Annotated in this window: 105 protein-coding genes, 2 tRNA genes and 1 other RNA gene (1 of these 108 cut by a window edge); 55 read left to right on the top strand and 53 right to left on the bottom strand. The window is 66.6% G+C overall.

Translation table 11 applies throughout. From position 1 onward, the window contains the following. Positions 1–170, top strand: partial view of a UDP-N-acetylglucosamine-peptide N-acetylglucosaminyltransferase gene (locus VIF40_RS15335; protein ID WP_331938378.1) — the 3' portion only. 1,189 nt of this gene lie to the left of the window's left edge; only the last 170 of its 1,359 coding nucleotides appear in the window; its start codon lies beyond the left edge, outside the window; its stop codon occupies positions 168–170. Positions 171–328: 158 nt separating this feature from the next. On the opposite strand, the gene VIF40_RS15330 is transcribed toward VIF40_RS15335, so the two are convergent. The 8 genes from VIF40_RS15330 to rimP all read right to left on the bottom strand — a co-directional run bounded on the left by VIF40_RS15330 (position 329) and on the right by rimP (position 10,397). Continuing rightward, on the bottom strand, positions 329–1,762 hold the full coding sequence (locus VIF40_RS15330; protein WP_331938377.1) for a homospermidine synthase: 1,434 nt from the start codon (positions 1,760–1,762) through the stop codon (positions 329–331). Between the two features lie 249 nt (positions 1,763–2,011). Continuing rightward, positions 2,012–2,827: a glutamate racemase gene (gene murI / locus VIF40_RS15325; RefSeq protein WP_331938376.1), complete on the bottom strand. Its 816-nt coding sequence runs from the start codon at positions 2,825–2,827 to the stop codon at positions 2,012–2,014. Between the two features lie 200 nt (positions 2,828–3,027). Then, on the bottom strand, positions 3,028–3,927 hold the full coding sequence (gene truB, locus VIF40_RS15320; protein ID WP_331938375.1) for a tRNA pseudouridine(55) synthase TruB: 900 nt from the start codon (positions 3,925–3,927) through the stop codon (positions 3,028–3,030). Beyond that, positions 3,924–4,352, bottom strand: a complete 429-nt coding sequence (gene rbfA / locus VIF40_RS15315) for a 30S ribosome-binding factor RbfA (RefSeq protein ID WP_331938374.1) — start codon at positions 4,350–4,352, stop codon at positions 3,924–3,926. Before rbfA ends, truB begins: the two co-directional genes overlap by 4 nt. Positions 4,353–4,472: 120 nt before the next feature. After that, on the bottom strand, positions 4,473–7,175 hold the full coding sequence (gene infB, locus VIF40_RS15310; RefSeq protein ID WP_331938373.1) for a translation initiation factor IF-2: 2,703 nt from the start codon (positions 7,173–7,175) through the stop codon (positions 4,473–4,475). Next, positions 7,168–7,908 carry an RNA-binding protein gene (locus VIF40_RS15305; RefSeq protein WP_331938372.1) on the bottom strand — a complete coding sequence of 247 codons (741 nt, stop codon included), beginning with the start codon at positions 7,906–7,908 and terminating at the stop codon, positions 7,168–7,170. Before VIF40_RS15305 ends, infB begins: the two co-directional genes overlap by 8 nt. Then, positions 7,905–9,575 carry a transcription termination factor NusA gene (gene nusA / locus VIF40_RS15300; RefSeq protein ID WP_331938371.1) on the bottom strand — a complete coding sequence of 557 codons (1,671 nt, stop codon included), beginning with the start codon at positions 9,573–9,575 and terminating at the stop codon, positions 7,905–7,907. Before nusA ends, VIF40_RS15305 begins: the two co-directional genes overlap by 4 nt. 33 nt (positions 9,576–9,608) lie before the next feature. Next, a complete protein-coding gene (gene rimP / locus VIF40_RS15295; protein ID WP_331938370.1) occupies positions 9,609–10,397 on the bottom strand; it encodes a ribosome maturation factor RimP in 789 nt (262 codons plus the stop codon). A 271-nt stretch (positions 10,398–10,668) separates the two neighbouring features. Between rimP and VIF40_RS15290 the strand changes: the two genes are divergently transcribed. Continuing rightward, entirely contained in the window at positions 10,669–11,607 is a 939-nt protein-coding gene (locus VIF40_RS15290) for a DUF1152 domain-containing protein (RefSeq protein ID WP_331938369.1), read from the top strand. Positions 11,608–11,615: 8 nt separating this feature from the next. Here the strand turns inward: VIF40_RS15290 and VIF40_RS15285 are convergent, their stop codons facing one another. The 13 genes from VIF40_RS15285 to VIF40_RS15225 form a co-directional block, all read right to left on the bottom strand. Beyond that, positions 11,616–12,200, bottom strand: coding sequence for a coiled-coil domain-containing protein (locus tag VIF40_RS15285; protein WP_331938368.1), 585 nt, complete (start codon positions 12,198–12,200; stop codon positions 11,616–11,618). 46 nt (positions 12,201–12,246) lie between these two features. Further along, on the bottom strand, positions 12,247–12,648 hold the full coding sequence (gene mutT / locus VIF40_RS15280; RefSeq protein WP_331938367.1) for an 8-oxo-dGTP diphosphatase MutT: 402 nt from the start codon (positions 12,646–12,648) through the stop codon (positions 12,247–12,249). Between the two features lie 11 nt (positions 12,649–12,659). Further along, complete coding sequence (locus VIF40_RS15275; protein WP_331938366.1) at positions 12,660–13,172, bottom strand: carboxypeptidase regulatory-like domain-containing protein; 513 nt, start codon at positions 13,170–13,172, stop codon at positions 12,660–12,662. 108 nt (positions 13,173–13,280) lie between these two features. Continuing rightward, positions 13,281–13,673 (bottom strand): hypothetical protein, encoded by a 393-nt coding sequence (locus VIF40_RS15270; RefSeq protein ID WP_331938365.1) that lies wholly within the window; start codon positions 13,671–13,673, stop codon positions 13,281–13,283. A gap of 61 nt (positions 13,674–13,734) precedes the next feature. After that, the gene (locus VIF40_RS15265; RefSeq protein ID WP_331938364.1) at positions 13,735–14,433 is read right to left on the bottom strand and encodes an HAD family phosphatase; all 699 of its coding nucleotides are present in this window, start codon (positions 14,431–14,433) and stop codon (positions 13,735–13,737) included. A 157-nt stretch (positions 14,434–14,590) separates the two neighbouring features. Next, positions 14,591–15,838: a bifunctional glutamate N-acetyltransferase/amino-acid acetyltransferase ArgJ gene (gene argJ / locus VIF40_RS15260; protein WP_331938363.1), complete on the bottom strand. Its 1,248-nt coding sequence runs from the start codon at positions 15,836–15,838 to the stop codon at positions 14,591–14,593. A 95-nt stretch (positions 15,839–15,933) separates the two neighbouring features. Further along, positions 15,934–16,833, bottom strand: coding sequence for a peptidylprolyl isomerase (locus VIF40_RS15255; protein WP_331938362.1), 900 nt, complete (start codon positions 16,831–16,833; stop codon positions 15,934–15,936). A gap of 161 nt (positions 16,834–16,994) precedes the next feature. After that, positions 16,995–19,931 (bottom strand): bifunctional [glutamine synthetase] adenylyltransferase/[glutamine synthetase]-adenylyl-L-tyrosine phosphorylase, encoded by a 2,937-nt coding sequence (locus tag VIF40_RS15250; RefSeq protein WP_331938361.1) that lies wholly within the window; start codon positions 19,929–19,931, stop codon positions 16,995–16,997. A gap of 266 nt (positions 19,932–20,197) precedes the next feature. Then, complete coding sequence (locus tag VIF40_RS15245; protein ID WP_331938360.1) at positions 20,198–20,788, bottom strand: 5-formyltetrahydrofolate cyclo-ligase; 591 nt, start codon at positions 20,786–20,788, stop codon at positions 20,198–20,200. A 30-nt stretch (positions 20,789–20,818) separates the two neighbouring features. Further along, a non-coding RNA gene (gene ssrS / locus VIF40_RS15240) (6S RNA) lies at positions 20,819–20,974 on the bottom strand. Positions 20,975–21,083: 109 nt separating this feature from the next. Further along, a complete protein-coding gene (locus VIF40_RS15235; RefSeq protein ID WP_331938359.1) occupies positions 21,084–21,824 on the bottom strand; it encodes a class I SAM-dependent methyltransferase in 741 nt (246 codons plus the stop codon). Further along, positions 21,824–23,053 (bottom strand): tRNA 2-thiouridine(34) synthase MnmA, encoded by a 1,230-nt coding sequence (gene mnmA, locus VIF40_RS15230; RefSeq protein ID WP_331938358.1) that lies wholly within the window; start codon positions 23,051–23,053, stop codon positions 21,824–21,826. Before mnmA ends, VIF40_RS15235 begins: the two co-directional genes overlap by 1 nt. Before the next feature lie 147 nt (positions 23,054–23,200). After that, positions 23,201–23,917 carry a GNAT family protein gene (locus tag VIF40_RS15225; RefSeq protein WP_331938357.1) on the bottom strand — a complete coding sequence of 239 codons (717 nt, stop codon included), beginning with the start codon at positions 23,915–23,917 and terminating at the stop codon, positions 23,201–23,203. A 165-nt stretch (positions 23,918–24,082) separates the two neighbouring features. Here VIF40_RS15225 and VIF40_RS15220 point away from each other — a divergent pair, with 165 nt between their 5' ends. The 3 genes from VIF40_RS15220 (at position 24,083) to VIF40_RS15210 (ending at position 26,898) form a co-directional block, all read left to right on the top strand. After that, positions 24,083–24,295, top strand: coding sequence for a hypothetical protein (locus VIF40_RS15220; protein ID WP_331938356.1), 213 nt, complete (start codon positions 24,083–24,085; stop codon positions 24,293–24,295). A gap of 122 nt (positions 24,296–24,417) precedes the next feature. Then, positions 24,418–25,359 (top strand): ribose-phosphate pyrophosphokinase, encoded by a 942-nt coding sequence (locus VIF40_RS15215; protein ID WP_331938355.1) that lies wholly within the window; start codon positions 24,418–24,420, stop codon positions 25,357–25,359. Between the two features lie 30 nt (positions 25,360–25,389). Continuing rightward, positions 25,390–26,898, top strand: a complete 1,509-nt coding sequence (locus VIF40_RS15210; RefSeq protein ID WP_331938354.1) for an acyl-CoA synthetase — start codon at positions 25,390–25,392, stop codon at positions 26,896–26,898. 178 nt (positions 26,899–27,076) lie between these two features. Here the strand turns inward: VIF40_RS15210 and VIF40_RS15205 are convergent, their stop codons facing one another. From VIF40_RS15205 to hemN, 3 genes are all read right to left on the bottom strand, one after another. Then, positions 27,077–27,568: a polymer-forming cytoskeletal protein gene (locus VIF40_RS15205; RefSeq protein ID WP_331938353.1), complete on the bottom strand. Its 492-nt coding sequence runs from the start codon at positions 27,566–27,568 to the stop codon at positions 27,077–27,079. A 44-nt stretch (positions 27,569–27,612) separates the two neighbouring features. Next, positions 27,613–28,353, bottom strand: coding sequence for an ATP-binding protein (locus tag VIF40_RS15200; RefSeq protein WP_331938352.1), 741 nt, complete (start codon positions 28,351–28,353; stop codon positions 27,613–27,615). 276 nt (positions 28,354–28,629) lie between these two features. Next, positions 28,630–29,976, bottom strand: coding sequence for an oxygen-independent coproporphyrinogen III oxidase (hemN, locus tag VIF40_RS15195; protein ID WP_331938351.1), 1,347 nt, complete (start codon positions 29,974–29,976; stop codon positions 28,630–28,632). A 217-nt stretch (positions 29,977–30,193) separates the two neighbouring features. On the opposite strand from hemN, the gene VIF40_RS15190 reads away from it, so the two are divergent. Further along, entirely contained in the window at positions 30,194–30,583 is a 390-nt protein-coding gene (locus VIF40_RS15190; protein ID WP_331938350.1) for an AprI/Inh family metalloprotease inhibitor, read from the top strand. A gap of 191 nt (positions 30,584–30,774) precedes the next feature. Here the strand turns inward: VIF40_RS15190 and VIF40_RS15185 are convergent, their stop codons facing one another. From VIF40_RS15185 to VIF40_RS15175, 3 genes are all read right to left on the bottom strand, one after another. After that, positions 30,775–31,161: a hypothetical protein gene (locus tag VIF40_RS15185; protein WP_331938349.1), complete on the bottom strand. Its 387-nt coding sequence runs from the start codon at positions 31,159–31,161 to the stop codon at positions 30,775–30,777. A gap of 140 nt (positions 31,162–31,301) precedes the next feature. Further along, entirely contained in the window at positions 31,302–32,033 is a 732-nt protein-coding gene (locus VIF40_RS15180; RefSeq protein WP_331938348.1) for an arginyltransferase, read from the bottom strand. A 121-nt stretch (positions 32,034–32,154) separates the two neighbouring features. Then, on the bottom strand, positions 32,155–32,625 hold the full coding sequence (locus VIF40_RS15175) for an RDD family protein (RefSeq protein WP_331938347.1): 471 nt from the start codon (positions 32,623–32,625) through the stop codon (positions 32,155–32,157). Positions 32,626–32,875: 250 nt separating this feature from the next. On the opposite strand from VIF40_RS15175, the gene VIF40_RS15170 reads away from it, so the two are divergent. Both VIF40_RS15170 and VIF40_RS15165 read left to right on the top strand, forming a co-directional pair. Further along, the gene (locus tag VIF40_RS15170; RefSeq protein WP_331938389.1) at positions 32,876–33,136 is read left to right on the top strand and encodes a DUF2312 domain-containing protein; all 261 of its coding nucleotides are present in this window, start codon (positions 32,876–32,878) and stop codon (positions 33,134–33,136) included. Between the two features lie 103 nt (positions 33,137–33,239). Then, positions 33,240–34,916 (top strand): outer membrane beta-barrel protein, encoded by a 1,677-nt coding sequence (locus tag VIF40_RS15165; RefSeq protein WP_331938346.1) that lies wholly within the window; start codon positions 33,240–33,242, stop codon positions 34,914–34,916. On the opposite strand, the gene VIF40_RS15160 is transcribed toward VIF40_RS15165, so the two are convergent. Then, on the bottom strand, positions 34,888–36,165 hold the full coding sequence (locus tag VIF40_RS15160) for an O-antigen ligase family protein (RefSeq protein ID WP_331938345.1): 1,278 nt from the start codon (positions 36,163–36,165) through the stop codon (positions 34,888–34,890). The two genes, VIF40_RS15165 and VIF40_RS15160, sit on opposite strands and share 29 nt — an antisense overlap. 301 nt (positions 36,166–36,466) lie before the next feature. Here VIF40_RS15160 and mgtA point away from each other — a divergent pair, with 301 nt between their 5' ends. Both mgtA and VIF40_RS15150 read left to right on the top strand, forming a co-directional pair. Continuing rightward, positions 36,467–39,076: a magnesium-translocating P-type ATPase gene (mgtA, locus tag VIF40_RS15155; protein ID WP_331938344.1), complete on the top strand. Its 2,610-nt coding sequence runs from the start codon at positions 36,467–36,469 to the stop codon at positions 39,074–39,076. A gap of 223 nt (positions 39,077–39,299) precedes the next feature. Beyond that, on the top strand, positions 39,300–40,814 hold the full coding sequence (locus tag VIF40_RS15150) for an AAA family ATPase (RefSeq protein WP_331938343.1): 1,515 nt from the start codon (positions 39,300–39,302) through the stop codon (positions 40,812–40,814). 65 nt (positions 40,815–40,879) lie between these two features. Here the strand turns inward: VIF40_RS15150 and VIF40_RS15145 are convergent, their stop codons facing one another. Next, complete coding sequence (locus tag VIF40_RS15145) at positions 40,880–41,863, bottom strand: zinc-dependent alcohol dehydrogenase family protein (protein WP_331938388.1); 984 nt, start codon at positions 41,861–41,863, stop codon at positions 40,880–40,882. 11 nt (positions 41,864–41,874) lie between these two features. Beyond that, positions 41,875–42,351, bottom strand: a complete 477-nt coding sequence (locus VIF40_RS15140; RefSeq protein WP_331938342.1) for a GNAT family N-acetyltransferase — start codon at positions 42,349–42,351, stop codon at positions 41,875–41,877. Positions 42,352–42,373: 22 nt separating this feature from the next. Here VIF40_RS15140 and VIF40_RS15135 point away from each other — a divergent pair, with 22 nt between their 5' ends. From VIF40_RS15135 to VIF40_RS15090, 10 genes are all read left to right on the top strand, one after another. Further along, a complete protein-coding gene (locus VIF40_RS15135; protein ID WP_331938341.1) occupies positions 42,374–43,339 on the top strand; it encodes a polysaccharide deacetylase in 966 nt (321 codons plus the stop codon). A gap of 384 nt (positions 43,340–43,723) precedes the next feature. Then, on the top strand, positions 43,724–46,555 hold the full coding sequence (gene secA / locus VIF40_RS15130) for a preprotein translocase subunit SecA (protein ID WP_331938340.1): 2,832 nt from the start codon (positions 43,724–43,726) through the stop codon (positions 46,553–46,555). Positions 46,556–46,656: 101 nt separating this feature from the next. Further along, positions 46,657–47,877, top strand: a complete 1,221-nt coding sequence (locus VIF40_RS15125; protein ID WP_331938387.1) for a 6-phosphofructokinase — start codon at positions 46,657–46,659, stop codon at positions 47,875–47,877. Between the two features lie 312 nt (positions 47,878–48,189). After that, positions 48,190–49,455 (top strand): ATP-dependent Clp protease ATP-binding subunit ClpX, encoded by a 1,266-nt coding sequence (gene clpX, locus VIF40_RS15120; protein ID WP_331938339.1) that lies wholly within the window; start codon positions 48,190–48,192, stop codon positions 49,453–49,455. Between the two features lie 304 nt (positions 49,456–49,759). Next, positions 49,760–52,189: an endopeptidase La gene (lon, locus tag VIF40_RS15115; RefSeq protein ID WP_331938338.1), complete on the top strand. Its 2,430-nt coding sequence runs from the start codon at positions 49,760–49,762 to the stop codon at positions 52,187–52,189. A 299-nt stretch (positions 52,190–52,488) separates the two neighbouring features. After that, a complete protein-coding gene (locus tag VIF40_RS15110) occupies positions 52,489–52,773 on the top strand; it encodes an HU family DNA-binding protein (protein WP_331938386.1) in 285 nt (94 codons plus the stop codon). Between the two features lie 179 nt (positions 52,774–52,952). Further along, positions 52,953–53,028 (top strand) — tRNA-Val (locus VIF40_RS15105). 127 nt (positions 53,029–53,155) lie between these two features. Continuing rightward, the gene (locus VIF40_RS15100; RefSeq protein WP_331938337.1) at positions 53,156–53,812 is read left to right on the top strand and encodes a hypothetical protein; all 657 of its coding nucleotides are present in this window, start codon (positions 53,156–53,158) and stop codon (positions 53,810–53,812) included. A gap of 61 nt (positions 53,813–53,873) precedes the next feature. Next, positions 53,874–55,409: an acyl-CoA carboxylase subunit beta gene (locus VIF40_RS15095; RefSeq protein WP_331938336.1), complete on the top strand. Its 1,536-nt coding sequence runs from the start codon at positions 53,874–53,876 to the stop codon at positions 55,407–55,409. A gap of 486 nt (positions 55,410–55,895) precedes the next feature. Then, entirely contained in the window at positions 55,896–56,246 is a 351-nt protein-coding gene (locus VIF40_RS15090; protein ID WP_331938335.1) for a RidA family protein, read from the top strand. On the opposite strand, the gene VIF40_RS15085 is transcribed toward VIF40_RS15090, so the two are convergent. Beyond that, positions 56,230–57,012 carry a molybdopterin-synthase adenylyltransferase MoeB gene (locus VIF40_RS15085; protein ID WP_331938334.1) on the bottom strand — a complete coding sequence of 261 codons (783 nt, stop codon included), beginning with the start codon at positions 57,010–57,012 and terminating at the stop codon, positions 56,230–56,232. The two genes, VIF40_RS15090 and VIF40_RS15085, sit on opposite strands and share 17 nt — an antisense overlap. A gap of 63 nt (positions 57,013–57,075) precedes the next feature. After that, positions 57,076–57,456 carry an ADP-ribosylation/crystallin J1 gene (locus VIF40_RS15080; protein ID WP_414684818.1) on the bottom strand — a complete coding sequence of 127 codons (381 nt, stop codon included), beginning with the start codon at positions 57,454–57,456 and terminating at the stop codon, positions 57,076–57,078. 520 nt (positions 57,457–57,976) lie between these two features. On the opposite strand from VIF40_RS15080, the gene VIF40_RS15075 reads away from it, so the two are divergent. Then, the gene (locus VIF40_RS15075) at positions 57,977–58,777 is read left to right on the top strand and encodes a hypothetical protein (protein ID WP_331938333.1); all 801 of its coding nucleotides are present in this window, start codon (positions 57,977–57,979) and stop codon (positions 58,775–58,777) included. Here the strand turns inward: VIF40_RS15075 and VIF40_RS15070 are convergent. Next, the gene (locus VIF40_RS15070; protein ID WP_331938332.1) at positions 58,727–59,818 is read right to left on the bottom strand and encodes a glycosyltransferase family 1 protein; all 1,092 of its coding nucleotides are present in this window, start codon (positions 59,816–59,818) and stop codon (positions 58,727–58,729) included. The genes VIF40_RS15075 and VIF40_RS15070 overlap by 51 nt on opposite strands. Beyond that, positions 59,818–60,660, bottom strand: a complete 843-nt coding sequence (locus tag VIF40_RS15065; protein WP_331938331.1) for a UDP-2,3-diacylglucosamine diphosphatase — start codon at positions 60,658–60,660, stop codon at positions 59,818–59,820. The genes VIF40_RS15070 and VIF40_RS15065 overlap by 1 nt, the downstream gene beginning before the upstream one ends. A 166-nt stretch (positions 60,661–60,826) precedes the next feature. Here VIF40_RS15065 and VIF40_RS15060 point away from each other — a divergent pair, with 166 nt between their 5' ends. Together VIF40_RS15060 and VIF40_RS15055 are read left to right on the top strand one after the other, a co-directional pair. Continuing rightward, positions 60,827–61,444, top strand: coding sequence for an XRE family transcriptional regulator (locus VIF40_RS15060; protein WP_331938330.1), 618 nt, complete (start codon positions 60,827–60,829; stop codon positions 61,442–61,444). Positions 61,445–61,448: 4 nt separating this feature from the next. Beyond that, complete coding sequence (locus tag VIF40_RS15055) at positions 61,449–62,702, top strand: MFS transporter (RefSeq protein ID WP_331938329.1); 1,254 nt, start codon at positions 61,449–61,451, stop codon at positions 62,700–62,702. A 10-nt stretch (positions 62,703–62,712) separates the two neighbouring features. Here VIF40_RS15055 and bfr read toward each other — a convergent pair whose 3' ends face one another. Both bfr and VIF40_RS15045 read right to left on the bottom strand, forming a co-directional pair. Then, positions 62,713–63,189 carry a bacterioferritin gene (gene bfr / locus VIF40_RS15050; protein ID WP_331938328.1) on the bottom strand — a complete coding sequence of 159 codons (477 nt, stop codon included), beginning with the start codon at positions 63,187–63,189 and terminating at the stop codon, positions 62,713–62,715. A 34-nt stretch (positions 63,190–63,223) separates the two neighbouring features. After that, on the bottom strand, positions 63,224–63,460 hold the full coding sequence (locus VIF40_RS15045; protein WP_331938327.1) for a (2Fe-2S)-binding protein: 237 nt from the start codon (positions 63,458–63,460) through the stop codon (positions 63,224–63,226). A 347-nt stretch (positions 63,461–63,807) separates the two neighbouring features. On the opposite strand from VIF40_RS15045, the gene VIF40_RS15040 reads away from it, so the two are divergent. Next, on the top strand, positions 63,808–64,677 hold the full coding sequence (locus tag VIF40_RS15040; protein ID WP_331938384.1) for an alpha/beta hydrolase: 870 nt from the start codon (positions 63,808–63,810) through the stop codon (positions 64,675–64,677). Then, the gene (locus tag VIF40_RS15035; RefSeq protein WP_331938326.1) at positions 64,674–65,531 is read left to right on the top strand and encodes a patatin-like phospholipase family protein; all 858 of its coding nucleotides are present in this window, start codon (positions 64,674–64,676) and stop codon (positions 65,529–65,531) included. The genes VIF40_RS15040 and VIF40_RS15035 overlap by 4 nt, the downstream gene beginning before the upstream one ends. Here VIF40_RS15035 and VIF40_RS15030 read toward each other — a convergent pair. Further along, the gene (locus VIF40_RS15030) at positions 65,516–65,956 is read right to left on the bottom strand and encodes a nucleoside deaminase (RefSeq protein WP_331938325.1); all 441 of its coding nucleotides are present in this window, start codon (positions 65,954–65,956) and stop codon (positions 65,516–65,518) included. The two genes, VIF40_RS15035 and VIF40_RS15030, sit on opposite strands and share 16 nt — an antisense overlap. Positions 65,957–66,113: 157 nt before the next feature. Next, the gene (locus VIF40_RS15025) at positions 66,114–67,415 is read right to left on the bottom strand and encodes a UDP-N-acetylglucosamine 1-carboxyvinyltransferase (protein ID WP_331938324.1); all 1,302 of its coding nucleotides are present in this window, start codon (positions 67,413–67,415) and stop codon (positions 66,114–66,116) included. 181 nt (positions 67,416–67,596) lie between these two features. Here VIF40_RS15025 and VIF40_RS15020 point away from each other — a divergent pair, with 181 nt between their 5' ends. Both VIF40_RS15020 and rsmD read left to right on the top strand, forming a co-directional pair. Continuing rightward, entirely contained in the window at positions 67,597–69,210 is a 1,614-nt protein-coding gene (locus VIF40_RS15020; protein WP_331938323.1) for a pseudouridine synthase, read from the top strand. A 3-nt stretch (positions 69,211–69,213) separates the two neighbouring features. Next, positions 69,214–69,768 carry a 16S rRNA (guanine(966)-N(2))-methyltransferase RsmD gene (rsmD, locus tag VIF40_RS15015; RefSeq protein WP_331938322.1) on the top strand — a complete coding sequence of 185 codons (555 nt, stop codon included), beginning with the start codon at positions 69,214–69,216 and terminating at the stop codon, positions 69,766–69,768. Positions 69,769–69,784: 16 nt separating this feature from the next. On the opposite strand, the gene VIF40_RS15010 is transcribed toward rsmD, so the two are convergent. The 5 genes from VIF40_RS15010 to VIF40_RS14990 form a co-directional block, all read right to left on the bottom strand. Continuing rightward, positions 69,785–70,351, bottom strand: coding sequence for a DUF1134 domain-containing protein (locus tag VIF40_RS15010; RefSeq protein WP_331938321.1), 567 nt, complete (start codon positions 70,349–70,351; stop codon positions 69,785–69,787). Positions 70,352–70,519: 168 nt separating this feature from the next. Beyond that, on the bottom strand, positions 70,520–71,344 hold the full coding sequence (gene cysQ, locus VIF40_RS15005; RefSeq protein WP_331938320.1) for a 3'(2'),5'-bisphosphate nucleotidase CysQ: 825 nt from the start codon (positions 71,342–71,344) through the stop codon (positions 70,520–70,522). A 3-nt stretch (positions 71,345–71,347) separates the two neighbouring features. After that, positions 71,348–71,635, bottom strand: coding sequence for an acylphosphatase (locus VIF40_RS15000; protein WP_331938319.1), 288 nt, complete (start codon positions 71,633–71,635; stop codon positions 71,348–71,350). A gap of 24 nt (positions 71,636–71,659) precedes the next feature. Next, positions 71,660–72,532, bottom strand: coding sequence for a pantoate--beta-alanine ligase (gene panC / locus VIF40_RS14995; protein WP_331938318.1), 873 nt, complete (start codon positions 72,530–72,532; stop codon positions 71,660–71,662). Then, positions 72,529–72,978 (bottom strand): gamma-glutamylcyclotransferase family protein, encoded by a 450-nt coding sequence (locus VIF40_RS14990; RefSeq protein WP_331938317.1) that lies wholly within the window; start codon positions 72,976–72,978, stop codon positions 72,529–72,531. The genes panC and VIF40_RS14990 overlap by 4 nt, the downstream gene beginning before the upstream one ends. Before the next feature lie 453 nt (positions 72,979–73,431). Here VIF40_RS14990 and VIF40_RS14985 point away from each other — a divergent pair. The 6 genes from VIF40_RS14985 (at position 73,432) to VIF40_RS14960 (ending at position 79,248) form a co-directional block, all read left to right on the top strand. Further along, positions 73,432–73,521 (top strand) — tRNA-Ser (locus tag VIF40_RS14985). A 162-nt stretch (positions 73,522–73,683) separates the two neighbouring features. Beyond that, a complete protein-coding gene (locus VIF40_RS14980) occupies positions 73,684–74,313 on the top strand; it encodes a hypothetical protein (RefSeq protein WP_331938316.1) in 630 nt (209 codons plus the stop codon). A gap of 10 nt (positions 74,314–74,323) precedes the next feature. After that, positions 74,324–74,992 carry a DJ-1/PfpI family protein gene (locus tag VIF40_RS14975; protein WP_331938315.1) on the top strand — a complete coding sequence of 223 codons (669 nt, stop codon included), beginning with the start codon at positions 74,324–74,326 and terminating at the stop codon, positions 74,990–74,992. A 69-nt stretch (positions 74,993–75,061) separates the two neighbouring features. Then, positions 75,062–75,682, top strand: a complete 621-nt coding sequence (locus VIF40_RS14970) for a 2OG-Fe(II) oxygenase (RefSeq protein ID WP_331938314.1) — start codon at positions 75,062–75,064, stop codon at positions 75,680–75,682. 292 nt (positions 75,683–75,974) lie between these two features. Next, a complete protein-coding gene (gene parE, locus VIF40_RS14965) occupies positions 75,975–77,990 on the top strand; it encodes a DNA topoisomerase IV subunit B (protein ID WP_331938313.1) in 2,016 nt (671 codons plus the stop codon). A gap of 202 nt (positions 77,991–78,192) precedes the next feature. After that, positions 78,193–79,248 (top strand): sensor histidine kinase, encoded by a 1,056-nt coding sequence (locus tag VIF40_RS14960; RefSeq protein WP_331938312.1) that lies wholly within the window; start codon positions 78,193–78,195, stop codon positions 79,246–79,248. A gap of 223 nt (positions 79,249–79,471) precedes the next feature. On the opposite strand, the gene dapE is transcribed toward VIF40_RS14960, so the two are convergent. After that, on the bottom strand, positions 79,472–80,629 hold the full coding sequence (dapE, locus tag VIF40_RS14955) for a succinyl-diaminopimelate desuccinylase (RefSeq protein ID WP_331938311.1): 1,158 nt from the start codon (positions 80,627–80,629) through the stop codon (positions 79,472–79,474). Between the two features lie 261 nt (positions 80,630–80,890). Between dapE and VIF40_RS14950 the strand changes: the two genes are divergently transcribed. Continuing rightward, a complete protein-coding gene (locus tag VIF40_RS14950) occupies positions 80,891–81,136 on the top strand; it encodes a hypothetical protein (RefSeq protein ID WP_331938310.1) in 246 nt (81 codons plus the stop codon). Positions 81,137–81,214: 78 nt separating this feature from the next. Here the strand turns inward: VIF40_RS14950 and VIF40_RS14945 are convergent, their stop codons facing one another. Then, a complete protein-coding gene (locus tag VIF40_RS14945) occupies positions 81,215–81,850 on the bottom strand; it encodes an HdeD family acid-resistance protein (RefSeq protein ID WP_331938309.1) in 636 nt (211 codons plus the stop codon). A 239-nt stretch (positions 81,851–82,089) separates the two neighbouring features. Here VIF40_RS14945 and VIF40_RS14940 point away from each other — a divergent pair, with 239 nt between their 5' ends. Beyond that, the gene (locus VIF40_RS14940; protein WP_331938308.1) at positions 82,090–84,066 is read left to right on the top strand and encodes a putative bifunctional diguanylate cyclase/phosphodiesterase; all 1,977 of its coding nucleotides are present in this window, start codon (positions 82,090–82,092) and stop codon (positions 84,064–84,066) included. A 78-nt stretch (positions 84,067–84,144) separates the two neighbouring features. On the opposite strand, the gene VIF40_RS14935 is transcribed toward VIF40_RS14940, so the two are convergent. After that, positions 84,145–84,552 (bottom strand): hypothetical protein, encoded by a 408-nt coding sequence (locus tag VIF40_RS14935; protein WP_331938307.1) that lies wholly within the window; start codon positions 84,550–84,552, stop codon positions 84,145–84,147. A gap of 82 nt (positions 84,553–84,634) precedes the next feature. Between VIF40_RS14935 and VIF40_RS14930 the strand changes: the two genes are divergently transcribed. Then, complete coding sequence (locus VIF40_RS14930) at positions 84,635–85,648, top strand: WD40 repeat domain-containing protein (RefSeq protein WP_331938306.1); 1,014 nt, start codon at positions 84,635–84,637, stop codon at positions 85,646–85,648. 19 nt (positions 85,649–85,667) lie between these two features. Then, complete coding sequence (gene thiD / locus VIF40_RS14925; protein WP_331938305.1) at positions 85,668–86,507, top strand: bifunctional hydroxymethylpyrimidine kinase/phosphomethylpyrimidine kinase; 840 nt, start codon at positions 85,668–85,670, stop codon at positions 86,505–86,507. Position 86,508: 1 nt separating this feature from the next. Here thiD and VIF40_RS14920 read toward each other — a convergent pair whose 3' ends face one another. After that, complete coding sequence (locus tag VIF40_RS14920; RefSeq protein WP_331938304.1) at positions 86,509–86,943, bottom strand: Rrf2 family transcriptional regulator; 435 nt, start codon at positions 86,941–86,943, stop codon at positions 86,509–86,511. Positions 86,944–87,441: 498 nt separating this feature from the next. Here VIF40_RS14920 and VIF40_RS14915 point away from each other — a divergent pair, with 498 nt between their 5' ends. Both VIF40_RS14915 and VIF40_RS14910 read left to right on the top strand, forming a co-directional pair. Next, entirely contained in the window at positions 87,442–88,536 is a 1,095-nt protein-coding gene (locus VIF40_RS14915) for a histidine phosphatase family protein (RefSeq protein ID WP_331938303.1), read from the top strand. 55 nt (positions 88,537–88,591) lie between these two features. Continuing rightward, entirely contained in the window at positions 88,592–89,131 is a 540-nt protein-coding gene (locus VIF40_RS14910) for a DUF6886 family protein (protein ID WP_331938302.1), read from the top strand. Positions 89,132–89,196: 65 nt separating this feature from the next. Here VIF40_RS14910 and VIF40_RS14905 read toward each other — a convergent pair whose 3' ends face one another. Continuing rightward, positions 89,197–89,811, bottom strand: a complete 615-nt coding sequence (locus tag VIF40_RS14905; RefSeq protein WP_331938301.1) for a glutathione S-transferase — start codon at positions 89,809–89,811, stop codon at positions 89,197–89,199. A 247-nt stretch (positions 89,812–90,058) separates the two neighbouring features. Between VIF40_RS14905 and VIF40_RS14900 the strand changes: the two genes are divergently transcribed. Continuing rightward, positions 90,059–90,514, top strand: a complete 456-nt coding sequence (locus tag VIF40_RS14900; protein ID WP_331938300.1) for a GyrI-like domain-containing protein — start codon at positions 90,059–90,061, stop codon at positions 90,512–90,514. Here the strand turns inward: VIF40_RS14900 and VIF40_RS14895 are convergent, their stop codons facing one another. The 3 genes from VIF40_RS14895 to VIF40_RS14885 all read right to left on the bottom strand — a co-directional run bounded on the left by VIF40_RS14895 (position 90,515) and on the right by VIF40_RS14885 (position 95,582). Next, positions 90,515–90,982 carry a GNAT family N-acetyltransferase gene (locus VIF40_RS14895; protein ID WP_331938299.1) on the bottom strand — a complete coding sequence of 156 codons (468 nt, stop codon included), beginning with the start codon at positions 90,980–90,982 and terminating at the stop codon, positions 90,515–90,517. It lies immediately after the preceding gene. A gap of 66 nt (positions 90,983–91,048) precedes the next feature. After that, entirely contained in the window at positions 91,049–92,098 is a 1,050-nt protein-coding gene (locus tag VIF40_RS14890) for an aldo/keto reductase (RefSeq protein ID WP_331938298.1), read from the bottom strand. Positions 92,099–92,117: 19 nt separating this feature from the next. After that, the gene (locus VIF40_RS14885; protein WP_331938297.1) at positions 92,118–95,582 is read right to left on the bottom strand and encodes an acyl-[ACP]--phospholipid O-acyltransferase; all 3,465 of its coding nucleotides are present in this window, start codon (positions 95,580–95,582) and stop codon (positions 92,118–92,120) included. 183 nt (positions 95,583–95,765) lie between these two features. Between VIF40_RS14885 and VIF40_RS14880 the strand changes: the two genes are divergently transcribed. From VIF40_RS14880 to VIF40_RS14835, 10 genes are all read left to right on the top strand, one after another. Further along, complete coding sequence (locus tag VIF40_RS14880) at positions 95,766–96,461, top strand: TetR-like C-terminal domain-containing protein (RefSeq protein ID WP_331938296.1); 696 nt, start codon at positions 95,766–95,768, stop codon at positions 96,459–96,461. An 80-nt stretch (positions 96,462–96,541) separates the two neighbouring features. Further along, positions 96,542–97,282 (top strand): sulfite exporter TauE/SafE family protein, encoded by a 741-nt coding sequence (locus tag VIF40_RS14875; RefSeq protein WP_331938295.1) that lies wholly within the window; start codon positions 96,542–96,544, stop codon positions 97,280–97,282. A 122-nt stretch (positions 97,283–97,404) separates the two neighbouring features. Continuing rightward, complete coding sequence (locus VIF40_RS14870) at positions 97,405–98,079, top strand: hypothetical protein (protein ID WP_331938294.1); 675 nt, start codon at positions 97,405–97,407, stop codon at positions 98,077–98,079. A 76-nt stretch (positions 98,080–98,155) separates the two neighbouring features. After that, positions 98,156–98,530: a hypothetical protein gene (locus tag VIF40_RS14865; RefSeq protein ID WP_331938293.1), complete on the top strand. Its 375-nt coding sequence runs from the start codon at positions 98,156–98,158 to the stop codon at positions 98,528–98,530. A 113-nt stretch (positions 98,531–98,643) separates the two neighbouring features. Next, complete coding sequence (locus VIF40_RS14860; protein WP_331938292.1) at positions 98,644–100,341, top strand: OmpA family protein; 1,698 nt, start codon at positions 98,644–98,646, stop codon at positions 100,339–100,341. Between the two features lie 25 nt (positions 100,342–100,366). Continuing rightward, positions 100,367–101,182: a hypothetical protein gene (locus tag VIF40_RS14855; protein WP_331938291.1), complete on the top strand. Its 816-nt coding sequence runs from the start codon at positions 100,367–100,369 to the stop codon at positions 101,180–101,182. Next, positions 101,179–101,961: a pentapeptide repeat-containing protein gene (locus VIF40_RS14850; RefSeq protein WP_414684815.1), complete on the top strand. Its 783-nt coding sequence runs from the start codon at positions 101,179–101,181 to the stop codon at positions 101,959–101,961. The genes VIF40_RS14855 and VIF40_RS14850 overlap by 4 nt, the downstream gene beginning before the upstream one ends. A gap of 112 nt (positions 101,962–102,073) precedes the next feature. Then, positions 102,074–103,000: an ROK family protein gene (locus VIF40_RS14845; protein ID WP_331938289.1), complete on the top strand. Its 927-nt coding sequence runs from the start codon at positions 102,074–102,076 to the stop codon at positions 102,998–103,000. A 50-nt stretch (positions 103,001–103,050) separates the two neighbouring features. After that, entirely contained in the window at positions 103,051–103,419 is a 369-nt protein-coding gene (locus tag VIF40_RS14840; RefSeq protein ID WP_331938288.1) for a VOC family protein, read from the top strand. Positions 103,420–103,533: 114 nt separating this feature from the next. Further along, entirely contained in the window at positions 103,534–104,088 is a 555-nt protein-coding gene (locus tag VIF40_RS14835) for a hypothetical protein (protein WP_331938287.1), read from the top strand. Positions 104,089–104,170: 82 nt separating this feature from the next. Here the strand turns inward: VIF40_RS14835 and VIF40_RS14830 are convergent, their stop codons facing one another. Next, the gene (locus VIF40_RS14830; protein ID WP_331938286.1) at positions 104,171–106,024 is read right to left on the bottom strand and encodes a M3 family oligoendopeptidase; all 1,854 of its coding nucleotides are present in this window, start codon (positions 106,022–106,024) and stop codon (positions 104,171–104,173) included. A gap of 270 nt (positions 106,025–106,294) precedes the next feature. Between VIF40_RS14830 and VIF40_RS14825 the strand changes: the two genes are divergently transcribed. The 4 genes from VIF40_RS14825 to VIF40_RS14810 all read left to right on the top strand — a co-directional run bounded on the left by VIF40_RS14825 (position 106,295) and on the right by VIF40_RS14810 (position 109,366). Next, complete coding sequence (locus VIF40_RS14825) at positions 106,295–107,779, top strand: sigma-54 dependent transcriptional regulator (protein WP_331938285.1); 1,485 nt, start codon at positions 106,295–106,297, stop codon at positions 107,777–107,779. Positions 107,780–107,905: 126 nt separating this feature from the next. After that, the gene (locus VIF40_RS14820) at positions 107,906–108,388 is read left to right on the top strand and encodes a glutathione peroxidase (protein ID WP_331938284.1); all 483 of its coding nucleotides are present in this window, start codon (positions 107,906–107,908) and stop codon (positions 108,386–108,388) included. A 178-nt stretch (positions 108,389–108,566) separates the two neighbouring features. Then, on the top strand, positions 108,567–109,076 hold the full coding sequence (locus tag VIF40_RS14815) for a glutathione peroxidase (protein ID WP_331938283.1): 510 nt from the start codon (positions 108,567–108,569) through the stop codon (positions 109,074–109,076). Beyond that, a complete protein-coding gene (locus tag VIF40_RS14810; RefSeq protein ID WP_331938282.1) occupies positions 109,073–109,366 on the top strand; it encodes a hypothetical protein in 294 nt (97 codons plus the stop codon). The genes VIF40_RS14815 and VIF40_RS14810 overlap by 4 nt, the downstream gene beginning before the upstream one ends. 26 nt (positions 109,367–109,392) lie before the next feature. Here the strand turns inward: VIF40_RS14810 and VIF40_RS14805 are convergent, their stop codons facing one another. Beyond that, on the bottom strand, positions 109,393–111,060 hold the full coding sequence (locus VIF40_RS14805) for a sulfite exporter TauE/SafE family protein (protein WP_331938281.1): 1,668 nt from the start codon (positions 111,058–111,060) through the stop codon (positions 109,393–109,395). Between the two features lie 277 nt (positions 111,061–111,337). On the opposite strand from VIF40_RS14805, the gene VIF40_RS14800 reads away from it, so the two are divergent. After that, on the top strand, positions 111,338–112,129 hold a 792-nt coding region (locus VIF40_RS14800), incomplete at its 3' end, for an ATP-dependent metallopeptidase FtsH/Yme1/Tma family protein (RefSeq protein WP_331938280.1).

The following is a 112,129-nucleotide window of genomic DNA, read 5'->3' as shown; positions in this document are numbered from 1 at the left end:
CCGCGGATCCGGGATGGCTGGCGCGGACGAAAGCCAAGCTCGCCGGCAATCGCGCCGGAGCGGCGCTGTTCGATGTGGACAGCTATACGCGCGATCTCGAGGGGCTCTACCAGACGATGTGGCGCCGCCATGCCGGAGGCCTGCCGCCGGCGGCCATTGCGGCGGGGTAGCGCGACGATGAGCGCGCTTCCGTCTCCCACTCGTGGAGAAGTGGGCGTTCGCATCGGCGAGGATCGGATAAGGGCGCCCGCCATAGGCGAGAGCCCTCATCCCGCTCGCTTCGTTCGCCCCCTTCGCCCGCGGAGCGGGAGAAGGGGGCGCGCGCTGGTCAGCGCACCAGAATATTCTTGAACTGCCAGGGGTCCTCGAGGTCGATGTCCTCGGGGAAGAGGCCCGGACGGCCGTCGAGCGGCGTCCAATCCGTATAGACGCCCTCCACCGGTCCGAGATAGGGCGTCTGCACCTCGAGGCAGCGGCGGAAATCCACCTCGTCGGCCTCGACGATGCCGGCAGTCGGATTCTCCAGCGCCCACACCATGCCGGCCAGCGCCGCCGAGCTCACCTGCAGGCCGGTGGCGTTCTGATAGGGCGCGAGCTCGCGCGTCTCCTCGATGGAGAGGCGCGACCCATACCAATAGGCGTTCTTGGCGTGGCCGTAGAGCAGCACGCCTAGCTCGTCTATGCCGTCGACGATCTCATTCTCGTCGAGAATCGTCCAGCTCGCCTGCATCTTGCCGGCGCGGCCGAACATCTCGTGCAGCGACAGCACCGCGTCATCGGCCGGATGATAGGCGTAATGGCAGGTCGGCCGATAGACGACCGAGCCGGCGCCGTCGCGCAGCGTGAGAAAATCGGCGATGGAGATCGACTCGTTGTGGGTGACGAGGAAGCCATATTGCGGCCCGGGCGTCGGCGTCCAGGAGCGCACGCGCGTGTTGGCGCCGGGCGACTTCAGATAGATCGCCGCGCCACAGCCGGAGGAGTGCGTGCCGGCGATGTCCGGCAGCGACTTCTCATGCGTGCCCCAGCCGAGCTCGGCCGGCTGCTGGCCCTCGGAGACGAAGCCCTCGACCGACCAGGTGTTGACGAAGACGTCGCGCGGCTTCGGGCTCGTGGCGCGCTGCGTGTCGCGCTCGGCGATATGAATGCCCTTGACGCCGAGCGTCTGCGCCAGCGTTCCCCATTGCGCGCGCGTCTTCGGCTCCTCGATCGAAAGGCCGGTGTCGGCGGCGATGTTCAGCAGCGCCTGCTTCACGAACCAGGACACCATGCCCGGATTGGCGCCGCAGCAGGAGACGGCGGTCGGACCGCCGGGATTGCGACGGCGCTCCTCCAGCACGGTCTCGCGCAGCGCGTAATTGGTGCGCTCCTCATTGCCGAGCGTGGTGTCGAAGTAGAAGCCGGTCCAGGGCTCGACGACGGTGTCGACATAGAGGCAGCCCAGCTCGCGGGCGAGCTTCATGATGTCGAGCGAGGAGGTGTCGACCGAGAGATTGACGACGAAGCCCTGTCCCTCGCCCTTGGTGAGCAGGGGGGTGAGCGTCTCGCGGTAATTGTCCCTGGTGAGGGCGGTTTTCTGGAAGGCTATGCCGCGAATATCCAGCATCTCGCGATGCGTATCGACGGGGTCGATGACGGTGAAGCGGCTCTTGTCATAGTCGAAATGGCGTTCGATGAGCGGCAAGATGCCACGTCCGATGGAGCCGAAGCCGATCAGAACGATCGGGCCGGTAATCTTCGCATGGACGGGCCAGTCTGCCATTTCGCTCACCTCTCGAGAGTTGAAGAATTATTGTGCGGCGCGTTACAGCAAGAGCGGCCGACATAATCAAGGAAAAACGGGGGCGGGCGCGAAAGAGAAGGCGCGGCGCGTCTTCTTCTCCCGCTCTGCGGGAGAATGCGGCGCCCGCAAAACATGGGTCGGATGCGGGGGCGGGCGACCGCTGCGGCCCTTATCGGTCGTGGATCGGCGCGAAACCGTCTCGCGGAACCGGCAACGGGAGGCGCGCGATCATTCCGGCTTGTCGTCGAGGGCAAATCCCATTCGCGTCAGCGCCGCCGCCAGCGCCGGCTCGGGACGCGCGCCGCTGGTGAAGATCGCGCGCGGCGCCGGCGCGGCGGCGTCGCGGTCGGGACCGAAGCGGTCCGCCAGCAGCCGGTCGGCCTGGCGGGCGATGGCCGGGGCGGGGTCGATCCATTCGACCGCCCAGGGCGAAAGGCGACGGAACGAATCGAGCAGCAGCGGATAATGCGTGCAGGCGAGGACGACGACATCGGTCCGCGCCGCGTCGCGCGTGACGAAGCAAGGCGCGATCTCGCGGGCGATCTCGGCCTCCGGAACAACCGCGCCGCGCATAAACTCTTCGGCGAGCGGGGCGAGGCGGGTCGAGCCGACCAAAGTCACCGCGCAATCCTCCGCGAAGCTGGCGATGAGCGCGCGCGTGTAGTCGCGCGCCACCGTGCCGGGCGTCGCCAGCACGGAGACGAGGCGCGAGCGCGAACGCTCGGCGGCCGGCTTGATCGCCGGCACGGTGCCGACGAAGGGAAGCTGCGGCCAGCGCGCGCGCAAATGCGGTAGGGCGAGCGTCGAGGCCGTGTTGCAGGCGATGACGACGAGATCGGGCGCCAGCTCGGCGACGAGCTTTTCCATCACCTCCATGACGCGCGCGACCAGCGCCGCCTCGGAGAGCGGGCCATAGGGAAAGCCGGCGTCATCGGCGCAATAGAGGAGGGCGGCGAGCGGGCGTAGCTTCGCCACCTCGGTGAAGACGGTGAGGCCGCCGAGCCCGGAGTCGAAGACGAGGATTTTGGGGGCAGGGGGCGTCATGCGGCGTGCGGTCTGTGAGATTCGGCGTCCGACATGCCCCCTCCCCGACCCTCCCCCGCTTCGCGGGAAAGGGGGCGCCAGCGATCGACGTAGCGCGTGACCTCGATGAAGTCCCGTCTCTGCCTCTCTCCCGCGAAGCGGGCGAGGGGTGGGGGCGCTCCGCGAATTGAAACCATTCGCGCGCGAAGATCAACCTCGCGTCAAAACGGCAGGTTGAACACGCGCGAGGGTTCGAGCGCGCCTTCCACCACCTCGCCGAAGGCGACCGGGACGCCGCCGCAGGCCGCATAGGCGATTCCGCCGGCGGGCGCGTCGCGGCCGCGCAGGATCAGCGAGCCGCCGCGACGCAGACGCGCCGCCGCGTCGCGGTCGACGACGATGCAAGGCAGCTCCGTGAGGCCCGCTTCGACGGAGAGCATAGCATTGGCCGCCTCGCCGCCCTCGATCTCGTCGAGGGTGAAGCTGTCCTCCTCGAGGAAGGGCCCGACGCGCGTGCGGCGCAAAGCGCTCACATGGCCGAAGCAGCCGATGAGCCGGCCGAGATCGCGCGCGATGGAGCGCACATAGGCGCCCTTGCCGCATTCCATCACCAGCTTCGCCTCGTCCGCCGTCGCATCGATGAGCGAGAGGCGGTGGACCGTGACGGGACGCGCTTTCAGCTCCACCGTCGCGCCCTCGCGGGCGAGATCATAGGCGCGCTCGCCGGCGATCTTGATCGCCGAATATTGCGGCGGGATCTGCAATATCTCGCCGAGGAAGCGCGGCAGCAGCGCCTCGATCTCGGCGATGGTCGGCCGCTGCGCGCTGTCGCGCACGGCCTTGCCGTCGGCGTCGTCGGTGTCGGTCTCGACGCCCCAGCGCACGGTGAAGCTATAGGCCTTCTCGCCGTCCTGCACGAAGGGCACGGTCTTGGTCGCCTCGCCGAAAGCGACCGGCAAAATGCCGGAGGCGAGCGGGTCCAGCGTGCCGGCGTGGCCGGCTTTCTTGCCGTTGTAGATGCGTTTCAGGCGCGAGACCGCATGCGTCGAGGTCATGCCGACAGGCTTGTCGAGCACGACCCAGCCGTCGACGACGGCGCGGGTCGATTTTCTTCCATTCATTGCTGGGCGCCGTTCTCTTCTTCTGTGTCGGGCTGCTCGAGATCGCGGCGCACGCGCTCGGAGTTCAACAGCGCGTCGATGCGCGCGACATTGTCGAAACTGTCGTCGATGCGGAAACGCACCTCCGGCGCGAATTTGAGATTGACGTTATGGGCGATCTCGCCGCGCAGGAATTTCTTGTGACGATCGAAGGCGCGCAGCACCTCGGCCTCGTCCTTGCCGCCGAGCGGCATGACGAAGACGGTGGCGAGCTTCAGATCGGGGCTCATCGCCACGCGCGAGACGGTGACGACATGCTGCTCGAGCACGGGGTCGACGATCTCGCTGCGCGCGAGCATCTGGGCAATCTGATGGCGGATCAGCTCGGCGACGCGAAGCATGCGTTGCGACGGCTCCGCCCCGTGGGCGTGATGGGTTCTGGACATGGATTTTCGCGCTGGTCGCGCGCTCCCGACGTTGCGCGGCCGTCACTCGCCAATTATGGTCGAGGACGACGGCGCGCCGAAGGCCTGATGAAAGTTTGGTGGAGATCGGCGCGGCGCGCGTCACAGCGTCCGCTTGATCTCCTCGACGCGATAGCATTCGATGACGTCGCCGGCGCGCATGTCCTGATAGTTCTCGAAGGCCATGCCGCATTCCTGCCCGGATTGCACTTCCTTGACCTCGTCCTTGAAGCGCTTGAGCGTCGACAGCTTGCCCTCGTGGACGACGACATTGTCGCGGATGAGACGCACATTGGCGCCGCGCTCCACCGCGCCGTCGGTCACGCGGCAACCCGCCACCTTGCCGACTTTCGTAATGTCGAACACTTCGAGAATCTGCGCATTGCCCAGCATGGTCTCGCGCAGCGTCGGCGCCAGCAGGCCGGACATGGCCGCCTTCACATCGTCCACGAGATTGTAGATGATGTTGTAGTAGCGGATTTCAATGCCGCCGCGCTCGGAGGCCTCGCGCGCTTCCTTATGGGCGCGCACGTTGAAGCCGATGACGACCGCATTCGACGCTTCGCCGAGCGCTATGTCGGACTCGGAAATGCCGCCGACGCCGGCATGCACGATGCGCGCGCCGACCTCGTCGGTGCCGAGCTTGTCGAGCGCCGCGACGATCGCTTCCACAGAGCCCTGCACGTCGCCCTTGATGACGAGCGGGAACTCCTTGCGGCCGGCGGTCTTCAGCTGGCTCATCATATCGGTGAGCGAGGTGCGGGCGCCGCCGCCGCGCGCGGCGAGCTTCTCGCGACGCTGACGCTCGCGATATTCGGTGATCTCTCGCGCGCGGGCTTCCGACTCCACCACGGCGACGCGATCGCCGGCGTCCGGCGTGCCGGAGAAGCCGAGGATCTCGACCGGGAAGGACGGGCCGGCTGTCGGCACGACGACGCCCTTGTCGTCGAGCAGCGCGCGCACGCGGCCCCATTGCGAGCCGGCGACGATGATGTCGCCCACCTCCAGCGTGCCGCGCTGCACCAGCACGGTGGCGACCGGACCGCGGCCCTTGTCGAGCCGCGCCTCGATCACCGTGCCCTCGGCCGAGCGCTCCGGATTGGCCTTGAGGTCGAGCACTTCCGACTGAAGGGTGATGGCGTCGAGCAGTCTGTCGAGATTGAGCCGCTCCTTGGCGGAGACTTCCACCTCGAGCGTGTCGCCGCCGAAGGTCTCCGTCTGCACATTGTGCTGCAGCAGCTCGGTGCGCACGCGCTCGGCCTTGGCGTCGGGCTTGTCGATCTTGTTGATCGCGACGATGATCGGAACCTCGGCCGCCTTGGCGTGGTGGATCGCCTCGATCGTCTGCGGCATCACGCCGTCGTCGGCCGCGACGACCAGGATCACGATGTCGGTGACCTTGGCGCCGCGGGCGCGCATGGCGGTGAAGGCCGCGTGGCCGGGGGTGTCGATGAAGGTGATCGGCGCGCCATTGGGCGCCTTCACCTGATAGGCGCCGATATGCTGGGTGATGCCGCCCGCCTCGCCGGCGACGACATTGGCGTGGCGGATCGCGTCGAGCAGCGAGGTCTTGCCGTGGTCGACATGGCCCATGATGGTGACGACCGGCGGACGCGACATGAGCTCGTCCTCGGCGTCGGGCTCGTCGAACAGGCCTTCCTCGACGTCGGACTCGGCGACGCGCTTGACCGCATGGCCCAGCTCCTCGGCGACGAGCTGCGCCGTGTCGGCGTCGATGACGTCGGTGATCTTGTGCAGCGCGCCCTGCTTCATCAGCAGGCGGATCACGTCGACGCCGCGCTCCGACATGCGGTTGGCGAGCTCCTGGATGGTGATCGTCTCCGGGAGGATGACCTCGCGGGTGATCTTCTCCTTCTGCTCGGCCTGGCCGAAGGATTTGAGGCGCTGCGTGCGGCGGCGGAAAGCGGCGACGGAGCGCGTGCGCTCCTCTTGCTCGGAGGTCGCGGTGGAGACGGTGAGGCGGCCGCGGTCCTTCTGCGCGCCGCCGCGCGAGGGCGTCGGGCGGGGCGGCGGCGGCGCCTTGACGGCGATGACGCCGGCGGGACGACGCACGACGCGCTTCTCGGCGTCTTCCGTGGCGGCGGGGGTCGAGGTCGTGGCGGCGCGGGGCTGCTCGGCTCCGGCGACCGGCGCGGTGCGCGGCTGCGCCGAACGCTGAATGGCGGGAGCCGCGGCGTGCGGCTCGGGAGCGCCGCCCCCGGCGAGACGGCGGCGCGCCTCCTCTTCCGAGCGGCGCTTCGAGTCGGCGTCGCGGGCGAGGCGCTCCTCCTCCTCGCGCTTGCGGGCTTCGGCGGCGGCGCGTTCCTCGCGCTCACGCTCCTCGCGTTCGGCTCTCGCCTTGGCGTCCGCCACCGCGCGGCGGCGGTCTTCCTCCTCACGCGTGCGGGCGTCGACGAGCGCGCGGGCGCGGGCCTCTCGCTCATCGTCGGTCAGCGCGCGCAGCACGACGCCGGCGCCGCGCTTGGGCTGCGGCGGACGCGGGGTCTCGGCGCGCGGCGGCGGGGCGGCCGGAGCGGCGACGACGACGGGCGGGGGCGGAGCCGCCGGAGCCGGGGCTGCTGGCGTGGGTGGGGCTGCTGGAGCCGGAGCTGCGGGCTTGGTCTCGACCGCGCCCGGCGCGCGACGCTTCACTTTCTCGACCACGACGACCTTGGAGCGGCCGTGGGAGAAGCTCTGCCGCACCATTCCGCCATGCTCGGTCGGACGCTGCTTCAGATGCAACGTCTTCGACGGCGTGACGGTCAGCGTCTTGTCGCCGCTGTTCTCGGTCTCGGTCTCACTCATCCAGTTTCCGATCCTCGGGCTGCGCCTGTTCTATTACGTCGTTCAGCGGGCCGAGCTCGTTGGTCTGCTCGCTGTCGTGGTCTTTCGCGTCGCCGGATGCGCTCTCGCCTCTATAGGCGGCGAGGCGGCGGCAGCGCGCCAAAAAGGCCTGCGTCGGTCCGCCCGGCGCGAGGGCTGCATGTATCACATTTGTGCGGCCCAAAGCCAAATCCAATTGAAGAGAATCGAACAGAGAGATCGCCTCCGTCGCCCGCTCTCCGCGTCCCCGCGCCGTCGCCGCGCGACGCGCCGCCTGGGCGAGCTTTCGCCGTCCGTCGGCCGAGCCGCCACGCGCCTCCAGCAGAGCCGCGACGGCGCCTTTTTCCAGCGCCTCGCAGACCTTGCCGAAGCCGGCTACGACCGCGCCCGCCTTATTGGCCATGGCCAGCGATTGCAGGCAATCGGCCTCGAGCAGCCGGTCGACGTCGGCCGGCAGCGAGGGGGAGGCGGAGACCTTGGCCTTCAATTGACGCGAGAACGCCTGTTTCTTCACCGCTTCGGCCACCATCTCGGCGCGCGCCGTCACCCAGGCGCCGCGGCCCGGCAGGCGCGACCTTATGTCCGGCGTGAGGACGCCGTCCGGCGCGCGCACGAAACGGATCATCGCCTCCGGCGCTTCGCGCCGGCGCGTGACGATGCAGGTCCGTTCGCTCGCCTCGGCCTCACTCATATTTTCGCCGTCCCGTTTCGTCACTGCGCTTCAGTCTGCTCCGTGGTCTCGGACTGTTCTTTGGTCTCGGCCTGTTCTGTCGCCGGGGCCTGTTCTGCGGCCTCCGGCTCGCCGGCCTCTTCTTCCGCCTCGGGCTCGGGAGCCGGGGCCTCGATCCAGCCGACGCGCACGCGGGCGTCCATGATCATCGCCTCCGCCTCTTCGCGGGACATGTCGATCCCGTCGAGGAAGCCGGTCTGCTTGATCGTCTCGCCGTCCTTCTTCTCCGTCCAGCCGACCAGATCGTCCGGCACGCAGCCGGCGAAATCCTCGATCGACTTCACGTCATTCTCGCCGAGCTTGACGAGCATCGCCGTGGTGACGCCGTCGAGCTCCTTCAGCTCGTCGAGCACGCCGAGCGCGATGCGGCGCGCCTCGTTCTCCGCCTCCACCCTTTCCAGATAGTTGCGGGCGCGATTTTGAATCTCGGCCGCCGTATCCTCGTCGAAGCCCTCGATCGTCGCCAGCTCGCCGAGATCGACGAAGGCGAGCTCCTCGACCGATTGGAACCCCTCCGAGGCGAGCAGACGGCCGACGACCTCGTCGACGTCGATGGCGTTCATGAACACTTTGGTGCGCTCGACGAATTCTCTCTGGCGGCGCTCCGATTCCTCTGCCTCGGTCAAAATATCGATGTCCCAGCCGGTGAGTTGCGAAGCGAGGCGCACATTCTGGCCGCGGCGGCCGATGGCGAGCGAAAGCTGATCGTCGGGCACCACCACCTCGATGCGCGCCGTGTCCTCGTCGAGCACGACCTTCACGACCTCGGCCGGCTGCAGCGCATTGACGATGAAGGTCGCGGCGTCCGCCGACCAGGGGATGATGTCGATGCGCTCGCCCTGCAATTCGCCGACGACGGCCTGCACGCGCGAGCCGCGCATGCCGACGCAGGCGCCCACGGGATCGATGGAGGAGTCGCGCGACACCACGGCGATCTTGGCGCGCGAGCCCGGATCGCGGGCGACCGACTTCACCTCGATGACGCCGTCATAGATCTCCGGCACTTCCTGGCGGAACAGCTTCGCCATGAATTGCGGATGCGTGCGCGACAGGAAAATCTGCGGACCGCGCTGCTCGCGGCGCACGTCATAGACATAGGCGCGAACGCGGTCGCCGGGACGGAAGGTCTCGCGCGGGATCATCTCGTCGCGGCGGATGATCGCCTCGCCGCGACCGAGATCGATGATGACATTGCCATATTCGACGCGCTTCACCACGCCGTTGACGATCTCGCCGATACGGTCCTTGAATTCCTCGTATTGGCGATCGCGCTCGGCCTCACGCACCTTCTGCACGATGATCTGCTTGGCCGATTGCGCGGCGATGCGGCCGAAGTCGAAAGGCGGCAGCGTCTCGGAGATCCAGTCGCCGGCCTGCGCTGCGGGATTGCGCTTGCGCGCATCCTCGATGGAAATCTGCGTCGCGTCATTGTCGACGAGATCGACGACGAGCAGCAGGCGCGAGAAGCGCACCTCGCCGCTGCGCGGATTGATCTCTGCGCGGACCTCGGTCTCCTGGCCATAGCGCGAGCGCGCGGCCTTTTGCAGCGCGTCCTCCATGGAGGCGATGACGATCGAGCGGTCGATCGATTTCTCGCGCGCGACCGCATCGGCGATCTGCAGGATTTCCAACCTGTTGGCGCTGACGGCCATATCTTGCTCCCAAAAACGTCGGCTCACGCATTGTCAGCGCGGGCCGGGCCCGCTGCTTTTTTTCTTGAATCCGGCTTGCACGCCGGCCGGAACCAGCGGCTTCGCCTTATTGCCCTTCGCCGCTGCGAAACGGCCGGGCCCGCGGCGGGGCCTCTCCTCTTCCTGCGGCGCGGCCTCTTCCTCGCCCGCGGCGTCGCCCTCGCTCGTCTCGTCTTCGAGCTGCGCCTTGCTGGCCCGCAGCGCCTCGCGGATCAGCGCGTCGGTCAGCATCAGCTTGGCCTCGTCGAGATCGCGCAGCGGCATGCGCACGGTCTTTTCTTCGTCCGGCGGCGCGTCATTGCGCTCGAGCGTCACCACGGCGTCGCGGCCTTCTCCCTCGACACAGAGAATATTGCCCCGAAAACGCTTGCGGCCAGTTTCGAGCGGCTGCGTCAGCTCGATCTTCGCCTCATGGCCGATCGCGCGACGAAAATCCGAGACGCGCACCAACGGACGATCGATGCCGGGCGAGGAGATCTCCAATCGATAGGCGTCGGAGATCACGTCCTCGACGTCGAATTCGGGCGACAGCGCCTGACTCGCGGCCTCGCAATCGCCGACCGTCATGGTTCCGTCGGGTCGTTCGGCCATGATCTGCAGCGTCATGCCGGTCTGCGCGAAAATGCGCGCGCGCACCAGACGATAGCCGAGCTGCGCCAGCACGGGCTCGGCAATATGGGCGATGCGCGCCGCGACGCCCGTCTCGCCGCAAAGGCGCGGCTCATCGAGCGGGGAGGGCGCCTCGACGGCGCCGACGGCGGGCGTTTCTGCCAAGCGGCTCATCCTGATTTGCGAGGGTCTCTGGCCGGAGCAAACAAAAAAGAGCGGGTCCCGGCCGGGCCCCACTCTCAAGCAGCGATCATCCGGGAATGATCGTTATGAGATAGAACGAGCGGCTTATACACCCGGATCGCGCGTAGGCGCAAGAAAAATGCTTCATCGGCGGCGGCGAGCGTAGCCCTCGCGGGCGCGGGCGGGCTCCGTCCAGGGCGAGAGGCTGTTTCGAGACGAAGGGAAAGGCGATAGGCTCATTGACCTTCGAAGAGACGAGTAGATGCGAATTCCTTTTTTCAACGCGCTCGACGATTCGCAGCGCATCCTCATCGCCGGCTGCGGCGGCGGCTTCGACATCGTCAGCGGCCTGCCGCTCTATGTGTTTCTACGCAATGCGGGCAAGAGCGTCTTCCTGGCCAATCTGTCCTTCGCCCGCGTCGATCTCGCGTCCCGCAAGAAGATCGGCCCCGCGGCGCGGCTCGTCGATTTCGACAGCCGCATGCAGGGCTATTTTCCCGAGCGCCACCTCGTCGACTGGCTCGCGGCGCGCGGCTGCGAGCCCAAGGTCTTCGCCTTCGAGAAGACCGGCGTGCAGCCGTTGCGGCGATCCTATGAAGCGCTCGTCTCTTTGCTGAAGGTCGACACGATCATCCTCGTCGATGGCGGGACCGATAGTCTAATGAAGGGCGACGAGGCCGCGCTCGGCACGATCGAGGAGGACGCGCTTTCGATCGCCGCGGTCCATCAGCTCGAGGGCGTCCGCAAATTTCTCGTTTGTCTCGGCTTCGGCGTCGATCATTATCATGGCGTCTGCCATCACTCTTTTCTCGAGAACACGGCGGAGCTCGTTCGTTCCGGCGGTTTCCTCGGCTGTGTTTCCGTGTCGCAGGGGACGCCGGAGGGCGACGCGCTGCTGGACGCCGTCGATTTTCTCAACGAGCGCCAGCCTCATTCCAAGAGCATCGTGGCCAACTCCATCGCCTCGGCGATACGCGGCGGCTTCGGGAATAGGCACGACACCGAGCGCACGAGAGGGACGGAGCTTTTCATCAATGCGCTGATGGCGCTCTATTGGTGCTATGATCTCGCCGCGGTTGTCCGTGGAATGGGCTTTTACGAGGCGATCGCCGGCAGCGAGAAATTCCACGAGGTGGAGAATGCGATCCGCATTCATCACGCCCATGCCGACAAGCGAGACTGGAAGAATTTGCCGTTGTAAGCAGACTTTCAGGGATGGCCGGCGGGAAGATAACGGATCGCCGCGAGAATCACCCCTACCGCGACCACCATGGTCGAGCCGAACCAGATTTTGAGATCTCGCTTGGCGAGCTCGACGTCGGATCGCACCGAAGCGATCTCGGTCTTGAGGTCCGAGCGGACCGCGGCGATCTCTGTCTTGACCTCGGCGATCTCCGTTTTCAGCTCCGTCCGGACAGCCGCGATCTCGGTTTTCAATTCTGTCTTGACTGCCGCGATCTCGGTTTTCAGCTCGGTTCGGACTTCGGCGATCTCGGCTTTCAGCTCGGTTCGAACCTTGCCGATCTCGGCTGTCAGCTCGGTTCGGACTTCGGCGATCTCGGCTTTCAGCTCGGTCCGAACCTTGCCGATCTCGGCTGTCAGATCGGTTCGAACCTTCCCGATCTCCGCGCGCAAACCTCCTTCGGCGGCCGATAGATCGGCTTTTGTCGCCAGCTCCTGGCTCATCGCCTCTGCGAAAGCCTCGGCAGCCGCCTTCGCCTGGGGGCGAGCGAACCCGCCCGCTTCCAGCTTCTCGACGAATTTCAGCGTATCGAAAGCAACGGAGCCGCTCATGCTCGGAAAGATAGGCTGCGTCGAGCCCTGAATCAACTCGCTTCGCTCACCCCAGCAGCGCCGCCAGCGGGGCGATCAGCGGGGCGTCGGCGGGGGGCATTCGCGCCGGGTCCAATTCGCTCGGCCGTGTCCAGGCCAGCGCCTGGCCCTCGCGGGGGTGCGGCTCGCCGCGCCAGCGCCGGCAGAGGTAGAGCGGCATCAGCAGATGAAACCTCTCATAGGCGTGGCTGGCGAAGGTCAGCGGCGCGAGATCGGCCGTCTCCACCTCTATGCCCAGCTCCTCGGCCAGCTCGCGCACGAGCGCCTGCTCCGGCCGCTCGCCGGGGTCGAGCTTGCCGCCGGGAAATTCCCACAGACCGGCGAGCTGCTTGCCGGGCGGGCGTTGGGCGATCAGCACGCGGCCTTGCGGATCGACGAGCGCCGCGGCCACGACGAGAAGCAAGGACAAGCGCGTTCCCCTCAATTGCCGGAGAGGACGACCTCGATCGGGTCGGTCTCCTTGCCGGTGACGGCGACCTCGTCGTACATCGCGCCGCCGTCGCTGAGCAAGCCGCCCTTCGGGACCCAGGTGAGCTGCGTCGTGACGAAATAGCGGCCCGGCGCCACTTTGTCGAAGGTGAAACGGCCGGTCGACCCCGCCTTGGTCGTGCGCGTGAAGGCGGCATATTCGGCCTCCTGCGTCGGCGTCGGCATGAGCAGGGCGGGGATGAACTTTCGCTTGCCGTAATATTGCGAGAAGCGCGCCTGCGCATAGGCGGTCGCGGGAATGAGCCGCACCACCTCGCCCGCGGCGTAGCGCACATTCACCTTGCCCTGCTGGTCGCGCAGAAAGGCCTGGCCCTCGATCGTCGCCTTGCCCTCTTGCCGGATGAAGGCGGCCTCCGTCGGATCGAAGCGCATTTCCGGCGCGGCGCTGTTGCAGGCGAAGAGGGCGAGCGGCGCGAGCGCTGCGCAGACGGCGAGAAAACGCATGAAACGGCCTCGGTAACGCGAGATGCGCGGCCAATCTCGCCGCTCCGCCGACCAAAGGCAAGGCTCGAGCTTATTCTCTCGAGCTTGTTCTCGAGGCTCGAGCTCGGTCTACGGTTTCTTCTCGGGCGGCGACAGAAAGGCGGCGGCGCAGCTCAGCCCATTGCGCCAATCGACGACATTCGTGCGCTTGTCGTAGCAATTGCGCTTGGTGATCGCCTCCTCGCAATCGGCGCCGCCCATGAATTGATAGGTGACGCAGGCGCCGACGGCGGGTGGCTTGCTCGCATCGCCCTTGGCGGCGGCCGCTTTTTTCTCCGCGCCTTTCTTTTTCGCGCCCTTCTTTTTGGCGGGCTTTTTGGCGCCGCCCTCGTTCGCGTTCTTCTCCACGACGACGCCGGATTCGGCCACGACCGCGCGCGCCTCCTCATAAGCGCCGGCGCAGGCCGAGAGAGACAGCGAGAGCGCGACGATAGCGGCGAAGAGCGGGCGGCGCGGGTTCATCCTCGTCTCCGTCGCGCGATGAGCGAATCGTCATGTAGACTAGAAACCGGAACGAATTTCGTCAGCGCGCAAAGGCCCCTAGGGGCCGCTGCGCGCTTGCCTGCGCGCGCAGCATGTCGAGCACCTCGCGCAGGCTCGCGACGACGGCGAGGCAGAGCGCGCGCTCCTCCGAGGAGGGCTGCAATATGTCCGGCGCGAGAATCGTCATCGCGCCCGAGGCGGCGGCCGAGCGCAGGCCGGTGGGCGAATCCTCGAGCGCGAGGCAGCGCGGCGTTTCCTTGCCGAGCGCCCGCGCGGCGCGCAAATAGGATTCGGGATGCGGCTTGCCGCGCGCGACATCGTCGCGCGTCACCAGCGCCGAGAAGTGGGAGAGCAGGCCGCAACGGCTCAGATGATGCTCCGCCGTCGGCCGCCGCGAGGAGGTGGCGATGGCGAGCGGAATATTCATGGCGGTGAGATAGTCGACCAGCTCGCGCGCGCCGTCCTTGAGCGGCACGCCGGCGCGCGAGGCGTGGGCGACGAAGCCGCCGCAGGCCTCGATGCACGCGTCTAGCGGGAAATCGGCGCCGAAACGCTCGATCATCATGATCTCGCAATCCTGCATCGGCTTGCCGATCATGCGATGGCAGAAATCTTCGGTGATCTCGAAGCCGACGGCGTGTCCGGCGGCGATCCAGGCGTCGACATAGAGCCGCTCGGTATCGAGGAGCGTGCCGTCCATATCGAAGAGCACCGCCTCTACAGTATGGGGGAAAACCATTTGTCCGCTTCCTCGCCGCCGCCGAGCCGTCGCGAGTAGAAGCCGATTCTCGAAACGCTGCGATGACGAAGACATCACGAGCGCATGTCATAGACGGGCCCGCCCCCTTCTCCCGCAGGCGAGAGAAGGGGGCGGGCGCCGAGCCTCTAGGAAATTTTCAGCTGCGATAGTCGCCGTTGATGGCGACATATTCTTTCGTCAGATCGCAGGTCCACACGCGCGCCGCGCCGGAGCCGAGGCCGATGTCGACATGGATGGCGATCTCGTCGCGCTTCATGATCTGCGAGACTTCCGCCTCGTCGTAATCGGGATCGCGCATGCCTTTGTGGGCGACGCGTATGTCGCCGAACCAAATGGCGAGCTTGTCGCGATCGGCCGCTTCGCCGGACTTGCCGACCGCCATCACCACGCGGCCCCAATTGGCGTCCTCGCCGGCCACCGCCGTCTTCACCAGCGGCGAATTGGCGATGGAAAGCGCGATGCGCTTGGCGGCTTTCGCGCTCTCGGCGCCGATCACCGTCACCTCGACGAATTTGCGCGCGCCCTCGCCGTCCTTCACCACTTGATGGGCGAGGTCGAGCAGCACCTCGTCCAGCGCGCGGCGAAAATCCTCGAGACGCCGGTCGCTCGCCTTCTCGATGACGGGCGCGCCGCGCTTTTCCGCCGCGCCGGTCGCAAAGAGCAGCAGCGTGTCCGAGGTCGACGTGTCGCTGTCGACGGTGATCGCGTTGAACGAGCCCTGCGTCGATTTCGACAACAGGCTCTGCAGCGCCTCGGCGTCGATCGGCGCGTCGGTGAAGACGAAGGAGAGCATGGTCGCCATATCGGGCGCGATCATGCCGGCGCCCTTGGCGACGCCCGCGATGCGCACCTCCACGCCGCCGAGCGTGGCGACGCGCGTCGCGAGCTTGGGATAGGTGTCGGTGGTCATGATGGCGGAGGCGGCCTCGCGCCAGGCGTCCCCTCGCGCTTCAGCGGCGAGCTTGCCCAGCACGGGCTCGAATTTCGTGGCGTCCAGCGGCTCGCCGATGACGCCGGTCGAGGCGAGGAACACCTGTTTCTCGGGAATGCGGGCGGCGGCGGCGACGAGCTTGGCGGAGAGCTTCGCCGCATCCTTGCCGGCCTTGCCGGTGAAGGCGTTGGCGTTGCCGGAATTGACGAGCAGCGCCCGCGCCTTGCCGCCGTCGAGCCGCGCCCGGCACCAGTCGACCGGGGCCGAGGGGCATTTGGAGCGCGTGAACACGCCGGCGACCTGCGTCCCCTCGTCGAAGAGGGCGAGCATGACGTCGGTGCGCCCGGCGTAGCGTATGCCGGCCTGCGCCACGGCGAAACGGACGCCGTCGATCGGCGGAATGTCGGGATAGGTCTTGGGGGCGAGCGGCGAAACGGGAGCGGCCTTGGCCATTGTCGAAACGGGTCCTGAAAGAGGCGGGAGGCGGTCGGGCGGCCGGCGGTCGGCGACAACCGACTGCCTACCGCCCCTTGCCGACGATCAGATGACTATTTCTTTTTCTCGGCCGGCTTGGCTTCGGCGGGCTTGTCGCCCGGCTTGACCTCGCCCGGCTTGGCTTCCGCCGGCGGGGCCTCGGTGCGCTCGATCTTGGCGCCCTGGCGCAGCTCGACGATGAGATCCGACTGCGCCTTCTGCGCGACATAGCGCGAAACCTGGTCGCGCACCTGGTCGAGCGGCGGGAACACCTTCGGGCGCTTCTCGTCCAGCTTGATTACGTGCCAGCCGAATTGCGTCTTCACCGGATCGGAGATGTGGCCCGGCTCCAATTTGAAGGCGGCGTCGCCGAATTCCGGCACCATGCGATCCTTGGTGAACCAGCCGAGATCGCCGCCCTGCGCGCCGGTGTCCTTGGAGAGCTCGGTGGCGACCTTGGAGAAATCCTCGCCGGCCTTCACGCGCTTCAGCGCCGCCTTGGCCTCGTCCTCGGTCGTCACCAGAATGTGGTGCGCGTGGATCTCGGTCTCGGGCTTCTGATTCTTGGCGGCCTCTTCATAGGTCTTCTTGACGGCGGACTCGGTAGTGGCGTCCTTGGCGATCTTGCCGAGCAGAGCCTCCATCAGCGCCTTGTCGCGGAGATAAGCGAGCTTCTTGGCGAAATCGGGAGTCTCGCCGAGCTTGTCGCGCTGCGCCTTCTGCACCACGAGCTGCTCGTCGATGAGGAAATCGAGAATGTAATTCTCCCGCGCCTTGCCCTCCAATTGCCGCGGCAGACCAGCCCCGAGATCGTCGAGCGCGATTTTCACGTCGTCGTCGGTGATGTCGACGCCATTGACCTTGGCGAGGACCTTGGCCTGCGCCGAGGCCGCGCCCATCGCCAGCAGTGCGCAGACGCCGATCGCGGCGAGGACGCCCCGGCTGCCGAGACGCGTGGTCTTGAGGTGAGGCATGATGGTCTCCAACAAAAGAGCGACAGACGGGGGGGCCTGTCGTGACAGGGGGTCCACTAGAACAAGTCCGCGCAAAGGGGAAACGGATTTTTCGGAACAGGCGGACGAAACCGGATCATCTCTAACGAATTCTTCAGTGAATTTGTAGGCCTCGTCCCGCGTCACGCGCGCAGCAGGGAAACGAGGATCGCGCGCGTGCTCGCTCTGGTCTCGGCGAGCAGAGCTTCGAGCTGTTTCATATCCGGCGATTCGCCCGCCCGCAACAAGAGCGCGACGAGGCCGCGCGGCGCTTCGGCGGGATCGAAATCGCTGTCGATGGCCAGCCGCAGCAATTGCGTGAGACCCTGGTAGAGCGAGGCCGCCTGCGTGAGCGTCGCCGCGGCTCGGGCGTCGAGCAGGCCGTGCGCGGAAAGGCGCTCGAGCGCGACGCGCGTCGTCGGGGAGAGCGTGTCCGGATGCGCGGCCGCGTGGCGAAGCTCCAGATATTGCGTGACGAACTCCACGTCTATGAGGCCGCCCGGCGCCTGTTTCAAATCCCATGCGCTCTTGGCGGGCTTCTCCCGCTCGAGCCGGGCGCGCATGTCGCGCACATCGGCGGCGAGCTTTGCGGCGTCGCGTGGACGCGTCAGGGCGGCGCGGATGGCGGTCTCGACCTCGGCGGAAAAATCGCCCGGGCCGGCGACGACGCGCGCCCTCGTCAGCGCCATATGCTCCCAGCTCCAGGCCTCATGCGCATGATAATCCTCGAAGGCGCGCAGGCTCACCGCGAGCGGCCCCTTGCTGCCGGAGGGGCGCAGGCGGAAATCCACCTCGTAGAGCAGGCCCTGGGCCATTGGCGCGGACAGCGCCGCGATCAGGCGTTGCGTGAGGCGCGCATAATAGGCCGCCGCGGCGAGCGGACGCTCGCCCTCCGACTCGGCGTGCGGATCGGCGTCATAGAGCAGCATGAGATCGAGATCGGAGGCGGCGGTCATCTCGCGTCCGCCGAGCTTGCCGAGCGCGACGACGGCGGCGCGGCCTCCCTCGATGCGCCCATGCGCGCGGGCGAATTCCGCCTCGACGCGCGGCAGCAGCGCGGCGATGACGCATTCGGCGAGCCGCGCATAGGCGAGGCCGGCCTCGGCCACCGAGAGCGCGCCGGTCAATATGCGCACGCCGATGAGAAATTTCTGCTCCTGGCCGAAGACGCGCGCGGCGTCGAGCGCCTCTTCATAGGAGCGCGTCTCGGCGAGGCTGCGCTGAAAGGAGGCGGCGAGCTCGGCTTCGCCCGGCAGCTGCTCGAAGAAGGCCGGCTCCAGCACGGCGTCGAGCACGCGCGGGCGCCGCGAGATGGTGGCGGCGAGCTTGGGAGCCGCTCCGGTGATCGCGGTCAGCAGGCCGAGCAGGCGCGGATTGGAGACCAGCACCGAGAATAATTGCACGCCGGCGGGCAGCCCCGCGAGCAGCCTGTCGAAAGCGAGAAAGGCCTTGTCGGCGTTCTCGGTCGCCGCCAGCGCCTCGAGCAGCGCCGGCGTCAGCTCGGTCAGGCGCTCGCGCGCCTTGGTGGAGCGCGTCGCGGGGTAGCGGCCGAAGTGCCAGCCGCGAATGGTCTCCGTCACCGTTTTCGGATGCGCGAAGCCGAGGCGCGCGAGCGTCTCGAGCGTGCCGGGGTCGTCCTCGCCGCCGGTGAAGACGAGATTGCCGGTCTGCGAGGAGAGCTGCGGCGCGCTCTCGAACAGATGCGAATAATGGCTCTGCACCGTCTCCAGCCGCGCGACCAGCGCATGCGTGAACGCCTCGAGCGTGGCGAAGCCCATCATGCGGGCGATGCGCAGCGCATCCGTCTCGTCGCGCGGCAGAACATGCGTCTGCTTGTCGGCGACCATTTGCAGCCTGTGCTCGACATCGCGCAGAAAGAGATAGGCGTCGGAAAGATCGTCGCGCACGCGCGGCTCGATCCAGCCATTGGCGACGAGCGCGTCCAGCGTCTCCAATGTCGCGCGGCCGCGCAGCGCGGGATTGCGTCCGCCAGTGATGAGCTGCTGCGTCTGCGCGAAAAATTCGATCTCGCGAATGCCGCCGCGGCCGAGCTTCAAATCATGGCCGAGCGCGGCGATCGCGCCATGGCCTTTGAAGGCGTGGATTTGCCGCTTGATCGAATGCACATCGGCGATGGCGGCGAAATCGAAATTCCTGCGCCAGACGAAGGGCGAAAGCTCCTCGAGAAAAGCCTCGCCGGCGGGTATGTCGCCAGCGGCGGCGCGCGCCTTGATGAAGGCTGCGCGCTCCCAATTCTGGCCCATGCTCTCATAGTAAGAGAAGGCCGCCTCGAGCGGTATGGCGATGGCCGTCGCGCCGGGGTCGGGGCGCAGGCGCAGATCGACGCGGAACACATAGCCGTCCGGCGTGATGTCGGAGAGAATGCGCACGATGCGCTTCGTCATTTTGACGAAGAGATCGACATCCTCGCCCGGCTGCGCGACACGCGCCCGCGCGCGGTCGAAGAGGACGATGATGTCTATGTCGGAGGAGTAATTGAGCTCATAGGCGCCCTCCTTGCCCATGGCGAGGAAGATCCAGCCGCAGCCGCGCTCGGGGCTGCGCTGATCGAAGAGCTCCAGCTTGCCGGAGGAGGCGGCCTCGCGCAGCGTGAAGGCGATGGCCGCAGAGAGCGCGGCGTCGGCGAGGCGGGTGAGCGCATGCGTCGCCTGCATCGTCTCCCAGGCCTTGGAGAGATCGGCGAGCGCCACGAGCAGCGCGCCCTCCTGCTTGGCGCGCCGCAGCGCACGCATCAGCTCCGCCTCTTCCGTGACGCCTTTCGCCGCGCCTCGCGTCGCCTCGACGAGCCGCGCGAGGCCGGCGTCCGGATCAGCCTCGAGCAGGCGCGCGAGCCGCGCGGGATCGCGCGCCGCGAGCTCGGTGAGAAAAGGGGAGGAGCCGAGGACGCCCTCCACCAAAGGGCGCGCATTCGCTTGCGCCGCGAGGACGGCGACGAGCGCGCCGCAGCTGTCGCGCTCCAGCACGCGAGCGAGCGCGGCCGCCGCCTGGGCGCGGTCGATCGGCTCGATGATGCGGCTGGCGCGGGCGAGGAGGGAGCAGGCGGAATTGGTCTGCGTCATTTTTTATCCGTTGCCTGCGCGCAGCGACGCCTTTTGGGACAGAGCGCTTCCTTCTCCCGCAAGCGGGAGAAGGTGGCCCTCGCGTAAGCGTGGGTCGGATGAGGGACCGAGACGCGGCAATTGTTTCGATATCCTGCGCCACGTCCAGAGCCGGGCGAACCGCTGCGACCCTCATCCGACCCGGCTTCGCCGGGCTGCCTTCTCCCACGAGTGGGAGAAGGAGTCGCGCGGCGAGATTCGGTTGAACGCGGCAAAGCGAACGCGCGTCACGAGAAGGCGATCAGCTCGCGCTCCGTCAGCAGGAAATCCAGCTTCTGGTCATGCGGCTCGGTCGGCACGGCGTCGGTCTCCTGGCAGGCGTAGGCGACGCCGATCGCGATGATGCGTTTCGCCGCCCGTAGCTGCGAGAGCGTCGCGTCATAGATGCCGCCGCCATAGCCGAGCCGATAGCCCTTGCGGTCGAAGGCGGCGAGCGGCGAGAAGACGATGTCGGGATCGAAGGAGGGTTGCGTCTCGGGCGGCTCGGAGAGGCCGAAGGGGCCCTTCACCAGATCGTCGCCGGGCGTGAAGGCGCGAAAGATCAGCGGGCGCTTCACCGCCGTCATCACCGGCAGGGCCGTGGCGATCTTCGCCGCGGACAGCGCCTCGATGAGCGGTCGCGTGTTGAGCTCGCTGCGAATCGGCCAATAGACCGAAACGACCTCGCCGGTCTCGGCGGCGTGGGGCGCGAATCGGCGCACCAGCGCCAGCGCGCGTTCGACCACTTGCAGAGAGGCGGCGTGGGCCTCGTCATGGGAGACGAGGTCGCGGCGGGAGAGCGTCCGCCGGCGCAGTTCGGTCTTGGCGTCGACGGTCATTGGGGCGTCCGAGCGTCCGATCATGTGAGGTGCGGGCCGCGTGAGCCGTGGGACATCGATCCCGGGAACCTACAACGTAGGTGGGCGCCGTAGTGACCAAGCCCACGGGCAAGGCCAGGGACAGCTCCCTTAGAGATCGATAAGGCCCCGGGGAATTAAAGTCCGTCACGCACCCCGCAGCGCCGCAGTGACAATGTAATCCCGACTGCGCGGGAACGCCAGAGGCAGGAGTGGCGGCAGGCGGGATGGCGGCAGGCGGGATGGCGACGGGGATCGGGGCCTCGAAATGGCCCCGTCACGCGTGCTCGTACGGCCGCCGCGTCTCGCGACAGGGCCGGCGCGAATGCTCGCCCCAGCGCGCCAGACGCTCGATGCGTGTCAGCGTGAACAGGCCGAAGGGCGGCAGCACGCGGCGCTCGGTCAGCCGCATGTCCGGGCGGGAGTCGATCCAGTCGCCGATGATCGACCAGGGAAATTGCGGCCGCCAGCCGAGCGTCGCCGAGAAGCTCTCGCCGATGAATTCCTCGAGCGCCGACATCGGCCAGTCCGCCGAGCTCACATGATTGACGAGCACGATCTCGCCGCCCGGCCGCACGACGCGGGCGAGCTCGTCCAGCGTGTCCTCCGGGTCGGGCACGACGGTCAGCAGATAGGGCGCGACGACGCAGGCGAAGCTGGCGTCGCAGAAGGCGAGCCGGCTGGCGTCCATGCGGGCGAGGCCGGCGATATTTTTCAGCCCCTCGCGGGCGATGCGGGCCGAGGCGCGCTGCAGCATGGGCTCGGAGAGGTCGACGCCGACCACCCGCGCTTTGTCGCGGAACATCGGCAGCTCGAGCCCGGTGCCGACGCCGACGTCCAATATGCGGCCGTCGGCGCGCGAGGCGATCGTCGCCACGGCGCGCCGTCCGGGGCCCAGCATGTTGGAGAAGACGAGGTCGTAGACGGGCGCCCAGCGCGCATAGGCCGCCTCTATCGCCCGACGATCGAGGCCGCGCTCGAAGAGGGTGAAGCCGGAGACGCCGCGCGCGTCGCTCATCAGGCGCTCCGATCGAGTGCGAGCGCGTGCTCGGGCGTCGCGGGCTCCGGCGCCTGCGCCTCCGCATGGGCGATGAAGCCGCCGCCCAGCACGCGGGCGCGTTCGTCGCCGCGCTCATAGAAGACGCAGGCCTGGCCCGGCGAGACGCCGTATTCGCCGGTCTCGAAGACGACCTGCGCGCCGCCGCCCGGAAGCGGGCGCAGCAGCGCCGGCGTCGGCGGACGGGTGGAGCGCACGCGCGCAGAGATCGGCAGGCCCTCGGCCGGCAGAGCGGCAAGATCGCCGGCGCCGATCCAATTGACGTTGCGCAGCGCCACGCGGCGCGTCTCCAACGCCTCGCGCGGGCCGACGACGACCTGCGCCTTGGCGGCGTCGAGCCGCACGACGAATAGGGGCTCCGCGGCGTGGCCGGCGACGGCGGCGCCGAGACCGAGGCCGCGGCGCTGGCCGATCGTGTAATGGATGACGCCGGCGTGGCGGCCGAGCACGCGCCCGTCCACATGGACGATGTCGCCCGGCACGGCGGCGCCCGGAGACAGGCGCTCGACGAGATCGGTGTAATGGCCGCTCGGCACGAAGCATATGTCCTGGCTGTCGGCCTTCTCGGCGACGTCCAGGGAAAAGCGGCGGGCGAGCTCGCGCACGTCGGATTTGGCGTATTCGCCGAGCGGGAAGCGCAGCATGTCGAGCTGCGCGCGCGTCGTCGCGAAGAGGAAATAGCTCTGGTCGCGGGAGGCGTCGAAGGCGCGATAGAGCGCGCGGCCGCCGCGATCGTCGGCGCGCGAGGCGATGTAATGGCCGGTGGCGAGGGCGTCGGCGCCCAGATCCTTGGCCGTGTCGAACAAATCGACGAATTTCACGAATTGATTGCAGGCGACGCAGGGGACCGGCGTCTCGCCGCTGGCGTAGCTCTGCGCGAAAGTGTCGATGACCGTCTCGCGGAAGCGGGTCTCATAGTCGAGCACGTAATGCGGTATGCCGAGCCGCGCCGCCACCTGGCGGGCGTCGTGAATATCCTGGCCGGCGCAGCAGGCGCCCTTGCGATGCGTCGCCTCGCCGTGGTCGTAGAGCTGCAGCGTGACGCCGACGACGTCATAGCCCTCCTCGCGCAGCAGCGCGGCGACGACGCTGGAGTCGACGCCGCCGGACATCGCCACGACGACGCGCGTCTCGGCCGGCGGCTTGGGCAAATCGAGGCTGTTGAGGAGGCGAGCGCCGGCCGTCGTCATCGTCTGGGACCGTCCGAAGAGCGTTTCACGAGACCCGTGGGCGGGCGTCAAATCCGCTCGAACGGCTCGCAATTCGTTGTAAACCATTATCTGTCCCGCGAGGCAATCCGCCAGAGCCATTCTCGGGGGCGGCCGCAGGGCGCCCCGTCAGCCTCTATCTGCCGCGCGCCTGCGCCCGTTCAAGGCCGAGAGCGGCGTTTTCTGGCGCCCGGCGGCGTCGAAATTGCCCGGGTCGAGAAAGGCCTCGAACGCGGCTCTGCGCGCCGGCCATTCGCTGTCGAGCATCGAGAACCAGGCGGTGTCGCGATTGGCGCCCTTGACGATCATGTGCTGGCGGAAGAGTCCTTCGGAAGAAAAGCCGAGCCGAAGCGCGGCTGCCTTGGACGTCTCGTTGGCGTCGTCGCATTTCCAGACGTAACGACGGCAGCCGAGCGTCTCGAAGGCGTGGGCGGCGAATAAATATTGCGCCTCCGTCGCCGCGGCGGTGCGCTGCAGCGCCGGAGAATAGAGCACAGAGCCCACTTCCACGGCGCGGTTCGCCGGCTCGACGTTCAGATAGGCCTGGAAGCCGAGGGCGCGGCCGTCGCGATTGTCGAGCACGGCGAAGAAAAGCGGATCGTCCGACGCCGCCTTGCGCGCCATGTCGGCGCGGAAGGCGGCAGGATCGGCGAAGGGGCCGACGAATATGTAGCGCCACAGCGCCTCACGCTCCTCGCCATGCGTCGCCGCATAGAGATCGTCGAAATGCGCCGGCGCGAGCGGGACCAGCGTCGTCAGCCGGCCGGAAAGGCGCAGGCGCGTCGGAATGGCGAAGGGAGCCGTGAGCGGAGCGGGCTCCGGCCGATGCGGCTGCGGTTGTGACATTTTTGTCTCACGGTCGGGAGGAATGCGGCGTCCCGCTCATATCCTATCGCAGTGGCACGGAACATGCCCTAGCTTCATCATCCGACAAGTCTCGACCGGCGTCCACGCCGGCGCGGGGAGGAGCGGCGATCCGAGGTTTCGAAACTCCTACGGGGAGACCTTTCGATGCTCTATTCCGTTATGATCCTCGTCTGCTCGCTCTCGGTGTCGCCGAGCGATTGCCGGCCCGAGACGGCGATCGACGTCGTCCGGGGCCCCAAGGTCGCGAGCCCGGCGCAGTGCGGCTTTCTGGGGCAGGCGACGATCGCCCGCACGACGCTGGCTCCGCGCGAGGGCCAGGAATATCTCAAGATCGTCTGCCGCCGCGGTGAGGCGTGACCGCATTGCGCATGCTCCGGCCGAGGCGCTGCGGGAGGGTGTCATATTCCTGCCGTATTGTCCCACGGCCGCATCGCTGCTAAGAGGCCGCCGTGTCACGTGGTGAGGGTCGAGGCGGTTCGATGGCGGCGATGAAAATTCTCGCAGGCAATTCCAATCGCGCGCTCGCCGAGGCGATCGCCGCCTATGTCGGCGTGCCCTTGTGCCGAGCGCAGGTGCGGCGCTTCGCCGATATGGAGGTGTTCGTCGAGATTCAGGAGAATGTGCGCGGGCAGGACACTTTCGTCGTGCAATCGACCTCGGCGCCGTCGAACGACCATCTGATGGAGCTGCTCATCATGATCGACGCGCTGCGCCGCGCGTCGGCGCGCCGCATCACCGCGGTCATTCCCTATTTCGGCTACGCCCGGCAGGACCGCAAAGGCACGTCGCGCACGCCGATCTCGGCCAAGCTCGTCGCCAATCTCATCACCCGGGCCGGCGCCGATCGCGTGCTGACCGTCGATCTCCACGCCGGGCAGATCCAGGGCTTCTTCGACATTCCGACCGACAATCTCTTCGCCGCTCCGGTCATGGTCGCGGATATCAAATCGCACGCCAAGCTGCCGAATGTGATGGTCGTCTCGCCCGACACCGGCGGCGTCGTGCGCGCCCGCGCTCTGGCCAAGCGCATCGATGCGCCGCTCGCCATCGTCGACAAGCGCCGCGAGCGCGCCGGCGAATCGGAGGTGATGAACATCATCGGCGACGTCTCGGGCCGCAATTGCATTCTCGTCGACGACATCGTCGATTCCGGCGGCACTCTGTGCAACGCCGCCGAGGCGCTGCTCACCGCGGGCGCGACCTCCGTCTCGGCCTATATCACCCATGGCGTGCTGTCGGGCGCGGCGGCCGAGCGCGTCGCCGCCTCCAAGCTGAAGGAGCTGGTGCTCACCGACACGATCGCGGCGACGGCCGCGGTTCAGGAGGCGCGCAACATTCGCGTCATCTCGATCGGCGCGCTGATCGGCGAGGCCATCGCCCGCACGGCGCGCGAGGAGAGCGTGTCGAGCCTGTTCGACTGACGGGCGCGGTCTCGAGAGCTGTGTGAGCGCATGATCGACCCCGTCCCCGCGCGTTTCAATCTCGCGCGCTATTGCATCGCCGATCATGCGCGCGCCCAGCCGGGCAAGACCGCGATCGTCATCGTCGGCGACGAGGGCGAGCAGAGCTGGAGCTATGCGGCGCTCGACCGCGACGTGCGCGTGTTGGCGGCGGGGTTTCGCGCGCTCGGCCTCGCGCCCGGCGCGCGGGTGATGATCCGCATGGGCAATGAGGCCGGCGCCGTCCTCTCCTATTTCGCCGCCATCGCCGCGGGCTATGTCGCGCTGCTTGCCTCCTCTCAGCTCACCGCCGAGGAGGCCGCCTTCCTGCTCGACGATTGCGGCGCCGCGGCGCTGGCGCTCGGCCGCGATTTCGAGAACGAAGCGCATGAGCGCGCCGGCGTCGCCGTCTTGCGCGGCGACGATCTCGCGCGCCTCCTGCAGGGCGCGCCGCTCGAACATTACGCCGACACCGACGCCGACGATCCCGCCTATCTCGTCTACACATCGGGCACGACGAGCCGGCCCAAGGGCGTGCTGCATGCGCAGCGCGCGGCCTGGGCGCGACGGCCGATGTATGCGCATTGGCAGGGCCTCACCGCGGCGGATGTGATGCTGCATGCGGGCGCGATGAATTGGACCTACACGCTCGGCGTCGGCGTCGTCGATCCGCTCGCCAATGGCGCCTCCGCCGTGCTCTACAATGGCCGGCCCGACCCTGCCGTCTGGCCGCGCCTCGTCGAGCGTCATCGCGCGACGATCTTCGCCGCCGTGCCGGGCGTCTATCGCCAGATTCTCAAATATGCGGCGCTCGAGACGCATGATCTCTCGAGCCTGCGGCATGGGCTCACCGCCGGCGCCGCTCTCTCGCCGAGCCTGCTGGAGGAATGGCGCGCGCGCGCCAAGACCGAGCTTTATGAAGCCTTCGGCATGAGCGAGATCTCGACCTTTATTTCCAGCGCGCCGACGGTTCCCGTGCGGCCGGGCTCGCCGGGGCGTCCGCAGCCGGGCCGCATCGTCGCGGCGCTGCCGCGCGAGGAGGGGACCGAGCCGCTGGGCGTCGGCGAGACGGGCGTGCTCGCCGTGCATCGCGACGAGCCGGGTCTGATGCTGCGCTATTGGAACCGGCCGGAGGAGGAAAAGGAAGCCTTTCGCGGCGACTGGTTCGTCTCCGGCGATCTCGTCGCATTCGACGCCGACGGATACATGTGGCATCACGGCCGCGCCGATGAGGTGATGAACGCCCTCGGCTATCGCGTCTCTCCGGCGGAAGTGGAGAAATGCCTGCTGGCGCATCCGCTCGTCGCCGACGCCGCGGTCGCGGAACGGGCCGGCCGCGACGATCAGACGATCATCAGAGCCTATGTGATTTTGCGCGAGGAGGCGAGGCTGGGCGAGGAGGACATGCTCGCTCATTGCGCCGCGCATCTCGCGGCCTATAAGCGTCCGCGGCAGGTGGTTTTTCTCGAGGCGCTGCCACGCAATCGCAATGGCAAGCTGATGCGCTCGGCCTTGCCCTAGAGCGCATCCCGCTCGGATTCGTCCCAAATGAAGCACGGGTTCGGCGCGGTCCCAGAGACGTGCGCCTCGGCTTTCGGACAAGAACGAGCGAATTCACAAAAAGCGAATTGATGAACAGAACGTCACGGCGCCCGGGAGCGCAATCGGACGGGGGCCGTCCGATTGCGCTCCAGCCTTCTCAGGCCTTGCGGCGATCGCGCAGCGCGCGCGACGAAATGCTGGTGACGGGGGCGGCGTCCGCATCGGCTTCATTGGAGGAGACGAGAGCGGGCTTCTCGAAATTCTTGAACGAGGCTTTCTCTTCCTTCGCGTTCGCGGGCTTGCGCTCGGAGCGGATTTCGGTCGACTCGGCCGTGCCGAACAGCACGCCGCCCTTCTCGACCTCGATCTCGCCGTAGATCCACTTGCCCTCGACGCGCCCGGTGGAGCGCACAATCAGCAATTGCTTGATGGTGATGTCGGTGCCGATGCGGCCGTAGATGTCCGCGTCGGAAACGGAGATGGCGCCATTGACGACGCCCGACGGGCCGACGATCAGCTGGCTGCAGGAAATCTCACCGTCGACGGCGCCGTCGACGACGATCGTGTCCTGCGCCTTCACCGAGCCCGTCAGCGACACGCCTTCGCCGATATAGACGACGTTCTTTTCTTCGGGTCGAAAGTCTTTCATCACGGTGGTCTCCTTTTGTTGCGCCGTTCACCGGCTTCTTGGAATCAGATTTTTTCCGTGGACGGAGCGACGAAGCTGCGCAGTCCTGCAGCTTCGAAATTGGTCCATGACCGTTCGAGCCATGTGCGGACATAGCCGCGGAGCACGAAGGAGCGCGGCCGAATTTCGCCGCCGCGCGCGGGCTCGTCGAACACAAAAGAGGAAAAAGGCAGACCGGCGAGCTCCACCGCCTCATAGGCGAGCGGATCGAGCCGCGGCACGATGATCTCGCGGCCCGCGTCGCTCTCGCCGAGATAGCGCTCCGAGAAGCGGGGGTTCTCTTGAAAGAAGTTGGAGGCGTTGATGAAATTCTTGACGACTCGATATTCGCATTTGTTCTTGTAGGGGCCGACTTCCTCGAGCTCGGAGAGCGAGGCGACGGACGCGCCGATGAGATGCAGCACCAGCACGCGCGCCTCGCCGCGCGACGCGGCGTCGAGCAGCCCGACATCCTCCATGAAGCGCAGCGTGCCCATGAGCTGTCCGGCCTTTATGTCGACGATGGTGACGGCGTCGTGCTCGGTGAGGCTTTCGACGAGACGGGCCTGATGGCGCACGTCTCTGATGTCGATGATCTCTGCGATGTCGGGATAGAAGCGCTTCAACGCGCCTGTGGGCGCCTGCGTGTCGTAGACGCGCACCGCGCGGTTCGCCATCTGCAGGAAGTCGATCAGGAGCCTCGTCACTGTGCTCTTGCCGACTCCGCCCTTGTCGGCTCCGACCAGAACGAGCGGCGATGCGAGCATTATCCTAATTCCTCGGAATGATCTGCGCCGTTCGACCACTCTGGGACTCGACGCGACGCTTTACGATGAAAGCTGTGAGAATCGCCTAGGCGTTAGTACTTAGTTCATATTGAGACAATTCGAGGTTACGATCGTTTTGTCAATGCCGACTCCCGGCCGAGCGAAATTGAGCCGGGGATAAGAAACACATCCGTAATAACACAGGCCACGGTGACGAGTCGATCGCCTCGCACGCCGCGCGTCATGGAATCGAGAGTCGGCCGATCGGTGAATGATTCACACGGCGACGGAATGGCGCGCGGCCTTCGCTTCGAGATAGGCGTCGAAAGCGGCTGCGGCGAGACGCGCGAACGGACGACCGCGCGGCGCGATCGTCAGGCGGCGGCCGTCGAGCGCGACGAGTCCCTCGTCGAGCAGCGTCGACAGATGCGGCACGGCGTCGTCGAAAGCGTCCTCGCGAAAATGATGCGCTGCGGCGATCGCGCCGAAATCGACTGAGAAATCACACATCAAGCGCTCGATGACGGCGCCGCGCGCTTTGTCTTCCGCGGTGAAGGCGAGCCCGCGTGCGACGGGCAGACGCTCCGCCTCGACGGAGCGGCGCCAGTTCCCGGTGTCGCCGATATTGCCGATATAGCCTTGCGGCAGACGGCCGATGGAGGAGACGCCCAAGCCGATGAGCGCATCCGCCTGGTCGGTCGTGTAGCCTTGGAAGTTGCGATGCAATTCGCCATTGCGCGCGGCCTGCGCCATCGTGTCCTGCGGCCGCGCGAAATGATCGAGGCCGATCGCCTCGAAGCCTTCCGCCTCCAGCGTCGCGCGCACGGCCTCCGCCTGGGCGAGGCGTTCATTGGCGCCGGCGAGCGCCGCCTGATCGATCAGCTTTTGATGCACTGCGAACCAGGGCACATGGGCGTAGCCGAAAACGGCGAGCCGGCTCGGCGAAAGGCCGGCGGCGAGCTTCGCCGTGCGGATCACATCGTCGACGCTCTGCTCCGGCAGGCCGTACATCAGATCGAAATTGATCGACTCGAGTCCCGCTTCGCGCAGAATGGCGACGCAGCGCTCCACCACCTCGTAAGGCTGCTCGCGGCCGGCGGCCTTCTGCACATGCGGGTTGAAATCCTGCACGCCGAGCGAGACGCGATCGACGCCGGAGGCGACCAGCGCCTCGGCGAGCGCGGCGTCGACGAGGCGCGGGTCCAGCTCGATCGCATGCTCGACGTCGCGGGCGATGTCGAATTGCTCGCCCAGCACATGCGCCACCTCGCGGAAGCGAGAGGGGCCGAGCATGCTCGGCGTGCCGCCGCCCCAGTGGATGGAGCGCACATGGCGCGCCGGCGTCGAGGCCGCGACGAGCTCGATCTCGCGCAGCAGCGTCTCCTTATAGGAGGTGAGCGGCGCGTCCTGGCGCAGCGCCTTGGTGTGGCAGCCGCAATAGGTGCAGATCGCCGGGCAGAAGGGAACGTGCAGATAGAGCGACAGATTGGCCTGCGGCGAGAGCTCGCCCAGCCAGCGCGCGGCTTGCTCCGGCCCGACGCCCGCCGAGAAATGCGGAGAGGTGGGATAGCTCGTGTAACGCGGCGCCGAGCGTTCGGCGAGAGCGAGAGAGGCGCTGGTCATAGTGTCGGCTCCGATCGCGAGGGGACGTCCCGAGGCTCCTCGCGAGATCATTTAGACCTTGCCGGCCGGCTTCGCAAAAGACTCGTGCGACAGAAAGCGCGGGTGTCGGCGCCGCCCAAGCGACGGGGGATGAATTTTCTTGTCCGCAGGCTTTGTCTTCTCGTAGGGAGAGCGCAATATTCTTCAGCGATTCGCAGATGATTTCTCGGAGTCCTCCATGTCGAAATTTCCCGGAGCCACGGCCCTGGCCGCGAGCCTCGGCCTTGCCGTCGTGGCCTGCCTGCCGGCCTTCGCGCCGCCCGCCGTCGCGGCGCAGCCGGGCGTCGCCGGCCGCTATGCGATCCTGCGCGCCGGCGACAAGGACACGGGCTGCATGCTGACGCTGGACGACCGCGGCCGTGGTCCCGGCGGCTTCCGCGCGCAGCTGGCGCCGGCCTGCCGCGACCAGGGCGTCGTCATCTTCGATCCGGTGGGCTGGTCGCTCGAGCGCGGCCGTCTCGCGCTCACCGCCCGCAAGGGCCACAAGGCGCATTTCGACCAGGAGCCCGATGGGCTCTGGCGCCGCGACGCCAAGGAAGGCAAGGCGCTGTCGCTGCGGCGCCTGTGAAAGACAAAAGTCGTCTGTGACCGAAAAGGCGCTCGTGACGGACAAAACAGGCCTCCCGGAGGGGAAGTCCGGGAGGCCCTGAGCGCGCCGTCGCGCGAGAGGGGGCGGGGAGGCGGCGGCGGCCTTCGGCGCTGCTGGCTGACCAGACGCCGAATTCTTCAATTCGAAAAAGATCAGTCGCAGACTAAAGATCAGTCGCAGACTTGCACGCGGCGGTAGGCGACGACATTGCCCCAGCCGTCGACGACCGGCTGATTGGCCGGATAGCAGCCGCCATAGCCGTAGCCGCCGCCATAGCCGTAATGGGGCTGCGCGGCGGCGCCGGCGATCGCGCCGACCGCCAGAGCGCCGAGCACGCCGGCCGCGACCGGAGCGCCCCAGCCGTAGCCGCGATGGCCGCCGCGCCAGCCGTAGCCGCCGCCGTAGCCCCAACCCGGACGGCCCCAGCCGCCGCCATGGCCCCAGCCGCCATGATGCCCCCAGCCGTTGGCGAGAGCCGGCGTGGCGGCGCCGATGGTCGTCGCAGCGACGACGCCGGCGATCGCGAGTGCGGCGATTTTCGTGATTCTCGCGCCCATGGACGCTCTCCTTCGCTTCCTTCGGCCGCGCCGAGCGCCGGCCGGCAATTCCCGATGACGAAGCAAAGGTTAATCCGAGGAAGCTGAACGGCGCATGGCCGCTTCGTTCATCTGGCCTTCAGGAAAGCGGGCAAAACGAATCAGCCGACGCGCTTCCAGCCGTCCATGCCGAGTCGCTCCTGCGGCAGGAAGCGGGCCTTATAGGCCATTTTGCGGGAGCCATCGACCCAATAGCCGAGATAGAGATGCGGCAGCGCGGCGCGGCGCACCCGCTCCACATGGTCGAGAATCATGAAGGCGCCGAGCGAGCGCTCGTCCAAAGTCGGATCGTAGAAGGAATAGACCATCGACAGGCCGTCGGCGAGAAAATCGGTCAGGCAGCAGGCGACGAGCTTGTCCGGCCCGCCATTGGCGCCGGGCAGGCGATATTCGATGAGCCGCGTCTCCACATGGCTGTCCTCGACCATCATCTGATAGTCGATCATGCTCATATCGGCCATGCCGCCGTCATTGTGCCGCGCCCCGACATAGGCGCGGAACAGCGCATATTGCTCGGTCACGGCATGGGGGCGGCGCGCGTCGGCGAAGAGGTCGGCGTTGCGCCGCGCCACCCGGCGCAAGCCTTTGGATTGCTGGAACTCTTCGACCTTCACGCGCACCGAGACGCAGGCTCGGCAGGTCTCGCAGGCCGGCCGATAGGCGATGGTCTGCGAGCGGCGGAAGCCAGATTGCGTCAAAGTGTCATTGAGCGCCGGCGCGCGGCGGCCGATGAGATGGGTGAACACCTTGCGCTCGTCGCGCCCGGGCAGATAGGGGCACGGCGCCGGCGAGGTGAGATAGAATTGCGGCGCGTCGCGGGGTTCTCTCGTCACGCTGATCTCGTCCTGTCGCCGAATTCGATATACCGCACGCTCCGACGCCTTCCAGCGCGGACTGACCGCGATATTAGAATCGACGCCCGCCGCGCGCCAAGAATTTTTCGCTCTCGAGGCCTCATTCTGCGCGGCGCAGAACGATCACATCGGCCAGAATGTCGTGCAGGCAGCGCTTGTCGGGGGTGATGAAGGTGACGAGCAGCAGCGGCGGGAACAGCCAGCTCACATAGAAGAGCACGCTTTGGACGGCGGCATTGAGGAAGGGAGCCGGCGCGCCATCGGCGAGTCGGACCTCGAGGTCCATGGCGCGCATCCCCGGCGTCGCCCGCCGCCAGCCGGAGACCGTGAGGCCATTGTAGAAAAAGGCGACGAGCGGAAACATCGGCGGCAGCAGCAGAGCCGACAGGCCGAAGCTCAGCACCAGCAGCGCGAGCCACAGCGCTCCCGACAGCAGCGCCACGGCGATCAGATCGAGGCAGACGGCGAAAACGCGCCGCATGCGGACGCCGGCCAGCGCCTCCCGCGGCGGGAGCGGCCGCTGCTCCGGCGAGACCGGATAGATGCGGCCGTCGCCGCCGGCTTCGTACATATTCGTATCCTCTCGTCGATTCCGCGGCAGATGTCGGGGGCGCGAGGACCGGCGTCAAGCTCGGACGGGAGGAAAGCGGGGATTATTTCGTCTCGCGCTTGACGGCGCCGGTCGCGGCTTGGCATGGCTCCCCTCCGTCCTGGACCCGGGCGCCGCGGTCCCCTCCAGAGCTCCGAGCCCCAGCATCCGAACTTTCCCCAGAGTCCTTTAGGAGAAGATCATGGCCAGCAACAGGGTCGCCGCCCGAGAGATGGAGGCCAGCGCCGGGATCGATCCGACCGGCGAGGTGAATGGCGGGCATTTGCGTTCCTTCATCGAGCGCATCGAGCGGCTCGAGGAAGAAAAACGCGCCATCGCCGACGACATCAAGGACGTCTATGGCGAGGCCAAGAGCACCGGCTTCGACCCCAAGATCATGCGCAAGATCATCTCCTTGCGCCGCCAGGACAAGCATAAGCGCGCCGAGGAGGAGGAAATTCTCGACCTCTATATGGCCGCGCTCGGCGAGTGACCCCCGGCCTGAGCCTCGACTGGTAAGCCTCCGTTAACCATAACTGCTTAACGCTCGACTCCATCGCGCCTGCTTCGAACAGGGCGTCCGCGCGAGGGAACGAGTGGCTTCCGCCAAGTCTCAGAGCCGCGTTGCGGCGACGACATTGATCGCTCTGTCGCTGGCTGCGCCGGCGACGATCGCCCCCTTGCGCCCGGCGCAGGGCCAGACGCTTTCGCCCTCATCGCTCGATATCGCCCCGCTGCGCGATCTGCCGACCGTGCCGCCCATTCCCGGCGCGCAGGCCGCGCCGCCCGTGGTCAGTCAGCCGAACCAGGAGCGGCGAGGCGCTCCGGAGCTTTCCCCCAGCGGCCCCAATTATGGCCTGCCCCGCGTCCGCGCGCGCCTGCCGCGGCCCAATCCGCCGCCGCCGCCCTTGAAGCCGCCGCCGCTCTCGCCGGCGCATCCGCTGCCGCCGCTCGAGGCCTATAAGACCTCGGTCTACGCCAAGGCGAAAATCCGGCGCCTGGCCAAGCTGCGCATGCGCGGCTTCCGCGGCGCGCTGGATCTGCCGGCCGAGCGCCCGCCGCCGCCCAATGTCGCGCTGCCCGCGCAGATTCCGACGAGACCCAAGCCGATCGTCGACGCCAATCCCTATGCGCCGCTCGGCATAGGCGTGGGCTCGCTGCGCCTCTACCCCTACGCCGAGCCGACCTATGGCTATGACACCAACCCCAATCGTCTGACCTCCGATTTTCACGGCTCGAAATTCTTTCGCGTCGACGCCGGCCTGCGGCTGCGCTCGGAATGGCTGCGCGACGAGATTCAGGGGAATCTGCGGCTCGGCTATGTCGATTACTTCAGCGTCGACAACGCCGATCGCCCGGACGGCGTCGGCGACGTCTTCTATCGCTGGGACGTCGCGCGCGACACCAAGGTCAAATTCGAAGGCAAGTTCACGCTCGACTCGCAGCGGCCGGGCGCGCCGGGCCTCGTCACCAGCCTGCCGAACGTCGTCGTCGTCAATCGGCCGCTCATCGTTTCGCTGGGGACAGCCGTCGGCGTGACGCAGAGCTTCGGCCGGCTCGACGCGACGATGCGCGGGACCTTCGATCGCTGGATTTTCCAGAACGCCAATTACAACGACGGCTCCACGCTCAATCTGATGAGCACGAGCTATAGCGATCCCGGGATCAATCCGCGTCTCGCCTATGAGCTCAATCCATCGATGAAGCCCTATGTCGAGGCGACGATCGACAAGCGCACGCATGACAGCTGGCTCGATCCTTACGGCTATGCGCGCGACAGCACCGGCGTCTCCGGCCGAATCGGCACGACCTTCAAGATCACCGATCTCGTCAAGGGCGAGGCCTCGGGCGGCTATGCGCAGCGCGACTACGCCGATCCGCGCCTGCCGCGCCTGCGCGGGCCGATCATCGACGCCGCCATCATCTACACGGCGACGCCGCTCACCACCATCACGCTGCGCACCGGCACGACGCTCTCCGAGACGACGTTGCAGGGCGCGGCCGGCGTGCTCTCGCGCAATGTCACATTCGATGTGACGCATGCGATGTTCCGCAATTTCACCATCACCGCGACCGGCAGCTATCAGACCAATAATTATCAGGGCGCGGATACGTTCGAGCAGGTCGGCACGGCGGGCGTGAAGCTCGAATATAAGCTGACCCGCTCCATCTCGATCAAGGGCAGCTATTTCTGGCAGCGCCTCGTCAGCTCGACGGCGAACTCCAATTTCACCGCCAATGTGATCATGGGCGGGCTTCGCTTCGAGCCGTAGAGGCGGCGCGCTCGGCCCATTTCACGCGGCCGACCTCGAGGCCCCAGACGGCGCCGAGATAGATGAAGAAATAGCGCCAATGGTCGATGTCGATCTGCAACGCCTGCAGAAAGAACACGAACATCGCCGACCAGATGAGCTGGCCGTGCCGCAGATAGGGCGAGCGCGTCAGCGACAGGCGGAAGCCGACGAAGGTCGTCGTCAGGACGAGGCCGAGAAAGGCGAAGCCGCCGAGCCAGCCATTGGAGGCGAAAGCGTTGATGTAGCTATTGTGCGGCTCGAGCCCGAAGATGAGGCGAAAGCGCAGCGGGCCCATGCCGTTGGGCCGCTCGACGAGCATGGGCAGAGAGCGCTTCTGATTGCCGAAGCGGCCGGTCGGCCCTTCGTCATAGTCCTGCGTCGCCGAGGCGCGCTTGTAGAAGAACTCGCGCACCGAGGAGTCGGTGAGCGCGGCGCCGATTCCGACCACGACGACGCCGACCACGGCGAGCGCCATGAAGCCGATGCGTATGCGCATCTTGCGCGAATCCGCCGTCATCACCGACATGATCGTCATCAGCGCGATCGACACCACCGCCGCGCCCCAGGAGCCGCGCGAGAAGGAGGTGAACAGCGCCGCGCCGGAGAGCGCGAGGCCGGCGAGCGTCACCGGCCAGTAGCGCCAACGGCCGAGCAGCAGGCGCTGCACGAAATAGAGCACGCCCGGCACCATATAGGAGCCCAGAACATTGGGGTCCTTGAAGGGCGCCATGGCGCGGCCGTCCAGCGTCATCGTCTCGGGATTGCCGAACAGGCCGGCCCAGGAGCCGACCGCTATGAGGGCCGCGAGCATGCAGCTCGCCGCATAGCCGCTCATGCAGAGATCGAAGCGCTTCGACGTGTTCTCCGAGAAGAACAGCATATAGAAGACGCCCGTCGTCGAGATGAACAGCGTATGCGTCATGAACTCGACGGGATCGGGCTCGTTCCAATAGGGAATGAGCGAGATGTAGCCGCCGAGCGCCCACAGCACGAGAAAGGCGACGCCGGGAAGCACGGCGCGATGAATACGCACGCCGCCCAGAATCCAGACGATGAGCGTCAGCAGGATGAGCCCGTCATAGGGCGATGGCTCGATGAACACCACCGAGCCGGAAAAGGCGGTGATCCAGAACAGCGCGTTGAGCAGCCGCGGATAGTTCAGGGTCCAGGTCGATTGCGGCGTAGATTGCGGCGCGGCCGCTGCGGCCTCGGTCATCGCTTGTCCCATATCGGAACGATCCATGAGGTCGCGCGCCTTTGGGCGCGACGCGCGCGAGGTGAGGACGGCGCCTCGTGAATTTGCTAGCCTCGTCATGGTTAAGAAAGCGTGACCTTTGCTTGACAGAGCGCGTTCCGCTCGAACGGAATCGTTCGAGGGGACGGAATTCGCTCCCCAGGAACAGCGAGAGCGGTCTCCGATCCGGGCTCGGACGCCGCTCTTGCGGAAGCGACATCGCGCCGCCTTGTCGGCCCGCGATGAAACAGCTTCGCTTCTTTCGCTCCCCTCCCGAATCGGGATTTTGCAAGAGATGAACCAGCAATTTTCGGCGACGCGCCTCCTGCACGAGAAGCAGCTCGACGGCGCGCTGCTGCGCGCGGCGGAGGCCGAGGGCGAGGCGGTTCTCGCCGCCCTGCGCACCTCCCGCGCGGGGCTGAGCGTGCGCGAGGCCGCGCATCGGCTGCGCCGCGTCGGGCTCAACCGCATCGCCCATGAGCGGCGCGCGAGCGTCATGCGCGAGCTCGCCGGGCGGGCGAAGAATCCGCTGAACGCGTTGCTGCTCGCCCTCGCCGTCGCCTCTTACGCGCTCGGCGATCTGCGCGCCTCGGTCGTCATCGCCGCAATGGTGGTGCTGAGCGTGGGGCTCGCCTTCTTCCAGGAGCATCGCTCCAATGAGGCCGCCGCGCGCTTGCAGGCCATGGTGCGCACGCACGCCTCCGTGCGACGGCCGGGCGCGCATACGCCGGATGGCTTCGTCGAGGAGCCGATCGAGCGGCTCGCGCCCGGCGACATCGTGCGCCTCTCCGCCGGCGATATGATCCCCGCCGATCTGCGGCTGCTGGAGGCCAAGGATCTTTTCGTCAATCAATCGACGCTGACCGGCGAATCCATGCCGGTGGAGAAATTCGCGCATGCGGCGCCGGCGAGCGATCCTTTCGCCGCGCAAAATCTCGCATTGATGGGCGCGAATGTGGTCAGCGGCTTTGCGACGGCCGTCATCGTGGAGACGGGACGGCGCACATGCCTGGGCGCGCTCGCTGACAAAATGGCCGGCGCGCGCGTCGAGACCAGCTTCGACAAGGGGCTGACGCGCTTCACTCTGCTGATGGTCTTCTTCATGGCGGTGATGGCGCCGGCGGTGTTCGTCATCAATGGCGTCACCAAGGGCGACTGGCTGGAGGCGCTGCTGTTCGCCGTCTCCGTCGCCGTGGGCCTGACGCCGGAAATGCTGCCGATGATCGTGACGGTCAATCTCGCCAAGGGCGCGATCGCCATAGCGAGCAAGAAAGTGATCGTGAAGCGGCTGAACTCCATCCAGAACTTTGGCGCGATGGATGTGCTCTGCACCGACAAGACCGGCACGCTGACGCAGGACCACATCATATTGAAGCGCCATCTCGACATATTCGGCGAGGATTCGGACCGCGTTCTCGAATTCGCCTTTCTCAATAGCCATTTTCAATCGGGATTGAAGAATCTGCTCGATCGCGCGGTGCTCGACCATCACGAATTGGCGCGCGCGCTGCGTCCCGATCATGAATTCGAGAAGATCGACGAGATTCCCTTCGATTTCGAGCGGCGCCGCCTCTCCGTCGTGGTGCGCCGCGACGACGGCCCGCATCTGCTGATCTGCAAAGGCGCGGTGGAGGAGCTGTTCGCCATTGCGGCGCGCTACGAGACCGAGACCGATTGCGGCGAGCTCGACCCTTCGCATCTCGAGGCGGCGCGGCGCGAGACGGAGGAGCTGAACGCCGACGGCTTCCGCGTCGTCGCCGTCGCCTATAGGGAGCTGCCGCCGGAGCAGACCAGCTTTTCCGTCGCCGACGAGAGCGCGCTGACGCTGCTCGGCTATATCGCTTTTCTCGATCCGCCCAAGGAGAGCGCGGCGCCCGCCATAGCGGCGCTCGCGAAGGCTGGCGTCGCGGTGAAGATATTGACCGGCGACAATGATATCGTCACGCGCAAGATCTGCAAGGATGTGGGGCTCGAGGTCGGGCGCATCGCGCTGGGGTCGCAGATCGAGGCGATGAGCGACGAGGATTTGTCTGCGCTCGCGGTGGAGACGAGCGTTTTCGCCAAGCTGTCGCCGCCGCAGAAGGCGCGCGTCATCGACGCGCTGCATCGCAAGGGTCATGTCGTCGGCTATCTCGGCGACGGCATCAATGACGGGCCGGCGCTGAAGGCGGCGGATGTCGGAATTTCCGTCGATACGGCGGTCGACGTCGCCAAGGAGACCGCCGATATCATCTTGCTCGAGAAGAGCCTCGCCGTGCTCGGCGACGGCGTGCTCGAGGGCCGCAAAGTGTTCGCCAACATTACCAAATATATCAAGATGGGCGCGAGCTCGAACTTCGGCAACATGTTCAGCGTGCTGGGCGCGAGCATGTTTCTGCCCTTCCTGCCGATGACGCCCATTCAGGTGCTGACCAATAATCTGCTCTATGATTTTTCGCAGACGGCGATCCCGACCGACAATGTCGACGCCGAATATCTCGAGCGGCCGCGCCGCTGGGACATCGACAATATCGCCAAATTCGTGCTCTGCGTCGGGCCGATCAGCTCGATCTTCGATTATGCGACCTTCGCGCTGATGATCTACGCCTTCGGCGCCTGGACCGATCCGGCGCTGTTCCAGAGCGGCTGGTTCGTCGAATCGCTGCTGACGCAGACGCTCATCATCCATATTATCCGCACGTCGCGGATTCCCTTCATCGAGAGCCGCGCGAGCAATGCGCTGCTGCTGACGACGCTCACCGTCTGCCTCATCGGCGCGGCGCTTCCCTTCTCGCCGATCGCCGGCGTCTTCGGCTTCACGCCGCTGCCGCCCCTCTATTGGCCGGCGATATTTTCATTCCTGATCTGCTACAGTGTGCTGGCGCATTTGGTGAAGAGCTGGTTCGTGAAGAAATGGGGGATGTGATGGAGGCGAAATCTTCATGCGCGATTCCGTCTCCCGCTTGCGGGAGAAGGTGGCCCGACGCAGTCGGGTCGGATGAGGGCTCGCTGCGAATGACAGCGAAAATGACGAATGACTCGAGCGCGGTCGTGAGCCCTCGTCCGACCCTCGCTGACGCGAGGGCCACCTTCTCCCACGCGTGGGAGAAGGGGCGCGCGTTTTGCGCGGATTTTGGAGGCGTCATCGCATGACATTCGGCGCGCAGGACGAGACCGTCCATTTTCTCATGGCGCAGGGCGAAGACGCGCAGACCGTCGTCACGCACATCTCGATCGTCGTGCTGACGCGGGATCGCGTCTATAAGCTCAAGCGCGACGTCGTCTTTCCCTATCTCGATTTCCATACGCCGCAGAGACGCCTGGCGATGTGCGAGCGCGAATATGCGCTCAACCGCCGCACGGCGCCGCAGCTCTATCTCGCCGTGCGCCGGCTCACGCGCGGCGACGATGGCGCGATCGCTTTCGACGGCGAGGGCGCGCTCGTCGACGCCGTCGTCGAGATGCTGCGCTTCGAGGAGGAGAATCTCCTCGACAATCTCGCGGTCGCATGCCGTCTCTCGGCGCCGCTCGTCGAGCGGCTCGCGGAGCGCATCGCGCAATTTCACGATAGCGCGGAAGTGGTCGAGGGCCGCGGCGGGGCTTTGGTCATGGCCGCGCTGCTCGATCTCGGCGACGCGAGCTCGCTCGCCAAATCGCCCGTCGTCTCGGCGCCGGAGCGGCGCGCGCTCGCCGATGATCTGCGCGCGGCGGCGCAAGCGCATGGCGCGCTGCTCGATCGACGGCGCGACGCCGGCAAGGTGCGTCGCTGCCATGGCGATCTCACCCTGCGCAACATTTGCGTCGTCGACGGCGAGCCGACGCCTTTCGACTGCATCGAATTCTCCGACGCGCTGGCGACGATCGATGTTCTCTATGATCTCGCTTTTCTGCTGATGGATCTGCGTCGTCGTGGGCAGGGCGTGCTCGCGGCATTCGCGCTCGATCGCTATCTCGATCATCGCGACGAGGCGGACGGCCTGCCGCTGCTGCCGCTCTTCATGGCGTTGCGCGCTGCGATCCGCGCCGATGTCGCCGCCGCGCGCGCGCTGGACGCGGACGCCGATCACGCGGCGCTGGACAAGGAGACGCGCGATTATTTAGATCTCGCGCGCGCGCTGCTGCGCCCCGCGACGCCGCGCATCGTCGCGATCGGCGGCCTCAGCGGCGCGGGCAAGTCGAGCGTCGCGGCGGCGTTGGCGCCGCTGGTGGGCGCGGCCCCCGGCGCGCGAACGTTCAACAGCGATCGGCTGCGCAAAAAGCGCTTCGGCGTCGCGCCGACCGCGCCGCTGCCGCAGGAGGCTTACACGGCGGCGGTTTCCGTGACGATTTATGAGGCGATGCAGAGAGAGGCGCTGCGCGTCGCCTCTCTCGGCTGGTGCGTCATCGTCGACGCCGTCTATGCGCGCGAGAGCGAGCGCGATGCGCTGGAAGAGGCGGCGCGCGGAGCGGGCGTTCCCTTCGCCGGCTTCTGGCTCGAGACCGACGCCTCGATTCGCGATTCACGCGTCGGCGCGCGCATCGGCGACGTGTCGGATGCGACGCGCGAGATCGCGGCGCGGCAGCGCAATTACGATCTCGGCGAGATGCGATGGACGCGCGTCGACGCGTCGCGCGAGGTGGGCGTGGTAGCGCAGGAGATAGCGGCGCGTTTGCCCCCTCCCTAGCCGTCCTCCCGCTTCGCGGGACTGAGAGCAGGCGGCGCATGTCGCGGGACGCAGCGAAACGCCACTCACGGAATCAGCACCGCCGCGCCTTGCAGGCGTCCCTCGCGTAAATCCGCGAGCGCCTCATTGGCCGCGGCGAGCGGATAGCGCACGACATGCGTGTCGATTCCGATTTGCGGGGCGAGCGCCAGAAACTCACGCGCATCCTCGCGCGTGAGATTGGCGACCGAGACGAGGCGGCGCTCCTCCCACAGCAGCGCATAGGGGAAGGCGGGAATGTCGCTCATGTGAATGCCGCCGCAGACGACGATCCCGCCCTTGCGCACCGCCGCGAGCGCGCGCGGAACCAGCGCGCCGACGGGCGCGAAAATGATCGCTGCGTCGAGGGGCTCGGGCGGCGTCTCGTCGGAGCCGCCGGCCCAGACGGCGCCGAGAGAGAGCGCGAAATCATGCGCCGCGCTGTCGCCCGGCCGCACGAAGGCGACGATGCGCCGGCCCTGCGCGATCGCGACTTGCGCGATGATATGCGCGGCGGCGCCGAAGCCGTAGATGCCGATGCTGCGCGCCGCGCCCGTCATCTTCAGCGCGCGCCAGCCGATGAGCCCGGCGCAGAGCAGCGGGGCGAGCGTCGCGGCGTCGCCTTCGGGCGGCAGCGGGAAGCAATAGGAAGCGTCGGCGACCGTATGGGTCGCATAGCCGCCGTCGCGCGTGTAGCCGGTGAAGAGCGGGTCGTCGCAGAGATTTTCTCGGCCTTCCGCGCAATAGGGGCAGCAGCCGCAAGCATGGCCGAGCCAGGGGACGCCGACGCGCTCGCCGGGCGCGAAGCCCGTGACGCCCGCGCCGATCTCCGCCACGCGGCCGACGATCTCATGGCCGGGGACGATCGGCAGCTTCGGGTGCGCGAGCTCGCCGTCGACGACATGGAGATCGGTGCGGCACACGCCGCAAGCCTCGATCTCGAGCAGCAATTCGCCGGGGCCGGGATGGGGAAGGGGGCGGCGTTCGGCCTCGAGCGGCGTCCCCGGCCGCCGCAGCGCCATGACGGTCATCTCGGCGGCGCTCATGCGGGGGCGAGCCTCTTGGAAAAGAACATGCGGCTGTGGCCGGGCGGAAAATCGGCGATCTCGCCGAAGCGGGTGAAGCCGAAACGCTCATAGAGCGCCGCGGCGCGGGGATCGAAACTGTCGATATAGAGACCGAGGCAGGAGCGCGAGCGCGCCTCGTCCTCGGCGCGCTGCAGCAGCGCGGTCCCGAGCCCCATGCCGCGACGCTGCTGCGCGACCCATAAATGCCTTATATAGAGCCAGCGCCAGTGGACGACTCCGTTGAGGCCGCCGATCAGCACGCTGCGCTCGTCATGGGCGACGATGGAGAAGGGCGCTTCGTCGCGGGGGCGGAAGCGGGCGGCGATCTCGCCGCCGAGCGCCGCCGCGACGGCCGGACTCTCGCGCGGGAGATCGTGGAAGACGACGGACAGCGTTTCCTCGGCGGGGATGTTTTCGCCAGAGGCTTTTTGTGGAGGAGCTTTCTCGGTCATGGGTCATCCCCCGCGAAAATGCGTGGCGATTTTATTCTGGGCGCTCGCCGCTGTTCTCGCAATCGCCCCGGTTTCCGTCGCTCGCGCCGCGGGAGCCGAGGCGGCGCGCCGTGTCGCGGATTATCGGCCTGTCCTGCTCGAATGCCATGGGCCCTCCGGCGAGATGCGCCTCGCCATCCGCCGGCTGCGGCTGGACGGGGAGGCCATGGCGCTCACGGTCGATCCGGCGACGCTCGAGACGAGCCTCGAGGCCGAGAGCGCCTGGCGCTGCGTGGAGACGACGGAGGCGGCGCAGAGCGAGACGCGCTTTTTGCGCGCGCTGCGGCCGCGGCCGGGCGATCCGGACGAGCCGCGCCTCGCGGCCGCCGGGCGCAGCCTGTCGATCGCCGCGGGGCTCGGCCATGGGGTCGGGGCCGGCTCTTTTCTGACCGGCGACCTCTGTCCGAGCCGGCGGCCGCTCGACCGCGATTTTCTGCGCCGGTTGGCCGATGTCGTCCCCGGCGCGCCGGTCGCGCTCTCGGTGTCGGGGCTCTGGCTGGAACGTCACCGAGCGGATTTCGACTGGCTGATGGGCGAGGCGGCGAGCGGCGCCCTGCGGATCGCCTGGGTCGGCCATTCGTACAGCCATCCTTATGTCCCGCGCCTCGCGGACGCGCTGAATTATCTGCTGCGGCCGGGCGTCGATCTCGACGCCGAAATCTTCCGGGTGGAGCGGCTGCTGATCGAGCGCGGCGCGACGCCCTCGGTGTTTTTCCGCTTCCCCGGCCTCGTCGCCGATGCGCGGCTGATGGAGGAATTGCGCCGCCGCCATTTGATCGCGCTCGGCGCCGACGCCTGGCTCGTGCTGTCGCCGCCGCCCCGCGACGGCTCGATCGTGCTGGTCCACCCCAATGGCAATGAGCCGGCGGGACTGCGCTTGTTCTCGAGACTATTGGAGCAGGGCCGGCTGCCGCTGCCGTTCCGGCGGATCGAGGAGGCGCCGGAGTGAGGCCTCCGCGACGCCTTTTGGATACCGGAGCGCGCGCGGGAATGAGACGGCCCTCTTCGTCGCTCGGCTTCCGCCTCGGCTCTGAACTCGGCGTCCGGGCGGTCGAAGACGGCGCTCGCGGGCTCGCCGCGCCCGGCCTGCGCATCGGCGACGCCTCGGGCGATCGTCAACCCGAATTCGGAGCCCTGGCTGGCCTTCCCCTTACATTGACAAGGGTTCGGCCGCCTCTTATCTCTCGACCGTCGCCGCGCCGCCGACGCGAGCGCGAGCGCGCGGTTGCGCTCGCCGACCTTTCGAAAAGAAATTGGCAAATCGAAAGGAACATGTGCGAAAAGGCGGCCTCCGCCGGCTCATCGCCGGAGGCTCATCTGGAAAGGTTTGCGCATGCTCGGCGCTCTCGCCAAGAAGATTTTCGGCTCGGCCAATGATCGCCGGCTCAAGACCTATCAGCCGAAGGTCAAGGCGATCAACGCTTTGGAAGTCGAGCTCGCCGCTTTGTCCGATGAGGCGCTGCGCGCCCGCACCCAGGAGTTCCGCGACGCGCTGGAGAACGGCAGACGGCTCGACGATCTGCTCGTCCCGGCCTTCGCCACGGTCCGCGAGGCGGCCAAGCGCGTGCTCGGCCAGCGGCATTTCGACGTGCAGCTCATCGGCGGCATGGTCCTGCACGAGGGCGCGATCGCCGAGATGCGCACCGGCGAGGGCAAGACGCTGGTCGCGACGCTCGCCGTCTATCTCAACGCGCTGAGCGGTCGCGGCGTCCATGTCGTCACCGTCAACGACTATCTCGCCCGCCGTGACGCCGAGTGGATGGGCCGGGTCTATGGCTTCCTCGGCATGAGCGTCGGCGTCATCGTCCACGACATATCGGACGAGGAGCGCGCCGACGCCTATCGCTGCGACATCACCTACGGCACCAACAACGAGTTCGGCTTCGACTATCTGCGCGACAATATGAAATACGAGCTGGCGCAAATGGTGCAGCGTCCGCATGTCTACGCCATCGTCGACGAGGTGGATTCGATCCTCATCGACGAGGCGCGCACGCCGCTCATCATTTCCGGTCATTCGGACGACAAATCCGATCTCTACAATGCGATCGACAAGCTGATCCCCAAGCTCGACAAGGACGATTACGAGCTCGACGAGAAGCAGCGCACCGTCAATCTGACGGAAATCGGCAATGAGCATATGGAAGAGCTGCTGGCCGAGGCCGGCGTGCTCGCCGATGGCGCGCTCTACGAGGCGCAGAACGTCACGCTCGTGCATCACGTCAATCAAGGCTTGCGCGCGCACAAGCTGTTCCAGCGCGACAAGGATTACATCGTCCGCAAGGGCGAGGTCGTCATCATCGACGAATTCACCGGCCGCATGATGCCCGGCCGGCGCTATTCGGAAGGCCTGCATCAGGCGCTCGAGGCCAAGGAGCATCAGGCCGTTCAGCCCGAGAACGTCACCCTCGCCTCGATCACCTTCCAGAATTATTTCCGCCTCTACGAGAAGCTCGCCGGCATGACCGGCACGGCCTCGACGGAGGCCGACGAATTCGCCGAGATCTACAAGCTCGACGTCCTGGAGATGCCGACGAATCGCCCGGTGCAGCGCATCGACGAGGACGACGAGGTCTATCGCACCGGACGCGAGAAGCTCGACGCCATCGCGCGCGAGATCGAGGAGGCGAACGCCAAGATGCAGCCGCTGCTCGTCGGCACGACGTCGATCGAGAAATCCGAGCAGCTCGCCGAGTTCCTGCTCGCCAAAGGCTATAAGCAGATCGACTTCTCCGAGCCCACCAAGGCGCTCGGCAAGCTCTACGAGGCGGCGCGCAGCGGCACGCCGTCGCGGCAATTCGCCGTGCTCAACGCGCGCTTCCACGAGCAGGAGGCCTATATCGTCGCCGAGGCCGGCGTGCCGGGCGCGATCACCATCGCCACCAATATGGCCGGCCGCGGCACCGACATTCAGCTCGGCGGCAACATAGAGATGCGCGTCGCGCAGGAATATGCCGGGCTCGAGGGCGCCGCCCGTGACGCGAAGGAGGCCGAGATTCGCGCCGAGGTCGCCGCTTTCAAGGAGAAGGCGCTCGTCGCCGGCGGCCTGTACATCATCGGCACGGAGCGCCACGAGAGCCGGCGCATCGACAATCAGCTGCGCGGCCGCTCGGGCCGTCAGGGCGATCCCGGCCGCTCCAAATTCTTCCTGTCGCTGCAGGACGATCTCATGCGCATCTTCGGCTCCGAGCGCATGGAGAACATGCTGGTGAAGCTCGGCCTGCAGGATGGCGAGGCGATCGTCCATCCGTGGATCAACAAGGCGCTGGAGAAGGCGCAGCACAAGGTCGAGGCGCGCAACTTCGACATCCGCAAGAACATCCTCAAATTCGACAATGTGATGAACGACCAGCGCAAGGTGATCTTCGAGCGCCGGCGCGAGATCATGGCGGAGGAGAGCGTCGAGGAGACGGTGAAGGAGATGCGCGAGGACGTCGTCGCCGATCTCGTCGCCAAGCACATTCCGCCGAACGCCTATGCCGAGGCCTGGGATGTGGAAGGCCTCGCCGAGACGGCGCGCGCTCAGCTCAATCTCGATCTGCCGATCGAGGATTGGGCGAAGGAGGAGGGCATCGCCGACGAGGAGATCAAGGAGCGTCTGCTCGCCGCGGCGAGCCAGTCCTACGCCGAGCGCGTCGAGCGCAACACCGAGCAGCTCTCGCGCATGATCGAGAAGCAGGTGGTGCTGCAGGCGCTCGATCATCTGTGGCGCGACCATCTCGTCGTGCTCGATCATTTGCGGCAGGTGATCGGCTGGCGCGGCATGGCGCAGCGCGATCCGCTCAACGAATATAAGTCCGAGGCGCTGGAGCTGTTCCGCAGCCTGATGACGCATTGGGACGAGACCGTCGTCTCGCAGCTGATGCGCGTCGAGGTGTCCTTCGAGTCTCCGCCGACCCCGACCGAATTGCCGCCGATGGAATATGTGCATCCGGACCCGAACGCCGCGGGCGGCGGCGAGAGCGCGCTCGCCGAGCTCAACGCCCGGCTCGCCGCCGCCGATTTTTCATCGTCGGCGATCAGCAGCGGCGGCGGCGGCGCGGCGGTCACGGAGGCGGAGCGCGATCCCGGCAATCCGGCGACCTGGGGCAAGGTCGGCCGCAATGAGCCCTGTCCCTGCGGCTCGGGCAAGAAGTTCAAGCATTGCCACGGCGCATTGGTGTGACAAAAGCGTGAGTCGTCGCCTGCGAGCGGGGAGTGGCGACAGTCGCTCTCGCCGCGGGCCGCTCGTCGCTCGCCCTCGACTACTCACTCGGAGCATTCCTCGTGTCGAAGATCGATTTCTCCAAGGTGCTCATCGCGCAGGGCGGCGGCCCGACCGCCGTCATCAATCAATCGCTCGTCGGCGCCGTGCTGGAGTCGCGCAAGTTCCGCTCGGTGGAGCGCATCTACGGCGCCTATCACGGCGTGCGCGGAATCGTGAATGAGGATTTCGTCGATCTCACGCAGGAGACGACGCATAATCTCGAGATGGTCGCCTGCACACCGTCCTCGGCGCTCGGCTCGACTCGCGACAAGCCCGATCTCAAATATTGCCACCAGATCTTCGAGGTGCTGCGCGCGCATGAGATCGGCTGCTTCTTCTATATCGGCGGGAACGACAGCTCCGATACGGTGCGCATCGTCTCCGAGGAGGCCGGCCGCGCCGATTATCCGTTGCGCGTCGTGCATATCCCCAAGACGATCGACAACGACCTGATGATCAACGACCACACGCCGGGCTTTCCGTCGGCGGCGCGTTGGGTGGCGCAGGCTTTCGCCGGCGCCAATCTCGACAATTGGGCGTTGCCGGGCGTCTATATCGCCGTGGTGATGGGGCGCCATGCGGGCTTTCTCACCGCGGCTTCCGCGCTCGGCAAGAAATTCCCGGACGATGGTCCGCATCTCATCTATGTGCCCGAGCGCGTCTTCGACACAGAGCGTTTCCTCGCCGATGTGAAGGCGACGATGGACAAATACGGGCGCTGCGTCGTCGCCATTTCGGAAGGCGTCTGCGACGAAAATCATACGCCGATCGCCGCCAGGCTCGCCGAGCAGGTGGAGAAGGACGCGCATGGCAATGTGCATCTGGGCGGCGGCGCTCTCGCCGATATGCTGACCGAGCTCGTCAAGACCAAGCTCGGCCTGAAGCGCGTGCGCGCCGACACTTTCGGCTATGTGCAGCGCAGCTTCGTCGGCTGCGTCTCGGATGTGGACCAGCGCGAGGCGCGCGAGGTCGGCGAGAAGGCGGTGCAGTTCGCGCTATGGGGCGATCGTGACGGCTCCGTGACGATTCACCGCACGGGGTTTTATTCGGTCGACTATCGGCTCTCGCCGCTGGCGGCGGTCGCCGGCAAGACCAAGGTGATGCCGGACGAGTTCCTGACCGCGGATGGCACGGATGTCACCGACGCTTTCCGGCTTTATCTGCGTCCTCTGCTCGGCTCGGGAATGCCGGATGCGTACAGGCTCCGCTTGAATCCTGTCGCCAAAAAACTGAGAACGTAACGTCTCGAGACCGTCGCACATCCGGCGACGCCCCGGGTCAAGGCCTTGATTTTCGGGAAATTTACTCTTTAGAAGGGGGAGGCGCCGAGAAAAGGCGCAGGCCCTCTTCCCAAGGCGCGATTCTTGCTTGATTTATATGCGGGCGTCGTGGTTGCATTGCGGGCCGGGACTTATAGACTGGCTTCCGCGGATGAGGCCGGGACGGAGAGTGCGGCGGGTGACGCCCGATTGCACGTTTTGTTAGGCCCTCGCTGATATCGAGTGAGGTTGGTTCGATTCGCCACAGCGGGCCGATCGGTCAGGAGACGAGACATGAGCAAGGTCGGCAGCAGCGATTCGAAGAACACGCTCTACTGCTCGTTTTGTGGCAAGAGCCAGCATGAGGTGCGCAAGCTCATCGCCGGTCCGACGGTCTTCATCTGCGACGAATGCGTCGAGCTCTGCATGGACATCATCCGCGAGGAGAACAAGTCCATCGTCAAGCAGCGCGACGGCATTCCGACGCCGCGTGAGATCTGCAAGGTCCTCGATGATTATGTGATCGGTCAGGCGCAGGCCAAGCGCGTGCTCTCGGTCGCCGTGCACAATCACTACAAGCGCCTCAATCACGCCGCCAAGCATGGCGACGTCGAGCTGGCGAAATCCAACATTCTGCTCATCGGCCCGACCGGCGTCGGCAAGACGATGCTGGCGCAGACGCTGGCGCGCATCCTCGATGTGCCGTTCACGATGGCCGACGCGACGACGCTGACGGAAGCCGGCTATGTCGGCGAGGATGTCGAGAACATCATCCTCAAGCTGCTGCAGGCCTCCGACTATAACGTCGAGCGCGCGCAGCGCGGCATCGTCTATGTCGACGAGATCGACAAGATCTCGCGCAAATCCGACAATCCGTCGATTACCCGCGACGTGTCGGGCGAGGGCGTGCAGCAGGCGCTGCTGAAGATCATGGAAGGCACCATCGCCTCCGTGCCGCCGCAGGGCGGGCGCAAGCATCCGCAGCAGGAGTTCCTGCAGGTCGACACGACCAACATCCTCTTCATCTGCGGCGGCGCCTTCGCCGGCCTCGAGAAGATCATCTCCTCGCGCGGCCGTGGCACCTCCATCGGCTTCGGCGCCAATGTGCAGGCGCCGGACGAGCGCCGCACCGGCGACATCTTCCGTCATGTGCAGCCGGAGGATCTGTTGAAATTCGGCCTCATCCCGGAATTCGTCGGCCGTCTGCCGGTCATCGCGACGCTCGAGGATCTGGACGAGGAGGCGCTGAAGCGCATCCTCACCGAGCCGAAGAACGCGTTGGTCAAGCAGTATCAGCGGCTGTTCGAGATGGAGAGCACCGAGCTGACCTTCCAGGACGAGGCGCTCTCTTCCGTCGCCCGCAAGGCGATCGAGCGCCACACTGGCGCGCGCGGTCTGCGCTCCATCATGGAAGGCATTCTGCTCGACACGATGTTCGATCTGCCGGGTCTCGAGGGCGTCGAGCAGGTCGTCATCGGTCCCGAGGTCGTCGAGGGCAAGGCGCGTCCGCTCTATATTTACGCCGAACGCAATGAGAAGAGCGGCGGCGCCAGCGCCTGATGCTTTTTTGGGCGCGGGAGCGCGGCTCGATCGCCGCTCCTGCGCCCTGACGCAGTTACCTATTTTTTCAGTATCTTGAATCGTTTTGCCGCTAGGCCCATTTGTTGCGTAATCGCCTTCGGCGCCGTTCGTGCGTGAGCGGGCCTCTCTCGGAAAGGCGGGGATGCCGCTCGAGCGTCGGGCCCGGAACTTGCAAGCGTTCCATTACGTCAGAAGGTCCCTTTAACGTCAGAAGCGTCCCTTTGCGTCAGAGCGTCGCCCGCCCCGCTTCCGCGGGTGAGCGAAACGGAACAGGAAAAAAGAAATGACGAACGAAAAGCGCAATTCCATCGTTCCCGGCGCAATCGAGAGTTATCCGGTTCTGCCGTTGCGCGACATAGTGGTCTTTCCGCATATGATCGTTCCGCTCTTCGTGGCGCGCGACAAGTCGATCCACGCGCTGGAAGAGGTGACGAAGTCGGAGCGGCTCATTCTGCTCGCGACGCAGAAGAACGCCGGCGACGATGATCCGGCTCCCGATGCGATCTATTCGATCGGCACGCTCGCTTCCGTGCTCCAGCTGCTGAAGCTTCCCGACGGCACGGTCAAAGTGCTGGTCGAGGGCGTCGGCCGCGCCAAGGTGCGCAACTATACGCGCGTCGACGAATATCACGAGGCGGACGCCGAAGCGCTGGGCGACGAGATCGACCAGCCCGTCGAGGTCGAGGCGCTCGGCCGCTCGGTCATCGCCGAATTCGACTCTTATGTGAAGCTCAACAAGAAGGTCTCGCCGGAGATCGCCGCGGCGGTCACGCAGATCGACGATTTCTCCAAGCTCTCCGACACTGTCGCCTCGCATCTCTCGGTGAAGATCGCCGAGAAGCAGGATGTGCTGGAGACGGTCTCCGTCGCCAAGCGGCTGGAGAAGTGCCTCGCGCTGATGGAGAGCGAGATCTCCGTGCTGCAGGTCGAGAAGCGCATCCGCACGCGCGTCAAGCGCCAGATGGAGAAGACGCAGCGCGAGTACTATCTCAACGAGCAGATGAAGGCGATCCAGAAGGAGCTCGGCGACGAGGACGGCAAGGACGATCTCGCCGAGCTCGAGGAGCGCATCAAGAACACCAAGCTCTCGAAGGAGGCGCGCGACAAAGCCGTCGCCGAGTTCAAGAAGCTGCGTCAGATGTCGCCCATGTCCGCAGAAGCGACGGTGGTGCGCAATTATCTCGACTGGGTGCTGGCGCTGCCCTGGGGCAAGAAGTCCAAGATCAAGCGCGATCTCGAGGCTGCGCAGAGCGTTCTCGACTCCGATCACTTCGGCCTCGAGAAGGTCAAGGAGCGCATTCTCGAATATCTCGCCGTGCAGAGCCGCGCCAATAAGCTGACCGGCCCGATCCTGTGCCTCGTCGGCCCGCCCGGCGTCGGCAAGACCTCGCTCGGCAAGTCGATCGCCAAGGCCACCGGCCGTGAGTTCGTGCGCATGTCGCTCGGCGGCGTGCGCGACGAGGCGGAGATCCGCGGCCATCGGCGCACCTATATCGGCTCCATGCCCGGCAAGATCATTCAGTCGATGCGCAAGGCCAAGACGTCCAACCCGCTCTTCCTGCTCGACGAGATCGACAAGATGGGCATGGACTTCCGCGGCGATCCGTCTTCCGCTCTGCTCGAGGTGCTCGATCCGGAGCAGAACGCCACTTTCGCGGATCACTATCTCGAGGTCGACTACGATCTGTCGAATGTCATGTTCGTGACGACGTCGAACACGCTGAACATCCCTGCGCCCTTGATGGACCGCATGGAGCTCATCCGCATCGCCGGCTACACGGAGGACGAGAAGGCCGAGATCGCGCGCGCGCATCTCATCCCGAACACGGTCAAGAAGCACGGCCTCGCCGCCGACGAATGGTCGATCGACGACGAGGCGCTGCTGACGCTGGTCCGCCGCTACACGCGCGAGGCCGGGGTGCGCAATCTCGAGCGTGAGCTCTCCAACCTCGCCCGCAAGGCGGTGAAGGAAATTCTGCTCTCCAAGGAGAAGGGCAGAAAGGTTCACGTCACCAATGACAACATCACCGATTATCTCGGCGTCCATAAATATCGCTACGGCGAGGCGGAGCTCGAGGATCAGGTGGGCGTCGTCACCGGCCTCGCCGTCACCGGCGTCGGCGGCGAGCTGCTGACGATCGAAGGCGTGATGATGCCCGGCAAGGGCAAGATGACGGTGACCGGCAATCTGCAGGAGGTGATGAAGGAGTCGATCTCCGCCGCCGCATCCTATGTGCGCTCTCGCGCCGTCGATTTCGGCATAGAGCCGCCGTTGTTCGACCGCCGCGACATCCATGTGCATGTGCCGGAAGGCGCGACGCCCAAGGACGGCCCGTCGGCCGGCACCGCGATGGCGACGACGATCGTCTCGATCCTGACCGGCATTCCGGTTCGTCGCGACATCGCCATGACCGGCGAGATCACGCTGCGCGGCCGCGTGCTGCCGATCGGCGGCCTGAAGGAGAAGCTGCTGGCGGCGCTGCGCGGCGGCCTCAAGAAAGTGCTGATCCCGGAGGAGAACGCCAAGGATCTGGCGGAGATCCCGGACTCGGTGAAGAACGGCCTCGAGATCGTGCCATGCTCGCGCATGGACGAGGTGCTCGCGCATGCGCTCGTGCGTCAGCCGACGCCGATCGTCTGGGAGGAGCCCGCGCCCGCGATCGCGGCCAACAAGGTCGTCGAGGATGACGCGACCGGCGTGCGCGCGCACTGAAGGCTTCGGCCCCTCTCTCGCGGCTCGGCCGCGGGGGAGGGGCCTGCGCCCCAGACCGAGCGGCATAAAGCCCCGGTTTCCGCCTGTTTCCCCACCGTCTCGCGCTCAGGCGCCCGGAATTCCAGGGATTCCGGGGCCGCATGTGCTTCTAACCCTTGCTTTTGCTGACATTCCAGCACATCACTCACCTGTGCCGGGTCCGAGCGATTCGACGCCGCTCGATTTTCGGCGCTCAGCCCATGCCGGCGCTCAGCCCATGTCGACGACCGGCTCCCGGCGGAAGCAGAAGGGATGAGACCATGGTCAATAAATTGGAGCTGGTCGAACACGTCGCCGAGGCGACCGAGACTTCGAAGGCTGCCGCCGCCGCGGCCCTCGACGCCGTGATCGACGGAATCACCGAGGCCCTCAAAAAGGGCGAAGAGGTGCGGCTGGTCGGTTTCGGCACCTTCTCCGTCAAGAAGCGCGCGGCCGGCACAGGCCGTAATCCCGCGACCGGCGAAGAGATCAAGATTCCGGCCTCCAATAGCGCCCGCTTCAAGCCCGGCGCCACCCTCAAAGCGGCGCTCAACACGGCCAAATAGCAAGGCCGAGTAGGGCTGGCCCCGCCGCCCGGCTCCCCCCTTTCGACCGGAATTCCAGTTCGCCGCCGGGGCGCGACCGTCGCCGGCGGCTTTGCCGTTTTGTCGCCCCTGCGCGACTCGTCTTGCGTGGAGGGGGCGCCCTCCCGTAAACAATGCGGCGTCGATCCCGGTCGGCGCGCGGGCGGTTAGCTCAGTCGGTAGAGCGTCTCGTTTACACCGAGAGGGTCGGCGGTTCGAGTCCGTCACCGCCCACCAGGCCGCGATTTGGCAGGCCGCGATCGGGAGAGACCCGCAGGAGCGGCCTGTCGTCTGGCCGCGCCGAGGCGACGCAGACGAGGCGGGAATTGGCCGCATATGAGGATCGAGACGCAGCGCCGAGAGCATGAGCCGAAATTTCATCCTTCTCCTCGCTCTATCCGCGCTTTTGGCGGCGCCTTCGGCCTGCGCCGAGGAAATGTCCTTCCGACTCGCGACGACGGCCAACGCCAATTGCGCCGACCATTGCCCGCGGGTCATCGTGGCGGAGGGCGAGATCGTCGAGAACACGGCCGACGCCTTTGTGAGCTTCTTGCGCGACCAAGGCCGCGAGACCGAGCTTCGGAGCATCGTGCTCCTCGACTCGCCCGGCGGCCGCGTGGTCGCCTCCATGCAGCTCGGCCAGGCGCTGCGCCGGCTGGACATGGCGGTCATCGTCGCGCGTGTGGAGACGGAGAGCGGCGCGCTCGTCTCCGGGCGCTGCTATTCCGCCTGCGTCTATGCGCTGATGGGCGGTCGCCGGCGGGTGATCCCGCGGCAGAGCCGCGTCGGCGTCCACCGCATGTTCAATTATGTCGACGGCGTCGATCCGATGAGCGGCGAAGTGCTGCGCGAGCGCCGCTACGACGACGGCGGGATGCGCCGCACGCTTCTGCGCTACAGCGCCTCCATGGGCGTGAGCCGGGAACTGATCGCGCTCGCCGAGCGCACCTCGCCCGATCGCGTCCATCTTCTCTCCGCCGCCGAGATCGCCCGCTGGCGCCTCGGCTCGCCCAGACTGTAAACGAACCGCCGAGCGGGGAACTCGTCGGCGCATCCACTCAACCGGCAGGATTGGTCGTTCCATGAAACATATCATCGATGGTCTCGAGCAGCGGCGCGATTCGGCGCGTCTCGGCGGCGGCGTCAAGCGCATCGACGCGCAGCATGCGCGCGGCAAGCTCACCGCGCGGGAGCGGATCGAGCTGCTGCTCGATCATGGCTCCTTCGAGGAGTTCGACATGTTCGTCGCGCATCGCTGCGCCGATTTCGGCATGGACCAGGGCGAGAAGATCTCCGGCGACGGCGTCGTCACCGGCTGGGGCACGGTCAATGGGCGCGCCATCTTCGTCTTCGCCAAGGACTTCACCGTCTTCGGCGGCTCGCTGTCCGAGACCCATGCGCAGAAAATCACCAAGCTGCAGGATATGGCGCTCAAGAATCGGGCGCCGATCATCGGCCTGTTCGACGCCGGCGGCGCGCGCATTCAGGAGGGCGTCGCGGCGCTCGGCGGCTATGGCGAGGTGTTCCAGCGCAATGTGATGGCCTCGGGCGTCATTCCGCAAATTTCCGTCATCATGGGCCCCTGCGCCGGCGGCGACGTCTATTCGCCGGCCATGACCGACTTCATCTTCATGGTGCGCGACACGAGCTATATGTTCGTCACCGGCCCGGACGTCGTGAAGACCGTGACCAATGAGACGGTGACGGCGGAAGAGCTCGGCGGCGCCTCGGTGCACACCACCAAGAGCTCCATCGCCGACAAGGCCTTCGACAATGACGTCGAGGCGCTGCTGCAGATGCGCCGGCTCATCGACTTCCTGCCCTCCTCCAATAAGGAGGAGCCGCCGGAATGGCCGAGCTTCGACGAGGCCGAGCGTCTCGACGCCTCGCTCGACACTCTGGTCCCCGACAATCCGAACAAGCCCTATGATATCAAGGAGCTGATCACGAAGATCGCCGATGAGGGCGATTTCTTCGAGATTCAGGAGACGCACGCCAAGAACATCGTCGTCGGCTTCGGCCGTGTCGAGGGCCGCACGGTCGGCTTCGTCGCCAATCAGCCCATGGTGCTCGCCGGCGTGCTCGATATCGACGCCTCGAAGAAGGCGGCGCGTTTCGTGCGCTTCTGCGATTGCTTCAACATTCCGATCGTTACTTTCGTCGACGTCCCGGGCTTTTTGCCGGGCACGGCGCAGGAATATGGCGGGCTCATCAAGCATGGCGCCAAGCTGCTCTTCGCCTATGCCGAGGCCACCGTGCCGAAAGTGACGCTCATCACGCGCAAAGCCTTCGGCGGCGCCTATGACGTCATGGCCTCCAAGCATTTGCGCGGCGACGTCAACTACGCCTGGCCGTCCGCGCAGATCGCCGTCATGGGCGCCAAGGGCGCCGTCGAGATCATCTTCCGCGCCGATATCGGCGACGCCGAGAAGATCGCTCAGCGCACCAAGGAATATGAGGATCGCTTCCTGTCGCCCTTCGTCGCCGCCGAGCGCGGCTATATCGACGAGGTGATCATGCCGAGCGCGACGCGCAAGCGCATCGCCCGCGCGCTCGCCTTGCTGCGCCACAAGGAATTGGAAAACCCCTGGAAAAAGCACGATAACATCCCGCTCTGACCTACCCTTGCGGGCAGGGCGGCGCGTCGACTTTTCCAGCCGGTCGACGCGCCGGCCGCCCAAGCGGAGAACAGCCTGCCCCGATGGCGGGCGCCGTCAGCACAATTTCATTCCAGCTGCCGGCTTTTTCGGGTGACAAAACGCCACGGCTGTCATAATGTCCCCCTCGCCGAGCTGGCTAAAAACATTTGAGCGCAGAATGCGTTCTACCAATCGCTGGCTGAGGTCCAAGTCGGGGAGGACGCCGGAACTCTGCCCATCTGCGAGACGCTCCACACCAATTCTCGCGGATGGCGCCTATCGATGAGTCCGGTCAAAGGACGGGTACCAAAGAGTGGGGAGAGGCAAGGGCCGTCCCCGCTCTTTGTGTATGTAGAGCTACGATAGAGCTTTCCACTCGATAGATAGTCAGACCCTATCAAGCGCGGCTCGCGCCGCCGCCGCGGTCCCCCGAATCCACATTCGCAACTCTCGGAGAATCGGAAAATGTCCATCAAGCGGATCGGCGCCGGCGCGCGCATGAGCAAGGCCGTCGTGCATGGCGGCGTGATCTATACGGCGGGCCAGGTCGCCGAAGCCGCCAAGGGCGGCCCGGTCGCCGATCAGACGCGCGAGATCCTCGGCCTCATCGACACGATCCTCCAGGAGGCCGGCAGCGAGAAGGCCAAGATTCTCTCGGCGACGATCTATCTCGCCGACATTGCGACCTTCGCCGAGATGAACGGCGTCTGGGACGTCTGGGTCGACAAGAGCAATCCGCCGGCGCGCGCCACTGTCGAGGCGAAGCTCGTCACGCCGGACTACAAGATAGAGATCGCCGTCATCGCGGCGCTGTGACGCCGGTCAGCGGATTGTCCGGATCATAGGCGTAGCGCAGCGTCTCGAAGCGCATGGAGCGGGCGTCCATCAGCAGCAGGCGCCCGACCAGCCCCTCGCCGAAGCCGACGATCTCGCGGATGACTTCCAGCGCCATCATCGCGCCGACGACGCCGGTCATCGCGCCGAGCACGCCGGCCTCCTCGCAGCTCGGCACGGCGCCCGGCGGCGGCGGCGCGGGGAAGAGGCAGCGATAGGTCGGATTGGGCTTGCCCGCGGGGCCGGTCTCGAAGGGGCGCAGCGTCGTCAGCGAGGCGTCGAAGCCGCCGACCGCCGCGGTGACGAGCGGCTTCCTTTCATAGAAGCAGGCGTCGGAGACGAGATAGCGCGTCGCGAAATTGTCGGAGCCGTCCGCGACGACGTCATAGGCGGCGATAAGCGCGCGCGCATTGTGCTCTGTGAGCCGCAGCGCATGGGGCTCCACATGGACATGCGGATTGAGCCGATGGATCGCCTCTTGCGCGCTGTCGACCTTCAGCCGGCCGACGCCGGTCGTCTGGTGAATCACCTGTCGCTGTAGATTGGAGAGCGAGACCTCGTCGTCATCGACGATTCCGAGCGCGCCGACGCCGGCCGCCGCGAGATATTGCAGCAGCGGCGCGCCGAGCCCGCCCGCGCCGACAACCAGCACGCGCGCCTTCTTCAGCCGCTGCTGGCCGGGCCCGCCGACCTCGCGCAGCACGATATGGCGGGCGTAGCGTTCGATTTCGTCGGACGATAGGCTCATCGTTTATGAATCCTGCTCGTTAGTCCATGCGGGCCGCGATCCGCCTGATCGCGCGTCATATGTCTATCCATCGATCGTGGGGTCCTGCGTGGCCGGGAACTCGGCCGTGACTTCGATCATTCCGACGATTGCCGCATTGAAGGGGGCGAGATCTGCCGCTGGTATCCAATATTCGCAATATTCGCGACCGCCTGCCGTCTGAGCCGGGTAGCGCGCGATGAAGTCCCGACGTATCCGGAAGCGGGTCACAAATCCGCCTCCACGTGGGCCGTTCCAATCACGCGCGATCTTGACCGCATAAGCTTCGGTCAGGACGGGATAGAAAATCGGCTGCTCGGGCAAACGAGGCGGAAATTCACGCATCCCGGATGCTGCGATCAATTCCAGCTCGAGCGGGCCGACCGGTCTCCAGAGCGTGGCGGCGTCGTTGTCGAGAAGCGCCATAATACGATGGCATGCTGCGCGAATGGGATCGCGAAATCGCTCTTCGGCTTCTGCGATTTTGTGATCCTCTATCGCCAAGGCCGAACGAGCCCACATCGCTCGCTCGGCGCCGATCGGCAGGGCGTCGGTGTCTGAATCGACGGCGATGAAAGGGAGCAGCGCTTCGCCCATTTCTGGCCAAGCCGGCGCAATGTGATGCCGCAGTTGACCCAAGGCCCGCGACGCCGCGATCACGCCGATCTCGCCCTCGAGAAGGCAAAGAACGACTCTTCTCAATTCTTCATCGACCGATGCGCGATATTCCAGGTTCAGCCGGTAGGATTCGGAACTCATTCGAAGACTTTCTCGGCTCGCGCGCTGATCGTGACCGCCGGATGGCTGCCGATCCGCAGCCTGATGATAACGCGCCTAGCGCCGGCGCGACACATGAACGGCGCTGGCGTTTTTCCTGCTTGATTAAAAACCGTTCCCAGCTTTTCCTGAGCATGATGCCGATTCGCGGCGCATGGACAGACGGCTCATGACTCTACCGGCTCCGCCCACCGGCCTCTATCCCGAAGACTATGAGCGCATCGAAGAGGCGGTGATGGAGACCGTCCGCGGCCGATGGTTCCTGCTCGAATTCGCGCGTCGTCAGCGCGCCGAGGAGACCGAGCGGCTCATGCTCGCCGTCGATCGTCTGGAGCGCGTCGCAGCGCGTGCGGAGGAGCAGGAGGCGGCCGTCGATTGGCGTCTGCCGCGCCGTCTCGTCGAACGCGCGCAGGAATTCGCGCAGACGCTGCGCGCCAGCGGCGTCGAGGAGCCGCTCTGCGCGCAGGCCGACGCGCTGGCGGCGCAATTCTCCAGATTGCTCGACATGCCAGTGGCGGAGAGAGAAGAGCCGCCGCGCGCGATCGCCGAAGCCGCGCCCGTCGAGATCGTCGCGGATTATGTCGAGATCGCCGAGCTGCCGGTCGAGCCTCTCGTGCTCGAGCCGGTCGCCGCGGAGGAGCAGTTCGAGATCGAGCAGTTCGAGATCGAGCACGCCGAAATTTGCGCGGAGCCGTTCACGATCGAAGCGGAGCCGGAAATCGATCTCGTCTTGGAGGAGCCCGCGCCGCTCGACGAGGAGCCGCCGCTCGTCAAAGCCGCCGAAGCGCCCGTCGCGGAGCCGCCGGCCGCCAATGGAATCGTGTTCGAGGAATTCGTCGCTCGGGCGATCCTGCCGGATGCGATGACGCCGCCGAAAGCCGCGCCGTCGCGGCCTATCGATCCGCGCCTCGTGGCGCTGTCACGGCTCGATCATCTCCCCCTGAACGAAAAGCTTCGGCTGTTTGGCTGAGCAGGCTTTGCCCGCCGCCTGAGCCGCCGCCGCATCGACGCCGTTCTGATGCGCGAGCGCGACATTGCCGAGAAACTGCTGCGCGCTCGCCTCCCAGGTGAAGGTCAGCGCATGGGCGCGCGGCGCGGCGGACGGAATCTCCGTCGCCGCGAGGCAGGCCGCCTGCAAATCTTCGCTCAGCACGCCGGCTCCGCTCGCGCCGACAACATCGAGCGGCCCCGCCACCGGAAAAGCGGCGACCGGCAGGCCGCAGGCCATGGCCTCGAGCAGCACCATTCCGAAAGTGTCTGTGCGGCTCGGAAAGACGAACACATCCGAGCTGGCGTAGAGCGTCGCCAGTTCCGCGCTGGTCTTCACGCCGAGGAAGCGCGCCTGCGGATAGGCGGCCTCGAGCGCCGCCCGCGCGGGGCCGTCGCCGGCGACGAGCTTCGTGCCCGGCAGGTCGAGCGCGAGAAAAGCCTCGATATTCTTCTCCACGGCGAGCCGGCCGGCGTAGAGATAGATCGGCCGCGGATAGCCGAGATCGACCGCCTTGTCTGGATGGAACAGCTCGTGATCGACGCCGCGCGACCAGCGCATCAGCCGGCGGAATCCGCGCGCGGAAAGCTCCTGCGCCAGCGTCTGCGTCGAGACCATCGTCCCCGCGCCGCTATTGTGAAAACGCCGCAGCAGCGCATAGGTCACGCCGACCGGCAGCCGCGTGCGGGCGTGAATATATTCGGGAAAGCGCGTGTGATAGCTGGTCGTGAAGCGCCGGCCCAGGCGCAGGCAGCAGGCGCGCGTCGCCAGCCCCACGGGCCCTTCGGTCGCGATATGGACATGGTCATAGCCCTGCGCCAGCCGTTTCGCCACCGCTCCCGCCGTCGCGAAGGCGAGCTGAATCTCCGGATAGGTCGGCATGGGAATGGAGGAGAAATCCTGCGGGGTCAGGAAATCGATCGATGCGCCGAGCGCGCTCGCCGCGCTCGCCATCGCCTCCAGGGAACGCACGACGCCGTTGACTTGCGGACGCCAAGCGTCCGTCCCGATCAATATCCGCATCAGGCGGCGGCCCTCGCCTGAGTTAGAGCCGGGGGCTGCTGTGCGGGGGCCTCGGCCGCCGCCTGCTCCTTGGCGGTCTTCCGCCAATAGAGAATTTCGAAGCGCCCGTCGGGGTGCTCGGCGATCGCTGTGCAGCTCTCGACGAAATCGCCGGTGTTCACATAGAGCATCCCATCGATCTGACGGATCGTCGCATGATGAATATGGCCGCAGACGACGCCGTCGACGCCGCGCCGCGCCGCTTCCGCCGCCAGCGTCTGCTCGAAATCGCCGATGAAATTCACTGCGTTCTTCACCTTCAGCTTGGCCCAGGCGGAGAAGGACCAATAATCGACGCCGAACAGGCGGCGCACGCGATTGGCCCAGGTGTTGGCGAACAGCGCGGCCTCATAGGCCCAATCGCCGAGAAAGGCGAGCCAGCGCGCATGGCGCACGACGATGTCGAACTGATCGCCATGGATGACGAGCATTTTCTTGCCGTCGGCGGTCTCGTGAATGTCGGTCTCGGCGACCTCGACGCCGCCGAACTCCATCCCCGTATAGTCGCGAGCGAACTCGTCGTGATTGCCGGGCACATAGACGACGCGCGCGCCCTTGCGCGCCTTGCGCAGCAGCTTCTGCACGACGTCATTGTGCGCCTGCGGCCAATACCAGCCGCCCTTCAGCCGCCAGCCGTCGACGATGTCGCCGACGAGATAGAAGGTGTCGGCGTCGTGATGCTTCAGAAAGTCGAGCAGCAGCTCGGCTTGAAGCCCTCTGGTGCCGAGATGGAGATCCGACAGGAACAGCGTCCTGAAGCGCTTGGCGCTCTGCGAATCGGCCAATGAATCGATTGCGGTCATTTTGACGCGCCCGCCTCTTTTTGTGCCGCAGCGTCTCCTTCCCACCAGATTCGTGTTGCGTAACGATGACACCGGCCGCGACGACCCGCGTCGGAGTGAAAATCCCGTTCGATATTTCGAACGAATTCGATTATCTATCCGGACCACATCCGAGCGGAGCAGAGAGATGGGCGTGGAAGGCCGAGAAAAGCAGAAGATTCTGGAAGCGGGAGCGCTGGCTTTGTCCGGCCAGCTCGGCGCGACTGTCCAGCGTCTGCGCAAGGCCTATAATCTGTCGCTGTCGGAACTCTCCCAGCAATCCGGCGTCGCCAAATCGATCATCAGCCAGATCGAGCGCAACGAGACCAATCCGACGCTCGCGACGATCTGGCGCCTCGCCCATGCGCTCGATGTCTCCATCGAGCGTGTGCTGCAGACCACGGAGGACGAGCCCTTCCTCGAGAAAACCAGCCGTGCGGACACGCCGATGCTCGTCTCCGACGACGGCAAGTGCCGGCTCGAGATCATCGGCTGGATCAAGACCGTCGAATGGCTGCAATGTTATGAATTTTCCGCCGATCCGGGTGGAGTTCTGGAATCCGACGCGCATCAGCGCGGCTCTGTCGAGAGCCTGTCCTTGAGAGAGGGCGAGCTCGAGGTCGAGGTCGCCGGCGCAAAGGAGATCGTGCGCGCGGGCGAGACGCTGCGCTATCGCTGTGACCGTCCGCATGTGATCCGCAACCTGGGGCGGAGCGCCGCCCATGCGACCATGGTCTGCATTCTCAAAGCCGCCGCGATGGAGTGAGCATTTGATCGATTCTCAGAGCGGCGAGACGGCGGCGGGCCGCCACGCGGAGCTCAGGCTGTCGCTGCTGCAGGCCTCCATTTACGCCATTGTCGGCGTCCAGCTCCCATTCTTCGCCATCTGGCTGTCGTCGCGCGGTCTCGACGCTTTCGAGATCGCCGCCGTTCTCGCGGTTCAGCCGGTCATTCGCATCGGCTCGATGCTGCTCGCCTCGCGGCGGGCCGATCGGCGCGGCGATCATGGCCCGCTGCTGGTCGGCTGCATGGCGGCGGTGGCGGCCGCCTATGCGGTGATGGGCCTCTCCACCGGCTTCTTCGCGCTGCTCGTCGCCGGCGCCATGGTCGCGCTGGCGCAGGGGCCGCTGGCGCCGCTCGCCGACGGCGTCACCTTCGGCGAGGCGCGACGGCGCCGCGAGGCCGGCCTGCCGCAGCTGCATTATTCGTGGGTGCGCGGCTGGGGCTCCATGTCGATCCTCGTCTTTCTCGCGGCGAGCGGGCCGGTCGCCGGAGCGCTCGCGGTGGAGGACATCGTCTGGCTGCTCGCCGCGGTGGGCGTGCTCGCGTGCCTCGCGTGCTTCGGCTCGCTGATCGGCTTCGGCTCGTCGGGCGCGCGCGCGGAGAGGCTGTCCGTCGGCCGCATCGCCCGACCGGAGCTGGTGGCGCTCGTCATCGTCGCCGCCGCTCTGGTGCAAGGCTCGCATTCCATGGTCAACACATTCGGCGCGCTGCATTGGAAGCAGCAGGGCCATAGCGACAGTTTCGTCGCTTTCGCCTGGGTGGCCGCGCTCGCCACCGAGGTCGTCGTCTTTCTGATGGCCGCGCGCTGGTTCGGCGGCGAATCCAAGGCCGGCGCCTTTCTCCTCGTCGGCGCGATCGGCGCTGTGCTGCGCTGGCTGCTGATGTCGGCCGATCCCGGTCCGCTCGGCATCTTCTGCGCCCAGGCGCTGCACGGCGCCTCATGCGCCGCGGTGCAGATCGGCCCGGCCTATCTGCTCGCCGAGCTCGGCGGCAAGGAGCGCCTCGCGCAATCGCAGGCCTGGCTCGCGGCGGCGATCGCCGGCGGCAACAGCCTGTTCACCTTGCTGTCGGGGCCGCTCTATGAGCAGGCGGGCGAGCGCGCCTATCTGGCGATGGCGGCCGTCGCTTTCGTCGGCCTGCTGCTGTCCTGCGCGGTGGCGCAGCTCTGCGCCAATCGTCACGCGAGGGCGGAAACGGCGCGGGAGACCCACGCCGCCGAGCCCGAGCATTCGAGCGCCTGACGGCCTCTCGTCAGGAGAGGTCGCCGATGTGCTTTTGCGAATAGAGCTGGACGCCGAGCTGCTTGATCAGCTCGAGCTGCGTCTCCAGGAAGTCGATATGGCGCTCCTCGCTCTCGACCACCTCCTCGAACAGCAGCTTGCTGACGCGGTCGTTGATCGACAGCGCATAGGCCGCCGCCTCGAGATAGAGCGCGCGCGCGTCGACTTCCGTGGCGAGATCGAGGCGGATGATCTCCTCGACCGACTGGCCGATGCGCAGAGGATCGAGGCTCTGCATGTTCGGAAAGCCTTCGAGGAAGAGAATGCGATGCACGAACTTATCGGCGTGCTCCATCTCCTCGATGGATTCGTGCCGCCACTTCTTGCCGAGCTCCTTGAAGCCCCAATTGTCGAGGATGCGATAATGCAGCCAATATTGATTGATCGCCGTCAGCTCGGCGCGGACGCCACGATTGAGATATTCCAAGAGCTTCGCGTCACCGCGCATGGGTCCCCCTTCCGCCCGGCCAGAGCAGGCCGGGTCATGCAGCCAATTCGTCGGCGCGACAATTATCGCATTCGCCGGCTCCGCTGCAATGATCGGAAGGGACCGACGCATGCTGATCGACGATCGCGCTGATGTTGCGCGCGCACCGGCCGCAGCGTGGCTCGCACCCCATATGTCGAAAGATCGCGCCGACGCTCGGTCGATCCGATCTTCCCCCGAGAGCCTCGCGGACCTGGCCGTCCGAGAGCACATTGCAAGAGCAGACGATCATCTCCGCACCTAGTTTGGAAGGGTTGTAAACTAGCTGTGATTTCAGTAGTTTATCGTACCGTTCCGGTTCTGGCTAGAGGTCTTTGTCGGTTTCCCGACACGGGCCTCGGGGATCGCGGAGACAACGCAAATCGCGCGCCACGGCCCCATGGCCGCGCCAGATTATTTGTTGTGGATAAAAGGCGCGGCAAGAGCGGAAGCCTCTCGGGCCGGGCCCTTTTGAAAATCTTTCGCGCCGAGAAAGGCTTCAGACGAAGCCTCGCGCGGTCCCTCGCACCCGAAGAGCATGGAACCGGTGAAGGGGCATGGAACCGATGAAGGGGATGGAACCTATGTCCGACCTCGCAGATCTCTTTCCCGGCTTCGCCTCGCATTGGATCGACGGCGCCCGCCGGCTCCGTCTTCGCCCGCTCCGCGGGCTCCGGCCCGCCGCTGCTGCTGCTGCACGGATTCGGCGAGACCCATGTCGCCTGGGCCCGGATCGCGCCGCGCCTCGCCGAGCGCTTCTTCGTCGTGGCCATGGATTTGCGCGGCTATGGTTGGTCCTCGGCGCCGCCGAGCGAGAAGGGCGAGGCCTATACGAAGCGCGCACAGGGCGAGGACGTCATCGTCGTGATGGAGCAGCTCGGCCATGTGCGTTTCTCGCTCGTCGGCCATGATCGCGGCGCGCGCGTCGGCTTTCGTCTCGCGCTCGACCATCCGGGCCGGCTGGAGAAGCTCGCGCTGCTCGACATAGCCCCGCTCGAGGAATCGATCGGCGACTCCGATCTGCGACGCCTGGGCCGCGCGCGCCTGCTGTCGCAGCCCGCGCCCAAGCCCGAGCAGCTCATCGGCCTCGATGCGAAAGGCTTCCTCGAGGATGCGCTGGCGAGCGCGACCAAATCCGCGACGCTCGACGCTTTCGATCCACGCGCGCTCGCCCATTATCGCGCCGCCTTCGACGAGCCGTCGCGCATCCATGCCTTTTGCGAAGATTTTCGCGCCGGCGCGGGGCCGGACCGCGCGCTCGATCTCGCCGATCGCGCGGCGGGCAAAAAGATCATCGTGCCGACGCTGGCGCTGTGGGGCGCGGCGAGCGTCTCCGGCCATGGCGCTGCGCTGCTCGCGCAATGGCGCGAATGGGCGAATGATCTGAGCGGCGTCGAGATCGACAGCGGCCATTATCTCGCCGAGGAGGCGCCCGAGGCGACGCTCGCCGCGCTCGACGCTTTTCTGTGAGTCCATTCGGCTTCAGCGTCGCAGTGGCGCTCGGCGGCGGCGGCGCGCGCGGCCTCGCCCATATCGCGGTGCTGGAGGCGCTCGACCAATTGGGCGTGCGTCCCTGCGCCATCGCCGGCACGTCGATCGGCGCGATCGTCGGCGCCGCCTATGCTGCGGGATTTACGGGAGCGCAGCTGCGCGCTCATGCGGAGCAGACGTTCCACAATCGCATGCGCCTCGCGCGGCGGCTGCTGCGCTCGCGTGCGCGTCGCCGCGCGCGCACCTTCTCCGATCTCGCGCATCCCGCGCTCATCGACGCGGAGCGTTTCCTCGACGCCTTCTGGCCGCAGGGAATGCCGGAGACTTTCGAGGAGCTGCAGATTCCCTTCACTGCCGTGGCGACGGATTTTCGCCTGCGCCGCGAGGCCGCGATCTCTAGCGGACCGCTGCGGCCGGCCGTCGGCGGCTCCATGGCCATTCCGGGTCTGGTGCGGCCGGTCGTCCATGGCGACAGCTTTCTGATCGACGGCGGCCTCGTCAATCCGCTGCCCTACAATCATCTCGCCGGGCGCGCCGATATCGTGCTCGCCGTCGATGTCTCCGGCGCGTCGAGCGAGCGGGCGCGCAATCGCCCGCCCTCGCCGATAGAGACGATCATCGTCGCCAGCCAGATCATGATGAACGCCATCAGCGAGCGCATGATCGAGGAGAGCCCGCCCGACGTGCTGATCTCGCCCGCGGTCAATCAATATCTCGCGCTGGATCTGTTCAAGGCGAAGCGCATCTTCGCGGCGGGCGACGCCTGTCGCGCGCAAGTGATCGAAGGATTGCAGAGCGCCGCCGAGCGGCTCGAGCGTCAGCGCCGCGCCTGAAAAAAAGCGCGCAGCAAGTCCGCCGCCTCGCTCTCGCGCAAGCCGCCATAGACCTCCGGCGCATGATGACAGGTCTTCAGCGAGAAGAATCGTGCGCCATGCTCGACGCCGCCGCCCTTGGGATCGTCGGCGGCGAAATAGAGCCGTCTGATGCGCGCGAAGGAGATCGCCGCCGCGCACATGGCGCAGGGCTCGAGCGTGACATAGAGATCGCAATCGACGAGCCGCTCGTTCCCGAGCGCCACGCAGGCGGCGCGAATGGCGAGCATCTCCGCATGAGCCGTGGGGTCTTTATCACGCAGCGTGCGATTGCCCGCGACGGCGATGATCTCGCCATTGCGCGCTATGGCCGCGCCGACGGGCACCTCATTGGCGGCGAAGGCTTCGCGCGCGGCATCGAAGGCGGCGGTGAGGGGGTCGGTCATCGCGCATGACCGCGCGCCCCCTCCCTCACCCGCTCCCGCTTTGCGGGAGAGGAGAGCGGCGGGCGTTTCGCATCATCTCGATGAAGCGCGCGATCTTCTCCCTCTCCCGCGGAGCGGGGGAGGGCCGGGGAGGGGGCGTGCAGGGAGCTTTCTCCCCTCAATCCCCGCCGGTCCATTCCACCTCCGCGCCGAGCATGCGCAAATTCTCGACGAAGCGCGGATGCGCGCGCTTGATCGGCGTGGCGTTATGGATCATCGAGCGCCCTTCGATGCTCGCCGCCAGCATCAGCAGAGCGATGGCGACGCGGATGATATAGGGGCTCTCCACCTGCGCCGGGACCAGTGGCTTGCCGCCGAAGGCGATCAGCCGATGCGGGTCCGACAAAAACACATGCGCGCCGAATTTGGAGAGCTCGCCGGTCCAGCCGAGCGCGCCGTCATAGACCTTGTTCCAGAACATCACGCTGCCCTCGGCCTTGACGCCGAGCGCGATGAAGATGGGCAGGAGATCGACCGGCAGATAGGGCCAGGGCGCCGCCTCCACCTTCTGCAGCACATTGCGGGTGAAGGGCTCCGCCACTTTCAACGGGCCATTGGCCCTGGTCTTGGACCAGCCATCCTCATGGACGACATGCACGCCGAATTTCGCGAAGGTGCGGTCGATCAGCGGAAACTGATCCGGCGCGGAATTCTTCACCTCGACGCCGCCGCCGGTGATCGCGCCCAGCGCCAGAAAGGTCGCGACCTCGTGGAAATCCTCGATCAGATGGAACTCGCCGCCGGAGAGCGCGTCGACGCCGTCGATGGTCAGCTGCGAGGTGCCGATTCCCGAGATGCGCGCGCCGAGCGTCTGCATGAAGGCGCAGAACTCCTGCACATGCGGCTCGGAGGCGGCGTTGGTGAGCTTGGACTGGCCGCTGGCCAGCGCCGCGCACAGCACGAAATTCTCCGTCGTGGTGACGGAGGCGTAGTCGAGCCAGTGCCGCGTCGCGCGCAGCGGGCCGTCGGAGCGGATGACGAGCGAATCGTCGCTGCGCTCGATCGTCGCGCCGAAGGATTTCAGCACCTCTATATGCGGATCGATCTCGCGCGCGCCGAGCGTGCAGCCCTTCACATCGTCCTCTATGCGGGCGACGCCGAAACGCGCCAGCAGCGGCGGGGCCAGCATGATGGAGGAGCGCATCTCCGCCGGCAGGCGATGGATGGACGGATCGAAGCGCGTGTCCTCATGGCGCAGCTCGAGCAGCCCGGTCGCAAAATCCATCCGCACATCGCTGCCGAGCGTGCGGAACAATTCGAGGATCTTCTTGACGTCGGTGATCTCCGGCACGCCATGGATGCGCAGCGGGCGGCTGGTCAGCAGCGTGGCGCAGAGAATGGGCAGCACGGCGTTCTTATTCGCGGAAGGGACGATCCTGCCGCTGAGCGGGCGTCCGCCATGCACGATCAGATGAGCCATACCGCCTCCAGACGTCTGTTGCCTCTATGCGCCGAAATAGGGGAGGCCGGCCGCCTTTCGCGGGGCGAGGGCGCAACTCCCTAGGGGATTTGAGGCCATAACTCGGATTCATGGCGAATGACGAGTGAAAAAGCGGCCGCAGCGCCTTTCTCTTCCGCCCTTCGACCTGCTATCAGGGCCCATGACCGACAAAAAGCCAGAAAGACCCGCCCGCCGTAAGGACGGCGGCGACCAGCCGCCGCGTCGTCGCGCGCCGGTAAAGCCCGCGCCCGACGATTCGGCCGCCAGCGCCTTCGAGGGCGAGCGCATCGCCAAGGTCATGGCGCGCGCCGGCGCCTGCTCGCGCCGTGACGCCGAGATCTGGGTCGCCGAGGGGCGCGTCTCCGTCAATGGACGCGTGCTGGACAGCCCCGCCTTCAATGTGCAGGAGGGCGACCGCATCGAGATCGACGGCGCCCCGATGGCGGAGCGCGAGCCCACGCGGCTGTTTCTGTTCCACAAGCCCGCCGGCCTCGTCACCAGCGCCAAGGACCCGGAGGGACGCGAGACCGTCTTCGGCTTCCTGGAGGAGCGCTTTCCCGATCTGCCGCGCCTCGTCAGCGTCGGGCGGCTCGACATCAACACCGAAGGCCTGCTGCTGCTCACCAATGACGGCGGCCTCGCCCGCACGCTCGAGCTTCCGGCGACGGGCTGGACCAGGCGCTACCGCGTGCGCGCGCACGGCGATATCGATCAGGCGCGGCTCGATGCGCTGAAGGCGGGCGTCACCGTCGACGATGTCGATTATGCGCCGATCGAGGCCAGGCTCGACCGCGTGCAGGGGGCCAATGTCTGGATCTCCATGACGCTGCGCGAAGGCAAGAACCGCGAGATCAAGCGCGTGCTCGAGCATTTGGGGCTCGACGTCAATCGGCTGATTCGCATTTCCTTCGGTCCCTTCCAGCTCGGCGACATCGCGGAGGGCGTCGTCGAGGAGGTGCGGCTGAAGACATTGCGCGAGCAGCTCGGCAAGGGATTGGCCGATCTCGCCGGCGTCGATTTCTCCTCGCCGCGGCGCGAGACCGACGAGCCGCCCCATGTGGCGGCCGAGGAGGCGCGTCAGCGCGCCAAGACGCGCTCGCGCAAGCATGTCGACACGCTGCGCGCCGAGCGCGAGGAGACCCGCGGCAAGGGCCCGCGCGCTCGTATCGAGAGGGCCGCGACCAGCGACCGCAAGGGCCGCGCCGTGCCGGTGGAGAAGATCGTGTCCGTGCGCCGCGCCGAGGAGCCGGCGACGACGCGCAACGCCCGCCGCTTCCGCGCCGAGCGAAACGAGGGCGAGGCGGGCTCGGGCGAGCGTCGCTCGCCGCCGCGCGCCGCGAGCGGGGAGGCGCCCGTCCGGCGTCGCTTCACAGCGGAGCGCCCTCCGCGCCGCGACGACGAGGCGCGTCCTCCGCGCCGCGATGGCGAGGGCTGTCCGCCGCGTCGCGAGGGAGCGGATTCGCGTCCGCGCACGGGCGAGGGGGCGAAGCGTTTCGAGCGCAGCGGGGCGAGCTTCGGGGCCGGCGAAGGCCGGGCTCCGCGTCGTGATGGCGAAGGGCGTCCGCCGCGTCGCGAGGGAGGCGAGGGCCGTCCGCCGCGCAAGGACGGCGACGCTCGTCCGCCGCGTCGCGACGGCAAGGCCGGCGAAGCGCCGCGCCGTGGGCCGCCTCGCGGGGGCGACAAGCCGCGCGGCGCCGGCCCAGCAGGCAAGGGTCCGCGCAAGCCCGGCGGAGGTCCGCGCAAGCCGGGCGGCGCGCCGCGCAAGCCGCGCTAGCCCATGCGCATCGTCGCCGGCGCCTTTCGCGGCCGCGCGCTGAAGGCGCCGCAATCGCAGGCGATCCGTCCCACTTCGGATCGCCTGCGCGAAACCATCTTCGATATTCTCGCCCACGCCTATGACGATCCGGTTTCGGGCGCGCGCGTCGTCGATCTCTTCGCCGGCACGGGCGGGCTCGGCCTCGAGGCGCTGTCGCGCGGCGCCGAGCGAGTCCTTTTCGTCGACGAAGGCGCGGAGGCGCGCGCGCTGTTGCGCGCCAATGTCGAGACGCTGGGCGTGGGCGGCGTCACGCGCGTCTTCCGTCGCGACGCGACCAAGCTCGGCCTCGCGCCGGCGGGCGACTTATTCACCCTGGCTTTTCTCGATCCGCCCTATGGCCGCGATCTCGCGACGCGCGCGCTCGCCTGCCTCGTCGGAGGCGGCTGGCTCGCCGAGGGCGCGCTGATCCTCGTCGAAGAGGGCGCCGAGGCGCCGCTCGTTCTGCCCGAAGGCGTCGTCGAGGCGGAGCGTCGCCGCTATGGCGACACGCAGATCGTTTTCGCGCGGCGCCGGTGAGACGGCGTCGCTCCGGTCAGAACGGATTCCACGTCGCTTCCGGCGTGAATTTCAGATAGCCGAGATTGAGGCCCAATCGCGCGCCGAGCCCGGCGCGGATGGGCGCGACGACGACGCCGTCGGCCGAGAGCTCGGTGAAGCCCAATCCGCCGACCAGATAGGCCGAGCCGGCGACGCCGCCGAAGCGCGTGTAGATCGCGTCCACCGCGGGCAGATTATAGATGAGCATCATGGTGCGGTCGCCATCGGCGCCGGCGTCGAAGCCGAGCGAGGGCCCCTGCCAATAGACGCGGCGTTGGCCGGCCCTGCGCGTGTACATGACGCCCTCGCCATAGCGCAGGCCGCCGACGAAGGCGCCCGATCCCTCCTGGCCGAGCACATAGGCGTTGGGCCGGCCCCAGCGCTGCGCCAATTGCTCGACGCCCTGCGCGAGATCGCGCGCGATCGCGCCGAAGAAGCGGTGGCCGCTGCGCACCACCTCGTCGCCGGACATGGGCTCCAATCTCTGCTCCGGCCGCTCGCCATAGCCGGCGCGCGCCGGCGCCGGCGGCGACAGCGCGGCGGCCGCGGCGAGAGCGAGCATCTCTCTGCGAGTCGGGAGCGTCTGGCTCGGAATCGAAAGTGCGGCGCGCATGACGAAAACCCCCGTTGCGGCGAAAGCGAATCAGTCGGCTGATTTTCGATGCGATCGTGTCGCGCCTATGGCGCCTCGGCGGCGCCTCCTCGCGGGAAGGAGAATCTCGCGGCGGTCTTAACAAAGTCTTGCGGCGGCGGGGTCGCCGTAAGCGATGAAGGGCCCGTTGCGATAGGCGTCGCCCGCCTTGCCGTAGACGAGCGGTCGGCCGGACGGATCGACGACGCCGCCGCCGGCCGCGCGCAGCACGGCGTCGCCGGCCGCCGTATCCCATTCCATCGTCGGGCCGAAGCGCGGATAGAGATCGGCCGCGCCCTCCGCCAGCCGGCAGAATTTGATCGAGGAGCCGACGTCGCGCGTGGCGGCGACGCGATGCGTTTCGAGAAAGGCCTTCGTCGCTTCGTCGAGATGCGAGCGGCTGACCAGCGCCGTCGGCCCCGCGATGGGCAGGGCGCGCACGCGTAAGGGGCGCCAGGCGTCCCGCGGCGGCGCCGGCTGGCCGGGCTCCGCATCGGCGGCGAAAGCGCGCGCGCCGGCGAACCATAATTGCCCGAGCGCCGGGGCGTAGACCGCGCCGGCGCGCGGCGCGCCCGCGACGATGAGGCCGATGTTGACGGTGAACTCGCCGCTGCGCGCCAGAAACTCGCGCGTGCCGTCGAGCGGATCGACGAGCAGGAAGGTCTCGGCGCGGGCGAAATCGGCGCCGGCGGCGGCGGCCTCCTCGGCGACGATGGGAACGCCCGGCATCAGCTCGGCGAGACGCGGCGTGAGAAAGGCCTCGATCTTCTCATCCGCCTCGCAGACCGGGCTCGCATCCTTTTTCGCGCGCGCGTCGATGGTGGGGGAGGCGAGAACCGCCATGGCGATCGCGCCGGCGCGCGTCGTCAGATCGGCGAAGGCCGCGGCGAGCGCGTCGAAATCCTCATCGCTCCGCAGCGGCATGATTCAGAACTCCACATCGCCACGCCGCTCGACGAGAGCGGCCTCGCTCGTCTCTTCCTGTCGCAGATCGTCGACGCGCGCCAGCGGCGGTCCGCGCCGCGCCGTTTCGACCAGCGCATCCAGCGCGTCGCGCAGCCCGGCGGCGACGATCTCCACCGCGCCATCGTCGCAATTGCGCGCCCAGCCGGCGAGCGCGAGGCGCCGCGCCTCCCGCGCGACAAAGGCGCGAAAGCCGACGCCCTGCACGCGGCCGCGCACGGTGATGCGGAACACGAGCCGCGCCTCGCTCATCGTCGTCCTCTCATCGCCGTTCTCTCACTGCGGCGGCGCCGCCTCGACGGCGACATTGTCGATGAGCCGCGTCGCGCCGAGCTTTGCCGCGACCAGCAGCCGGATCGGCCCATCGTGGCGGCGGGCGACGCGCGCCAGAGTCTCGGCGTGGCGCGCCTCGAGATAATCGATGAGGAAGCCTTTCGCCGCGATCTGCTCGCGCGCCTCGGCCATCACATGGCCGATCGGCTCGCCCTCGGCGATGCGCCGCGCCGCCTCCCTCAGAGCGCGATAGAGCGCGGGCGCGGCGAGCCGCTCCTCCCTGGCGAGATAGATGTTGCGCGAGGACATTGCGAGGCCGTCGTCCTCCCGCAGCGTCGGCGCGCCGACGATCTCCGAGCGCAGATCGAGATCGCGCGCCAGACGCTCGATCACCAGCAATTGCTGATAGTCCTTCTCGCCGAAGACGGCGACGTCGCTGTCGGCCTGATTGAGCAGCTTGGCGACGACGAGCGCGACGCCGGCGAAATGCGTCGGCCGGAAACGATCCTCGAGATCGGCGACCGCCGGCCCGCCGACAGTGACGGCGGTGACGAAGCCCGGCGGATAGATTTCCTCGAGCGCGGGCGCATAGCAGAGATCGGCGTCGACGCGGGCGAGCGTCTCGACATCGGCCGGGAGCGTGCGCGGATAGCGCTCGAAATCCTCGCCGACGGAAAATTGCGTGGGATTGACGAAGACCGAGACGATGACGCGGCGGGCGCGCCGGCGCGCCTCCTCGACCAGCGAGAGATGGCCCTCGTGCAGCGCGCCCATGGTGGGGACGAAGCCGACGCGCTCGCCGCGCGCCCGCCATTGCGCGACGCGCTCGCGCAGCTCGGCGAGCGTATGGACGGTCGGAACGGGGAAGGCGCTCATCTTCGGCTCATCCTCTGCTGCGCGGAGGGCGTGAGGCTCTCCAGAAAAGCGATATAGGCCGCCGGCAGGCCGAGCTCCCGCGCCGCCGCGACGACGCTCTCGACATAGCCCGGGGCCGGGGCGCCCTCGCGGGTCGCAGCTCCGAGATAGACGAGCGCCCGCGCCGAGCCGACAGGCGCGCGCAGCACCGGCTGCACGACCTTGCGGTAGAGCCCGCGGCCCACCTCCTCGTAACGATCGAGGGCGGCAACATCCGCCATGGCGAGATCGTAGAGCAGGCCATGGACCTGCGCGCGGGCGTCCGGGACGACGGTGGCGAAGCCGGTCTCCATGATGGCGAAGCGAAAGCGGGCGAGCCGGCCGAGCCCCAGCGGGCGCGACTGCGGGCAGCGGGCGGCCATTGCGGCGACGTCCAAATTGGCGCCATAGGCGAAATAGAGCGGCATGTCGGCTTCTCGGATGCGGGCTTCTTGGTTGCGGGCGAAGCTTAGAGCGCTTTCCGATCGAACGGAATCGTTCGATCGAGCAGAATTCGCTCCAAAGAAGGAATGTCGGAGCGCCGCCGCCAGCGAGTGCCGGCAAAGTCTCGCGAAAACAAAAGAGCCCGGCCTTCGCCGGGCTCCCGAGTGAGAACGGCCCCTGGGAATCAACCGTCCTCATGGGCTATTCTCAGCGTTGAATGCAGCTTTAGAAATGCGTCGAATCGACGCGACGGCTCATGGGAGGGGCGGGGGATGGAGGAGTTCGAAGGCGGCTTTCTTCGCAATGCATTGTTCGGCCTCGTCCTCGCTCTGGCGATTGCGATCGTCTACGTATGGTTTCGCTAGGCCGGTTGACGCGCGGCGACAGAGAAGCGATAGGCTGACCGTCGCGCGGCCCCTCGCGGGGTCCTCGGGTTCGGAAGGGTGGCCGAGTGGTTTAAGGCAGCGGTCTTGAAAACCGCCGTGGGGGAAACCCTACCGTGGGTTCAAATCCCACCCCTTCCGCCAATTCAATGGCTTACGTCGATTTTTGCGTCCGCATACCGCGCAATCGGTGAGCATGGAAGCTGTTCGCTTCGACACGAGAACCTGCACATTTGCTCTGGTTTTGTTCGACGTTACGTCGTCGCATGCGTCTCGCGAATCCATCACTGATTTATATGGGGCGTCATGTTCTCACTCCACTTCGATGGTCTTCCCCAAAGCGAGCGGGATGAAGCACTCTCGTTACAACGAAACGTCGCTTCGCTTTCCAGCGTATGCGACAGCTTTGCGGCAGCGGTTGAGCTTTTTGAGCATTGCAGCAATCCATCACTGCAATCGCAAGCGAACCCAAACCGCATCGATGTGGGTAAGTTCAACCTGCATAAGAATTGGCGGCTTATCGCCGCGCGATCAGGCGCGATATCTATCTACGAGTTTTATCAGATCACACAGGGTATAAATGCGTCGATACCCAAATGCCCAACACTCGAACCTTACGTAGACGCGGTTGCAAGAAAAAAGTCGGCAAGTATTTTTGCTGAAAGCTTTCCACGTTTTGCTGATTTGAGGCATTTTGCGGCGCATGGTGCGGAAATGACAAATAATCACCAGAAGGCTATGCAGCATGCACTGAAGCCATTTGGAAGCACATTCGTTATAATGAATTGTTCAATCATAGAAAATCAATTTTCTATTACCTCAAATGGGGTCGTTTTAGGCTATTCTGTAAATAAAGAGTCTGCAAATAAGCTCAAAGCGGCGCTGGATGCTTACCTTGAGGCGCTTCGACCGTTGCAGGATTTTCGACAGAAATAGGAGTCTCAATATGTCCGACCAGAGCTTTCGCATCGTGTTCGCGGTTTTTCCGCGCCTCACCCAGCTCGATTTCACCGGCCCGTTCGAGGTGCTGTCGCGATTGCCCGGCGCGGAGGTCGTCGTCGCCTCGCGCCAAGGCGGCGCTGTGATCTCCGACACGGGGTTGGAATTCGGCTCGACGCGCGCGCTCGCGACGGTGGAGCGCTGCGATCTGCTCTGCGTTCCCGGCGGTCCCGGCGTCGAGGCGGCTTCGGTCGATCGTGAATTTCTCGCGGCGATCGCCCGGCTCGCGGAAGGCGCGCGCTATGTGACCTCGGTCTGCACCGGCTCGCTCGTGCTCGGCGCCGCGGGCCTCCTGCGCGGCAAGCGCGCCGCCTGTCATTGGGCCTGGCGCGATCTTCTGCCATTGTTCGGCGCCGAGCCCGACGCCGCGCGCGTCGTGCGCGACGGGCGCGTGATCACCGGCGGCGGCGTGACGGCGGGAATTGATTTCGCCTTGACGCTCGCGGCCGATATCGCCGGCGACCAAGCGGCGCGCGCGATTCAATTGTCGATCGAATATGCGCCGGCGCCGCCCTTCGATAGCGGTCGGCCGGAGACGGCGGGCGAGGCGCTGGTCGAATTCGTGACGCCGCGTTTCGCCGAGCGAAAGGCGCGCTTTGCGGCCCTGCACGGCTGAGCGCGGCGTCGCTTCCCCGATGCGGCTTTCTATGCTCTATCGAGGCTTTCCGCCGCAATGGATGCGCCTATGCCCGCCGCCACGCCTCCGCATGTCGTGATCGACGGCTTTCTCGGCGAGGCGCGCGCGTGCGAGCTGATGGAATTCGCGCTCGCGCATGAAAGCGCGTTTCAGCAATCGCGTTTCTATACGAGCAAGCGAGAGGCGCGCGTCGACACATCGGTGCGCGACTCGTCGCATCTCCTCGAGCTCGGTGCGTTGCGTGCGGCTTTCGCCGTTGCGGTCGATGCGATCCTCGCGCTTCTGACGCGCGAGCTGGACGTCGCTCCGCCGTACGAGGCGAAAAAAGAGATAGAGATGGTGCGCTATGGCGACGGCGGCTTCTTCAAGCGCCATGCCGACGCGCCGCCGCGGCCGGACGGACATGACAGCGTGAGGGCGCTGACGCTCGTCTATTATTTTCATGCGTCGCCCAAGCGTTTCGAGGGCGGCGAGCTGCGGCTCTATGCGCGGGATGGCTTTGTGGACCTGGCGCCGGTCTGCGACCGTCTCGTCGCCTTTCCATCCGCCTCATCTCATGAGGTGCGGCCGACGCGCTGCGATAGCGGGTGCTTCGCCGATGGGAGATTTTCGATCAATTGCTGGGTGCGGCGGACGCGCCAAGGACGATCAGCCGCGCTATCAGGCTGAGGAGGTCGCGAAGCGACCGTCTCGAAGCACGGGCGGGCTCCTTAAAGGAGGCGCTGACGGTTTCCTCGTCCTTCGAGACGGCGGCTGCGCCGCCTCCTCAGGATGAGGAAACCTTTCCCGATTCGTCTCCAGGTCCGGCTCCAGGTCCGGCTCCATGTCCGGCGCAGCTTTCTTTCTGGTCGGCTTGGAACAGGCGGAGCCCGAGATAGGCGGACGTCCCTATTCAAAGAAGTTCATTGTATGTTCTCATACCCCCTCGCGCTTCCCTTCACGAATCGCTAAAATCCCCCTCATGGCCAAATCCGATGATCTCTTCGGCGGCGCCCCGCGCAAGCCCGTCGCCCCTCCCGCCGCGAAAGCGCCCAAGGCGCCGGCGGAATATGACGCCAGCTCCATCGAGGTGCTGGAGGGGCTCGAGCCCGTCCGGCGGCGGCCGAGCATGTATATCGGCGGCAAGGACGAAGCCGCCATGCATCACCTCTTCGCCGAGGTGCTGGACAACGCCATGGACGAGGCCGTCGCCGGCCACGCCAGCTTCATCGAGGTCACGCTCGAGCCGGGCGGCTGGCTCACCGTCATCGACAATGGCCGCGGCATTCCCGTCGGCCCGCATCCGAAATTCCCCAAGAAGTCGGCGCTGGAAGTGGTCATGACCGTGCTGCACGCCGGCGGCAAATTCGATTCGGGCGCCTATCAGACCTCCGGCGGCCTGCATGGCGTCGGCGTCTCCGTCGTCAATGCGCTGTCCGAGCGCGTCGAGGTGGAGGTGGCGACCGGCCAGCAGCTCTATCGACAGATTTTTTCGCGCGGGATTCCGCAAGGCAAGCTCGAGCAATTGGGCCGCATCGCCAATCGCCGCGGCACCAAGGTGCGCTTCAAGCCGGATGCGGAGATTTTCGGCCCCGCGACCCATTGGCGGGCGTCGCGGCTGTTTCGCATGTCGCGCTCCAAGGCCTATCTCTTCGGCGGCGTCGAGATCCGCTGGCGCTGCGCGCCGGAGCTGATCGAGCCCGGCTCCGACGTGCCGGCCGAGGCCGTGCTGCGCTTTCCCGGCGGCTTGCGCGACTATCTCGCCCGCGAGACCGAGGGCAAGGAGCTCGTCGCCGACCAGCCCTTCGTCGGCAAGGTGGAGCGCGAGGGCGGCCATGGCTCGCTCGAATGGGCGATCGCCTGGTTTTCCAACGAGGACGGGTTTTCGCATTCCTATTGCAACACGATTCCGACGCCCGACGGCGGCACGCATGAGGCCGGCTTTCGCCTCGCCCTGCTGCGCGGGCTGAAGGATCACGCCGAGCGCATCGGCCAGGCCAAGCGCGCCGCGCTGGTGACGGCCGATGACCTCATGGGCCAGTCGGCGGCGATGATCTCCGTGTTCATCCGCGAGCCGGAGTTCCAGGGGCAGAACAAGACGCGGCTGATGAATGTCGAGGCCTCGCGCCTCGTCGAGGGCGCGGTGCGCGACGCCTTCGACCATTGGCTCGCCGGCGCGCCGTCGCAGGCGACCAGGCTGCTCGATTTCGCGGTGGAGCGCGCCGAGGAGCGCCTGCGCCGCCGCGCCGAGAAGGAGCAGGCGCGCAAATCGCCGACGCGCAAATTGCGCCTGCCCGGCAAGCTCGCCGATTGCACCAACACCTCGTCGCAGGGCTCGGAGATTTTCATCGTCGAGGGCGATTCGGCCGGCGGCTCGGCCAAGGCGGCGCGCGACCGCGCCAGCCAGGCCGTGCTTCCGCTGCGCGGCAAGATTTTGAACGTGGCTTCGGCCGGCCGCGAGAAGCTCGCGGCCAATCAGCAGCTCGCCGATCTGACGCAGGCGCTCGGCTGCGGCGTCGGCGCGCATTATCGCGACGAGGATCTGCGCTACGACAAGATCATCGTGATGACCGACGCCGATGTCGACGGAGCGCATATCGCGTCGCTGCTCATCACTTTCTTCTTTCGGCAAATGCCCAAGCTCATCGACGGCGGCCATCTCTATCTGGCCGTTCCGCCGCTCTACAAGCTGACGCAAGGCGCCAAGACCATTTACGCGCGCGACGATGCGCATCGCGACGAGCTGGTGAAAAAAGTGCTGACCGGCAAGGGCAAGATCGAGACGAGCCGCTTCAAGGGCCTCGGCGAGATGATGCCGGCGCAGCTCAAGGAAACCACGATGGACGCCAGGAAGCGCACGCTGCTCAAGGTCATGATCGCCGGCGAGGAGCGCGAGGAGACCGCCGATTGCGTCGAGCGGCTGATGGGCGCAAAGCCCGAGGCGCGTTTCGCCTTTATCCAGGAGCACGCCGCCTTCGCCACGGAATTGGACGTGTGACGGTCGGAACCGCGACGCCCATCGGCGCGTTTTCCTCGCACTCTCGTTATTGCGAGGCGCGAAGCGACGCCGCGATCCGGAGGCCTCACGGCGCTGGATCGCTTCGCTTCGCGCGCAATGACGAAAGGTCCTCGCCCGCCGACGCAGGTTCGGCTATGCTCGCCGCCACTCGAAGCGGGCGGCGGGCGTCGAGAGGTCGGCCTTGACGGACATCGACAGCATGGGCGAGTCGTCCGCGCCGGAGCGGCGGGACGATCGCGACGATACGCTGGCGCTCGAGCGCATGCGCATGGCGCTCGACGCGAGCCTCACCGGAATTTGGGATTGGGATCTCGTCACCGGCGAGGTGCATCTCGACGCGCGCGTGCGCGCGCTCTGGGCGCTGCCGGACGACGCGCCCGGCAGCTCCGAGATTTTCCGCAATGCGCTGCATCCAGACGATAAGGCGCGCATGGATTCGGCGCGCATGCGAGAGGCGGGGCCGTCCGCGCTCGATCCCGGACAGCTCGGCGATTACGAGGCGGAATATCGCGTCATCGGCCAGACCGATGGCGTCGAGCGCTGGATCGCGGTGCGTGGCCGCACCTTCTTCGAGGGCGGGCGCGCGGCGCGCATCATCGGCACGGCGCGCGACATCACCGATCGCAAGCGGCGCGAGGACCATGTCCATGTGCTGCTGCGCGAGCTCGTGCATCGCTCCAAAAATCTTCTGGCCGTCGTGCAGGCCATGGCGCGGCAGACCGCGGCGGGCGCGCCTTCGCTCGAGGATTTCCAGCGCAAATTCGCCGCGCGGCTGCAGGCGCTGTCCATGGCGCATGATCTTCTGGTGTCGCAGGATTGGCGCGGCGCCTCCATGACGGAGCTGGCGCGCGCGCAATTGTCCTACTGCCTCGACGCCGGCTGCGTCGAGGAGCAGACGCGCGCCGGCGGACCCGATCTGATGCTGAAGCCGGAGGCGGCGCAGAATATCGGCCTCGCGCTGCACGAGCTGTCCGTGAACGCGCTGACGCATGGCTCGCTGTCGCAGCCCGAGGGGCGCATCGAGCTGCATTGGCGCATCGAGGACGCGCGCTTTCTCGTCGAATGGCGCGAGTTCGGCGGGCCGGCGGCGCCGGAGTCGCCTTGCGAGGGCTTCGGCCACAAGGTCATCAAGCGCCTCGTCGCGCAGGCGCTCGGCGGCGAGGCGACGATCGGCTTTCCGCCCGACGGTTTCGAATGGACGCTGGCCGTGCCGGCGGAGCAGGCGCTGGCGGGGTGAGGGTTCTGCAATCGAACGGCGCGCACCTTCTCCCACTCGTGGGAGAAGGTGGCCCTCGCGTCAGCGAGGGTCGGATGAGGGCTCGTCCAGCCACGACATCATCTGCAATTTAGAGCGCGGAGAACCGCGGCGGCCCTCATCCGACCCGACTTCGTCGGGCCACCTTCTCCCCCTGCGCGGGAGAAGGGAGCGCGAGCCTTTTTGTCTACGAGGAACGGAGGTCTCAGCGCGCGAAATATTTTTGGATGATGCGCTCGTAGATCGCCGTCAGCCCGTCGACATCCTCGAGCCGCGCATGCTCGTCCACCGCATGGATCGACTCGTTGATGAGGCCGAACTCCAGCACCGGACAATCGCGCGTGATGAAACGCGCGTCCGAGGTTCCGCCGCTCGTCGAAAGGCCGGGGCGGCGTCCCGTCATCTCTTCGATCGCATCCGCGACCAGCGCGCTGAAATCGCCGGGCGCGGTGAGGAAGGGCAGCGAATTGCAGGGCAGGAACTCGACGTCCACCGTCGCGCCGGCGGCGGCCTCCTCTATGACGCGGCGGATTTCCGCCTGCAGCGTCTCCAGCGTCCACACATTGTTGAAGCGAATGTTGAAGCGCGCGCGCGCTTCGCCGGGAATGACATTGGCCGCCTGATTGCCGATGTCGATCGAGGTCACCTCGAGATTGGAGCGGTCGAAATGCTCCGTCCCATTGTCGAAGACATGCGTCGACAGAGCGGTGACGATGCGCGCGACGATGGGCGTGGGATTGTCCGCGCGATGCGGATGGGCGGAATGGCCCTGCTTGCCGCGCACGGTGAGACGCCCGTTGAGCGAGCCGCGCCGGCCGATCTTGATCGTGTCGCCGAGCGCTTTGACATTGGTCGGCTCGCCGACGATGCAATGGTCGAAGACCTCGCCATGGGCCTTGGCCCAATCGAGCATTTTCACCGTGCCATTGACGGCGGGGCCTTCCTCGTCGCCGGTGATGAGGAAGGAGATGGCGCCCGCGGGCGCGCCATGCCGCTTCACATAGTCGATCGCGGCGGCGGCGAAGGCGGCGATGCCGCCCTTCATATCGGAGGCGCCGCGGCCGAAAATCTTGCCGTCGGCGATCTCGCCGGAGAAAGGATCGAAGCGCCAGCGCGCCGGGTCGCCGCTCGGCACGACATCGGTGTGGCCGGCGAAGACGAGATGCGGCCGCCCCTCGCCGATCTTGGCGAAGAGATTGTCGATATCGGGCATGCCCTCTTCGCTGAAGACGAGCCGATGCGTCGTGAAGCCGGCCTCCTTCAGGCGCTGCTCGAGCACGCCGAGCGCGCCGGCGTCCGCCGGGGTGACGGAGGGGCAGCGAAGGAGATCGCGGGTGATGGCGAGCGCGGGGGAAAGGGTCATGAGGGCGTTTTAAGAAAATCGCCCGCCCGCTGCAACATCCGAACGCCGACAGGGCGTGTTCACCCTCCCCTTTAGGGGGAGAGTCGGACCGAGAAGCGGTCCGGGGTGGAGTTCCACGGAAAGACTCGTCCTGGCCGGGACAAGCCCGGCCAGGACGTCGCGCGGGAGCGATGAGGATTGTGTGCATCCGATATCGAGGGGGCTGGCCCGAAAGCTGCTTGCTCGCGGCTACGGAGACCAATGTCCGAAAGGGAACAGGAAATGTCCGAAGAGACCGGGGGCTATTTCATCGATTGGGACGGCAAGATGCGGCCCATCGGCCAGCCCGGCAAAGGGCTGCGCTGCGAGGTGGATCTGAAGGCCAAATATGTGATGGTCTTCAACAAATACGGCGGCCTCGACCATGAATCGACCTGGTACGCCGATGAGGCGGCCGTCGCCAAGGCGGGTCTCAAGGTGGTTCACGCCGATCTCGACCAGGCGATCAAGATTTCCTCGATCGACTAGCGTTTCCATCGGGCTTTCCGCGGGGGCGGAGAGGGGGCACGGGGCGCCTGTGGCTGCGGGCGCCCCGATTTTTTTGATTCACGCGCCTTGCGGATGCGCCAGCGGCGGATGATCGACATGGCGCGCGTGCAGGCGGAAGGCCAGAACGAGCTCCACGACGCCCAGCGCTATGGCGTAGATGCCGACCCACCAGGTCAGCACCACCGCGCCGATGACCGGGGTCAGCAGCAGGAACAGGCCGAACACCACGGCGAGCAGGCCGCCGAGCGCCAGCCACCAGCGGCCGTGATCCTCCTTTAGATCCAGCGCCGAGCCGAAGGTGAGGCCGCCGCCGATCACCTCGCCGACGCCGAACACCAGCACGAAGACGAGGGCGGTGATGCCCGGCCAGAAGGCCGCGAAAGCGCCCGCTGCGATCTTCACCAGCCCGGCCAGGAAGAGAAACAGCCAGGCCTCGCCCTGACGCGCGGCGCGCACCGCTGCGATGATCGTCGCTATGCCGTCCACGGCGGCGAAGATCGCGAACACCAGCACCAGCGACAGGATCGTCACGCCCGGCTGGAACACGGCGATCAGACCGAAAATGATGGCGGCGAGGCCGCGCAATGCGATGGCCCACCAATTATGGGCGAGGGTCGCGTTTTTGGCCGCGAGCCTGTCCAGGTCGAAAGGGCCGCCGCGAAACGGATCGCCGGATACGCTGCTCGTGCTCATGCTTGGCTCCTCGGAATTCTGTGCATCACGAGGCGCGGCTCCTCGACGGGGGAGCCGGCCCCCGCATGACATTGGTCCGTTTCGCATTTCGTCCAGGCCTCCGCCTGACGACGCGGCGTCGCGCGGCGCCGAGATGAGGAGAGCTTCCTCCCTTAACCAGTTTTCTACCGATTTTTCCTAAGCTCTGCTGGCGGCCATTTCTGTTTTTCGCCTGACGAGCGCCTGAAAGGTCGCTGACCTTGAAGAAAAATCTCATTCGAAGACTTCATTCCTCGCTGAGCGTTCCGACCGATGACGTGGAGCTGATCCGCGCGCAGTTTCGGGCATTTGCGCGGCAAATCCCGCTTCTCTATTTCATCCTGGCGACCAACGCCCTCGCGGTGATGTTCACCTTCGTGAAATTCGGCCATCCCTGGCTCTCGCTCTATCCGCCGAGCGCGCTGTGCCTGCTCTGCCTCGTGCGCGGGTTCAGCTGGTGGCGGATCGGGCGGACGCAGGTGCCGGACGATATCGCCATACGGCACATGCAGCGGACCAATAGGCTCGCCTTTTTCATCGCCGTGGCCTTCACCGCCTGGGGGCTCGCGCTCTTCGCCTATGGCGACGGCGACGCCTATGCGAAGGCGCAGATCGTCTTCTTCCTGGCTCTGACGATGATCAGCTGCAATTTCTGCCTGATGCATCTTCGCTCGGCGGCTTTGAACGTGACCTTGGTCGGCGTCGCGCCGTTCAGCCTGTTCTTCTTCTTCGCCGATGACGGGCATTTCCGCGCGGCGGCGGTCAATCTGGCGCTCGCCGCCATCGGCATGATCGCGATTTTGATGATTTATTATCGCGACTTCGCCCATCTGGTGGCGTCGCGCCGCTCGCTGCGCGAGAAGCAGGCGGAGACGCAGCGGCTGAGCGACGAGAATTCCCGGCTCGCCAATATCGACAGTCTGACCGGCCTGCCCAATCGCCGCGCGCTGATGACGCATCTCGACGAGCGCAGCGGTCGCCAGGCCGCGGATGCGCTTCCCACGGCCGTCGTCTATATCGATCTCGACGGCTTCAAGGACGTCAACGACGCTTACGGCCACGCCACGGGCGATCGGCTCATCGACATCGTCGCCGCGCAGCTCGTGCATGTCCTGCCGCGCGGGGCGATGCTGGCGCGCGTCGGCGGCGACGAATTCGCGGCGGTGATCTCGACCCCGGACGCCGAGCATGCGGCGCGCGCCTTCGTGTCCGGCGTGCTGGCGTCGCTCGCGCCGCCGATCCGCATCGGCGACCGCGCGGTTCAGATCGGGGCGAGCGTCGGCGTCTGCTGCGCGGAGCCGGACGGCTGCGACGCGCAGGAGCTGTTTCGCCGCGCCGATGTCGCGATGGATCACGTCAAAGCCAATGGCAAATCGGGGATGAGGGTCTATTCGCCCGATCTCGACCTCGAGCGCCAGCGGCAGCAGGACATAGAGGATCAGCTGCGCCGCGCGCTGCGGGCGGACGAGCTCGAGGTCGTCTATCAGCCGATCGTCGACGCTTTCGAAAACCGGGTGGTCGCCGTCGAGGCCCTGCTGCGCTGGCCGCGCCGGCCGGAGGGCGAGCTGTCTCCCGACCAGTTCATCCCCATCGCCGAGCGGAGCGGGCTCATCAATCAGCTCGGCCTGTTCGTGCTGCGCCGGGCCTGCGAGGATTTTCTCCGCGTCGAGGCGATCAAGCTCGCCGTCAATGTGTCGCCCGCCCAGTTCCGCGATCCCGATTTCGAGCAGGGGGTCATGCGCATTTTGATGCAGACGGGCTTTCCCGCCATGCGCCTGGAGCTCGAGGTGACCGAGGGCTATCTGATCGATCATCCGCAGCGGGCGGCGGGGGTGATCTCCTTCCTGAAGACGCTCGGCGTCGCCGTGGCTCTGGATGATTTCGGCGCCGGCTACACCAGCATCGCCTATCTCCTGAAATATGGCTTCGACCGCATCAAGCTGGACAAATCGCTCGTCGATCGGGTGACGACCGACAAGGCGACGGGCGTTCTCGTCGCCGGCGCCATTCATATGGCGAATGCGCTGGACATGGCGGTGACGGCCGAGGGCGTGGAGAGCGAGGAGCAGGCCTATGTGCTCGGCCTCGCCGGCTGCCAGCGCCTGCAAGGGTTTCTGTTCAGCCGCCCGATGTCGCTCGGGGCGTTTCTCGCCTCGGCCGCCGCGGAGCCCGTCCCCGCTGCGGTCTCGGCCGCGTGACGCCGACATCGCGGGAGGTTTTCGTCATCCCGAGCGGCGCCGAAAGCGGCGTCTCGAAGGCGGGCGGCTTTCGCCGGATCACCGTCCGCGCTGATCCCAGGAGCCGCCCATCGTCTTGACGAGATGGATGTAGTCGAAAAGGTCGCTCAGCATGAAATGGCGGTTCTCGATCGTCTTCATATGGGCGACGGTGTGGGGGTCGCCTTCGAGATAATGGGTGGCGGTCGCTCGGAACTGCGCCGGCAGGCTGAGATTGAACGACGAGGGCTGAGTGAGCATCCGGCAGATCTGATCGAACAGCAGCCGGAAGCGCTCGTCTTCCGGGTCCATATAGACGTCCCCGAAATCCTCCTTGTAGCGGCCGAAGAGAGCAAGGTAATCGTCGTCGTCGGGCTTTTGCTGCATCGGGTTCGTCCATTCGCGTTCGATACGCGAGCGAGCATGAAAGAACGGCGCCACGGCTATTTGGCGCTCGCCCTCGCGCAAGATAACGGGCGCCATCGCCGCGCAAATCCGCTATAGAGGTACGGCCGCGCCGCCGCGGCCTTTCCCCGAGGCGATCCGAATCGTGACCTTTGGCGCTCCAGCTTCCCTCACTTCCGCTTTCACGCCCTTCGACGCCGGCGCCGAGGTCGTCGCCGCGGTCTTTCTCGGCGATGCGCCCGTGCTGGCGCTCGCCGACGGGCGGCTCGCTTTCCCCGGCGAAGCGGGCGATGTCCGCCATTCCGTCGCGCATCCGGACGGCGCCATATTGGTCGCGGCCGCCGACGGACGGCGGCTGATCACCGGCGGCGACGATGGGCTCGTCATCGCCTCCGACGCCGGCGGCCATGAGACCGTCGCCGACGAAAACGGCAAATGGATCGACGCCGTCGCCGCCCGCGCCGATGGGACGCTCGCCTGGTCGGTCGGCCGAGCGCTCCGCGCGCAAACGCCCAAGGGCGAGGTCAAGACGCTGCCGCTGCCGTCGAGCTCGCGCGGAATCGCCTTTTTCCCCAAGGGCTATCGGCTCGCCATCGCCCATTACAACGGCGTCTCGCTGTGGTTTCCCAACGCCGGCGCGCCGGAGCTGCTGGAGTGGAAGGGCTCGCATCTCGACGCCAGCATCTCGCCGGACGGCAAATTCGTCCTCACCTCCATGCAGGAGAACATGCTGCACGGCTGGCGCGTCGCCGATGGCAAGAATATGCGCATGGCCGGCTATCCGGCGAAGACGCGCTCGCTCTCCTGGTCGCATGACGGCAAATGGCTGGCCACCTCGGGCGCCGACGCCTGCGTCGTCTGGCCCTTCCAATCCAAGGACGGGCCGATGGGCGAGCCGCCGCGCGAATGCGGCGTGCGGCCGGAGGTGAAGGTGACGCGCGTCGCTTTTCATCCGAGCGCGCTCGCCGTGGCGATCGGCTATGAGGACGGCATGGTGCTGCTCTGTCGCCTGACCGACGCCTCCGAGCTGCTGGTGCGCCGTCCGGACGAGGGCGCGCCGGCGCGCATCTCCGCGCTCTGCTGGGATGCGAAGGGAACGCGGCTCGTGGTCGGCGCCGAGAATGGCGCGGCCGGCGTGCTGACGCTGCCGAAAAAATAGCGCGCGAGCGGGAGGCGACATGACGGCTCAGATCATGGCCACCCCGATCACGACGGCCCTTATTCCCAAGCTCCTGTCGATCGCCGGCTCCGATCCGAGCGGCGGCGCGGGCGTGCAGGGCGATCTCAAGACATTCTCGGCGCTCGGCTGCTATGGCATGGCGGCGATCACGGCGCTGACCGCGCAGAACACGCGCGGGGTGAGCCTCGTTCATGCGGTTCCGGCCGCGGTCGTCGCCGCGCAGATCGACGCCGTCTTCGCCGATATAGACGTGGATGCGGTCAAGATCGGCATGCTGGCCGAGCCCGCCATCGCCGCTTGCGTGGCGGATTCGCTCGCCCGCGCCGGCGCGACGCGCATCGTTCTCGATCCGGTCCTCGTCGCGACGAGCGGCGATTCCCTCTCCTCCGCCGGGCTGATCCACTCCGTGATCGCGCGCCTTTTTCCGCTGGCCGCGCTGGTCACGCCCAATCTGCCGGAGGCCGCCGCTCTGCTCGGCGCGCGCGAGGCTGTCGCTGCGCGAGAGATGGTCGAGCAGGGCCGCGCGCTTCTCGCCTGCGGGGCGCGCGCCGTGCTGATGAAGGGCGGCCATCTTTCGGGCGAGCCGCTCGACATTCTCGTCGCGGGCGAGACGGTCCAGGAGTTTCACGGGCGCCGCGCGCCGACGAAAAATCTGCACGGCACGGGCTGCGCGCTCTCTTCCGCCATAGCGGCGCATCTCGCGCTGGGCGCGCCGCTGGACGCGGCGATCCGCGCCGCCAAGGATTATCTGGAAGACGCGCTTTCGGCGGCGGATGCGCTCGCGCTCGGCTCCGGCCGCGGGCCGCCGCATCTGCTCCACGCTCTGTGGAAGCGCTGACTCAGCGCAGGATCTGCGCCGAGCGCCGGCCCCTGCCGCGCAGCGAGGCGATGCTGGTGCGATCGAGGATCAGCGCCATGGCGTCGCGCACGTCGAGCATCAGATCGCGGATCGCGCAGGCGTCCTCGTCCGGGCAATCGCTGCAGCGCTGATAGGCGGTGCGGCTGGCGCAGGCGATGGGCGCCAGCGGCCCGTCGAGAATGCGGATGATCTGGCCGACCGTGATCTTGTCGGCGGGGCGGGCGAGATGATAGCCGCCGCCCTTGCCCTTCTTGCTGTTCAAAATGCCGGCGTTGCGCATTTCCAGCAGGATGGCGTCGAGGAATTTGCGCGGAATATTATTCTGCGTCGCCATGTCGCCGGCGAGGCACTGCCCTTCGGCGCCGGCGAGATGGATCAGCGCCTTGAGCCCGTATTTCGCTTTGTTGGACAGCATCGTTACGCAGTCTCTCCGGTCCGCGCGCCGCATAGAGCGCGAGCTTCGCCTCGAGCAAGTCGGCAAACCCCATCGGCTGTCTTGCGATTGTCGCCTCGAAGCGGACGATAGCGCGGCGGCGCGACGCGAGGGGGCCGCGCCGAAACCCATGACGGCGAAGCGGATAGAATAGATATATTGACTATCATGCAAAAAGGAAAACGCCAGCATCGAATCCGCCGCGACGGCGCGAGAATTCGGTCGTCTGGGGCGATCCGCCGGCCCTGGCGTCGGCTTTGCTCTATGCACAGCTCAGTAATTCACTAGAATACTATAATGATGCCGGCCGCGCTCGTGGCGCTGATGGACGGCTGCGAGCGCGGCCGGCAAATCGCAGCGCACAGCGCCGGGAAGTCTGGGACGCCCATAGGATTTATCGCGCGCATTGTGCGGCGCACAGTCCCGCTGGACGGATCGGCTTTTCGCGGCTAGGACGTGCGGCCATCCCGGAGAATCGTCATGGCGCGCACGCGCATCTGTCTCGCACGGCACGGCGAAACCAATTGGAATCTCGAGCGGCGCGTTCAGGGGCAATTGAACATCCCCTTGAACGTGCGGGGAGTGGCGCAGGCCGAGGCGCTGGCGCGCGAGCTCGGCTCGGAGCGTTTCGACCGCATCTATAGCAGCGATTTGAGACGCGCCTTGCAGACCGTCACGCCGCTGGCGAGGCGGCTCGGCTTGCCCGTCGAGACGCGCGTGGCGCTGCGCGAGAAGGACGACGGCGCCTGGCAGGGCATGACCTTCGACGACGTCGACCGCGCCTTTCCGAGCGAGCATGCGCTGCACCGCCAGCGCCAGGCGGAATTTCTCATCCCGGGCGGCGAGACGCTCGCGGCTTTCGCCGATCGCGTCGGCGCGGAGCTGACCGCCATCGCCGAGCGGCATCCCGGCGAGACGGTTCTCGTCGTCGCTCATGCGGGGGTGCTCGACATAGGCTATCGGCTGGCGACCGGCCTCGGCCTGTCCGAGAAGCGCGACCCGCCGGTGCTCCACGCCGCGCCCAATTGGTTCCTCTACGAGGACGGGCGCTGGACGCTCGAGCGCTGGGCGCAGGAGAGCGCGCGCGAGACCGTCGTGATGCCCTATGACGGGCGAACGCTCGAGCGCCGCCCGGCGGCGCGGCTGCTGCCGCTCGACGCGGAGCATCGCGTTCTGCTGTTCCGCTATTCGACGCGTCTTTCGCCGATTTTCGAGGCGCAGGGATATGCGCATTTCTGGGGTTCGATCGGCGGCGCCGTCGAGCCCGGCGAGACTTTCGACGCGGCCGCGCGCCGCGAGCTCGCCGAAGAGACGGGGCTCACCGGCGTCGATCTCGGCGAGATCGTCTTCTCGCGCGAATTCCCGATGCAGCTCGGCGCGGACTGGTTTCAGGCCGACGAGCGCTTCTACGCCATTCGCGTCGGCGAATTCACGCCGGACACGCGCGGCTTCACCGAGGTCGAGCGCAGCGACGTGCTCGGCTGGAAATGGTGGAGCGCCGCGGAGATCGCCGCGACGCAGGAGCTGCTGTTTCCAGAGGCGCTGGACTGGCTGCTGGAGAAGCTGCGCGGCTGAACTTTGCTTTCGAGCGATCAGAATTCATTCCATATCCTTTTCTCGACGGCTTTCGATGAGATTGCTCCATTTCAGCGACGATCCGAAGATCGTCCGTTTCGTGCCGCGCCCGGTCCGCACGCCCGCGCGTCGGCCGCCCGGCCGCGAATGGCTGAATGGCCCGCTCGTCTGGGCGATCGACGAGGCGCATCTCGCCCTCTATCTCTTCCCGCGCGACTGTCCGCGCATTCTGATCTGGCCGACGGCGATGACGACGCGAGAGGATCGCGAATTCTGGTTCGCCGGCAGCGCCGCGCGCATGATCGCATTTGTGGAGCGATCCCGGCTTGACGAATTGGCGGAGGCTTCGATCTTTCGCTACGAGCTGCCTCACGCGGAATTCGTCGATCTGGAGGACGCCGGCATGTGGGTCTCGCGGGCCGCCGTCTCGCCGCTGCGCGTCGATGAGCTGACCGACCTGCCCGGCGAGCTTCGCGCTGCGGATGTGGAGCTGCGGCTCGTCGATTCGTTCGCCGATATCGGCGGTGTTTTCGATTGCTCGCTGCACGCGAGCGGGATCAGGCTGCGCAATGCGCGTGCGGCGACGCGATTCTGAGCCGTCCGCGCGCGCGGTGCGAGGTGGAGGCCGCGAACCGACGCCGCGCTCTCCTGGGAAGGATATCAGTCGAAATCCGCAGCCGCGAATTCCGGCAGGCGCTCGGCACGCGCCGAAAATTCCGCGAGCGCGGGAAACTCGGCTGCGTCGAGCCGATCCGGAGCGACGCTGCGCGTGAAGCGCCAGGCGACGGCGGCGGCGATGTCCGCCTGCAGCGGGCGCGCGGCGAACAGGAATCCGTCTCCGGCCATAGCGATTTCCGCCTCGAGCAGGCGATAGGCGGCGACGAGCTGGCTGCTCACGCGATCGACCCAGGGCTCGTATCGTCGCTCGTCGGGCCGCTTCGATTCGTAAACGAGCTGGACCGATTTTTCATTCGCCGCCAGCGCCAGCCCGATGATTCGCTGCGACCGCGCGAAATCGGCGAGCCCCTGCGGAGCCAGCCGGCGCTCGGCCGGGACGAGGCGCTCCAGATAATCGAGGATCAGGGCCGAATCGAGCAGCGTCACCCCCTCGTCGGTGACGAGCGTCGGCGCTTTCACGACCGGGTTGATCGCGGAGAAAGCCGTATAGTCGCGAAACACCGAGAGGGGCTCGTGCACGAAGGGCAGGCCCATTGCGTTCAAGGACACTGCGACGCGTCGCACATAGGGGGAATCCAGCATTCCGATGAGACGCATTTTCAAAATCCTTCTCGCTCGCCCCGGCCCATGCATGGATCATCGCGATAAATGCGATAATTCGACGACCATTGCGGTTTTCGCGCATGGGTGGGAAAAGAGCAATCGCCGCAACGCGCCGCGCCTCGCGCCGCTGTATTCGTGATCGCCATGAAGGCGACCACGCGCAATGAGTATGGCAAGCGCATCGCGCCGCGCGGATTTTTCTTTGCCTTCCCCCGTCGTCGTCACGAGAAAGGACGAGGCCATGAATGTCGAGATCGTCGATCTGGCGCCGATCCGCGCGCATCTTCTGGAGCATAAGGGGCCGGTCGCCTCCATACCGGAGACATGGGCGGCCCTTTGGCGCTGGCATATGCAGGCTGGGCTCGCCGGGCAGGCGCTCTATCCCATCGGCGTCAGCTACGGCGACCCGGAAGCGGATTGCGGCTTTCGCTATTGCGCTGGCCTCGTGTTTCCAGAGCGGGTGGCTGCTTCGGACGATGTGACGACCGCCGATATTCCAGGAGGACGCTACGCTTCCTATCGGCATGTGGGCCCCTATGGCGGCATCGCCGCCGCCTTTCAGAAGCTCTATGGCGAATGGTTGCCGACCAGCGGCCATGAGCCGGCCGATCGGCCGGCGCTCGAGATCTATCGCAATACGCCCTGTGACGCGCCGCCCGAAGGGTTGATCACGGATTTGCTCGTTCCGGTGAAGTGATCAGCGCGACATGCGAAAGCGCAATATGCGGCTCTCGCCTATATCGAAGAACTGAATGCGCTTGCCGCCGGCGCGCTCGGCGGTCGTCGGCCAGAAGGCGCAGGCCGCGGCGTTGTCGCGATGGAAGGAGAGCTCCCACCAGCCGATGCGCGAGCGAAAGGCGCGCATCGCCGCAGCGCTCCCGCAGCCGGCGCGGCGCAGCTCCGGCAGCACATAGAATTCCGCGATGGAGGCGTCGACCGGATAGCCGGAGATGGAGATCGCATTGACGAGGATGAAGCCGGCGGCGCGACCATCGGCTTCGATCACATAGGGCGAGCGACGCTCCTCGCGCCAATAGGAATCGAGAAACGGATAATTGTCGGGCTCGTCATAGCCCCACGGGCCGAGCTCGATGAGATAGCGTCGCAGCAGAGCGGCGATCTCTCGCTTTTCCTCGAGCGGCGCGAGCCGCAGACTGACTTCCATGACGCCGTTTCTCTCCAGCCCTCTCGCCGGACCCGCAGCGCGGCGGGGTCGGGGAGGGGGCGCGCCTCACGGCGCCGGATTGCTGTGCAGCTGGTGAATCTCGTCGATGCGCGCCTCGATCTCCGGCGTGATGATCACCTCGAGAGAATCGAGATCCTCCTGCAATTGCGCCATCGTCGTCGCGCCGATGATGTTCGACGTCACGAAGGGCCGCGACGTCACGAAGGCGAGCGCGAGCTTCGCCGGCGAAATCCCCACATCCTTCGCCAGCGCGAGATAGGCGTCGATCGCCTGCGCCACGCCGGGCTTCTCATAGCGCTGGCCGCGCTCGAACAGCGTGGTGCGCGCGCCGGCGGGACGCGCGCCATCTCGATATTTTCCGGTGAGATAGCCTTGCGCCAGCGGCGAATAGGCGAGCAGCCCCACATGCTCGCGCAATGCGGTCTCGGCGAGGCCGATCTCGAATGTGCGATTGATGAGATTATACGCGTTCTGGATCGAGACGACGCGCGGCCCATGTCCCTTCTCCGCAGCGCTCAGAAAGCGCGCGACGCCCCAGCTCGTCTCATTGGAGAGCGCGACATGGCGGACCTTGCCGGCCTTCACCAGATCGGCGAGCGCCTCCAGCGTCTCCTCGACGGGGATTTCCTCGACCTGCGGCGGCGCGCGGAAGATCGTGCCGCCGGCGCCGAACAGCGGCAGCGGCCGATCCGGCCAATGCAGCTGATAGAGATCGACGTAATCCGTCTGCAAGCGCTTCAAGGATGCGTCGATCGCATATTCGATATTCTTGCGATCGAGCCGCGTTCCATCGGCCGAGGGGCGCAGATAGGGGCTCTCGCTGCGGCCCGAGACTTTCGTCGCCAATATCACCTTGTCGCGGTTCTTGCGCGCCGCGAGCCAGGCGCCGATGATGCGCTCGGTCGAGCCCTGCGTCTCGGCGCGCGGCGGGATGGAGTAGATCTCCGCCGTGTCGATGAAATTGACGCCGTGGTCGAGCGCGCAGTCGAGCTGCGCATGTCCTTCGGCCTGCGTGTTCTGCTGGCCCCAGGTCATCGTGCCGAGCATGATCGCCGATACGCGAAGATCCGTGCGGCCCAGTCTGCGATAGTCCATTGTCGTTCGACCTTTCGTCTCAAACGGTCTGCGTCGTCGCGTCGCCGTCGATGCGGCCGAGGCCGTTCGGAATGCGCGGATTCGGCAGAATGAAGCGGCTGCGGTCGCGCACCATCGTGGCGACGCCGGCGAAATCGAGCTTGCCGGAGCCGAGCAGCGGCAATTTGTCGACGATCATGAATTCCGCCGGAACCATCAGCTCCGATGCGCCCCTCGCCTTGGCGAAGGCGAGGAATTCGGGGCGCGTCGCGTCCTTGTTTTGCGTCACCAGCACGATGCGCTCGCCCTTGCGCGGATCGAGCTCGCGCGCCGCCGCCGACAGCGATTGCGGCCACAGGTCCGCGGCGAGCGTCTCCACCGCGGCGAGCGAGATCATCTCGCCGCCGATCTTGGCGAAACGCTTGGCGCGGCCCTGGATCTTGATGAAGCCCTGCGCGTCGACGGTCACGATGTCGCCGGTGTCGTGCCAGCCTTCGGCCGGCGGTCGCAGCACGCCGGGCGCGTCCGCCATCAGATAGCCGAGCATCACATTGGGCCCGCGCACATGGAGACGTCCGCCCTCGGCGACGCCGGCCACCGTCTCGAGCCGCAGCTCCATGCCCGGCAGCAGCCGCCCCACCGTGCCGAAGCGGTTGAACATCGGCGTGTTGAGCGCCAGCGCCGGCGCCGTCTCGGTGACGCCATAGCCCTCGAGAATGCGAATGCCGAATTTCTCGAGATAGACGTCGCGCGTTCCCTGCTTCACCGGCTCGGCCCCGGCGATGACATAGCGCAGCGAGCGGAAGTCGTAGGAATGCGCGACGCGCGCATAGCCGTTGAGGAAGGTGTCGGTGCCGACCAGCACTGTGGCGTTGGAATTATAGACGAGCTCCGGCACGATTTTATAGTGCAGCGGCGACGGATAGAAATAGATCGGCACGCCGGAGACGAGCGGCAGGATGAGGCCGACATTGAGCCCGAAGCAATGGAACACCGGCAGCACGCTGAAGATTTTGTCGGTGCGGCCGAAGTCGATGCGCGCCGCGGCCTGCGCCGCATTGGCGAGCAGGTTCTTGTGCGAGAGCACGACGCCCTTGGGCGCGCCTTCCGAGCCCGAGGTGAAGAGAATGGCCGCCGGATCGTCGGGGCTTCTCTTCTCCAGCGGGCGCTTGTGACGCAGCAGAGCGGAGAGCTTGTCGGCCCTGGTGATCTCGCCGCGCACATCCTCGAGGAAGACGATGCGGAAGTCTTTTTCCAACGCCGCGATCAGCGCGTCGAGCTTGCCCTTCTCGACGAAGGCGCGCGAGGTGAGCAGCGTCGTCGCCTGCGCGGATTTGAGGCCGGAGGCGATATTGGCGGCGCCGGCGGTGAAATTCACCATGGCGGCGACGCGTCCCGCGCCGACGACGGCGAAGATTGTCACGGCGGCGCCGTTGGAATTGGGCAGCATCACGCCGAGCGCCTCGCCCGTCTGCGATATGCGTCGCAGCTTGCGGCCGAGCGCATGGGCGCCGATCATGATGCGCTTATAGGTGAGCGCGCCGTTGATCGGGTCCTGGATCGCGACGCGGCCGGCGCCATGCTCGCGCGCGGCGTCGACGAGCGCTTGATGCAGCGTGCGGTCGATGGGGCTGGTGCGGAACACGAGATCGGACATGATCTCATACAGCGCCGCGCCGGAGGCGATGCGTCGCGCCTTGCCGCGCAGCGCGGAATCGACCACGAGACGCGTCGGCTCCAGCACGGTCAGCGTGAATTTGGGGAAGAAGCGACGCCGCGCCTGCTCGCGCGTCAGCCGCGAGAACATGGTCGCCTCCGGCCCCTCTATGCGCACGGGCACCACCCAGGCGCCGGATTTTTCCGCGATCAGCCCGGCGCCGTCATAGACCTTCATCAGGCTGCCGGTGACGGTGAGGCGTCCTTCGGGGAAGATGATCAGCGGATCGCCGTTCTTCACCGCATTGACCAGTGTGCGCGTGCCGAGCGGGCGCGTCGGATCGAGCGGAATGGCGCGCACATAGCGCAGGAAAGGCCGCACCCACCATTTCGTCGCGATCGTCGAGTCGATGGCGAAGATCGGATCGACCGGCAGCACGCAGAGGATCGCCGCCGCGTCGAGGAAGCTCACATGATTGAGCGCGATGATCGGATTCTTGCCGGCCCTGTCGAAATTGGCGAAGCCTCTCACCTCGAGCCGATAGAAGGCGCGGAAGATGATCGACAGGGCGTCACGAAAAGGGGAGACGACGACCGCTTTGTAAATCCATAGAGCGGCGAGCGCCATGAAAGCGCCCAGCCCCAGGAACAATTGCGGCACGGTGACGCCGCCGCTCTGCAGCAGCGCCACGCCGAGCGCGCCGCCGGCCATGAAGGCGGCGTTGAGCACATTGACCGCGGCGATGATGCGCGAGCGCTCGAAAGCCGGCGCATAGGATTGCAGCGCGGCGAAGGAGGGCACGATCATCAGCCCACCGGCGATGGCGAAGAGCGCGAGATCGACCGTCACGCGCCAGGCGCCGTCGAGCGCGAAGAATTCGGCGATCTCCAGCGGCGCCGTCGTCTCCTGCGGCGCCAGCGTCGCCAGCGTCCAGCCGAGATCGAGCGAGGCGCCGGCGATGATCGCAGCGCCGATCGCCGCCGGCAGCAGCACGATGCGCCCCGCGAGCAGGAAGGAGGCGAGGCCGGAGCCCACCGCGATGGCGATGGCGAAGACGGCGAGGAACAGCGTGACCACCAGCTCCGAGCCGTGCATCACATGCGTCACCAGCGGCGCCAGCAGCGACATTGCGATGACGCCGACGAGCCAGAACAGGCTCGTCACCGCGCCGACCCGCCACAGCCGCGTGTCCTTCCACAATTCGCGCAGCAGCGCGAAAGTGGAGCGCAGCACATTGGGGTCGATGCGAAGATCGGGCGCCGCGCGCTCGGTCGCGGGGATCAGCCGCGCCGCGCCCCAGGCCGCGATGGCCGCGGCGGTGACGCCGATCGTCGTGACGAGAGGCTGGCCGCCGCCATGCATGGCGAGGCCGCCGGCGATGGTGCCCGCGAGAATGGCGAGGAAGGTCGCGCCTTCCACCAGCGCATTGCCGGCGGGCAATTCCTCCTGGCGCAGATGATCCGGCAATATGCCGTATTTCACCGGGCCGAACAGCGCGCCGAGCACGCCGAAGGAAAACAGCGCGGCGAACAGCACCGGCACGGAAGCCAGCGCGAAGCCCGCGACGGCGATCATCGCCGCGCCGATCTCCACGAATTTGAGCCGCCGCGCGACGAGCGCCTTGTCGTATTTGTCGGCGATCTGGCCGCCGAGCGCGGAGAGCACGAAATAGGGCGCGATGAAAATCGCGCCGGCGAGGGTGACGAGCGATTCGCCCTCATGCCCGCCGATCTTGAACAAAATCAGCAGGACCAGCGCATTCTTGAGGAAATTATCGTTGAAGGCGGCGAAGAACTGGCACCAGAACAAAGGCGCGAAACGTTTGGTGAGGAGCAGATGTTCGGACATTTGGGAAATTCCGTCAGCGCGGCGAGAGGGATTTGTTTCGCCGATTCTCTTTAAGGATGGGTTGGTCCGCAGGCGTTGCGCGCCCGCACATACTAAGCCTCGAGACGCGCGCGCGGCGACGAAATTCTCGAGCGGCGGAAAGGCGGCTTGATCATTCCCGGACTCCTGTTATGAACGCAGTTCATGAATGACAATAGCACGACCGGAGCAGTGTTCAAGCACAAAATGAACGACGTTCAAAAAACTGAGGGCGAACCCGCGGCGAAGCCGGCCGGCAAGACCTCGGCGCGCCGCGCCGATCTGCGCGAGCGGCTCGTCGCCGTCGGCCGGGCGGCGATCGCCGAGGGCGGGCTGCAGCATTTGAAGGCGCGCGAGCTCGCGGCCGCGGCGGGCTGCGCGGTCGGGGCGATCTACAATGTGTTCGACGATCTCGATGGGCTGATCCTGCGCATCGGCGCGGACACTCTGGCGCGGCTGGAGCAGGGGCTCGCCGCTCCGCCGGGGCCCGTCCCCGCGCCCGCGGAGGAGCTTTTACGCCTCTCGCAGGGCTATCTGGCCTTCGCCCGCGCCAATAAGGCGCTCTGGCGGGCGCTGTTCGAGCACAGGCTCGCCGACGGCCGCGCCGCGCCCGCCTGGTATCTCGACGATCAGAGCCGCCTCTTCACGCTCGTCGAGGCGCCGCTCGCGCATTTGCTGCCCGACGAGCCCGCGCCGTCCCGGGCCTTGCTCGCGCGTACATTGTTTTCGGCCGTGCATGGCGTCGTTTCGCTCGGCCTCGAGGAGAAGCTCACGCCGATGCCGGAGGCGACGCTCGACGCCGAGCTCGAGCGGCTGGTGCGCGCCTTTGCGGGCGGATTGACGCAGCGGTCGCTCGGGTGACGTTCTCGGAATCTATGGCTTGCCATCCAGAGCCCGACCTGAAATATCGGGTTTAGGACGTTTAGAGGCGCCGCCGCCCCATGCTGCTGATTCTGCTCTTTTTCGTCGCAATGTGGGCGGGCGCGCAAAATGCGCTGGCCGGCGGCGGCTCCTTTCTCACCCTGCCGATGCTCATGCTCACCGGCATGGACGCCCGCGCCGCCAATGTCACCTCCTGCGTCGCGCTGTTTCCCGCCCAGGTCGCCACCGGCTGGGCCGGACGCGATCTCTCGCGCGCCGCGGCTGGCCTCACTCTGCGCGCGCTGTTCATCATCAGCATCGTCGGCGGGGCGGTGGGGGCTGTCATATTGCTGCTGACGCCGCCGGCGTTCTTCGCCAGGCTGGTGCCCTGGCTGGTGCTGTTCGCGACTTTGGTGTTCGCCTATGGCAGCTTCCTGCGCAAGCCGGGCGACGCCGATGCGCAGCTTTCGAGCGCCGGCGCCGGCGTCGCGCAATTCCTCATTTCCGTCTATGGCGGCTATTTCGGCGGCGGCATCGGCTTTCTGATGGTCGCGGCGCTGACCATGGCGGGGCAGAATGTCCGCATCGCCGCCGCGACGAAAAACGTCCTCGCCGCGGTGATGAACGCCTCGGCCGTCGCGATCTTCCTGTTCTCGCCGGATCTGCATCTCGAGCAGGCGCTGGTCACCGCGCTCGGCGCGACGGTCGGCGGCGTCGTCGGCGCGCGCATGCTGCATCATATTCCGGACAATTGGCTGCGCATCATCGTCGTGGTCATCGGCGCGCTCTTGACCTTCGGCCTGTTCCAGCGCGCGCCGTGAGGCGTTTTGCCGCCGCGCTTTCGCGGCTCGTCGTCGCGCTTTCGCGGCTGGACGATGGGCTCTGCCTCCTTATCTAACCGCATCGGCGTGCGCCGGCTCGAAAGCCCCGGCGCGAACAGTCGATGGAGGCCGAGCTGTCCGACAATCGCATCCGCAATGTGGCCACGGCGGCGCAGAAGCCCGCCGCCGCCAGCGAGGAATATGAGAAGCTCGGGCGCGATGCGCTCGTCTCGCTGCTGCGCAGCGTCATCGAGCAGCGCGACGACGTGCTCTCCAAATATGAGGCGATGGCGGTGCAGGTGGACGAGTCGACCCGCGAGATCGACGACGCCCAGCTCGAGGCCAGGCGCAATGCGCAAAAGGCCGACGGCGACGCCCGCAAGGCGCAGGAGGTGGAAAGGCGCGCCGCCGATCTGCAGCGCCGGCTCGACGAGGAGAGCCGCGCCAAGGCGGCGCTCGCCCAGGAATTCGCGCGCTATCGCGACAAGGTGGCGACCATAAGGGTGGACGATCCCTGGGACCAGCTCTGGCGCGCCGTCGCGCAGATCGTCAGCGACGCCGTCGCCTGGGCGCGGGCGAAGATTCCAGCGGACAGCCAGTTCCTGCCCTGGTTCGACAAGGGCGTCGATTTCGCCAAGGCGACGGGCCGTCTCGCCCGCGAATGGGGCCTCGCTTTCTATGATTGGGCGCGGCCGCATGCGATCGGCTTCTACGAATGGGGAAAGCCGCGTGCGATCGATCTGTGGAAAAAGGCGAAAAACGAGATCGAGCGACGAATGGGGCCGGCCAAGTCGTAATCGTCGCCGCAAATCGCCCATTCCGCGAGCGCGAACACGGCTGGAAATGTCCGCGCCAATGCGTTAGATTCGCGACATGTACGCCCGCTACGCCATTGTCGCGATCACCCTATTCGCCACGCTCGGCCCCGCTCGCGAGGCGCAGGCCGCCGCCGCGCGCGGCGCCGTCCTCGCTTGCCGGGAGCTGGCCGACATCAAACGCGCCTTCCATCCGGCTTCGGACAAGGCGGCCAAGGACGACGCCGCCTATTTCCGCGGCAAGCTGTCGTCTGGCCAATGCGTGCAGCTCATGCGCGATCAAAAGGTTGACGTCGATCAGCGCGACGGCCCCCTCTGGTGCGTGCGTCCCTCCGGCGCGCTGGATTGCTTCTGGACGCACGAAAAAGCCATCGATCTCTACCCTGCGCCGCCGCCTCAGCCGGGCGAGCAGCCGTCCAAGAAAAAGGGCTGAATCGGCCTCCGGTGACGCGGCAACGCGCTTCCCTCGAGTTGGTCTCTGGCCGCTCGACTGGTAGAACTGTGCCCGTTACGTAATGATTCTCGCCCCAGGGAGCGACGGAAGCCATGATCCAGCCGTCGAAATGGTGGATCGGCCTGCCCGTGCTGGCCGTCTTGTTCACGATCGTCGCGACGACGAATGTCGAGACGATCGAAAAGGATTTGGGTGATCGCGCGCGCGCAGCGCTCGGAGCGTCGCCCGGCGCGATCGAAGCGGCGAGCGTCGCCGTGGACGGACGCGACATCCGGCTCTCCGGCGTCGCCCTCTCGCCCGACGCCGTCGCGTCGGTCGTCAAAGGCGTCGAGGCGGTCGAGGGCGTGCGCGTCGTGACCGACGCCACGACGCCGCCGCCTCTGGCCAAGCCTTTCGTCTTCGCGCTCGAGCGCAAGGGCAAGACGCTGGCCCTCTCCGGCAATGCGCCGGTCCCCGGCGAACGCGAGGCGATCCGCGCCGCGGCCGTCGGCAAAGGCCTCGAGCTCGCCGATTCCTCGGTCTCGGCGCTGGGCGCGCCGAAGAATTTCGCCGCGCTCGCCTCCTATGGCGTCACGCTGCTCGACACGCTCGGCGAGGGTCGCGTGTCGGTCTCCGACGCCGCGCTGTCGGTCACCGGCGCCGCCGCCAGCTTCGATGGTTACGACCGGGCCGAAGCGGCGCTGAAAACGCCGCCGGAGGGCGTTTCGGTGACGACGGCGGCGATCGCGCCGCCGCGCATTTCGCCCTTCGTCTGGAGCGCCGCCAAGGCCGGCGAGATCGTGTCGCTGTTCGGCTATGCGCCGAGCGAGACGACGCGCGAGGCGCTGGCCGCCGAGGCCGCCGTTCTCGGCAAGGCGAGCGACCAGTCTCGCGTCGCCGGCGGCGCGCCGGGCGATTTCGCCGTGGCGGCGACGGCGGCCTTGCGCGAGCTCGCCAAGCTGTCGAGCGGCAAAGCCTCGATCGCGGATGGCGTCGTCTCCATCGAAGGCTCGGGCAAGACCAATGTCGGCGCCTCGGCCGTCGAGGCGAGCCTGCGCGGCGCTCTGCCGAAGAGCTTCCGCCTCGGCCAGGTGGCGGTGGCGGCGGGCGCCGTCTCGCCTTTCGTCTTCACCGCGCGCAAGCAGGATAGCGGGCTCTCGCTCGCCGGCTTCGCGCCGGACGCCGCCGCCCACGCGCGCCTCGTCGCGCAGGCGAAGCGCGATTTCGGCGATGGCGTGGAAGACGAGATTTCCGTCGCCGACGGCGCGCCCAAAGGCTTCGCCGAGGCGGCGAGCGTCGCTCTGCGGGCGTTGGCGCGGCTCGACGCCGGCGTCGCTGCGCTGTCGGACCGCAAGCTCGCGCTGGAAGGCGCGGCCTATAACGCCAAGGCGCAATATGACATTCGCGCGCGGCTCTTCCGCGATCTGCCGGAAGGCTATGAGAACGCCGCGCGGCTCGGCCTCGCGACGACGAAAGACGAGATTCCGCCGACGCGGCTCTATGGCGCGCTGACGGAGGCCGTGTCCAAGGGGCTCTCCTTCGGCGCGGATAATATGATCGCGGAAACATCCTTGCCGGTCGCCGATTCTCTCGCCTTCGTGCTGCTGCGCAGCCCGGGCGTGGCGGTCGACATCGTCGGGCGTTTCGCGGGCGCGGGCTCGGATGCGGAGAACGAGGCCATCGGCCTGCGTCGCGCCGAGGCCGTGCGCAACTATCTTGTCGAGGCGGGCGTCGAAGCGGCGCGACTCTCCGCCTCGGGCGCCGCTGCGGCCGACAAGAGCGGCCGTCGCATCGAATTCTCGATCCGGTGATCCGGGGCTTTCGAGGGAGAACGCCATGCTCTATCTGCTCGCCGCCTGCGCCGAGTGGCTCGCCGCCGCGCTCGTCCTGGGGCTCGTCGTCGGCTTCTGGTCCACGACAAAGGTGAAAGGCGCGACTTTCACCGGCTACGGTGTCATCGTGGCCGCGGCCGTCGCGCTCGCCGGCGGCTTTTTCGTCGCCAATCTGCAAGCCATTCCGGGGCGCAACGGCCTCTTCCTCGAATTGGGGCTGCTCTTTGCCGCGGCCTATCTGATCGGCCTGCCCTTCGGCGGCGGCGTGAAGCTGCTGTTCGGCGCCGCCGTTCCCGCCGCTCCCGCCAGGAAGAAGCCGCCCCATGTGGCGCTCCGCGGCGCCGCCGCGCTCGTCGAGGCGCCGCCGGCCCCCTCTCATGCGCCGCCGGCCCCCACCCCTGCCGAGCAGCTCGTCGCCGCCGTGAAAGCGGAGGAGCCGTCCGCTCCCGCGACATCCGCCGCCGAAGCGTCGTCGTCAGCCGCCGAGCCGCGCCGTCGCGCCGCGGCCTCCCCGCGCCCGGCCGAGAGCGAGAAGAAAGCGCCCGGCCAGCGGCCCGAAGGACTCGACGCGCCGCGCGGCGGCCGCGCCGACGATCTGACCAAGATCAAAGGCCTGGGGCCCAAGAGCGTCGAGAAGCTGCATGGGCTCGGCGTCTATCATTTCGACCAGATCGCCGGCTGGTCCTCGGAGAATGTCGCCTGGATCGGCGCGACGCTCGCGGTTCCGGGCCGGCCCGAGCGCGGCCGCTGGGTGGCGCAGGCCAAGGATCTCGCCGGCGCGAAGAGCGAGGCCGCGGCCGAGCGGGCGCAGGCGGAATGAGGGGCGGGCGTCTTCTTGCGGCGTCGCTCCTCCTCTGCGCGGTCTCTGGGGCGCAGGCGCAGGACATGCTGCGCAATGTCGATCTCGCCCAGCCGGCCTATTCGCAGTCGGAATTCACCCGCGCCGACATAGAGGCGCGGCTCGCGGCGACGAAGCCGGGCGAGACGCTCGATCTCTCGGGTCGCAGCCTCAATGGCCTCGATCTCTCCGGCCTCGATCTGACCGGCGTCAATCTGCGCGCGGCGCGGCTGGTGAAAGCGCGGCTCGCCGGCGCGAAGCTCGACGGCGCCATTCTCGATCAGGCCTGGCTGCTGGAGGCCGATCTCTCCGGCGCCACGCTGCGCGGCGCGCATGTCTTCGCGACGCAGCTGCAGCGCGCCCGCGCCGAGGGCGCCGATTTCTCGCGGAGCCGGCTCGCCGCCGATCTCACCGGGGCCGATCTGCGCGGGGCATCGTTCCGCGGCGCGAATCTCTCGGCGGATATGAAGAACCAATCCATGGGGCTGATGCGCGCCGTGCTGCGCTCGGCGCGGCTCGACGGCGCGCATTTCGACGGCGCCGATCTCTCGCGCGCCGACATGCGCTACGCGCGCGCTCCCGGCGCCGTCTTCGACAAAGCCTCGCTGAAGGATGTCGACGCCGCCGGCGCCGATTTCACCGGCGCGCGCTTTGTGGGAACCGCGGCCGAGGGCCTGTCGCTCGATTCCGTGCGGATCGACAGAAGCGCGGCCGCGACGCTGAAAGGCGCGGTCGATCTCGATCGCGCCTATCTGCAATAGAGCGTCGCCAGTCGCAGCGGACGCCGGTTCGGCGTCGGAAGCGCGCCGAAACAAAAGTCTCCAGCGTCGGGGGCTGGCCGATCGCGCCGCCGCCATAGATGAACGAAGGGCGATGACCAGAGAACCCTTCCGCATCGGCGTCGATCTCGGCGGCACCAAGACCGAGGCGATCGCCATGGGTCCCATGGGCGAGACGCTGGCGCGCCTTCGCGCGCCGACGCCCGCTCATGACTACGCCGCCGTTCTGGCGACGATCGGCGGTCTGGTGCTCGATCTCGAGCGCCAGATCGGCGGGCGCGGCAGCGTCGGCGTCGGCACGCCGGGCGTGATCTCGCCACGCACCGGCCTCGTGAAGAACTCCAACACCACAGGGCTCAACGGCAGGCCGCTGGACAAGGACCTCGAGGCGCTGCTCGAGCGCCCGGTGCGGCTCGAGAATGACGCCAATTGCTTCGCGCTGTCGGAGGCCGTGGACGGCGCCGGGGCGGGGGCTCGCGTCGTCTTCGGCGTGATTCTGGGGACGGGCGTCGGCGGCGGCATCGTCGTCGACGGCAAGGTTCTGGCGGGCGTCAACAAGGTGGCGGGCGAATGGGGCCATACGCCGCTGCCGTGGATGACGCCGGACGAGTTTCCCGGGCGGCTCTGCTATTGCGGCCATCACGGCTGCGTGGAGACCTTTCTCTCCGGCCCGGCGCTCGCCTTCGATTACGGCCAGCGCATCGGCGCCGAGGCGAGCGGCGAGGAAATCGCGGCGCGCGCCGCTGCGGGCGAGGCGGCGGCGCGCCATGCGCTGGAAGTCTATCGCGACCGCCTGTCGCGCGCGCTGGCAGGCATCGTCGATCTGCTCGATCCGGATGTGATCGTGCTGGGCGGCGGCGTGTCGAATATCGATTTTATCTATGAGGGGCTGCGCGATCTGGTCGAGAAGCAGGCGTTCTCGGATGTGATCGACACGAAGATCGTGCGCAATGTCCATGGCGACTCGGGCGGCGTGCGCGGCGCCGCGTGGCTGTGGGGCGGGCCGGATCGCGGGAGCTGACGCGCTTTTCCTGATATGATGAGCGGCGTTCCGTTTCTCGGGAGCCGTTCATGTCGAATTTGCAAACGATCGAATTGAAGGCCTTCGTGCCGGCGAAGGATTACGAGCTCTCCAAGCGCTTCTATCAGGACCTGGGTTTCACGCTCGCCTCGGACGCGGGAGGAACCGCCTATTTCCATCACGAGACTGTGAGCTTCCTGCTGCAAAATTTCTACGTGAAGGAATTCGCCGAGAATTTGATGCTGCATCTGCTCGTGGAGGATGTCGACGCGTGGCGGACGAAGGTCGACGAGAGCGGGATCGCAGCGCGCTATGGCGTCGCGGTCTCGGATGTAAGGCGCCAGCCCTGGCGGATGCGTGATTTCACAGTGGTCGATCCTTCGGGCGTATTGTGGCGGATCGGGCAGAATGCGGAGTGAGGGGGCTCGCCCTTCAGCGCGTGAATTTCATCGCGGCGAACAGGAAGCCGCCGAGGGCGAGCTGAGTCACGACCAGCGAGCGGCGAATATCGACTTTCAAATCGGCGGCCGGCCATGCGAAGCGGGGGAGGGCCGGGGAGGGGGCGTCGCGCTGTCTTTGACGAACACTCTCGACTGGAGCGACGCTGCGACGGGGATAACACGCTTTCGCTCGGCGCCTATTCCGAGCTTCAGCGGGCTGCTCGTCGAAATTTTTTCAGCGGAGCCGACCGTCATATCCAAGCCGACAGACGCGAGGGCTGCGCGGATCTCACCGAGCGCGTTTCTCTCGTTGATCGTATCGACGAGCAGATCGTGAACCGATCCATATCTCTCCCACGCGTGATTCCGATAGATCGCGCGGGCGATGTCATCGCGGGCGTCGGGCTCGCGAAACTCGAGCAGCAGAAGCCCGATGCGGCTGAAACGATAACTTTCTTTTTTCAGCTCAGCCAGCGCGTCGCGCAGCGCTTCCGATTCGACCTTCGTCGAAATCGCGCCATCGACATTGGTCGATATCCGCAAAGCGCTCGGCGAATTTTCGTTCTCATGGAGAGCGATCGTCACCGGTCCTTTCTCGACCGGGAAGGTCCACTCTCTGACTTGCTGTGCGGAGACGCTCGTGTGTGAAGCGACGAGGGCCGAGATCAGGACCGTTCGAAAACATATCCCCATTCAATGTCCTTGCCGCTTCTGCGCGAGGAGGCGGCCCTCACGCCCCCTCCATCGCCTCCAGCTCCGCGATGAGCCCTTCGATCATCTCGAGCCCTATGCCCCAAAAGGCGGGATCGCGCGCGTCCAGGCCGAAAGGCGCGAGCAGCTCGTTGTAGGGCTTGGCGCCGCCCGCCTCGAGCAGGCCGAAATAGCGCTCGGCGAAACCCGTCTCCGCCTTTTGATAGACGCCATAGAGCGAGTTCACGAGACAATCGCCGAAGGCGTAGGCGTAGACATAGAAGGGCGAATGCACGAAATGCGGAATATAGGCCCAGAAGGATTCGTATCCTTCGCCGAGCCGGATGGCCGGGCCGAGACTGTCGCTCTGCACGCTCATCCACAGCTCGCAGAGCTTGTCGGCGGTCAGCTCGCCCTTCTTGCGCTCGGTGTGGACCTTGCGCTCGAAAGAATAGAAAGCGATCTGCCGCACCACAGTGTTGAGCATGTCCTCCACCTTGGCGGCGAGCAGCGCGCGCTTCTTGTCGGTCTCGGTCGTCTGCGCCAATAGTGAGCGGAAGGTCAGCATCTCGCCGAAGACGGAGGCCGTCTCGGCCAGCGTCAGCGGCGTCGGCGCCATCAGCGCGCCCTGCCGCGCGGCGAGCACTTGATGCACGCCATGGCCGAGCTCATGGGCGAGCGTCATCACATCGCGCGTCTTGCCCTGGAAATTGACCAGAACATAAGGATGCACGGACGGCACGGTCGGATGCGCGAAGGCGCCCGGCGCCTTGCCCGGCCGCACCGGCGCGTCGATCCAGCCGCGCTCGAAGAAGCGTGAGGCGATCTCCGCCATTTGCGGCGCGAAGCCGCTATACGCCTTCAGAACGATGTCGCGCGCCTCGTCCCAGCCATAGACATGCGAGGGAACCGAGGGCAGCGGCGCATTGCGGTCCCAATAGTCCAGCGCCTCTCTGCCGAACCATTTGGCCTTGAGCTTGTAATAGCGATGCGAGAGCCTGGGATGCGCGGCGGTGACGCTCGCCACCAGCGCCTCGACCACCTCCGGCTCGACCCGGTTGGAGAGATGGCGGGAGTCGGCGACGTCCTTGAAGCCGCGCCAACGGTCGCCGATCTCCTTATCCTTGGCGAGCGTGTTGGTGACGAGCGCGAAGGTGCGCAGATTGGCCTTCAGCGTCGCGCCGACCGCGAGCGCCGCCTCGCGCCGCACCTCCTCATGCGAATCCTGCATCAGATTGAGCGCGGGCTCGATCGTCAGCTCCTTGCCGCCGATCGAAAAGCGCAGCGAGGCGATGGTCTCGTCGAAGAGGCGGTTCCAGGCGGCGCGGCCGGTGACGGATTTCTCGTGGAAGAGACGCTCCAGCTCGTCGGAGAGCTCATAGGGCTTCTCCATGCGAATGTCTTCCAGCCAGGGCTTCCAATGCGACAGCGGCGGCGTCGCCGCGGCGGCGTCGAGCGCGGCGTCGTCGACACGGTTCAGCTCGAGCTGAAAAAACAGCAATTGCGTCGAAATTTCAGTGATTTTATCTTGAATGTCGCCGTAGAATTTGGCGCGCGCGGGGTCGCTGGTGTCGCCGGCGTAGACGAGGCCCGCATAGGACATGATTCGGCCCAACAGGTCCTGTAGCGCCTCATAGCGCCGCACGGCCTCTGCGAGCCTCTCGCTCGCCGCCGCGCCGGCCGCCAATTCGCCGAGATGGCCACGAAGCTCGGCCGCGAAGGCGGAGGCCTCCTGTTCCGCCGCCGCTATGTCGGCGGCCAGCGCCGGCGACTCCGGCGCGGGATAGAGATCGGCGAGATTCCATTCGGGGAGCGTGGGGCCGGGCTCGCCGGACTGCGCCTCGGAGACGGCGTCGTGAAGGGGGCCTTGGACGCGGGCGTGAAGTTGCGGCATGGTTCAAACCGGGAGTTGAGGATGAAGGGCGCTTGGCCGAATATCGGGCGCGGAGCGGGAAAAATGCAAGTCTCGCGCCGTTGGAGAGATTTCACGCCTTTCGGCGCGTGGATTCGTCGGGACGGCGAGGCTCTCGTTAACGACCCATTTACCCTGATCCCCGAGCATGGGCCGAAGATGTCGCCGCTCACGTCCTTTGCCATACGCGCCGGATCGTCGCGATCCGGTCGGGCCCACGCCGCGCAGGCCTGAGAGATTTCAAGAGGATCAATGACTTCCACGATACTTATCGCCGACGACGATCCGGTCCAGCGCCGTCTGCTCGAGGCTTCGGCGCGGCGTTTCGGCTTCGATGTCGAGACGGTCGAGGGCGGCGAGCAGGTGCTGACGCGGCTGACGAAGAGCGGCGCGACGCCGATCGATCTGCTCATTCTCGACCTCGTCATGCCCGATCTCGACGGCATGGGCGTGCTCACCCGCATGCGCGACCTCAAGATCGACGTGCCCGTCATCGTGCAGACCGCCAATGGCTCCATCGAGACGGTGATCTCGGCCATGCGCGCCGGCGCGCATGATTTCGTCGTCAAGCCGGTCGGCGCGGAGCGTCTGCAGGTCTCCATCAAGAATGCGCTGTCCGCCGATGCGCTCGCGGGCGAGCTGCGCCGCGTCAACCGCCGCACGCAGGGCGCGCTGACCTTCCGCGATCTCGTCTCCCGCAGCGACGAGATGGCGCGCGTCATCCGCCTCGGTGAGCGCGCCGCCCATTCGAATATTCCGGTGCTCATCGAGGGCGAGTCGGGCGTCGGCAAGGAGATCGTCGCGCGCGCCATTCAGGGCGGCTCGGATCGCCGCGGCAAGGCCTTCGTCACGGTGAATTGCGGCGCTCTGCCCGCCAATCTCGTCGAATCCATCCTCTTCGGCCATGAGAAGGGCGCCTTCACCGGCGCCACCGAGAAGCATTCGGGCAAATTCCTCGAGGCCAATGGCGGCACGCTGTTTCTCGACGAGATCGGCGAATTGCCGCTGGAGACGCAGGTGAAGCTGCTGCGCGCCTTGCAGGAGGGCGAGATCGACCCCGTCGGCGCCAAGCGTCCGGTGCGCGTCGATATCCGCCTCATCTCGGCGACGAACCAAAATCTGATCGAGCTGGTCAAGCGCGGCTTGTTCCGCGAGGATTTGTTCTATCGTCTCAATGTCTTCCCGATCACCATTCCGCCGCTGCGGGCGCGCCGCGACGACATTGGCGATCTGGCGCGCCGCTTCGCCATCCGCTTCGCGGCGGAGGAGAACAAGCGCCTGCGCGGCATCGCCCACGAGGCCGCCAATCTGCTGGCCAGCTACGACTGGCCGGGCAATGTCCGCCAGCTCGAGAACGCCGTGTTCCGCGCCGTGGTGCTGGCCGACGGCGACGAGCTGACGGTCAATGAGTTCCCGCAGATCGCCGCCCATGTGGACGGGTTTTCGGCCCGCGTGCCGCCGGTCCCGGCGCCCGCCGCGCCCGGCTCCGCGCCGGAGCGGGAGATCGTGCGCGTCGAGATTCGCGATCCCAATGTGATGGCGCTGCTCGGGCCGCATGGCGATATGCGCCGGCTCGAGGAGCTGGAGGCCGAGGTCATCAAATTCGCCCTCGTCCATTATCGGGGGCAGATGTCGGAAATTGCGCGTCGTCTGGGCATCGGTCGCTCGACGCTCTACCGCAAAATGAAGGAGTACGGGCTCGGCGAGGAGATGGACGAGAATGTCGACGCCGCCTGATGAGGCGAAGGCGCCGCGAATTTAGGCGTTTCGTGGCTTGCCCACGGCGCGGCTCGCCGCCATTCTGAGGACCAGAAAGCGCCGGGCGCCAGGGCGCCTGCGCACAGAACGGAGACCTTCTCAGTCATGTCCGAACTCTATGATATCGAAGCGCGCACGATCGATGGGACCACCCAAAAGCTCGGCGACTACGCCGGCAAGGTGATTCTCGTCGTCAATGTGGCGAGCAGATGCGGCTTCACCCCGCAATACACCGGGCTCGAGGCGATCTGGAACGAGAACCGCGACAAGGGTTTCGTCATTCTGGCATTCCCCTGCAATCAGTTCAGCAATCAGGAGCCGGGAACCGACGAGGAGATCAAGACCTTCTGCTCGACCCGTTTCGTCACGACCTTCCCGCTGTTCAGCAAGATCGAGGTGAATGGCGAGAATCAGCACCCACTCTTCAAGCTGCTGAAGGAGAAGGACCCTGCCTCGGCGGACGACGTCAAATGGAACTTCACCAAATTCCTCATCGACCGAAAGGGGAATGTGGTGAAGCGCTTCCAGGCGACCAACACGCCGCGCCAGCTGGAGCCCGACATTCTCGCCCTGCTCGCCGAGGCGTGAGGCGCGCGCCCACCGCCGTCCCGAGACAATGGGTCGAGCCGGCGGGCGTCGTGACGAATCCCCACGGCTGCGCCATATTGGTCGAGAGGCTCCGCCGATCCGCCGCCCGAGCGGCCGGCTCGGCGAGCCTCTCGCGCGCCCCCGATCGAGGCGGTGATTTCGAGAGGTCGCCTCGGCCATGAGCTGCGTTCCGATCTCGAGCTGCGTTCACGATTTCGAGGCGCGCCGTTTGGACGGCGCGAATGCGAGCCTGTCCGATTGGGCCGGCGAGGTCCTGCTCATCGTCAATGTGGCGAGCAAATGCGGCTTCACGCCGCAATATGAAGGGCTCGAGGCGCTCTGGCGCGCCTACCGCGAGCGCGGTTTCGCCGTGCTCGGCTTTCCCTGCGATCAATTCGGCCATCAGGAGCCCGGCGACGAGGCGCAGATCGGCGCCTTCTGCTCCACGCGCTACGACGTCACTTTTCCGCTCTTCGCCAAGATCGAGGTGAATGGCGAGACCGCGCATCCGCTCTATCGTTTTCTGAAGGCGCAGGCGCCGGGCCTCTTCGGCACGCAGGCGATCAAATGGAATTTCACCAAATTCCTCGTCGATCGAAAGGGCCGCGTCGTGAAACGCTATGCGCCGACCGACAGGCCGAAGGCGATCGCGGGCGACATAGAGACGCTGCTGGCGGAGGCTGCATGACCATCGCGATCGACATTGTGCGCCGCGACGACGGCGGGCCGAAAACCCACTCCTTCGACGTCGTCGTGCGCGACGCGGCCAGCAAATCGCGCCATCGCGTGACCATGTCGCAAACGCTCGCCGAGCGATTGGGCGGCGGCGTCTCCAGCGCCGAGCAATGTCTCAGCGCGGCCTTTCGCTTCCTGCTCGACCGCGAGTCCAAGGAGCAGATTCTCGCGCAATTCGATGTGAGCGTGATCTCGCTGTATTTTCCGGAATTCGAGCGCGAGCTGCCGAAATATCTGGAGTGATGGCGAGCGTTCATCCGAAAGCCGAATCATTCGCCCGGCAGAGCAATCGTCGTCTCCGGCTTCAGCCGTCGCGGATCGAGACCGGGATTGGCGGCGAGAATGTCCTTCCATCGCGCAGGATCGCCATAGCGCTTGGCGGCGATGCGGCGCAGAGTGTCGCCGGCGACGATGCGATAGTCTTTGTTTCGCGCCGCCGACCGCGCGCTCGCCTTCTCCTCTGCGGGCTTCTCCTCTGCGCGCTTGTCTTCCGCGCGCTTTTCTTCCGGCGGCTTCGCGGCGACGGCTGCGGGTGAGGGCGCCGGCGCGTCCTTCACGTCGAATTCGCCGCGCAGCATGCCCATCCAGCAGCTCCAATGGATGACGCCGGCCTCGCGCGGCGTGAAGTCGATCGTCTGCTTGCCCGGCTTCACGTCGAATTCGAGACCGAGGCTCGGAACGACGATGCGCTTATTGCAATTGGTGATTTCCTTGCCGTCGACGACCCAATGGACCGGCACGCCCTTCGCCAGAGTGAAGCGATCGGGCGAGAAGCCGGCGGCGACGACATCCATCTCGATCGTCTGAGAGGCCGCTCGATCCGGAGACGCCGAGGCTCGCGGCGCGGCGGCCGGCGCGGGGGAGGGGACGGCGCTCTCGCCGCTCCCGCGCAATGTTCCGACGATGGATTGCAGATCATAGCCCCAGCCGGTGAGGATCAGGCCGCGATTGATCATCACCGCGCCGAGCGCGACGACGATCGCGCCCGAGGCCATCAGCAGACGATGCGTCAGCGAGGCGGAGACGAGCGTCGACAGCGCGCCGAAGCTCATCATCACGGGCAGCGTGCCGAGACCGAAAGCCAGCAGCATTTTCGCGCCCTCGAGCGCGCTGCCGGTTCCCGCCGCCATCACATACATGGCCTGCAAAGGCCCGCAGGCGATCATCAGCCCGTTGAGCAGGCCGATGACGAAGGGCCGATGCGAGGTCCCGGCGCGGCGATCGACATAGCGCTGCAACGGCGCCGGCAGAGCGAAGCGAAACCGCCGCAGCGGCCTGAGCAGGCCGAGCATGTTGAGGCCGAAGACGATCAGAAAGGCGCCCGCCGCGACGCCGGCGACGCCGCGCAGCATGGGCGTGAAGGCGATGAAGGCGCCGACGAGGCCGAACAATGCGCCGATCGTCGTGTAGGAGAGCGTCTTGCCCGCGCCATAGAGCAGATGCGAGCGATAGGACGGACGGCCGAGGCGCGCGTCCTCGGCGGTGTAGCTCAGCACGAAGCCGCCGCACATTCCGATGCAGTGAAAGCCGGTGAGCAGGCCGAGCAGGAAGATGAGGTCGAGGCTCATATGGCGGCCGATATCGGGCGCGCCGGCCTCGCCGATCCAATGCGTGTCGATGAAGACGAGCAGGGCGACCCCCGCGAGCCCGAGGAGGAGCCCCGACGTCCTCGCGAGGCGGCTGCGCCCGGGCGCTTCGGCGGGGACGGTTCGATAGCCCTGGCTCTCGACCGCGGCGCGGATCGCCTCGGGCGTGGCGGTCGCGGGGTCATAGACGACCGACACCCATTCGGTCGGATAATCGGCCTTCACCGTGGCGACGCCGGGGAGCTTGCGCACGGCCCCCTCTATGGCGTGCTCGCAGCCGTGGCAATGCATTCCGCGTGCGCGAAAACGCATACTGCCGCGCGTGCGCAAGCCGCCGCTCGCCTCGCCCATTCGCCGCTCTCCTTCTCGAATCATATCTGTTCGAGCGCAGGCTCGGGAAATGGCCGCCGCGACGCGCGAGGCTGCGACCTTTTGTCTCGGATGAGGCCGGAGCCGCCCTGCGTCGGCGACGGTCTAGCCAACGGCCAGGCTCATGATCGCGCCTAATGGCCCATGACTGCATTTAATTTGGCGACTTGGAGATGCTGTCGTAAGGTCACAAAAGCGACACGCGCCGTCGATGCGGGAGACGTCCCGCAGCTGGCAGGACCGTCCGTCGGAGGTCGTGATGAAACTGAATTACAAGCCCTTCATGATATTCGCGATTGTCGCGCTGCTCGCCGTCGCTCTGGCCATGCTGTTCGATCAGCGCAACCAGCGCACGGCGGGCCGCGACATCACCTTCAGCGAATTGCTGGCGCAGATCGATCAGGGCCGCGTCCATGACGTGACCATCGCCGGCAATGAGATCAGCGGGCATTTCGCCGACAATCGCTCCTTCACCACTTATGCGCCGAATGATCCGACGCTGGTGCAGCGCCTGGCCGCGAAGAATGTCTCCATCAGCGCGCGTCCGTCGAGCGACAGCGGCAATTGGTGGATGACGCTGTTCCTGAATGCGCTGCCGCTCATCGCCTTTCTCGGCGTGTGGGTTTTTCTCTCGCGGCAGATGCAGAATGGCGGCGCCGGCCGGGCCATGGGCTTCGGCAAGTCCAAGGCGAAGCTGCTCACCGAGACGCAGGGCCGCGTGACCTTCGAGGATGTCGCCGGCGTCGACGAGGCGAAAGAGGATTTGCAGGAGATCGTCGAGTTCCTGCGCGATCCGCAGAAATTCCAGCGCCTCGGCGGACGCATTCCGCGCGGGGTGCTGCTCGTCGGACCGCCCGGCACGGGCAAGACGCTGCTCGCCCGCGCCATCGCCGGCGAGGCGAATGTGCCTTTCTTCACCATATCGGGCTCCGACTTCGTCGAGATGTTCGTCGGCGTCGGCGCGAGCCGCGTGCGCGACATGTTCGAGCAGGCCAAGAAGAACGCGCCCTGCATCATCTTCGTCGACGAGATCGACGCCGTCGGTCGCCAT

Origin of the sequence: Methylosinus sp., from assembly GCF_036560965.1 — a bacterium.
Taxonomy (GTDB): domain Bacteria; phylum Pseudomonadota; class Alphaproteobacteria; order Rhizobiales; family Beijerinckiaceae; genus Methylosinus.
This window is presented reverse-complemented; position numbering and strand designations above follow the sequence as displayed.

What these genes read in the sequence shown, in the direction of transcription:
- VIF40_RS15000 (WP_331938319.1), bottom strand. Translation starts at nt 71,635, where the DNA reads ATGAGCGAGGCGCGGCTCGTGTTCCGCATCACCGTGCGCGGCCGCGTG.
- VIF40_RS15255 (WP_331938362.1), bottom strand. Translation starts at nt 16,833, where the DNA reads ATGCCTCACCTCAAGACCACGCGTCTCGGCAGCCGGGGCGTCCTCGCC.
- VIF40_RS14895 (WP_331938299.1), bottom strand. Translation starts at nt 90,982, where the DNA reads ATGGAAGTCAGTCTGCGGCTCGCGCCGCTCGAGGAAAAGCGAGAGATC.
- VIF40_RS14920 (WP_331938304.1), bottom strand. Translation starts at nt 86,943, where the DNA reads ATGCTGTCCAACAAAGCGAAATACGGGCTCAAGGCGCTGATCCATCTC.
- VIF40_RS14805 (WP_331938281.1), bottom strand. Translation starts at nt 111,060, where the DNA reads ATGGGCGAGGCGAGCGGCGGCTTGCGCACGCGCGGCAGTATGCGTTTT.
- VIF40_RS14880 (WP_331938296.1), top strand. Translation starts at nt 95,766, where the DNA reads ATGAATGACAATAGCACGACCGGAGCAGTGTTCAAGCACAAAATGAAC.
- VIF40_RS15070 (WP_331938332.1), bottom strand. Translation starts at nt 59,818, where the DNA reads ATGCGGATATTGATCGGGACGGACGCTTGGCGTCCGCAAGTCAACGGC.
- VIF40_RS15270 (WP_331938365.1), bottom strand. Translation starts at nt 13,673, where the DNA reads ATGAACCCGCGCCGCCCGCTCTTCGCCGCTATCGTCGCGCTCTCGCTG.
- VIF40_RS15045 (WP_331938327.1), bottom strand. Translation starts at nt 63,460, where the DNA reads ATGATCGTCTGCTCTTGCAATGTGCTCTCGGACGGCCAGGTCCGCGAG.
- VIF40_RS14865 (WP_331938293.1), top strand. Translation starts at nt 98,156, where the DNA reads ATGTACGCCCGCTACGCCATTGTCGCGATCACCCTATTCGCCACGCTC.
- VIF40_RS15235 (WP_331938359.1), bottom strand. Translation starts at nt 21,824, where the DNA reads ATGAGCGACGCGCGCGGCGTCTCCGGCTTCACCCTCTTCGAGCGCGGC.
- VIF40_RS14885 (WP_331938297.1), bottom strand. Translation starts at nt 95,582, where the DNA reads ATGTCCGAACATCTGCTCCTCACCAAACGTTTCGCGCCTTTGTTCTGG.
- cysQ (WP_331938320.1), bottom strand. Translation starts at nt 71,344, where the DNA reads ATGCCGCTGCGGAGCGATGAGGATTTCGACGCGCTCGCCGCGGCCTTC.
- VIF40_RS15145 (WP_331938388.1), bottom strand. Translation starts at nt 41,863, where the DNA reads ATGACCGTCATGGCGCTGCGGCGGCCGGGGACGCCGCTCGAGGCCGAA.
- VIF40_RS15215 (WP_331938355.1), top strand. Translation starts at nt 24,418, where the DNA reads ATGGCGGCGATGAAAATTCTCGCAGGCAATTCCAATCGCGCGCTCGCC.
- argJ (WP_331938363.1), bottom strand. Translation starts at nt 15,838, where the DNA reads ATGGCCAAGGCCGCTCCCGTTTCGCCGCTCGCCCCCAAGACCTATCCC.
- VIF40_RS15210 (WP_331938354.1), top strand. Translation starts at nt 25,390, where the DNA reads ATGATCGACCCCGTCCCCGCGCGTTTCAATCTCGCGCGCTATTGCATC.
- VIF40_RS15265 (WP_331938364.1), bottom strand. Translation starts at nt 14,433, where the DNA reads ATGGTTTTCCCCCATACTGTAGAGGCGGTGCTCTTCGATATGGACGGC.
- VIF40_RS15020 (WP_331938323.1), top strand. Translation starts at nt 67,597, where the DNA reads ATGACCGACAAAAAGCCAGAAAGACCCGCCCGCCGTAAGGACGGCGGC.
- VIF40_RS15225 (WP_331938357.1), bottom strand. Translation starts at nt 23,917, where the DNA reads ATGTCACAACCGCAGCCGCATCGGCCGGAGCCCGCTCCGCTCACGGCT.
- bfr (WP_331938328.1), bottom strand. Translation starts at nt 63,189, where the DNA reads ATGCGCGGTGACGCGAAGCTCTTGGAATATCTCAATCGTGGCGTCCGC.
- VIF40_RS14845 (WP_331938289.1), top strand. Translation starts at nt 102,074, where the DNA reads ATGACCAGAGAACCCTTCCGCATCGGCGTCGATCTCGGCGGCACCAAG.
- VIF40_RS14870 (WP_331938294.1), top strand. Translation starts at nt 97,405, where the DNA reads ATGGAGGCCGAGCTGTCCGACAATCGCATCCGCAATGTGGCCACGGCG.
- VIF40_RS15095 (WP_331938336.1), top strand. Translation starts at nt 53,874, where the DNA reads ATGAAACATATCATCGATGGTCTCGAGCAGCGGCGCGATTCGGCGCGT.
- VIF40_RS15160 (WP_331938345.1), bottom strand. Translation starts at nt 36,165, where the DNA reads ATGGGACAAGCGATGACCGAGGCCGCAGCGGCCGCGCCGCAATCTACG.
- VIF40_RS14820 (WP_331938284.1), top strand. Translation starts at nt 107,906, where the DNA reads ATGTCCGAACTCTATGATATCGAAGCGCGCACGATCGATGGGACCACC.
- VIF40_RS15250 (WP_331938361.1), bottom strand. Translation starts at nt 19,931, where the DNA reads ATGACGCAGACCAATTCCGCCTGCTCCCTCCTCGCCCGCGCCAGCCGC.
- VIF40_RS15170 (WP_331938389.1), top strand. Translation starts at nt 32,876, where the DNA reads ATGGAGGCCAGCGCCGGGATCGATCCGACCGGCGAGGTGAATGGCGGG.
- VIF40_RS14815 (WP_331938283.1), top strand. Translation starts at nt 108,567, where the DNA reads ATGAGCTGCGTTCCGATCTCGAGCTGCGTTCACGATTTCGAGGCGCGC.
- VIF40_RS15205 (WP_331938353.1), bottom strand. Translation starts at nt 27,568, where the DNA reads ATGAAAGACTTTCGACCCGAAGAAAAGAACGTCGTCTATATCGGCGAA.
- VIF40_RS14835 (WP_331938287.1), top strand. Translation starts at nt 103,534, where the DNA reads ATGCGAAGCGGGGGAGGGCCGGGGAGGGGGCGTCGCGCTGTCTTTGAC.
- VIF40_RS14850 (WP_414684815.1), top strand. Translation starts at nt 101,179, where the DNA reads ATGAGGGGCGGGCGTCTTCTTGCGGCGTCGCTCCTCCTCTGCGCGGTC.
- VIF40_RS14900 (WP_331938300.1), top strand. Translation starts at nt 90,059, where the DNA reads ATGAATGTCGAGATCGTCGATCTGGCGCCGATCCGCGCGCATCTTCTG.
- VIF40_RS14830 (WP_331938286.1), bottom strand. Translation starts at nt 106,024, where the DNA reads ATGCCGCAACTTCACGCCCGCGTCCAAGGCCCCCTTCACGACGCCGTC.
- VIF40_RS15275 (WP_331938366.1), bottom strand. Translation starts at nt 13,172, where the DNA reads ATGCGTTTTCTCGCCGTCTGCGCAGCGCTCGCGCCGCTCGCCCTCTTC.
- thiD (WP_331938305.1), top strand. Translation starts at nt 85,668, where the DNA reads ATGACGGCTCAGATCATGGCCACCCCGATCACGACGGCCCTTATTCCC.
- VIF40_RS15140 (WP_331938342.1), bottom strand. Translation starts at nt 42,351, where the DNA reads ATGACCGAGAAAGCTCCTCCACAAAAAGCCTCTGGCGAAAACATCCCC.
- VIF40_RS15080 (WP_414684818.1), bottom strand. Translation starts at nt 57,456, where the DNA reads ATGGCGCTTCTCGACAACGACGCCGCCACGCTCTGGAGACCGGTCGGC.
- VIF40_RS14910 (WP_331938302.1), top strand. Translation starts at nt 88,592, where the DNA reads ATGAGATTGCTCCATTTCAGCGACGATCCGAAGATCGTCCGTTTCGTG.
- VIF40_RS14980 (WP_331938316.1), top strand. Translation starts at nt 73,684, where the DNA reads ATGTTCTCACTCCACTTCGATGGTCTTCCCCAAAGCGAGCGGGATGAA.
- nusA (WP_331938371.1), bottom strand. Translation starts at nt 9,575, where the DNA reads ATGGCCGTCAGCGCCAACAGGTTGGAAATCCTGCAGATCGCCGATGCG.
- VIF40_RS15060 (WP_331938330.1), top strand. Translation starts at nt 60,827, where the DNA reads ATGGGCGTGGAAGGCCGAGAAAAGCAGAAGATTCTGGAAGCGGGAGCG.
- rimP (WP_331938370.1), bottom strand. Translation starts at nt 10,397, where the DNA reads ATGAGCCGCTTGGCAGAAACGCCCGCCGTCGGCGCCGTCGAGGCGCCC.
- VIF40_RS14840 (WP_331938288.1), top strand. Translation starts at nt 103,051, where the DNA reads ATGTCGAATTTGCAAACGATCGAATTGAAGGCCTTCGTGCCGGCGAAG.
- VIF40_RS14970 (WP_331938314.1), top strand. Translation starts at nt 75,062, where the DNA reads ATGCCCGCCGCCACGCCTCCGCATGTCGTGATCGACGGCTTTCTCGGC.
- VIF40_RS15190 (WP_331938350.1), top strand. Translation starts at nt 30,194, where the DNA reads ATGTCGAAATTTCCCGGAGCCACGGCCCTGGCCGCGAGCCTCGGCCTT.
- VIF40_RS15285 (WP_331938368.1), bottom strand. Translation starts at nt 12,200, where the DNA reads ATGAGCGGCTCCGTTGCTTTCGATACGCTGAAATTCGTCGAGAAGCTG.
- VIF40_RS15065 (WP_331938331.1), bottom strand. Translation starts at nt 60,660, where the DNA reads ATGACCGCAATCGATTCATTGGCCGATTCGCAGAGCGCCAAGCGCTTC.
- mgtA (WP_331938344.1), top strand. Translation starts at nt 36,467, where the DNA reads ATGAACCAGCAATTTTCGGCGACGCGCCTCCTGCACGAGAAGCAGCTC.
- VIF40_RS15025 (WP_331938324.1), bottom strand. Translation starts at nt 67,415, where the DNA reads ATGGCTCATCTGATCGTGCATGGCGGACGCCCGCTCAGCGGCAGGATC.
- VIF40_RS15030 (WP_331938325.1), bottom strand. Translation starts at nt 65,956, where the DNA reads ATGACCGACCCCCTCACCGCCGCCTTCGATGCCGCGCGCGAAGCCTTC.
- lon (WP_331938338.1), top strand. Translation starts at nt 49,760, where the DNA reads ATGACGAACGAAAAGCGCAATTCCATCGTTCCCGGCGCAATCGAGAGT.
- VIF40_RS14875 (WP_331938295.1), top strand. Translation starts at nt 96,542, where the DNA reads ATGCTGCTGATTCTGCTCTTTTTCGTCGCAATGTGGGCGGGCGCGCAA.
- parE (WP_331938313.1), top strand. Translation starts at nt 75,975, where the DNA reads ATGGCCAAATCCGATGATCTCTTCGGCGGCGCCCCGCGCAAGCCCGTC.
- VIF40_RS15220 (WP_331938356.1), top strand. Translation starts at nt 24,083, where the DNA reads ATGCTCTATTCCGTTATGATCCTCGTCTGCTCGCTCTCGGTGTCGCCG.
- VIF40_RS15175 (WP_331938347.1), bottom strand. Translation starts at nt 32,625, where the DNA reads ATGTACGAAGCCGGCGGCGACGGCCGCATCTATCCGGTCTCGCCGGAG.
- clpX (WP_331938339.1), top strand. Translation starts at nt 48,190, where the DNA reads ATGAGCAAGGTCGGCAGCAGCGATTCGAAGAACACGCTCTACTGCTCG.
- infB (WP_331938373.1), bottom strand. Translation starts at nt 7,175, where the DNA reads ATGAGTGAGACCGAGACCGAGAACAGCGGCGACAAGACGCTGACCGTC.
- rsmD (WP_331938322.1), top strand. Translation starts at nt 69,214, where the DNA reads ATGCGCATCGTCGCCGGCGCCTTTCGCGGCCGCGCGCTGAAGGCGCCG.
- VIF40_RS15110 (WP_331938386.1), top strand. Translation starts at nt 52,489, where the DNA reads ATGGTCAATAAATTGGAGCTGGTCGAACACGTCGCCGAGGCGACCGAG.
- VIF40_RS15150 (WP_331938343.1), top strand. Translation starts at nt 39,300, where the DNA reads ATGACATTCGGCGCGCAGGACGAGACCGTCCATTTTCTCATGGCGCAG.
- dapE (WP_331938311.1), bottom strand. Translation starts at nt 80,629, where the DNA reads ATGACCCTTTCCCCCGCGCTCGCCATCACCCGCGATCTCCTTCGCTGC.
- VIF40_RS15100 (WP_331938337.1), top strand. Translation starts at nt 53,156, where the DNA reads ATGAGCCGAAATTTCATCCTTCTCCTCGCTCTATCCGCGCTTTTGGCG.
- VIF40_RS14860 (WP_331938292.1), top strand. Translation starts at nt 98,644, where the DNA reads ATGATCCAGCCGTCGAAATGGTGGATCGGCCTGCCCGTGCTGGCCGTC.
- VIF40_RS14990 (WP_331938317.1), bottom strand. Translation starts at nt 72,978, where the DNA reads ATGCCGCTCTATTTCGCCTATGGCGCCAATTTGGACGTCGCCGCAATG.
- VIF40_RS14855 (WP_331938291.1), top strand. Translation starts at nt 100,367, where the DNA reads ATGCTCTATCTGCTCGCCGCCTGCGCCGAGTGGCTCGCCGCCGCGCTC.
- VIF40_RS14975 (WP_331938315.1), top strand. Translation starts at nt 74,324, where the DNA reads ATGTCCGACCAGAGCTTTCGCATCGTGTTCGCGGTTTTTCCGCGCCTC.
- truB (WP_331938375.1), bottom strand. Translation starts at nt 3,927, where the DNA reads ATGAATGGAAGAAAATCGACCCGCGCCGTCGTCGACGGCTGGGTCGTG.
- VIF40_RS15200 (WP_331938352.1), bottom strand. Translation starts at nt 28,353, where the DNA reads ATGCTCGCATCGCCGCTCGTTCTGGTCGGAGCCGACAAGGGCGGAGTC.
- VIF40_RS15245 (WP_331938360.1), bottom strand. Translation starts at nt 20,788, where the DNA reads ATGACCGTCGACGCCAAGACCGAACTGCGCCGGCGGACGCTCTCCCGC.
- VIF40_RS14890 (WP_331938298.1), bottom strand. Translation starts at nt 92,098, where the DNA reads ATGGACTATCGCAGACTGGGCCGCACGGATCTTCGCGTATCGGCGATC.
- rbfA (WP_331938374.1), bottom strand. Translation starts at nt 4,352, where the DNA reads ATGTCCAGAACCCATCACGCCCACGGGGCGGAGCCGTCGCAACGCATG.
- mnmA (WP_331938358.1), bottom strand. Translation starts at nt 23,053, where the DNA reads ATGACGACGGCCGGCGCTCGCCTCCTCAACAGCCTCGATTTGCCCAAG.
- VIF40_RS14825 (WP_331938285.1), top strand. Translation starts at nt 106,295, where the DNA reads ATGACTTCCACGATACTTATCGCCGACGACGATCCGGTCCAGCGCCGT.
- VIF40_RS15330 (WP_331938377.1), bottom strand. Translation starts at nt 1,762, where the DNA reads ATGGCAGACTGGCCCGTCCATGCGAAGATTACCGGCCCGATCGTTCTG.
- VIF40_RS14945 (WP_331938309.1), bottom strand. Translation starts at nt 81,850, where the DNA reads ATGAGCACGAGCAGCGTATCCGGCGATCCGTTTCGCGGCGGCCCTTTC.
- VIF40_RS14810 (WP_331938282.1), top strand. Translation starts at nt 109,073, where the DNA reads ATGACCATCGCGATCGACATTGTGCGCCGCGACGACGGCGGGCCGAAA.
- VIF40_RS15185 (WP_331938349.1), bottom strand. Translation starts at nt 31,161, where the DNA reads ATGGGCGCGAGAATCACGAAAATCGCCGCACTCGCGATCGCCGGCGTC.
- hemN (WP_331938351.1), bottom strand. Translation starts at nt 29,976, where the DNA reads ATGACCAGCGCCTCTCTCGCTCTCGCCGAACGCTCGGCGCCGCGTTAC.
- murI (WP_331938376.1), bottom strand. Translation starts at nt 2,827, where the DNA reads ATGACGCCCCCTGCCCCCAAAATCCTCGTCTTCGACTCCGGGCTCGGC.
- VIF40_RS15085 (WP_331938334.1), bottom strand. Translation starts at nt 57,012, where the DNA reads ATGAGCCTATCGTCCGACGAAATCGAACGCTACGCCCGCCATATCGTG.
- VIF40_RS15010 (WP_331938321.1), bottom strand. Translation starts at nt 70,351, where the DNA reads ATGCTCGCTCTCGCCGCGGCCGCCGCGCTGTCGCCGCCGGCGCCGGCG.
- VIF40_RS14950 (WP_331938310.1), top strand. Translation starts at nt 80,891, where the DNA reads ATGTCCGAAGAGACCGGGGGCTATTTCATCGATTGGGACGGCAAGATG.
- VIF40_RS15075 (WP_331938333.1), top strand. Translation starts at nt 57,977, where the DNA reads ATGACTCTACCGGCTCCGCCCACCGGCCTCTATCCCGAAGACTATGAG.
- VIF40_RS14915 (WP_331938303.1), top strand. Translation starts at nt 87,442, where the DNA reads ATGGCGCGCACGCGCATCTGTCTCGCACGGCACGGCGAAACCAATTGG.
- VIF40_RS15290 (WP_331938369.1), top strand. Translation starts at nt 10,669, where the DNA reads ATGCGAATTCCTTTTTTCAACGCGCTCGACGATTCGCAGCGCATCCTC.
- secA (WP_331938340.1), top strand. Translation starts at nt 43,724, where the DNA reads ATGCTCGGCGCTCTCGCCAAGAAGATTTTCGGCTCGGCCAATGATCGC.
- VIF40_RS14905 (WP_331938301.1), bottom strand. Translation starts at nt 89,811, where the DNA reads ATGCGTCTCATCGGAATGCTGGATTCCCCCTATGTGCGACGCGTCGCA.
- VIF40_RS15090 (WP_331938335.1), top strand. Translation starts at nt 55,896, where the DNA reads ATGTCCATCAAGCGGATCGGCGCCGGCGCGCGCATGAGCAAGGCCGTC.
- panC (WP_331938318.1), bottom strand. Translation starts at nt 72,532, where the DNA reads ATGAGCGCCTTCCCCGTTCCGACCGTCCATACGCTCGCCGAGCTGCGC.